The organism is Streptomyces sp. NPDC058371, from assembly GCF_042723265.1.
Classification (GTDB): domain Bacteria; phylum Actinomycetota; class Actinomycetes; order Streptomycetales; family Streptomycetaceae; genus Streptomyces.
The window spans coordinates 56907-169838 of the sequence record NZ_JBHXJC010000012.1 but is presented as its reverse complement, the minus strand read 5'-3'; the positions used below and the strand labels follow the sequence as shown (position 1 = coordinate 169838).

General features: G+C 72.3%; 106 protein-coding genes and 3 pseudogenes (1 of these 109 cut by a window edge). 40 read left to right on the top strand and 69 right to left on the bottom strand.

Going from position 1 to position 112932, the window contains the following annotated elements; translation table 11 throughout:
• Positions 1-116 precede the first annotated feature (116 nt).
• Both ACFWM2_RS29575 and ACFWM2_RS29570 read left to right on the top strand, forming a co-directional pair.
• Positions 117-329, top strand: a complete 213-nt coding sequence (locus ACFWM2_RS29575) for a hypothetical protein (RefSeq protein WP_383286278.1) — start codon at positions 117-119, stop codon at positions 327-329.
• A gap of 848 nt (positions 330-1177) precedes the next feature.
• Entirely contained in the window at positions 1178-1585 is a 408-nt protein-coding gene (locus tag ACFWM2_RS29570) for an NUDIX domain-containing protein (RefSeq protein ID WP_383286276.1), read from the top strand.
• Between the two features lie 160 nt (positions 1586-1745).
• Here ACFWM2_RS29570 and ACFWM2_RS29565 read toward each other — a convergent pair.
• Positions 1746-1823 (bottom strand): annotated as a pseudogene (locus tag ACFWM2_RS29565) (VapC toxin family PIN domain ribonuclease); the annotation flags it as partial.
• Positions 1824-2258: 435 nt separating this feature from the next.
• On the opposite strand from ACFWM2_RS29565, the gene ACFWM2_RS29560 reads away from it, so the two are divergent.
• Positions 2259-3032, top strand: a complete 774-nt coding sequence (locus ACFWM2_RS29560; RefSeq protein WP_383286274.1) for a polysaccharide deacetylase family protein — start codon at positions 2259-2261, stop codon at positions 3030-3032.
• Positions 3033-3117: 85 nt separating this feature from the next.
• On the opposite strand, the gene ACFWM2_RS29555 is transcribed toward ACFWM2_RS29560, so the two are convergent.
• From ACFWM2_RS29555 to ACFWM2_RS29525, 7 genes are all read right to left on the bottom strand, one after another.
• Positions 3118-5067, bottom strand: a complete 1950-nt coding sequence (locus ACFWM2_RS29555) for a serine/threonine-protein kinase (protein ID WP_383286272.1) — start codon at positions 5065-5067, stop codon at positions 3118-3120.
• A 239-nt stretch (positions 5068-5306) separates the two neighbouring features.
• On the bottom strand, positions 5307-6623 hold the full coding sequence (locus tag ACFWM2_RS29550; RefSeq protein WP_383286270.1) for a phosphatase PAP2 family protein: 1317 nt from the start codon (positions 6621-6623) through the stop codon (positions 5307-5309).
• A 338-nt stretch (positions 6624-6961) separates the two neighbouring features.
• Positions 6962-7264 carry a hypothetical protein gene (locus tag ACFWM2_RS29545; protein ID WP_383286268.1) on the bottom strand — a complete coding sequence of 101 codons (303 nt, stop codon included), beginning with the start codon at positions 7262-7264 and terminating at the stop codon, positions 6962-6964.
• A 47-nt stretch (positions 7265-7311) separates the two neighbouring features.
• Complete coding sequence (locus ACFWM2_RS29540) at positions 7312-7707, bottom strand: immunity 7 family protein (RefSeq protein WP_383286266.1); 396 nt, start codon at positions 7705-7707, stop codon at positions 7312-7314.
• Positions 7708-7714: 7 nt separating this feature from the next.
• Complete coding sequence (locus tag ACFWM2_RS29535) at positions 7715-12421, bottom strand: putative T7SS-secreted protein (RefSeq protein ID WP_383286264.1); 4707 nt, start codon at positions 12419-12421, stop codon at positions 7715-7717.
• A gap of 2 nt (positions 12422-12423) precedes the next feature.
• Positions 12424-13077 carry a hypothetical protein gene (locus ACFWM2_RS29530; protein ID WP_383286475.1) on the bottom strand — a complete coding sequence of 218 codons (654 nt, stop codon included), beginning with the start codon at positions 13075-13077 and terminating at the stop codon, positions 12424-12426.
• The gene (locus tag ACFWM2_RS29525; RefSeq protein WP_383286262.1) at positions 13074-13535 is read right to left on the bottom strand and encodes a hypothetical protein; all 462 of its coding nucleotides are present in this window, start codon (positions 13533-13535) and stop codon (positions 13074-13076) included. Before ACFWM2_RS29525 ends, ACFWM2_RS29530 begins: the two co-directional genes overlap by 4 nt.
• A 463-nt stretch (positions 13536-13998) precedes the next feature.
• On the opposite strand from ACFWM2_RS29525, the gene ACFWM2_RS29520 reads away from it, so the two are divergent.
• The 3 genes from ACFWM2_RS29520 to ACFWM2_RS29510 all read left to right on the top strand — a co-directional run bounded on the left by ACFWM2_RS29520 (position 13999) and on the right by ACFWM2_RS29510 (position 17150).
• Positions 13999-15174: a sensor histidine kinase gene (locus tag ACFWM2_RS29520; RefSeq protein ID WP_383286473.1), complete on the top strand. Its 1176-nt coding sequence runs from the start codon at positions 13999-14001 to the stop codon at positions 15172-15174.
• On the top strand, positions 15171-15881 hold the full coding sequence (locus ACFWM2_RS29515) for a response regulator (RefSeq protein ID WP_383286471.1): 711 nt from the start codon (positions 15171-15173) through the stop codon (positions 15879-15881). Before ACFWM2_RS29520 ends, ACFWM2_RS29515 begins: the two co-directional genes overlap by 4 nt.
• A 105-nt stretch (positions 15882-15986) precedes the next feature.
• Entirely contained in the window at positions 15987-17150 is a 1164-nt protein-coding gene (locus tag ACFWM2_RS29510) for a serine hydrolase domain-containing protein (protein ID WP_383286260.1), read from the top strand.
• Positions 17151-17263: 113 nt separating this feature from the next.
• On the opposite strand, the gene ACFWM2_RS29505 is transcribed toward ACFWM2_RS29510, so the two are convergent.
• The 9 genes from ACFWM2_RS29505 to ACFWM2_RS29465 all read right to left on the bottom strand — a co-directional run bounded on the left by ACFWM2_RS29505 (position 17264) and on the right by ACFWM2_RS29465 (position 26517).
• Positions 17264-18463: a serine hydrolase domain-containing protein gene (locus ACFWM2_RS29505; protein WP_383286258.1), complete on the bottom strand. Its 1200-nt coding sequence runs from the start codon at positions 18461-18463 to the stop codon at positions 17264-17266.
• Positions 18464-18685: 222 nt separating this feature from the next.
• The gene (locus ACFWM2_RS29500) at positions 18686-20653 is read right to left on the bottom strand and encodes a YncE family protein (RefSeq protein WP_383286256.1); all 1968 of its coding nucleotides are present in this window, start codon (positions 20651-20653) and stop codon (positions 18686-18688) included.
• 228 nt (positions 20654-20881) lie between these two features.
• Positions 20882-22087 (bottom strand): NAD(P)/FAD-dependent oxidoreductase, encoded by a 1206-nt coding sequence (locus tag ACFWM2_RS29495; RefSeq protein ID WP_383286254.1) that lies wholly within the window; start codon positions 22085-22087, stop codon positions 20882-20884.
• 102 nt (positions 22088-22189) lie between these two features.
• A complete protein-coding gene (gene sigJ / locus ACFWM2_RS29490) occupies positions 22190-23134 on the bottom strand; it encodes an RNA polymerase sigma factor SigJ (protein WP_383286252.1) in 945 nt (314 codons plus the stop codon).
• Positions 23135-23312: 178 nt separating this feature from the next.
• The gene (locus tag ACFWM2_RS29485) at positions 23313-24107 is read right to left on the bottom strand and encodes a hypothetical protein (protein WP_383286250.1); all 795 of its coding nucleotides are present in this window, start codon (positions 24105-24107) and stop codon (positions 23313-23315) included.
• A gap of 125 nt (positions 24108-24232) precedes the next feature.
• A complete protein-coding gene (locus tag ACFWM2_RS29480) occupies positions 24233-24580 on the bottom strand; it encodes a DUF6233 domain-containing protein (protein ID WP_383286249.1) in 348 nt (115 codons plus the stop codon).
• A gap of 49 nt (positions 24581-24629) precedes the next feature.
• A complete protein-coding gene (locus tag ACFWM2_RS29475) occupies positions 24630-24848 on the bottom strand; it encodes a hypothetical protein (RefSeq protein WP_383286247.1) in 219 nt (72 codons plus the stop codon).
• Positions 24849-24966: 118 nt separating this feature from the next.
• Positions 24967-25563, bottom strand: a complete 597-nt coding sequence (locus tag ACFWM2_RS29470; RefSeq protein ID WP_383286245.1) for a hypothetical protein — start codon at positions 25561-25563, stop codon at positions 24967-24969.
• A gap of 537 nt (positions 25564-26100) precedes the next feature.
• Complete coding sequence (locus ACFWM2_RS29465) at positions 26101-26517, bottom strand: SCO4225 family membrane protein (RefSeq protein WP_383286243.1); 417 nt, start codon at positions 26515-26517, stop codon at positions 26101-26103.
• A gap of 149 nt (positions 26518-26666) precedes the next feature.
• Between ACFWM2_RS29465 and ACFWM2_RS29460 the strand changes: the two genes are divergently transcribed.
• A complete protein-coding gene (locus tag ACFWM2_RS29460; protein ID WP_383286241.1) occupies positions 26667-27203 on the top strand; it encodes a hypothetical protein in 537 nt (178 codons plus the stop codon).
• A 27-nt stretch (positions 27204-27230) separates the two neighbouring features.
• On the opposite strand, the gene ACFWM2_RS29455 is transcribed toward ACFWM2_RS29460, so the two are convergent.
• The 3 genes from ACFWM2_RS29455 to ACFWM2_RS29445 form a co-directional block, all read right to left on the bottom strand.
• Complete coding sequence (locus ACFWM2_RS29455; RefSeq protein ID WP_383286239.1) at positions 27231-27761, bottom strand: GNAT family N-acetyltransferase; 531 nt, start codon at positions 27759-27761, stop codon at positions 27231-27233.
• A gap of 142 nt (positions 27762-27903) precedes the next feature.
• Complete coding sequence (locus tag ACFWM2_RS29450; RefSeq protein ID WP_383286237.1) at positions 27904-29766, bottom strand: BTAD domain-containing putative transcriptional regulator; 1863 nt, start codon at positions 29764-29766, stop codon at positions 27904-27906.
• 596 nt (positions 29767-30362) lie between these two features.
• On the bottom strand, positions 30363-30665 hold the full coding sequence (locus tag ACFWM2_RS29445) for a hypothetical protein (protein ID WP_383286235.1): 303 nt from the start codon (positions 30663-30665) through the stop codon (positions 30363-30365).
• Positions 30666-31009: 344 nt separating this feature from the next.
• On the opposite strand from ACFWM2_RS29445, the gene ACFWM2_RS29440 reads away from it, so the two are divergent.
• Complete coding sequence (locus tag ACFWM2_RS29440) at positions 31010-32005, top strand: LuxR C-terminal-related transcriptional regulator (RefSeq protein WP_383286233.1); 996 nt, start codon at positions 31010-31012, stop codon at positions 32003-32005.
• Positions 32006-32028: 23 nt separating this feature from the next.
• Here the strand turns inward: ACFWM2_RS29440 and ACFWM2_RS29435 are convergent, their stop codons facing one another.
• The 18 genes from ACFWM2_RS29435 to ACFWM2_RS29350 form a co-directional block, all read right to left on the bottom strand.
• Positions 32029-33525 (bottom strand): DHA2 family efflux MFS transporter permease subunit, encoded by a 1497-nt coding sequence (locus tag ACFWM2_RS29435; protein ID WP_383286231.1) that lies wholly within the window; start codon positions 33523-33525, stop codon positions 32029-32031.
• 65 nt (positions 33526-33590) lie between these two features.
• Positions 33591-34778, bottom strand: a complete 1188-nt coding sequence (locus ACFWM2_RS29430; protein ID WP_383286229.1) for a hypothetical protein — start codon at positions 34776-34778, stop codon at positions 33591-33593.
• Positions 34775-35545, bottom strand: a complete 771-nt coding sequence (locus ACFWM2_RS29425; protein WP_383286228.1) for a hypothetical protein — start codon at positions 35543-35545, stop codon at positions 34775-34777. Before ACFWM2_RS29425 ends, ACFWM2_RS29430 begins: the two co-directional genes overlap by 4 nt.
• Entirely contained in the window at positions 35545-37860 is a 2316-nt protein-coding gene (locus ACFWM2_RS29420; protein WP_383286226.1) for a beta-ketoacyl synthase N-terminal-like domain-containing protein, read from the bottom strand. The genes ACFWM2_RS29425 and ACFWM2_RS29420 overlap by 1 nt, the downstream gene beginning before the upstream one ends.
• On the bottom strand, positions 37860-38903 hold the full coding sequence (locus ACFWM2_RS29415) for an aminomethyl transferase family protein (RefSeq protein WP_383286224.1): 1044 nt from the start codon (positions 38901-38903) through the stop codon (positions 37860-37862). Before ACFWM2_RS29415 ends, ACFWM2_RS29420 begins: the two co-directional genes overlap by 1 nt.
• Positions 38904-39101: 198 nt before the next feature.
• Positions 39102-41150 carry a GNAT family N-acetyltransferase gene (locus ACFWM2_RS29410; protein WP_383286222.1) on the bottom strand — a complete coding sequence of 683 codons (2049 nt, stop codon included), beginning with the start codon at positions 41148-41150 and terminating at the stop codon, positions 39102-39104.
• Between the two features lie 115 nt (positions 41151-41265).
• Complete coding sequence (gene fabZ, locus ACFWM2_RS29405; protein ID WP_383286220.1) at positions 41266-41799, bottom strand: 3-hydroxyacyl-ACP dehydratase FabZ; 534 nt, start codon at positions 41797-41799, stop codon at positions 41266-41268.
• A gap of 2 nt (positions 41800-41801) precedes the next feature.
• The gene (locus ACFWM2_RS29400; protein WP_383286218.1) at positions 41802-42092 is read right to left on the bottom strand and encodes an acyl carrier protein; all 291 of its coding nucleotides are present in this window, start codon (positions 42090-42092) and stop codon (positions 41802-41804) included.
• A gap of 50 nt (positions 42093-42142) precedes the next feature.
• Positions 42143-42904 (bottom strand): 3-oxoacyl-ACP reductase FabG, encoded by a 762-nt coding sequence (gene fabG, locus ACFWM2_RS29395; protein WP_383286216.1) that lies wholly within the window; start codon positions 42902-42904, stop codon positions 42143-42145.
• Positions 42901-43929: a 2,3-diaminopropionate biosynthesis protein SbnB gene (gene sbnB, locus ACFWM2_RS29390; protein ID WP_383286214.1), complete on the bottom strand. Its 1029-nt coding sequence runs from the start codon at positions 43927-43929 to the stop codon at positions 42901-42903. The genes fabG and sbnB overlap by 4 nt, the downstream gene beginning before the upstream one ends.
• A complete protein-coding gene (gene sbnA / locus ACFWM2_RS29385; protein ID WP_383286212.1) occupies positions 43926-44987 on the bottom strand; it encodes a 2,3-diaminopropionate biosynthesis protein SbnA in 1062 nt (353 codons plus the stop codon). The genes sbnB and sbnA overlap by 4 nt, the downstream gene beginning before the upstream one ends.
• On the bottom strand, positions 44984-47332 hold the full coding sequence (locus ACFWM2_RS29380) for a lantibiotic dehydratase (RefSeq protein WP_383286210.1): 2349 nt from the start codon (positions 47330-47332) through the stop codon (positions 44984-44986). Before ACFWM2_RS29380 ends, sbnA begins: the two co-directional genes overlap by 4 nt.
• Positions 47329-48534, bottom strand: coding sequence for a PLP-dependent aminotransferase family protein (locus tag ACFWM2_RS29375; RefSeq protein WP_383286208.1), 1206 nt, complete (start codon positions 48532-48534; stop codon positions 47329-47331). The genes ACFWM2_RS29380 and ACFWM2_RS29375 overlap by 4 nt, the downstream gene beginning before the upstream one ends.
• Positions 48535-48539: 5 nt before the next feature.
• Positions 48540-48794, bottom strand: coding sequence for an acyl carrier protein (locus ACFWM2_RS29370; RefSeq protein ID WP_383286206.1), 255 nt, complete (start codon positions 48792-48794; stop codon positions 48540-48542).
• Positions 48775-50301, bottom strand: a complete 1527-nt coding sequence (locus tag ACFWM2_RS29365) for a class I adenylate-forming enzyme family protein (RefSeq protein ID WP_383286204.1) — start codon at positions 50299-50301, stop codon at positions 48775-48777. The genes ACFWM2_RS29370 and ACFWM2_RS29365 overlap by 20 nt, the downstream gene beginning before the upstream one ends.
• Entirely contained in the window at positions 50288-51235 is a 948-nt protein-coding gene (locus tag ACFWM2_RS29360; protein WP_383286202.1) for an ACP S-malonyltransferase, read from the bottom strand. Before ACFWM2_RS29360 ends, ACFWM2_RS29365 begins: the two co-directional genes overlap by 14 nt.
• 88 nt (positions 51236-51323) lie before the next feature.
• Positions 51324-52118, bottom strand: a complete 795-nt coding sequence (locus ACFWM2_RS29355) for an ABC transporter permease (RefSeq protein ID WP_383286200.1) — start codon at positions 52116-52118, stop codon at positions 51324-51326.
• On the bottom strand, positions 52115-53038 hold the full coding sequence (locus ACFWM2_RS29350) for an ABC transporter ATP-binding protein (protein ID WP_383286198.1): 924 nt from the start codon (positions 53036-53038) through the stop codon (positions 52115-52117). The genes ACFWM2_RS29355 and ACFWM2_RS29350 overlap by 4 nt, the downstream gene beginning before the upstream one ends.
• Before the next feature lie 575 nt (positions 53039-53613).
• Here ACFWM2_RS29350 and ACFWM2_RS29345 point away from each other — a divergent pair.
• The 3 genes from ACFWM2_RS29345 to ACFWM2_RS29335 all read left to right on the top strand — a co-directional run bounded on the left by ACFWM2_RS29345 (position 53614) and on the right by ACFWM2_RS29335 (position 54860).
• The gene (locus ACFWM2_RS29345) at positions 53614-53961 is read left to right on the top strand and encodes a hypothetical protein (RefSeq protein WP_383286469.1); all 348 of its coding nucleotides are present in this window, start codon (positions 53614-53616) and stop codon (positions 53959-53961) included.
• A gap of 336 nt (positions 53962-54297) precedes the next feature.
• Positions 54298-54654 carry a PRC-barrel domain-containing protein gene (locus ACFWM2_RS29340; protein WP_383286196.1) on the top strand — a complete coding sequence of 119 codons (357 nt, stop codon included), beginning with the start codon at positions 54298-54300 and terminating at the stop codon, positions 54652-54654.
• Positions 54655-54686: 32 nt separating this feature from the next.
• Positions 54687-54860: a hypothetical protein gene (locus tag ACFWM2_RS29335; RefSeq protein WP_383286497.1), complete on the top strand. Its 174-nt coding sequence runs from the start codon at positions 54687-54689 to the stop codon at positions 54858-54860.
• A 58-nt stretch (positions 54861-54918) separates the two neighbouring features.
• Here the strand turns inward: ACFWM2_RS29335 and ACFWM2_RS29330 are convergent, their stop codons facing one another.
• The 3 genes from ACFWM2_RS29330 to ACFWM2_RS29320 all read right to left on the bottom strand — a co-directional run bounded on the left by ACFWM2_RS29330 (position 54919) and on the right by ACFWM2_RS29320 (position 57723).
• Positions 54919-55635 carry an ANTAR domain-containing protein gene (locus ACFWM2_RS29330; protein WP_383286194.1) on the bottom strand — a complete coding sequence of 239 codons (717 nt, stop codon included), beginning with the start codon at positions 55633-55635 and terminating at the stop codon, positions 54919-54921.
• A gap of 80 nt (positions 55636-55715) precedes the next feature.
• Positions 55716-56630, bottom strand: a complete 915-nt coding sequence (locus ACFWM2_RS29325) for an ANTAR domain-containing protein (RefSeq protein WP_383286192.1) — start codon at positions 56628-56630, stop codon at positions 55716-55718.
• A 379-nt stretch (positions 56631-57009) separates the two neighbouring features.
• Positions 57010-57723 (bottom strand): DUF4232 domain-containing protein, encoded by a 714-nt coding sequence (locus ACFWM2_RS29320; protein ID WP_383286190.1) that lies wholly within the window; start codon positions 57721-57723, stop codon positions 57010-57012.
• A 440-nt stretch (positions 57724-58163) separates the two neighbouring features.
• On the opposite strand from ACFWM2_RS29320, the gene ACFWM2_RS29315 reads away from it, so the two are divergent.
• From ACFWM2_RS29315 to ACFWM2_RS29290, 6 genes are all read left to right on the top strand, one after another.
• Positions 58164-58712, top strand: coding sequence for a DUF5994 family protein (locus ACFWM2_RS29315; RefSeq protein ID WP_383286188.1), 549 nt, complete (start codon positions 58164-58166; stop codon positions 58710-58712).
• Positions 58713-58717: 5 nt separating this feature from the next.
• A complete protein-coding gene (locus ACFWM2_RS29310; protein WP_383286467.1) occupies positions 58718-59011 on the top strand; it encodes a hypothetical protein in 294 nt (97 codons plus the stop codon).
• A gap of 127 nt (positions 59012-59138) precedes the next feature.
• Entirely contained in the window at positions 59139-60131 is a 993-nt protein-coding gene (locus tag ACFWM2_RS29305) for a slipin family protein (RefSeq protein WP_383286186.1), read from the top strand.
• An 81-nt stretch (positions 60132-60212) separates the two neighbouring features.
• Positions 60213-60710: a hypothetical protein gene (locus tag ACFWM2_RS29300; protein ID WP_383286184.1), complete on the top strand. Its 498-nt coding sequence runs from the start codon at positions 60213-60215 to the stop codon at positions 60708-60710.
• Between the two features lie 776 nt (positions 60711-61486).
• On the top strand, positions 61487-62176 hold the full coding sequence (locus ACFWM2_RS29295; RefSeq protein ID WP_383286183.1) for a DUF5994 family protein: 690 nt from the start codon (positions 61487-61489) through the stop codon (positions 62174-62176).
• Between the two features lie 161 nt (positions 62177-62337).
• Entirely contained in the window at positions 62338-62904 is a 567-nt protein-coding gene (locus ACFWM2_RS29290) for a hypothetical protein (RefSeq protein ID WP_383286181.1), read from the top strand.
• A 42-nt stretch (positions 62905-62946) separates the two neighbouring features.
• Here the strand turns inward: ACFWM2_RS29290 and ACFWM2_RS29285 are convergent, their stop codons facing one another.
• Together ACFWM2_RS29285 and ACFWM2_RS29280 are read right to left on the bottom strand one after the other, a co-directional pair.
• The gene (locus tag ACFWM2_RS29285; protein WP_383286179.1) at positions 62947-63345 is read right to left on the bottom strand and encodes a DUF5994 family protein; all 399 of its coding nucleotides are present in this window, start codon (positions 63343-63345) and stop codon (positions 62947-62949) included.
• 812 nt (positions 63346-64157) lie between these two features.
• On the bottom strand, positions 64158-64673 hold the full coding sequence (locus ACFWM2_RS29280; protein ID WP_383286177.1) for a YceI family protein: 516 nt from the start codon (positions 64671-64673) through the stop codon (positions 64158-64160).
• Between the two features lie 176 nt (positions 64674-64849).
• Between ACFWM2_RS29280 and ACFWM2_RS29275 the strand changes: the two are divergent.
• The 3 genes and pseudogenes from ACFWM2_RS29275 to ACFWM2_RS29265 all read left to right on the top strand — a co-directional run.
• Positions 64850-65341 (top strand): annotated as a pseudogene (locus ACFWM2_RS29275) (MarR family winged helix-turn-helix transcriptional regulator); the annotation flags it as partial.
• Between the two features lie 248 nt (positions 65342-65589).
• Positions 65590-66261 carry a DUF6445 family protein gene (locus tag ACFWM2_RS29270; protein WP_383286175.1) on the top strand — a complete coding sequence of 224 codons (672 nt, stop codon included), beginning with the start codon at positions 65590-65592 and terminating at the stop codon, positions 66259-66261.
• Between the two features lie 82 nt (positions 66262-66343).
• A complete protein-coding gene (locus tag ACFWM2_RS29265; protein ID WP_383286173.1) occupies positions 66344-66739 on the top strand; it encodes a molybdopterin-binding protein in 396 nt (131 codons plus the stop codon).
• A gap of 56 nt (positions 66740-66795) precedes the next feature.
• Here ACFWM2_RS29265 and ACFWM2_RS29260 read toward each other — a convergent pair whose 3' ends face one another.
• The 3 genes and pseudogenes from ACFWM2_RS29260 to ACFWM2_RS29250 form a co-directional block, all read right to left on the bottom strand.
• A complete protein-coding gene (locus ACFWM2_RS29260; protein WP_383286171.1) occupies positions 66796-67971 on the bottom strand; it encodes an NAD-dependent formate dehydrogenase in 1176 nt (391 codons plus the stop codon).
• Positions 67972-68121: 150 nt separating this feature from the next.
• The gene (locus ACFWM2_RS29255; protein ID WP_383286169.1) at positions 68122-69057 is read right to left on the bottom strand and encodes a LysR substrate-binding domain-containing protein; all 936 of its coding nucleotides are present in this window, start codon (positions 69055-69057) and stop codon (positions 68122-68124) included.
• Positions 69058-69060: 3 nt separating this feature from the next.
• Positions 69061-69333: pseudogene (locus ACFWM2_RS29250) on the bottom strand (hypothetical protein); the annotation flags it as partial.
• A gap of 225 nt (positions 69334-69558) precedes the next feature.
• Here ACFWM2_RS29250 and modA point away from each other — a divergent pair.
• From modA to ACFWM2_RS29235, 3 genes are read left to right on the top strand one after another with little or no spacing between them, the layout of a single operon-like run.
• Complete coding sequence (modA, locus tag ACFWM2_RS29245) at positions 69559-70389, top strand: molybdate ABC transporter substrate-binding protein (RefSeq protein WP_383286167.1); 831 nt, start codon at positions 69559-69561, stop codon at positions 70387-70389.
• Complete coding sequence (gene modB / locus ACFWM2_RS29240) at positions 70386-71282, top strand: molybdate ABC transporter permease subunit (protein ID WP_383286165.1); 897 nt, start codon at positions 70386-70388, stop codon at positions 71280-71282. Before modA ends, modB begins: the two co-directional genes overlap by 4 nt.
• Complete coding sequence (locus tag ACFWM2_RS29235; RefSeq protein WP_383286163.1) at positions 71279-72370, top strand: ABC transporter ATP-binding protein; 1092 nt, start codon at positions 71279-71281, stop codon at positions 72368-72370. The genes modB and ACFWM2_RS29235 overlap by 4 nt, the downstream gene beginning before the upstream one ends.
• A 29-nt stretch (positions 72371-72399) precedes the next feature.
• Here ACFWM2_RS29235 and ACFWM2_RS29230 read toward each other — a convergent pair whose 3' ends face one another.
• From ACFWM2_RS29230 to ACFWM2_RS29195, 8 genes are all read right to left on the bottom strand, one after another.
• Entirely contained in the window at positions 72400-73332 is a 933-nt protein-coding gene (locus tag ACFWM2_RS29230) for a YbhN family protein (protein ID WP_383286161.1), read from the bottom strand.
• Positions 73329-74936, bottom strand: a complete 1608-nt coding sequence (locus ACFWM2_RS29225) for a hypothetical protein (RefSeq protein ID WP_383286159.1) — start codon at positions 74934-74936, stop codon at positions 73329-73331. Before ACFWM2_RS29225 ends, ACFWM2_RS29230 begins: the two co-directional genes overlap by 4 nt.
• A 185-nt stretch (positions 74937-75121) precedes the next feature.
• Positions 75122-75292 (bottom strand): 50S ribosomal protein L32, encoded by a 171-nt coding sequence (gene rpmF, locus ACFWM2_RS29220; RefSeq protein ID WP_383286157.1) that lies wholly within the window; start codon positions 75290-75292, stop codon positions 75122-75124.
• 117 nt (positions 75293-75409) lie between these two features.
• Positions 75410-76462, bottom strand: a complete 1053-nt coding sequence (locus ACFWM2_RS29215) for a fatty acid desaturase family protein (protein WP_383286465.1) — start codon at positions 76460-76462, stop codon at positions 75410-75412.
• A 67-nt stretch (positions 76463-76529) separates the two neighbouring features.
• Positions 76530-77630, bottom strand: a complete 1101-nt coding sequence (locus ACFWM2_RS29210) for a ferredoxin reductase (protein WP_383286463.1) — start codon at positions 77628-77630, stop codon at positions 76530-76532.
• 470 nt (positions 77631-78100) lie between these two features.
• A complete protein-coding gene (locus ACFWM2_RS29205) occupies positions 78101-78988 on the bottom strand; it encodes a hypothetical protein (RefSeq protein ID WP_383286155.1) in 888 nt (295 codons plus the stop codon).
• A gap of 570 nt (positions 78989-79558) precedes the next feature.
• Positions 79559-79837 (bottom strand): SCO5918 family protein, encoded by a 279-nt coding sequence (locus tag ACFWM2_RS29200; RefSeq protein WP_383286153.1) that lies wholly within the window; start codon positions 79835-79837, stop codon positions 79559-79561.
• Positions 79838-80037: 200 nt separating this feature from the next.
• Complete coding sequence (locus ACFWM2_RS29195) at positions 80038-80241, bottom strand: cold-shock protein (RefSeq protein WP_010986199.1); 204 nt, start codon at positions 80239-80241, stop codon at positions 80038-80040.
• Positions 80242-80729: 488 nt separating this feature from the next.
• On the opposite strand from ACFWM2_RS29195, the gene ACFWM2_RS29190 reads away from it, so the two are divergent.
• Positions 80730-81539 carry a hypothetical protein gene (locus tag ACFWM2_RS29190; protein WP_383286151.1) on the top strand — a complete coding sequence of 270 codons (810 nt, stop codon included), beginning with the start codon at positions 80730-80732 and terminating at the stop codon, positions 81537-81539.
• Positions 81540-81563: 24 nt separating this feature from the next.
• Here the strand turns inward: ACFWM2_RS29190 and ACFWM2_RS29185 are convergent, their stop codons facing one another.
• The 3 genes from ACFWM2_RS29185 to ACFWM2_RS29175 all read right to left on the bottom strand — a co-directional run bounded on the left by ACFWM2_RS29185 (position 81564) and on the right by ACFWM2_RS29175 (position 84377).
• Positions 81564-82232: a GAF and ANTAR domain-containing protein gene (locus ACFWM2_RS29185; protein WP_383286149.1), complete on the bottom strand. Its 669-nt coding sequence runs from the start codon at positions 82230-82232 to the stop codon at positions 81564-81566.
• Between the two features lie 902 nt (positions 82233-83134).
• Complete coding sequence (locus ACFWM2_RS29180; RefSeq protein ID WP_383286148.1) at positions 83135-83863, bottom strand: L,D-transpeptidase; 729 nt, start codon at positions 83861-83863, stop codon at positions 83135-83137.
• A complete protein-coding gene (locus tag ACFWM2_RS29175; RefSeq protein ID WP_383286146.1) occupies positions 83853-84377 on the bottom strand; it encodes a SigE family RNA polymerase sigma factor in 525 nt (174 codons plus the stop codon). Before ACFWM2_RS29175 ends, ACFWM2_RS29180 begins: the two co-directional genes overlap by 11 nt.
• A gap of 162 nt (positions 84378-84539) precedes the next feature.
• Between ACFWM2_RS29175 and ACFWM2_RS29170 the strand changes: the two genes are divergently transcribed.
• The 5 genes from ACFWM2_RS29170 to ACFWM2_RS29150 all read left to right on the top strand — a co-directional run bounded on the left by ACFWM2_RS29170 (position 84540) and on the right by ACFWM2_RS29150 (position 89132).
• On the top strand, positions 84540-85541 hold the full coding sequence (locus ACFWM2_RS29170; RefSeq protein WP_383286144.1) for a L,D-transpeptidase: 1002 nt from the start codon (positions 84540-84542) through the stop codon (positions 85539-85541).
• A gap of 161 nt (positions 85542-85702) precedes the next feature.
• Positions 85703-86299: a SigE family RNA polymerase sigma factor gene (locus ACFWM2_RS29165; protein ID WP_383286142.1), complete on the top strand. Its 597-nt coding sequence runs from the start codon at positions 85703-85705 to the stop codon at positions 86297-86299.
• Positions 86296-87186, top strand: a complete 891-nt coding sequence (locus tag ACFWM2_RS29160; protein WP_383286140.1) for a hypothetical protein — start codon at positions 86296-86298, stop codon at positions 87184-87186. Before ACFWM2_RS29165 ends, ACFWM2_RS29160 begins: the two co-directional genes overlap by 4 nt.
• Positions 87187-87395: 209 nt before the next feature.
• Entirely contained in the window at positions 87396-88850 is a 1455-nt protein-coding gene (locus tag ACFWM2_RS29155) for a transglycosylase domain-containing protein (RefSeq protein ID WP_383286138.1), read from the top strand.
• A gap of 54 nt (positions 88851-88904) precedes the next feature.
• Positions 88905-89132, top strand: a complete 228-nt coding sequence (locus ACFWM2_RS29150; protein WP_383286136.1) for a hypothetical protein — start codon at positions 88905-88907, stop codon at positions 89130-89132.
• A 22-nt stretch (positions 89133-89154) separates the two neighbouring features.
• On the opposite strand, the gene ACFWM2_RS29145 is transcribed toward ACFWM2_RS29150, so the two are convergent.
• The 4 genes from ACFWM2_RS29145 to ACFWM2_RS29130 form a co-directional block, all read right to left on the bottom strand.
• Positions 89155-91149 carry a TerD family protein gene (locus ACFWM2_RS29145; protein WP_383286134.1) on the bottom strand — a complete coding sequence of 665 codons (1995 nt, stop codon included), beginning with the start codon at positions 91147-91149 and terminating at the stop codon, positions 89155-89157.
• 214 nt (positions 91150-91363) lie between these two features.
• Complete coding sequence (locus tag ACFWM2_RS29140) at positions 91364-92224, bottom strand: TIGR03943 family putative permease subunit (RefSeq protein WP_383286133.1); 861 nt, start codon at positions 92222-92224, stop codon at positions 91364-91366.
• Positions 92221-93213 (bottom strand): permease, encoded by a 993-nt coding sequence (locus ACFWM2_RS29135; RefSeq protein ID WP_383286461.1) that lies wholly within the window; start codon positions 93211-93213, stop codon positions 92221-92223. Before ACFWM2_RS29135 ends, ACFWM2_RS29140 begins: the two co-directional genes overlap by 4 nt.
• A 190-nt stretch (positions 93214-93403) precedes the next feature.
• The gene (locus tag ACFWM2_RS29130; protein WP_383286131.1) at positions 93404-94747 is read right to left on the bottom strand and encodes a tetratricopeptide repeat protein; all 1344 of its coding nucleotides are present in this window, start codon (positions 94745-94747) and stop codon (positions 93404-93406) included.
• A 149-nt stretch (positions 94748-94896) separates the two neighbouring features.
• Here ACFWM2_RS29130 and ACFWM2_RS29125 point away from each other — a divergent pair, with 149 nt between their 5' ends.
• From ACFWM2_RS29125 to ACFWM2_RS29115, 3 genes are all read left to right on the top strand, one after another.
• The gene (locus ACFWM2_RS29125; RefSeq protein ID WP_383286129.1) at positions 94897-95055 is read left to right on the top strand and encodes a hypothetical protein; all 159 of its coding nucleotides are present in this window, start codon (positions 94897-94899) and stop codon (positions 95053-95055) included.
• A 4-nt stretch (positions 95056-95059) separates the two neighbouring features.
• On the top strand, positions 95060-96307 hold the full coding sequence (locus ACFWM2_RS29120; protein WP_383286127.1) for an amidohydrolase: 1248 nt from the start codon (positions 95060-95062) through the stop codon (positions 96305-96307).
• Positions 96308-96392: 85 nt separating this feature from the next.
• On the top strand, positions 96393-97379 hold the full coding sequence (locus ACFWM2_RS29115) for an NAD-dependent epimerase/dehydratase family protein (RefSeq protein WP_383286125.1): 987 nt from the start codon (positions 96393-96395) through the stop codon (positions 97377-97379).
• A gap of 6 nt (positions 97380-97385) precedes the next feature.
• Here ACFWM2_RS29115 and ACFWM2_RS29110 read toward each other — a convergent pair whose 3' ends face one another.
• The 3 genes from ACFWM2_RS29110 to ACFWM2_RS29100 all read right to left on the bottom strand — a co-directional run bounded on the left by ACFWM2_RS29110 (position 97386) and on the right by ACFWM2_RS29100 (position 100751).
• Complete coding sequence (locus ACFWM2_RS29110) at positions 97386-98462, bottom strand: hypothetical protein (RefSeq protein WP_383286123.1); 1077 nt, start codon at positions 98460-98462, stop codon at positions 97386-97388.
• A gap of 105 nt (positions 98463-98567) precedes the next feature.
• Positions 98568-99713, bottom strand: coding sequence for a sensor histidine kinase (locus ACFWM2_RS29105; RefSeq protein ID WP_383286121.1), 1146 nt, complete (start codon positions 99711-99713; stop codon positions 98568-98570).
• A gap of 3 nt (positions 99714-99716) precedes the next feature.
• Positions 99717-100751 carry a response regulator gene (locus ACFWM2_RS29100; RefSeq protein ID WP_383286119.1) on the bottom strand — a complete coding sequence of 345 codons (1035 nt, stop codon included), beginning with the start codon at positions 100749-100751 and terminating at the stop codon, positions 99717-99719.
• Positions 100752-100865: 114 nt separating this feature from the next.
• Here ACFWM2_RS29100 and ACFWM2_RS29095 point away from each other — a divergent pair, with 114 nt between their 5' ends.
• From ACFWM2_RS29095 to ACFWM2_RS29085, 3 genes are read left to right on the top strand one after another with little or no spacing between them, the layout of a single operon-like run.
• The gene (locus ACFWM2_RS29095; protein WP_383286117.1) at positions 100866-101609 is read left to right on the top strand and encodes a glycosyltransferase family 2 protein; all 744 of its coding nucleotides are present in this window, start codon (positions 100866-100868) and stop codon (positions 101607-101609) included.
• Positions 101606-102238, top strand: coding sequence for a DUF2064 domain-containing protein (locus ACFWM2_RS29090; protein WP_383286115.1), 633 nt, complete (start codon positions 101606-101608; stop codon positions 102236-102238). The genes ACFWM2_RS29095 and ACFWM2_RS29090 overlap by 4 nt, the downstream gene beginning before the upstream one ends.
• On the top strand, positions 102235-103011 hold the full coding sequence (locus ACFWM2_RS29085) for a class I SAM-dependent methyltransferase (RefSeq protein ID WP_383286113.1): 777 nt from the start codon (positions 102235-102237) through the stop codon (positions 103009-103011). The genes ACFWM2_RS29090 and ACFWM2_RS29085 overlap by 4 nt, the downstream gene beginning before the upstream one ends.
• A gap of 319 nt (positions 103012-103330) precedes the next feature.
• Here the strand turns inward: ACFWM2_RS29085 and ACFWM2_RS29080 are convergent, their stop codons facing one another.
• Complete coding sequence (locus ACFWM2_RS29080) at positions 103331-104623, bottom strand: molybdopterin-dependent oxidoreductase (RefSeq protein ID WP_383286111.1); 1293 nt, start codon at positions 104621-104623, stop codon at positions 103331-103333.
• A 113-nt stretch (positions 104624-104736) separates the two neighbouring features.
• Here ACFWM2_RS29080 and ACFWM2_RS29075 point away from each other — a divergent pair, with 113 nt between their 5' ends.
• The gene (locus tag ACFWM2_RS29075; RefSeq protein ID WP_383286109.1) at positions 104737-106086 is read left to right on the top strand and encodes a hypothetical protein; all 1350 of its coding nucleotides are present in this window, start codon (positions 104737-104739) and stop codon (positions 106084-106086) included.
• Here the strand turns inward: ACFWM2_RS29075 and ACFWM2_RS29070 are convergent.
• Entirely contained in the window at positions 106062-107228 is a 1167-nt protein-coding gene (locus ACFWM2_RS29070) for a PP2C family protein-serine/threonine phosphatase (protein WP_383286459.1), read from the bottom strand. The two genes, ACFWM2_RS29075 and ACFWM2_RS29070, sit on opposite strands and share 25 nt — an antisense overlap.
• 155 nt (positions 107229-107383) lie before the next feature.
• Positions 107384-108019: an NAD(P)-dependent oxidoreductase gene (locus ACFWM2_RS29065; protein ID WP_383286107.1), complete on the bottom strand. Its 636-nt coding sequence runs from the start codon at positions 108017-108019 to the stop codon at positions 107384-107386.
• A gap of 106 nt (positions 108020-108125) precedes the next feature.
• Here ACFWM2_RS29065 and ACFWM2_RS29060 point away from each other — a divergent pair, with 106 nt between their 5' ends.
• Positions 108126-108587, top strand: a complete 462-nt coding sequence (locus tag ACFWM2_RS29060) for a hypothetical protein (protein ID WP_383286105.1) — start codon at positions 108126-108128, stop codon at positions 108585-108587.
• Positions 108588-108651: 64 nt separating this feature from the next.
• On the opposite strand, the gene ACFWM2_RS29055 is transcribed toward ACFWM2_RS29060, so the two are convergent.
• Positions 108652-109206, bottom strand: a complete 555-nt coding sequence (locus ACFWM2_RS29055) for an SH3 domain-containing protein (RefSeq protein ID WP_383286104.1) — start codon at positions 109204-109206, stop codon at positions 108652-108654.
• A gap of 208 nt (positions 109207-109414) precedes the next feature.
• Here ACFWM2_RS29055 and ACFWM2_RS29050 point away from each other — a divergent pair, with 208 nt between their 5' ends.
• Positions 109415-110314, top strand: a complete 900-nt coding sequence (locus ACFWM2_RS29050; RefSeq protein WP_383286102.1) for a hypothetical protein — start codon at positions 109415-109417, stop codon at positions 110312-110314.
• On the opposite strand, the gene ACFWM2_RS29045 is transcribed toward ACFWM2_RS29050, so the two are convergent.
• Positions 110229-111602 carry a PLP-dependent aminotransferase family protein gene (locus ACFWM2_RS29045; RefSeq protein WP_383286100.1) on the bottom strand — a complete coding sequence of 458 codons (1374 nt, stop codon included), beginning with the start codon at positions 111600-111602 and terminating at the stop codon, positions 110229-110231. The genes ACFWM2_RS29050 and ACFWM2_RS29045 overlap by 86 nt on opposite strands.
• Positions 111603-111682: 80 nt before the next feature.
• Here ACFWM2_RS29045 and ACFWM2_RS29040 point away from each other — a divergent pair, with 80 nt between their 5' ends.
• Positions 111683-112462, top strand: a complete 780-nt coding sequence (locus ACFWM2_RS29040; RefSeq protein WP_383286098.1) for an alpha/beta fold hydrolase — start codon at positions 111683-111685, stop codon at positions 112460-112462.
• A gap of 152 nt (positions 112463-112614) precedes the next feature.
• Positions 112615-112932, top strand: the 5' portion of a protein-coding gene (locus ACFWM2_RS29035; RefSeq protein WP_383286096.1) for a hypothetical protein. Its footprint extends 117 nt past the window's final position; only the first 318 of its 435 coding nucleotides appear in the window; the start codon lies at positions 112615-112617; the stop codon falls past the right edge of the window.

The window sequence follows — 112932 nt, the reverse complement described above, 5'->3', positions numbered from 1 at the left end:
TGCCCGCTCCCCGGAGTGTGCCAACGCGTTCATTCTCGTTCACCGTAAACGCCGTTGTACGTGGGTTCGGCCATCTTCCCGTATCACCAAGCCCGGTTGATGGAAGGAAGCACACCGTGAAGACCAGCCTCGACACACTGCCTCTGATTACTCTCGTGATGCTCGCCGCCGTGGTCGTCGCTCTGTTGACGGGTGCTGTGGCGGCGCTCCTGTCTCGGCTGGACGGCGCCTCTGTCCCTCGTGCCCTCCTGCGCGCGGGTGCCGCCTTCGGAAGTTGCCTCTTGGTGGTCGCCTCGTTGTTCGGCGTGATCATTAGTACAGTCAAGTAGCGGAGTGATCCGTCTCAGTTTCCGTCTCGTTCAGCCGCGTACACGACAGTTCAGGCGGGACTCGAAGACGCCCTGACACTGGCAGTCGGCCGCCCATGAACCCAGGTGAACGCCCCCGCACACACCCCACCACCACACCACCACAGTTGGAAAGCGTGTTGGCCTAGCTCTGAAGGCGACGCCCATACCGCTCAGGAGGATGCCCGAGTGTCGTGTTAAGGGCAGCAGACGCTCCCGACGTACGGCTGCCCAATGCAGCCTGCTCCCACGGAGAGGTGACCTGATGATTGCGGTCGCGCCGAGGCAAGTGAGGCAACGCCTGGCGCGACCGAGAATCACTCGTTGCCGTTCCGCTTCACTTCATCGCGTACTGCACGAAGAGAACGAATCGCCGTGATCATCTTCTGTGACAACGCTGGTACTTGGTCGAAGAGGTGCCCAATAACAGCAACACCTCCCGCAACCGAGGCCACAGTGACTGTCACCCAACTCGCCAGTTCCATATAGAGCCTTTCGGGGGGAGTCGACACGCGAGACCGGAAGGTCCGCCTCCGGCCTCCCCCCGAGCCGTGAAGCGGCGCTCGTCCCGAGCCCGCGCAGCGATCAATCCCCTTGTCGGCAACTACATGACTGCTGAGTCCAGTTGACGTTACTGGACCTAGGCTCCTCCTGTCCTGAACATCGGGGAGCTGAGCCGTAGGGACGTACAGCAGTGAAGTAGAGCAACTCCAGCAACGTGCCTCGACCGCAGGTCAGAGTAGCTACCGCCTTCAGAGAACCCGAGCTTCCCAAGCTCAGTGTGCGGACGGTGCTGACGCAGGCGATGCCGTCCGATACGGTCCCGAGCCATGGCGGATGGCAACGGTGTGCCGGAGAAGGTGGCGTGGATCCTGGTTCGGGACGACCGGGTGTTGGTGACGCGTAGTCACGGCAGAGATCGCTTCTACTTCCCGGGCGGTCATCGCGAGCCGGGCGAGTCCGACGGCGAGACCCTGGTGCGGGAGATCGACGAGGAACTGCAGGCGACGATCGACCCCGGTTCCATGGTGCACTTCGGCACTTTCGAGATCGGCGAGAACCATCCGGATCACGGTCCCTTCCGGATGATCTGTTACACCGCCGATCATCGCGGCGAGCTGACCCCGTCGCGGGAGATCGCCGAGAAGGCGTGGTTCCGTTACGCCGATCGGGGCCGAGTCTCGGTCGTCGACGAGATGGCCTTCGACGCGCTTCACGAGGCCGGGCGGCTTTCCTGATCCAGTGACCGCGGCCATTACGGTCGCTTCACCCGCTCTTCTTGAAGCCCCAAGCCAGCGATCTGGGGCTGTTGTGTGACCGGGTGCCTTCCGCGTTTCCTGGCAGGTACCGCGCCCGAAGGCCCGCCCGGTGACCAGGACTTCGGCATCGAGGCCCCCGTCAGAGCGGCAAGTCGTCGGGCAGGACCCGGAACGCTTTGTGGCGGCCCAAGGGGCGTACGGCGCGGAAGTCACGTCTTGTTCCGCGCCCCAAGCCGTGGCCGGGCCTCCGTCCACTCCTGTGGACAGCGTGCCTCCCACTCCAGGAAGAACAGCGCAAGGGCAACCGCGGCCACGTGCTGATCTCCTCATTGCCGTACCCGCTCCCGCTGTACAGGGCTCGCGGAAAGCAGCGCCCGGAAGCCCGCCGCACCAGATCTGGCGGGGAGCAGCAGGGCGTCACAGAAAGAGCGACCCAGCTCGACAAGGTCGGGGTGGTCCAAACCGGGTAAGCAGAGGCGCCGCATCCGCATCGCGGGAAGTCGGCCAGGCCCGGCGTCAGTTGTCCGTGAACTCCCCCGGGATTGTCCGTGCTCGGTAACGGACGCATCCCGGGGGCGCCGTCCTTCGTCCTGTCACAGGGGCCGCATGGCGGCCGGGGATCGACGGGGCACTGTGCGAGAGCGGGGCGGACATGGCACGGCACAGCGGAACGCGGGGCTGGTACGGCAAGTTGATGGGGGCGGCGCTCGGGGTGACGATGCTCGCCGTCGGTGCCTCGATGTGGACCGCGCAGGCCGACGCTGTGGACGTCCCGTCGTCGAAGGCGACCGCGCCTGCCACGCCGGGCAGTGACGTCAAGGCGGTCGGGATGACCATCGCGCACGCCTCGGACAAGGGGGCGCGCGGCGTCAACATCACCATCGACGACGGCCCCGACCCCGTCTGGACGCCTCAAGTGCTCAATGTGTTGCGGGAGTACGGGGTGAAGGCCACGTTCTGCATGGTGGGGACGCAGGCACAGGCCCACCCGGACCTCGTGAAGCAGGTGGTCGCGGCCGGGCACCGGCTGTGCGACCACACCGTGTCGCACGACACCGCCATGGACAAGAAGTCCCTCGCCTACCAGTCACGGCAGATACTCGACGCCGAACGCATGATCACCAAGGCGTCCGGGGGCGTACGGCCCCTGTACTACCGTGCCCCCGGCGGCGCCTTCACCCCCGACAGCCGCAAGCTCGCCGCTTCCCGGGGCATGCGCCCGCTGGGCTGGAACGTGGACACCAAGGACTTCGAGCTGCCGGGCACGGAGGCCATCGTCGCCACCGTCCAGCGCGAGCTTCCCAACGGCCCGACGCTCCTCTTCCACGATGCGGGAGGCGACCGCTCCCAGACCGTCGAGGCCCTGCGCCGCGTCCTCCCCTCGCTCAAGGCGCAGGGCTACTCCTTTGGCTTTCCAGTGCGCTGAGCCTTCGGCGTCACGCCTCCGGTCGTCTCCGGGCCGTCACCGGGTCCCGAGGTCACGCCTACGGGCCACTCCCGGCTCGGTCATGTCACGTCCCCGGCAGTCGCTTCGCGATGTTCCGTACGGCGGCGGCTGCGAACTGGGTTGCGGTGGCGCACAGTTGCTTGGACGGCTGCGGAGCGTACACGGTCAGCTGGAAGAGTTCGGTGGTGCGGTCGCCCGCCGAGTCCGTGTAGGTGCGGTGCGGGGTCCGTACGGTGCAGCTGTCGGCCTCGGCCTCGTCCGCGACGAAGTAGCTCTTCGTGCCGGCGACGTCGACCGGCTTTCCGTCGTCGGCGTCCAGCGAGTTGTCCCGGCTGAGCTGGATCTCCACCTCGCGGTCGCCGTCGTCGCTCGACCAGTCGCAGTCCCAGGAACCGAAGCCGCGGTCCCGGTTGTCCACCTCGACGCCGGGAAGCCGCTCGAGGTCGGTGGCGTCGAGCAGCGTGCAGGTGTCGAGCCGGGCCAGGGAGTTCGTGACCGGAGACGACGAACGCCGGGGCACCGGGCCCTCGGCCAGCACGCCGACCGCGTGGTCGGTGGCGGCGTCGGCCAGTTGACACGGGTCGGATGCCCGCTTGTCGAACTGCACCCCGATGACACGGATCTGCTTGCCGTCGGCGGTCAGGACGGCCCGTTCGCAGGCCTTCCCGTCACGCTTGAGCGACACGACCGTGAGGCCGTCGACCAGGCGGGTGGACAGGACGTCGTCGAAATCGTCCCGGTCCGAGTCGAGGTTGACCTGGACGTCCGCGTTGTCGTCACCGCTGTTGTTGCGCACCAGGACGTCGCACCGGTCGATCTCCCCGTAGTCGGGGTCCAGTGCGGTGTCGCCGAAGCGGCTCAGCGAGGCCGCGTCGAGCAGCCCGCAGGGGTCCGCCGTGCGCTCGTCGCCGATGGCGCCCGCCTGCGCCGTGGCCGACGGTTTCGCGTCGGTACGGGCATCCCTGTCGCCCGCGTCCTTCGAGGCCCACGGGCCGAAGAGGACGAGCCCGACCGTGATCGCGCCCGTCGCGGCCAGCGCCACCGCCGTGATCACCAGCGGACGGTGGCGGCGTACGGGCTGTGGCAGCTGAAGCATGAAGGGCGTGAAGTCCCGTGGGCGGCGCGGGAGTCGCGGCAGCCGGAGCGTGCGGGACGAGAGGTCCCGCGCAGGGCTGTCGTGCAACTGCTCCTGTAGGTGCGGGGGCGGGGGCGCGGCGCGCATCAGCAGTTTCCGCGCCCTGGCGGCGTCGGGCCGGCGCCGGGGCTCCACCTCCAGCAGGGCGGTGAGCGGACCGTCCAGCGGGCCGGCCCGGTGCATGGGCTCGATGTGGCCCTCGACGGCCCGGGCCAGATAGGCCATGAGGTGCTCGGCCTCCCCGTACGGCGACTGGCCTTCGACCGCCGCGAACAGGGAGGCGCCCAGGGAGAACACGTCGGACTTCTCGCCCGCGGGCTCCCCCTTGGCCAACTCGGGTGCCAGATAACGGGGTTTGCCGCGCACGCCCACCGTCGCGCTCGTGGTGGCGTCGCTCCACAGAGCCCGCGAGATCCCGAAGTCGGTCAGTCTCGCGACGCCTTCGTCGGTGACGAGGATGTTCTCCGGCGTCACATCGCCGTGCACCACGCCCTCGTGGTGGGACTTCGCCAGAGCGGCCGCGATCTGGCAGCCGATCGACCCGGCCTCCTCGGGTGCGAGCGGGCCGCTCTCCGTCACGATCTGCGCGAGGCTGCGCGAGGGGACGTACTCCATGATGATCCAGCAGGTGGCGCCCTCGTCGACGAAGTCGAAGACGCCCACGATGTTCGGGTGGTGCAGCCGCCCGGCGTTGCGCGCCTCGCCCATGAGCCGTCGCGTGGCCCGATCGTCGTCCAGGCGTGCGCACTTGACCGCGACCCGCCGTTCGAGCCGCTCGTCCCAGGCCAGCCAGACGACACCCATCCCGCCGCTGCCGATGGGAGCCTGCAAGAGATACCGGTCGGCGATCCTGTCCCCGGCCTCCGGCGTCACCAGCACCGCGCCACCCCTCGCCCCACAGCCGACCCTCCTGCCAGGTGACGGAGTGTACTCAGCCCGGACTTGGCAGTGATCCGTTTCACCGGACTTCGCGCGGACCCGCACGGAATCCCCAGAGCGTGCCGGGTCCAGTCCACCGGGGTGCACACGGCCGGTCGACCCCGCTGCCCATGGGAAGAACCCCGAAATGAAACCCCCGGCCGTCGGCTCGGGGGTTTTGTTGTTCTGGGTGACGCGGCTCAGATCAGTTCGGGCTGCGGTTGCGGCCGGCGGGCCGGTGCGGGGCTCGGTTCCCAGCGGGTGGTGGTCCGGACGTAGCCGTAGACCAGCGAGGTCATCGACAGCACGAGGAGGGGTCCGGCCAGCCACGGGTGCTCGGCCATTTCCAAGGGCAGGAAGCGGTAGGACACCAGGAGTGCGGCGAAGAGCGTGGCGCCGCAGGCGACCAGCTGGATCCCCGATCGGTCCCAGCCGCGGTCGAGCGAGCGCAGAGCCGCCTCGATCGTGAGGGTGAACACCACGCCGGCTATGAGGTCCACGCCGTAGTGGTAGCCGAATCCCAGTGTTGCGGTGAGCGTGGCGATCAGCCAGAACGTGCCCGCGTAGCGCAGAAGGCGTGGGCCCTGCCGGGAATGGATGAAGATCGCGGTGGCCCACGCCGTGTGCAGGCTGGGCATGCAGTTCCGCGGGGTGATCCCGTCGAACGGCATGTGCTGCGGGGCTCTGATCGGCGGCGGCGTTTGCGGCCACAGGTCGGCCACCGCCCAGGGCTCGCTGGGCGGAGTGTGCGACCACAGGCTGACCGTTGCCCAGTGCTCGGCGCCGGTGCCGTAGGCGAAGACCGGTCCGACCACGGGAAAGATCATGTAGACGGCCGGTCCGAGGAGGCCTATCACCAGAAAGGTGCGCACCAGATGGTGGCCCGGGAAGCGGCGCTCGACCGCCACGTGACGCAACTGGTAGAGGGCGACGACGACCGCGGCCACCGCGAGCTGGCCGTAGACGATGTCGAGGAAATTGAAGCCGACCGGGCCGGTGGCCGTGACGATTCGGCCCAGCAGCCACGACGGGTCGCCCAGCGCGTGATCGGCGGTCGCCAGGTACTGGTCGAGCACCTCTGGGCGGGTCTTCGAGGTGATGAGCAGCCAGGTGTCGCCGGTCTTGCGGCCGGCCACCAGCAGCAGGCCCAGTCCGACGCCCTTCAGCAGCAGGACCCGTTCCCGGCCGGTGCGACGCGTGACGGCGATGACCGCACAGCCCAGCATCACCCACAACGCACCGTTGCCGAAGGGGTGGCCGTCGGTCGCCTTGGCGTCGACCGCCCAGCGAACGACGAGGAGGACGACGTCGATACCGATCGCGGCGCCGAGCGCGATGAACCGTTGCCGCCAGGTGAGCACCACCATCATCAACGACATACCGGCGTACAACAGGAAGCCTGATTTGGGGGCGAACACCACCTCTCGTGCCTCGTTCGCGATCGGCCCGGGAAGGCCGTAGCGGCGTGCGGCGATTTCCAGCGCAATGTGGAATCCGAGGGCCGCGACACCCGCCACGGCCCAGAGTCTCGCCCGTGGTCGACGCCACAGGGAAAGCGTCGCTCTGCCGTCTGTCCGCGGGAGGGCCCGCGGTCGTATATGTATCAATTCTCGGCCAATTTACTAGTTTTGGGTCAAAGGTCAGAGTGGGTTTCGCTGGTCACCTTCCGCTCGCGGCCGTCTTCTCCCCCACGAAGAGCAGCCCGCCCGACCGGGAAAGACGGTAAGACCGCCGTCCGGGTTCCGGCCCGTTCTCGGGGGACAGGGCAAGCCCAACGCCCCTGCGCACAACCCGCCGTCCCGCCGGCGCGGTTGGAGAGCGCGGGGCACAAGAGCGCGGGGTGCCCGCCGGCCCCTCAGCCCTGGACGGGAAGGTCCGGGTGGGTGGCCAGAAAGATCATGTAGGCGATCGCCGCTGTTGCGCCCAGCAGGGATAACGCGCCACCCACTACCGCCCGCGGCCTGCTCGTTCGGCCCGACCTCGATGCCGCGTACTCGATACAGGCCCGCACGAGGCCGACGACGGCCAGGGGCAGCGCGATGAAGCAGACCAGCATCCAGAACGGGCAACAGAGCCAGCACGCCAGGGACGCCCCGCCGAACCAGACCGCGAGCTCTGCCCGCTCTCGGGTCTCGTCCGGTGCGCCGACGGAAGTCATGGACCGATCCAAGCAGAACGATTGCGGGGGCCCGCCTCGGGTGTCGGTCAGTCCTCGATGACCGGGCGGCACGGCGAGAGGAATGGATCGAGCCGGTCCTGCACTTCTCCCCTGGCCATGACGCGGACCCGGAAGGCGCCCGGGCCCGGCGGCTGGTCCATGTCGGCCGAACGCTCGTAGAGCAGGCCCCAGGAGCCGGGGAAGCGGCGCGCGATGAAGTGGATCAGGGCGTCCAGTTCCTCGGCCTCGTCGCGGCGCCGGTTCACCAGACCGTCGGCGCGCACGAAGTACTCCCCGTTGTGGACCTTCAGCGTGGCCTCGCCGGTCGACCAGTCGATGCGGTCGACGGCCGCCCGCAGTTCGGCCAGGCCCTCCTCGAGGGTTCCCGCGTCCGCCTCTTCGGGGGACTCGGCGATGCCGAACCAGCCATGGAACTCGTACATGTGCCTCTCACAGCGGTGTCGTGTCGATCACGGGCTCGATCCCATACCGCCTGCCGTACTCCTGGAGTTTGGCGATCACTCCGGGACCCGGCTCGCCGTCGAAGTGGAAGTAGGGCGTGCGACCGGATTGTATCCCGTACTCAAATGTGGCTTTTGCCTGGTTCCTGAGGGCGCTGCCCATCTGCATTCCACCCGGTTTCGACTGTGCCACGTAGTCGTCGCTGATCGCGTCGATCTCCCGGCCCTTCGGGTCGTGTTCGAACTTCACCCGGGACTCGCCGCCGAGCCGCTCGGCCAGGGCGTCGGCGGCCGGGTCGGGCTTGTTGACCTTGACGAGATCGCCGAGGCCGCCGTTGTTCTCGTACGGCGCGAGGCCGAGGGGGTCGCTGGTGGTGTGCGGGTTGTGCACATAGCCGGCCGGGTCGGGGGCCGGCGCCAGGCCGAGCGGGTCGGGGGTGACGTAGCGCGCGGTGCGCGGGTCGTAGTAGCGGTGATGGTTGTAGTGCAGTCCGGTCTCCGGGTCGAAGTACTGCCCGGGGAAGCGCAGGGGGGTGTACGCGGTCGCGGTCGCGTTCCACGTGGTGATGCCCCACAGCGTGGTGCGACTGTGCCAGGCGATGCGGCCCTGTTCGTCGATGAGCTCGGTGGGTGTGCCGATCAGGTCGGTGGCCACGGCGAAGAAGCGGGCGTCGATCTCGTCCTGGGTGGCCGCGTCGATGAGCCGCTCGGTCTGGGTCACGGGCGCCAGACCGTCGTAGTCCCAGGTGAGGGTGGTGCGGTGGGGCACCTGCCCGGTGGGCGCCGTGGACTGTTCCGCCAGGACGGGGCCGTCCCAGACGAACTCCGTCCGTTCGACGACCCGGTCGCCGTCGGCTGCCAGCCTCTCCTTCGCGGTGCGGCGGCCCAGCGGGTCGTAGCGATACCGCCAGACCGTGCCGTCGGGCGTGGTGACGGAGACGAGCCGGTCCTCGGCGTCGTAGCTGTACTGCCACACGTCGGGCTTGCGGGACAGCCTGGTCCTGGTACGCCGGACCAGCCGCCCGGCCCGGTCGTAGACGTACCGGTTGGCGCCGGCACCCATGATCCGGGTGCCCTCGTACACCCGCTCCCCCTGGGCGTCGGCACCCGCGTGCGTGTCGGGCCAGCGCGCCGCCGTCGTCCCGCCACCCCCGTGGCCGTAGGCGTACGTCTCGCTCCACCGGTCGCCGGTGACGTCGGTGACCCGGCCGACCGGGTCGAGCGCGAAGCGGCGTGGTCCGCGCACGGTGTCGTCCGTGCCGGCCAGATGGCCGTTGAGGTCGTAGGTGTAGCTGCGGCGGCTGACACTGCGCTCGCCGTAGGCGACCTCCTGCCCGGTGATCCTCCCGGCCTCGTCCCAGCTCGAGGTGAGGGAGAGTGCCTCCCCGAAGGTGCGGGACAGCTCCTGGCCGGCCTCGTCGCGGGTGAAGGTGACCTCGTGTCCGCCGGTCGTCAGCCGGACGGTGCGCCCGGCGGTGTCGTGCGCGTACACCGTCACCTGCCCGCCGGGGGTGACCCGTCGGGTGCGGCGGCCGGCCGCGTCGTAGGCGAAGGCGAGCGGACGGCCGTCGGACAGCTCCGTCTTGACGCGACCGCTTCGGTCGTACTGATAGGTGAGTTCCCCGTCGGGACCGACGGCCTGCAGGAGACGTCCGGCCGGGTCGTAGGTGTAGGAGGTGACGGCACCCGCCGCCTCCTTGCGCACCACCCGACCCATCTCGTCCCGCTCGTAGCGGATGGTGGCCCCCAGCGGAGTGGTCCGCGCGGCGACGTGGCCGAGCGGGTCGACCTCGTAGCGCGTGGTACGCCCGTCGAAGTCGGTCTCCTCGGTCAGCCGGCCCGCCTCGTCGTAGCGATAACCCCAGCTCAGACCAAGGGAGTTGGTGACCGAGGTCAGGCGCAGCTCGGTGTCGTGGACGAATTCGTGGCGGGTGCCGTCGGGGTCGCTGCGCGCGGCGAGCAGGTCGAAGTGGGTGTACTCGAAGCGGGTGGTGGCGCCCAGGGCATCGGTGTGGGAGAGGCAGTTGCCCTCCCCGTCGTACAACCAGTGCTCGGTGCTGCCGTCGGGGTGGGTGACGCGGGCGGGGTGGCCCTCGGCCGTCCAGTCGTAGTACGTGGACTCCCCGCCCGGGGCGGTGCGTTCGACGATGCGGCCCAGGGCATCACGGCGGTAGGCCGTCACGCCACCGACCGGATCCCCGCGCTCCAGCAGGAGCCCGGCCGCGTCGTGGCGCAGTCGGGTGACCGCTCCCAGGGGATCGGTGACCGAGGTGAGGTGGCCGCGCTCGTCGTACGTGTACCGAGTGGTGCGGTCCGCCGGGTCGGTGACCGAGGTGCGCAGGCCGCGCTCGTCGAACTCCTGACGCCAGCGGGCGCCACCCGGCAGGTCGAGGGCGACCGGCAGACCCAGGCCGTCGTACGACGCCCGCTGCACGCTGCCGTCGGGGCGGGTGACGTTCAGGAGGTGGCCCGCGTCGTCGTACGCGAACTCCGTGCGGGCGCCGCGGGCGTCGGTGCGCGACACCACACGGTTGTAGCGGTCCTGAGTGGTGTAGGTCGTCGCACCCGTGGGGTCGGTCTCGGCGATCACCTGGCAGCGGTGATTGACGGTGTAGCGCCAGGTGTGGCCGAGGGAGTCGGTGACGGTGGTGGTGCTCAGGCCGGTGTCGGGACTCGGCTCGCTGTAGTGGAACTCGGAGGCCAGGTGCGCTTCGACGCCGGTCTGGCTGACGCAGCGGTCCTGGTCGTCGTAGACGAACGTGTAGCGGGAGTGGTTGGTGTCGGTCCAGGCGAGGATGCGGCCCTCGGCGTCGTACTCGAAGCGGGTGGGGACGCCGGAGGAGCGGGTGATCTCGGTGAGGTGGCCGTCCGTGTAGCCGTAGCGGACCAGTTCGTTGCCCGCCGATCGCAGTGCGGTGATCCGGCCGTTCTCGGTGCTGAACTCCAGGCGGTAGCCGCCGGAGTGGCTGAGCGCGAGCGGGTTGCCGTGCTCGTCGTACTCGGCACGGACGGTGCGGCCGCACCGGTCGGTGATCTCGTTCAGCGGGGCCGTGCCGTCGCCGCCCGGCTCGTCTCCGGGCGGGGCGAGGAAGTGGCGTTGCAGGCCGCTCTCGGAGTCGGTGAGTGTGTAACTGCCGTCCGCGTGCCGCTCCAGCGGGTAGCGGGGGCCCGCCTCGGGCAGGACCGGGACGCCGGGCGCCGGATGGGGGAAGGACAGCAGCAGGTTGTTCTCGCCGTGGAAGACGACGCCGATCGCGTCGACCGTAAGCCGCTGGTCGATCGTCGAGGACCAGCTGGGCCCGAACCAGTGGCCGGCCCGGTAGGAGGACTCGAAGTCCCGCCGGAAGTCCAGCGGCAGCGAGCCGGGCAGCGAGACGTCCACCTGCGGCATGAACATGCGGCCGGTGGCGAAGTCGACCGGCTCACGGCCGGAGCACTTGACCTTCGGCGGACGGCTCGGGTCGGCGGCGTCCTCCGCGCGTCGCGCCCCGGACCCGGCGTCCTCCAGTCCTTCGGCGCGCCGGGCCGCGTTGGCCGCGTCGGCCAGCTCCTCGGCGACCCGCGCCCCCTTCACACCCGCACCCGCGCCTCCGGTGGCAACGGTGAGGGCGACGTCGGGGATCAGCCGCCCGAACCCCTCGGCCGGGTCCTTCATGAAGTCGCCCAGCATCTGCTTGCCGGCGCCCCAGGGGTCGTTGGCCACCTGGACCAGCCCGGCCGCCGTGCTGTTGAGCGACATCGCGTACTCGGCGGGGTGCGTGAGGTTGTACGGGTCCATGGGATTGAGGCCACGGGCGAAGTTGAGGAGACCCGCGGTGCCCTTGATGATGCCGCCGCCGAAGTGCGTCTTCATGATTTCCAGCTCGTCCAGGCCGTCGGAGGCCTGTTCCGCGTACGACGGTTTCGGCGGGGCCGCGTCGCGGGCGAGCGTGATGGCGGAGCGGGCGGTCTCGGCGGCCGCGTTGCGCTGCCGGCGCGCCTCGGTGACGAGGTCCTGCGCCTCCTTGCGCCGGGCCTCGCCGGGATCCGGAAACGTCTCGCCCGGCTTCGGCGGCAGTTGCGACGGGTCGCGCTTGTCGGCGGGCTGCGCGTTGTACTGGCCGACGGCCTTGTTGTAGTCGTCGACCTTCTTCTTGTGCGCGTCGGCGGCGTCCTCCGACGCCTTCGTGCCCTCCTTCCACTTGTCGATGGCCTGCTGCGCCTGCCCTTGTGCCCAGGTGACGGTCTCGGCGAACGCCTCCAGCGCCTTGGCGGCGTCCTCGAAGGCGTCGGCGCCCTTGTACCACTTGGGCGGCTGGACCTTCACCGACCCCCGGAAGGCGTCCGCCGCCTGGCCCTTCAGCGATTCCGAGTCCAGCCCCTCCAGCCCGAGGCCGACGTCGTTGAACGCCTTCTGGAAGGCCCGCAGATGGGTGGCGGTGGAGCGGAGCTTGCCCGGGCTGCCGTAGATCAGCTTCGTCTTGTCCTCGGTCTGCCCGAGGTCCATCTCGTCGACCTCGGCGCCCATGCGGTTGGCCACCGAGCGGGACTTCTCGCGGACCCAGTCCGCACCCGACTCCCAGCCCACGTCGTCGAGCCGGTCGGCCGTCCAGTTGCCGGCGTCCTCGACACGGTTGCCGGCCCACTCGGTGGCGTCCTCGACCGCGTCCTCGACGGAGTCGGGCGTGATGTCGCTGATGAAGTCGCCGATTCCCACGACTAGTTACCCCCGTCGGGCGCCGGCTGCTGCGCTGCGCGTTCCTCGGGCGAGGGCCCGAAGGTGTCGTCCACCGCCTGGTCGAAGTCGTTCTGGTCGACGCCCAGCAGGTCGTTGAGCATCCGGGACTGCTGACCACCGCGCCCCTCGGTCACCAGGGCACGCCCGGTGTCCTTCCACGTCTGCCCCATGTCGTCACCGGCCCGCTGGAAGGACTCCGGGCTGTAGTCCGGGTGGATCCAGTCGGGGGTGGCCACATCGCCCCAGCTCTGCCGGCCGATCTCCTCCTCGGAGGCGTGCGGATTGCCGCCGGCCAGGGCGTTCACGCCGACCTTCAGGCTGGTCCCGACGTACTGATCCTCCTCCCACACCACACCGGCCGCGAGTCCGAGCTTCGCGGCGATGGCATTGGCGTCGTGGATGAGCGACCTGACGCCCCACTCCCAACGCTCGCAGTAGTCCTCGAAGTCGACGGACAGGCCGTGGTGGCCGGCCTCCATGCCGGTCATCGCCAGGTCGGAGAAGCCCTTGCCGAGAACGGCGCCCGTGGCGGAGCCGACGTCCTTGAGCTCCCCGACGGCATCCCGCAGCCCCTGGGTGAGCCGGCGCACGCTGAACTCGTCGATGTGCAGGTCCTTGGCGCTGTCGCCCATCAGTGCGCACCTCCCTCGGTGCGCGGATCCCCGGTGGCCACCGGCCGCGCGCCGCCCTCGTCCGGTCCTGCCGTCGCGGCGTCCACCGCGACGGCCTCGGGCACGATTCCCACGACGGGCGGGAACAGCATCGACGCGTCCTCGTCGGCGACGTCGACAGCGATACCGGCCGGCTCCGCCATCGCCGGGACGATCTCGTCGAGCAGCCTGGCTCCCAGCAGTTCGGCGAACTCCCACTCCCGGTCGCCCGGGCCGTGTCGGTTCGCGAACCGGGCGAGCGAGTTCTCGCCGGTGAAGGCACAGATCCAGCGAATCCCGCCGAAGTGCGCCGTCCACAGTCCGCCGCCGTCGAGCGGCACGAGCAGCGGCGCCCGCCGCAGCTCGCCCACGAGGGCCCGCGGATCTCCCGTGCCGGCCCGCCTCTCGGCAATGCGTTCCCGCAGGGTGGCCCCGTTACCCACCAGAATCTCCGCCCCGTCGACGCCTTCATGCTCTTCAGCACCGTAGGACAACACGTGTCCGCAGGCCAGGCGGTTCCCTGCACGGGCGCCCGGCGGGGGGCCCGGGCCGGAGCGCCGATCAGCTGGAGGCCGAGAGCGGCGGCCCGTCAGCCGCCGGAATGCGAGACGCCGGGAGGGGGCCGGCTGCTGCCGTCCCCTCCGGGCGCTGATCGGCGCGTGTCCGCGTGCCTCCCGGTCAGGACCGATGGCCAGGCCGATGCCGGGCAGGCTCCGGCGGATGCGCCGCGTCCCACTGCCTCATCACCACGAACTGCGGTTCTGCGCAGCCGTATGCGCCGGCTCTGTCTCTTCCGCTCGGCCGGGCCGGTACGCCCGTTACCGTGGGGAGTCGCGCTTCCGGGTCCGACCGGGGCAGGACGTGAATCGGGGGACTCGCGTGAGCACGCTCCGGCCCGGTGAGCCGATGCGCACGGGAGTGCGGGGGTGGTGGGAACGGGGGCGGGCGTTGGGGGCGGCCAATCCCCTGGTGGTCGACCTGGGGATCGCGCTGCTGGTGCAGGCGGCGATGACGATGCCGTTCGTGGTGCCGCGCCCGGCCGAGTTCGAGCCGGCGACCTGGCCCGCGTACGGGCTGACGACGCTCACCGTGGTTCCCCTGGTGTGGCGTCGGCGCGCTCCGGTCGCCGTCCTGCTCGCCGTCCTGGCGACCAGCGCCCTGTACAAGCTGGCCGTGGAGGGGCCCGGGCAGCCGCTGCCGTACACCGGGCTCGTCGTCGTCTACACGATCGCCGCGCTGTCGCCGCCGCGCAAACGGTTGGCCACCGGGCTGCTGTTACTGGTCGCTGTGCCCGGAGCGGTGTGGCTCAACACCCGCACGGCGCGTGAACTGTCCTTCTCCTTCTTCGTGTTGGTCGCCGCCTATGTCTTCGGGCGGCTGACCGACACCCGGCAGCGGGCGAACCGGGTCGAGGCCGAGCGGGCCGCCGCGCGCGAACGGGCCCGGATCGCACGGGAGATGCACGACATCCTCTCCCACGCGGTGAGCCTGATGATCGTGCAGGCGGAGGCCGGGCCGGTGGCGGTGCGGACGGCTCCGGATCGGGCGGAGGCCGCCTTCGACGCGATCTCCGAGACGGGCCGGGACGCCATGGCACAGCTGCGGCGGATGCTCGGGGTCCTGCGCGAGGGAGACGAGTCGGCGGCCGCCCCGCGCGAGCCGCAGCCGGGGGTCGGGGATCTGCCCGATCTCCTCGACGGGGTACGGGCCAGTGGCCTCGATGTCGTGTACGGAACGGCGGGGAGCGCGCGGCCGCTGCCGGACGCGACCGGGGCGACCGTCTTCCGGATCGTGCAGGAGGCGCTGACGAACACGGTCAAGCACGCGTCCGCGCGCTCCGTGCGCGTACAACTCACCTATGAAGAGCGTGACTTGTGCGTTGACGTGACGGACGACGGACGCGGTCCACAGTCCGGTTCCGGCGGTGGCCACGGGCTCGTCGGGGTCCGTGAGCGGGCGGCGGCGCACGGTGGCACGGCCGTCACCGGACCGGGCCCGGACGGCCGGGGCTTCGAGGTGCGGGTCCGTATCCCCGTACCGTCCGCGATCCCCGTACCGTCCGCGGCGGAGGGAGCGTGGTGACGATCCGTGTGGTGGTGGCCGACGACCAGGAGCTGGTGCGCAGCGGCTTCGCGATGATCCTGGACGGACAGTCGGACATCGAGGTGGTCGCGGAGGCGGGTGACGGGGCGGAGGCGGTCGAGGCCGTGCGGCGGCACGGACCCGATGTGGCCCTGCTCGACATCCGGATGCCCCGCATGGACGGCATCCAGGCCTGCCGCGCGATCAGTACGGCGAGCGACTGCCGGACGGTGATCCTGACGACCTTCGACTCCGACGAGTACGTGTACGAGGCGCTGCACGCGGGCGCGAGCGGCTTCCTGCTGAAGGACGTCCGCCGGGACGATCTGGTGCACGCCGTACGGGTGGTGGCGCGGGGCGACTCACTGCTCGCGCCGTCCGTGGCCCGGCGCCTGGTCGAGCAGTACACCCGGCCCGCCGTCCGGCCACGGCGCTCGGATCCCCGACTGGACGTGCTGACCGGTCGGGAGCGGGAGACGCTGCTGCTGGTCGCGCGGGGTATGTCGAACGCCGAGATCGCCGCGGAACTGGTCGTCAGCGACCACACGGTCAAGACGCATGTCGGCAACGTGCTCGCCAAGCTGGGGCTGCGGAACCGGATCCAGGCCGTGATCTGCGCGTACGAGACGGGCCTGATCGCGGCCGGGGATCCCCCGCCCGGGGGATCGTCCGGACCCGGCTCCTCCCCCGCGTCGGCGAGGAACTGACGGAAACCGGCACCCGGACTCCGCCCGCGCGGGGGATCCGCGGCCGGCCGCCGGTCAGAAGGATGGAGCCCACTTGAACAACGGCTCACATCCATGGAGTTGACCATGAAGAGCACGACCCGCACGCTGCTGGCCGCCGCCCTCGTCCTGGGCGTCGCGGCGGGCCCGGCGGCCCTGCCGGCCGTCGCGTCCACCCGGCCCGCCCCGTCCGGGGCGCTCTCCGCGGACCCGGCCCTGGAGGCGGCCATCGCCGGCCTGCCGACCGCCGAGGCGACGGCCGCTCTGGTGCGGGTCGGGGGTACCGAAGGCGTCTGGCGGGGCAGCTCGGGCGTGCACGACCTGAAGACCGGGCGGCCGGCCGATCCGGCCGCCCGCTTCCGCGCCGGTTCGGTGACCAAGGTCTTCACGGCGGCGGTCGCGTTGCAGCTGGTCGCCGAGGGCGGACTGGACCTGGACCGCAGTGCCCGCTCGTATCTGCCGGAGCTGATCCCGGCGTCGTACGAGGGCGTCACCGTGCGGCAGTTGCTCAACCACACGCACGGGATCCCGGCCCCCGACTTCCCCGCTGACACAGTCGAGGAGGCGTACGCCGACCGCTTCCGGATCCATGAACCCGAGGAGATGGTCCGCTCCGCGACGGCGAAGCCGCGTGAGTTCCCGCCGGGCGAGCAGCAGCACTACCTCAACATCGGCTACACCATCGCCGGTCTGCTGATCGAGCGCGTCACGGGTGATTCGTACGAACACCAGGTCGACCTCCGGATCCTGAAGCCGCTCGGGCTGCGCGACACGTACTACCCCAAGTCCGACCCGCGGATCATCGGCCCGCACAACCACGGCTACCAGACGATGACACTGGACGACGGGACGACCGGACTGCGCGATGTGTCCGTGTGGGGGGCGACGGACGGCTGGGCGGCCGGTGACATCGTCTCGACCACGGCGGACCTCGAACGCTTCACAAAGGCCCTGTTCCGGGGCCGGGTCGTGCGCGGCCCGCTCCTGGAGGAGATGTTCACGCTGCCGAAGGTGACGGACTTCAAGAGCGGTGACCCGGCCGCGTACTCCACCGGTCTCTCGATGAAGAGGCTGGGCGGCCGCGAGGTATGGGGCAAGACGGGCGGCCGCTGGGGCTACAACACGGCCATCGCCGCCACCCGCGACGGCTCCCGGACCCTCGTGTACAACGTCAACTCCACCGACGCCAAGGGCCAGGACATGAACGCGGTGGCGCTGAACATCATGGTGGCGGCGTTCGGCAGGCCTTGACCTGCCCACTGCCCGGTGCGGCGGGTCTGTCGGCTCCACGGTGAAGGCCCGGGTCGTCGACCCGGGCCCGTTCGCCGGCCGCTGTCCGCGGCGGTCACTCCCCGTCCGGCGTCTCAGCGGGTGGGGACCGGGCGGTCGTAGACGTTCTTCGGGGTGACGATTTCGGTGATCGCCCGGGCGACCAGCGAGGACGGCTCCTTGCCCTCGTAGGTGATGTCGGTGTTGAGCATGACGACCAACGTGGCCTTCTTCGACGGCAGATAGACGGTCACGGTCTCGTAGCCGGGAATCGAGCCGTTGTGGCCGAGCCAGCCGCCGGACTCGAAGATGCCGAGGCCGTAGCTCGTTCCGGGATAACCGGTCGGCAGCGTCTTGAGCCGCTCCGCCTGGGTCTCCGGGCTGAGCAGCTCGCCGGTGGCGACGGTCTTCGCCCAGCGCCGCAGATCGTGCAGATCCGAGATCATCGCGCCGGCCGCCCAGGCCCAACTGGGGTTCCAGTCCGTGGAGTCGGCGACCTCGCCGCTGAGCGTCTGGTCGGTGTACCCGCGCGGGTGCGGTTCGGGGAACTCGGCGCCCTCGGGGAACAGCGTGTGGCGCAGGTGGGCCGGGCGGAGCACCCGCCGCTCGATGACGTCCTGGAGGCGGTGACCGGTCACCTTCTCGATCACCAGGCCGAGGAGTACGAAGTTGCTGTTGTTGTACTCGAACACCTGCCCCGGCGCGGAGGTGTTCTTGTGCTTGAAGCCGTAGGCGAGCAGCTCCTCCGGGGCGAACTGGCGGCTCGGGTCGCTCAGCAGGTCGTGCTCGAAGTCGGCGTCCGAGCTGTAGGGGAACAGACCGCTGCGCATCTCGGCCAGGTGCCTCAGGGTGATCCGGTGGCCGCCCGGCACGCCGTGGACGTAGTCGGAGATCGGGTCGTCCAGCCCGACGCGGCCGTCGTCGACGAGTTCGAGCAGCGCGGTGGCCGTGAAGGTCTTGGTCTCGCTGCCGATCCGGATGAACTTGTCGGTGGTCATCGGCTCGCCGGTGGCCTTGTCGGCGACCCCGGTCGCCCGGACGTAGCTTCCCTTGCCGGGCATCCACAGGCCGACGGCGACGCCGGGGATGTCCGCCTGCCGGCGCACCTTCTCGATGGCGGCGTCCAGTCTGGCGGTCAGTTTGTGACCGAGTCCCGGCGGGTGCTCGCCGTCCCTGTCGTGCCGGCCGACGGCCGCCGCGTTGCCGGCCGTGGCGGGAATCGCTGTCATCGGTGCCAGTACGGAGGCCACGAGCAGGGCTGCGGCGAAGACACGGCGGGAGGGGGTACGTCGCATGTCGGGGCGCCTCTTCCAGGTCAGGGGCAGAGGTGGCAACGTCACCATCCGGCCCCTGGTGGAGGGCTCATTCGGGCACGCGTTCCGGTGAAGTCCACTCGTTCGGAGCCACGCGGGTTCCGGTGGCGTCGCCGGCCCGGACCGGGCGTCCCGGGACACGTCCGCCGCCGGTACGGCCACGTGGAGTGGGGGCCGTAGCGGCGGCGGCTGCCTGCGGTGGGATCAGTTGGTGAAGGTGAGGTACTTCCAGGCGCCGTGGGTCGTGGAGTTGACGGTGTCGCCGGAGGAGTCGTTGATGTACGACGACCGCATGCGGGCCCGGATGCCGGACTCGCCCGGCGCCTCGAGGCTCACGACCGACTTGCCGTTCGTGCCCAGGGCGAAGTACTCGGAGCCCGAGTCGTACCAGGAGCCCTGGTAGTACACCTGGAGCTGGAAACGCTGCTTGCGGCCGGCGTAGTAGCTCATGGAGGTGGTGAACACCGGGTCGGTGTTCTTGCGGAAGTAGTAGTACGTCCTGGAGCCGATCTTGCCCGTCTTGTAGTGCTTGGAGACGCTGGTGGAGATCTTCACCTTGGCGTACGCCGTCGAGTTCGCGGTCTTGGCGGCGTAGCGGGCGTCGCCGGCGAAGACCGCGGTGACGGTGGTGTCACGCGTCATGTCGACGGTCGCCGACACGTTGCCGTGGGAGTTGACCTTGGCCGACTTCAGCAGCTTCTTCGGCTTGTCGGAGCCGAAGGGGTCCGCGTAGATCTCGACGGTGCGGTTCTTGTACGTCGTGCCGAGGTGCGCGGTGAAGGAGACGTCCTTGCCGTACGAGTACACCTTGCCGTTGTTGGTCAGGCTCAGCGCGGTCGCCTTGCGCGAGACCTCCACCGTGTCGTGGCCGGCGACGGAGGCGTGCGTGGCGTCGCCCGCGTAGGAGACCTGGTAGGTGACCTTGCCGCCGGCGGGCGGGGTGTCCGTGAAGGAGAAGCTGCCGTCCGCCTTCGTGGTGACCGCGGCCAGTGCCTTGCCGTCCGGCGACTCGATGTCCGTGCGGGTCACCGTCAGGCTGCTGCCCGCGGCGAGCGGCGTCTTCGAGGTCAGCTTGCCGGTGACGGTGAGCTTCTTGGCCCGGTCCGACTTGCTGGGGGCCGACACCTTGAGGGTGGGCAGCTCCTTGGTCGGGTCGGTCAGGGCGCGCAGCGTGTACGTGCCGAAGGTGTTCTCGGAGACGGCGAAGACCCGGCTCGCGTCCGGCGCCCAGGCGAGCGCTCCGTCCACGAGGGTGTCGGCGCCACTGCTGTTGCCGGTGTTGGGGAAGTCGTACTCCCGCACCGGCGCCGGGTCACCGGGCCGGTGGATGTGAACGTCCGGCTCGTACCAGGAGGAGCTGCCGCCCGCCACGCTGCCGTCGGGCGCGACCCGCACCGCGTTCGGGTAGGCGTCGATGGGGTAACCGGCCTGCTCGCCGAGGTCGGTGGTCGAGTAGGCGCCGATGCCGTAGCCGAACTCCGGGTCGCCCCACGAGGTGAGGACCTGGCTGCCGTCGGGCGTCAGGTCCAGCTGCTTCACGCCGGTGTCCATGGAACCCTTGGTCCGCAGCGTGGCGCCGTCGGCGGTGACGTCGTACACGGCGAGCGCGCCGCCGTTGCCCGCCGCCAGCACGCCCGGGACGGCAGGGTCGGAGGCCAGGAACGTGCCGGAGCCGCCGAAGTCGACGTCGCCCCGCTGGGCGAGGTGGACGACGGGTTCGGCGCCGGAGACGTCGAGCGAGCCGAAGTCGGTGCCGTGGGCGAACCAGATCCGGCCGTCCACCACCTCCAGGTCGCCGGGAGCCACGCCCAGCGGGTAACTCGCGGTCTGGGTGTACGTCGCCGTCTCCACCGAGACGATCCGGTTGTCGTTCTTCACGGCCGCGTAGACCTGCCCGGAGTCGGCGGACAGCGCGAGGCCGGTCACGCCGGAGAGGCCGGTCAGCGTCGCCTGCACGGCGCCCGCGTAGTCGGTGACGACGATCTTGTTGCCGGTCGGATCGGAGACGTAGACCCGCTGGTGGGTGCCGTCCACGACCATGTCGCCGACCGCCTTCACCGGCAGGACCTTCGCGGAGTCGGCGGAGGCCGGACCCGCCACCCCCGCTGCCAGGGCGGCGGAACTGAGGACGACCGCCAATGCCGTCGCGATCGGCATGATGCGTCTGCGCACAGTGATGTGAACCCCCACGGAAGAAGCCCGGTGCCCACCGGGCGGAAACGAACAGGGCGCGCGTCCCCCCTCGCACCGACGACGGTGCGCGGACGCTGCCGAAGACGCAGCGTATGGCATGCCAGTGACAATCGAGGACTGGAATTCCACGACTCGATGCGGGTGGCCGCAGGTGGAGTCGGGTGAGGGGGAACGCGCGGCCCGGGGGCGTCCGGTCCGCCGTGCGCGTCAGGCCGGTGACGTGACCGTCGAGCCCGACCGGTCCTGCTCCCGTACGACGTGCCGGCGTCGGGACGGCAGGAACACCGGGTGGGCGACACCCCAGGCCGCGCCTTTGCAGATCAGCTCCTTGTAGACGGCGGCGAACCGTCCGGTCAGGGCCGCTCGGACGGCGCGGTCGTCGGCGGTGACGTACTGGATCAGGCCTTCCTTGCGGCCCAGCGAGATGCACTGGTTGAAGTAGCGGAGCGGGGTGTTGGGGAGCTTCCCGCCGGTCAGGCGCGCCGCGATGGCGTCGGCGGCCTGCCACGCGGCGGGGGTGCCCGACGCGCACGACATCCGCAGCGGCTTGTCGCCCGGCCCCATCGCCATGGCCGCGTCACCGACGGCGTACACGTCCGGGTGCGAGACCGAGCGCATGGTCCCGTCGACCACGATCCGGCCGGTGCCGGTGACCTCCAGGGCGGTTGCCTCCGCGATCGGGTGGACGGCGAAGCCCGTGGTCCAGACGGTGACCGCGGCCGGGATGAACGTGCCGTCGGCGGTGACGAGTCGGCCGGCCTCGACGCCGGTGACGGCGGCGTGCTCGTGCACGGTGATGCCGAGCTTGTCGAAGACCTTCCGCAGGTGCCGGGTGCCCTTGGGCGAGAGCCAGTCGCCGAGGCCGGCGCGGGCGGCGAGGGCGACGTCGAGGTCCGGGCGGGCCTCGGCGATCTCGGTCACGGCCTCCACGCCCGTGAGGCCGCCGCCGACCACGACCACGGGCTGTCCGGCGGCCAGGCGGGCCAGGCGCTCGCGCAGCCGGAGTGCGCCGGGGCGACCGGCGATCTCGTGGGCGTGCTCGGCGGTACCGGGGACGCCCTGGTCGTTCCAGCCGCTGCCGAGGGCGTAGACGAGGGTGTCGTACTCCAGCTCGTGCTCCATCCCCTCGGCACCGTTCGCGTCGGTGACGGCGACGGTCCTGCGGTCGACGTCGATACCGGTGACCCTCGCCTGCTTCAGTACGACGCCGGTGCCCGCGAACATCTCGCCGAGGGGCCTGGGTTCGAGGTCCTGGCCGACCGCGAGCTGGTGCATCCGGACCCGCTCGACGAAGTCGGGCTCGGCGTTGACGAGAGTGATGGCGACGTCTTCGCGGTACAGCCGCCTGGCGAGGCGTCCGGCGGCGATGGCGCCGGCGTATCCGGCGCCGAGGACGACGATGCGGTGCTGCATGGTGGGGCTCCTGTCGTAGACGGATTCGCCACTTGAACCGGGCGGCCCGTCGTTTCCTGACAGGAGCCCGATGTGAAGCACCTCACACCGGGATGGGCAGGGTCAGAAGGCGGTGAGCAGGGGGTCGCCGTGGTCGGTGGCCGCCCACTGTCGCGTCGCGCGTTCGAGCTTGTCGGGGTTGACCTGGTTGCGGAACGCGGCGACGCCCTCGGCGGTGACCTCCGGGCACATGACGCCGATGACGCGACCGTCGACGACCGCCACGACAGCGGGGTCGCCGTTGGCGCTCGTGACGTAGATGTCGGGTGAGCCACCGGCGATGGCGCGCTTGGCCTTGCTGGGTTTGAACAGGCCCCGCATGAACTTCGCGACCGCCAGGGCACCCTCGAACGGCTTGGCGCGGGCCGGAACCCTCCCGCCGCCGTCACCGACCGAGACGGCGTCCTTGGTGAGCATCTGCACGAGCAGATCCGTCTGCCCGCTGGTGGCGGCCGCGAGGAACTCCTCGACGATCCGCCGGGCCGCGGCCGCGTCGATCTCGCTGCGGGCCCTGCCGTCCGCGACGTGCTTCTTCGCGCGGTGGAAGATCTGCTGGCTGGCGGCCTCGGTGAGGTCGAGGATCTCGGCGGTCTCCCGGTGCGAGTAGCCGAAAGCCTCCCGCAGCACGTACACCGCCCGCTCGTTCGGGGACAGGCGCTCCAGGAGGACGAGAACCGCGTACGAGACCGATTCACGCTGTTCGGCGGTGTCGGCCGGGCCGAGCATCGGGTCCCCGCCGAGCAGCGGCTCGGGCAGCCACTGGCCCACGTAGGTCTCGCGCCGGACGCGGGCGGAGGTGAGCTGGTTGAGGCACAGGTTCGTGAGCACCTTCGTCAGCCACGCCTCGGGGACCTCGATGCGGTCGACCTCGGAACCCTGCCACCGCAGGAACGTCTCCTGCACGGCGTCCTCGGCCTCACTCGCCGAGCCGAGCAGCCGGTAGGCAATGGCCTCCAGCCGGCTCCTGGACACCTCGAACCGCTCGACGTCCTTCGTGGTCAGGGCCATGGCGAGATTCTAGTTCGCGGTCCACGCGACGACCGGTCGCGTGGACCGGGACAGCCTGGTCCCCCCGGCACCGGTGCTCCGCCGTCGGTCGTGGGGTGCGAAGGGCGGACGGCCCCCGGCAAGGTGCTGCCAGGGGCCGTCCGGGTTGGGCATGCGGGCCGGGGAGCCGGCGGGGCGACTACTCGTAGCCGAGGACCTTGAAGTCCTTGGTGACGAAGATGTGGTGGGGCCAGTTGACGCTGATGTTGTGGACCTCGTACACGCCGCTGCTCAGTTCCACGACACGGTTGTTGATGCCGCCGGGAACGAGGGCCTGGGCGGCCTTCGTGGCCTTGTCGGCCGCCGTTCCGCTGACGATCGTGCCCTCTCCCTCGGTGTAGTCCGGGATCGTGCCGACCGACTTGGCCGGGGAGGGCGTGCCCTGCTGGAAGGGGATCACTCCGGCCGCCTCGGCGGCTGCGGCTCCGCCGTCGCCCCCGGGCTGCACGAGGACCTGCGTGGCCGCGATGGTCGCGCTGGAGACGGTCCCCAGGACGAGGACGCTCGCGCCCGTCTTCACGACGTGCTCCGTGGCGCGCTTGGTCCCCTTCTTGTAGGTCGTCGAGGACGCCTCGGTGACCGTCACCTCCACACCCGTCGCCGTCTTGAAGGTGAAGCCCGACGCGGACGTCGCGTCGACGATGCCCGTCGCGCCACCGGCGGACGGATCCGCCACGGGGCCACCGCCGGCGGGGACGCTGGCGGTCGCGGTCGGCGTGGCCGTGTCCGCGGGGGACGCCCCGGACGACGAGACCGCCATCGCGGAGGTGCTGGTCAGGCCGGCCACCGCGCAGGTCAGCCCGGCGGCCACGATCAGCCCGCCTTTCTTCTTCGACAGCAGCCGTCGTACGCCGTTCGGCCTGCGCGTTTGCACGGCCGTCGGCGCCGGGGCGGACCCGGTCGGCGTGTGGTCTGTCGGGTCGTAGTCATACATAGCGGCTCCTCATCGCTCGACCAGCTGATCACTCGGTCAACTGCCCTGAGCTTGCTGCCCGTTGATACGAGGATGCTGTGCGTCACCTGATGAACTCCTGGCAAAGTGCGGAGCCGCGGAACGGCTCAGCCGAGGTACCCGAGCTCGGTGTCCGGTCGGCAGTGCGGACACGCGTCGACGCCGTCGGCGAGGGCGCGCAGCGCCTGGTCCCGCTCGACACCGCGACACCGTTTCTTAGCGCTCCAGCAGCCGCCGACGTGCACGTACACGGGTGCGCGGCCGCTGAGGCCCTGCTCGATCAGCCAGTCCGGCACCGCCGGCCGCGCCTCGGTCCCGCGCCGCCGCTCGGTCTCGCGCCGCTCCTCGGCCGCGATCCACCGGTCGATCTGGGCGATCTTGTCCCTCGCCTGCTGCACGGCGACACGGCGCGCGAAGTGCAGCAGCTCCAGCTTGGACGGAGGGCGCTCGTTCACGGGTGGGTCTGTCCTGTCTGAGCCGTCGGGCGGGGCAGGCAGCGGGAGATCAGCCGGCGGTGTCCGCCCGCGCGAGGCGGCGCAGTTCCATCCGTACCGCCGGCGTCCAGGTCTCGGCCGTCCAGTACGGATGTGTCATCAGTGATCGTGAGAGCAGGAGCAGGCGCCGCCGCAGGGCGGTCCGGCCTGGCTGGTCGGCGAGCTGCCCGTACGTGGCGTTCCACTCCCGCTGTGCACGGACGAGGTCGGAGGGGATGGGGTGGCTCATGGCCAAATTCAATCACTTGTTCGATTTATTGTGCCACCCGCCACCCCGGGAGGTGCTCCCATGACGTTCGATCGCCCCGGGTCGGTCCGCCGGCGCGATCGAGGCGCAGGCCCCCGGCTCAGTCGGCGGGGAGCACCGGGACGGGGCCGGGGCAGCCGACGACGGCGGCCACCCGCCTGCCCAGCGTCCTGGTCAGCTCGATGCGCTTCTTGACGTCTCTGGGGCGGTAGACCTCGACATTGAGCAGGGCGCTCTTGCAGGTCCACCAGGCATCCGCACCGTCGTCATTGACGTTCGGATCCACGCTCCCCTTGCCCCCGGCCACGGTGAAACGCCGGTTCGCCGACTGCAGGTCGATGCTCCTGGCCGCTTCGATGACCTCGTCGGCGGTGGTGACCTCGGCGATGAACCTCCCCACCGACTTCCCTCCGGCGGACACGTCGCAGATCGCCGTACGGCTGGCGCTTCTGCTCTGGCCGGGGTTCGTCAAGGGCAGTCCGTCGCCCCTGAGCTCACCCGACAGATCCTTGCCGCCCGTCGCGTCGAACCACCAGCTCGCCATGGTGATACCGCACAGTCTGGCGCCGGGAGGCGGTGGCTTCGGCTCCTCCTCGGTGCAGGCGGTGGCGGCCATGAGCAGCGAAAGTGCCGCGAGTGGCATCGCGAGTCGGCCGAGTCGGCGCATGTGGTGCTCCCCGTGGTCCGCTGTCTGCATCGTGCCTGTCCCTCACCCGGCAGCGAGCCGGACAGCCGGCTCCGAAGCGCCTACGGGCGTTTTCGACTTCAGATCTTCTCCGCCCTCATTGTCGACGGCAGAGTCGATGTCGCCGGTTCCACCGGTGGAGGTGGCGATTCCGAGGCCGCTCCCGCGCGGTGGCCCCGGGCACGATCGGGGGGCTCACGGACGCGCCGCCCGGGCCGTACTGACCCGGGTCGGCGTGACGCGGGTCGGCGTGACGCGGGCCGGCGTGACGCGGGCCGGCGTGACGCGGGCCGGCGTGACGCGGGTCGGCGTGACGCGGTGGGGGCGTCAGGCGGCGTCGAGGGTGGAAGGGGTGGTGGTGGTCTCGGACATGAGGGGGTTCTCTTTCGCTTCCGTGGGGGTGCCATGAACTGCCTTGGGGCAGCGGCCTGTTGGAGGGGGCCGGCCGGGTGCGGCCGGCGGGAGTGCGGCCAGCGAGGGTGCGGCCGGCGCAGACAGAGCGGTGCTCTGTCCTCGTAGACCCCGGGCCTGGACGGGCCGGCGACTGCCTCAGGTGGCCGGGTGCGGGTTCCCCGTCCGCAGCCTGCGGGCGAGGAGGCCGAGCAGCACGGCGTTGACCAGCCCGGCCAGGGCCACCCCTGCGGAGAAGACCAACGGGGTCAGCCAGGCGAGCGAGGAATACCAGTCGAGTACCGGCGCCAGAAGAGCAATGGCGCTGAACGGCGCCGTGGCCATGATCGGCCAGATCCCGGCGAACCCCGGGTCCGGCGACAGGTACACGGCGTACAGGAAGAACCCCAGCGACGCCGCGACCACCGCGAGGTACGAGCGCGCGAGCCAGTTGTCGACCGCGGGCGCCAGCAGGACCCGAGTCCTCTTCAGCCGGGGACGTGCGGAACTCTCCATGTACGTACCTTCCTCGTGTGCGGTGTTCTCCACGGTGGACCGGAAGGCGCGCTCAGACATGAGTACGGGTACTCATCGGCAGGGTGCCGAGGACCTACCACGCTGTTCACTCAACTGAGCCCGGCTGAGCCTGTCGTAGGCGTATGTCGTCGGCGTGCGTCGTACGCAGGCGACCGCGGTGACTTCGCTGCGGGCTGGGAGACTTCGGTGTGAACTCTTTGCGGATGCGGATGCGGATACGGATGCGGGTGCGGCTGCGGCTGCGGGTCTGGGGCCGGTGGGGCGCACTCGTGACCTCGGTGTTTCTGGTCGCCTCGTGTTCGTCCGACGGCGGTGGCGAGAAGGCCGGCGGTCCGTCGCCGTCGGGCGCGTCCCGTACGGCGCCGAGCGTCTCCGCCACGGCGCCGACGGTCTCCGAGGAGAAGCTCGTCAATCAGGCGCAGACGACGCTTGACGCCGTTCACACCGGCAGGATGGTCGAGGCCGGCGCGGAGCGGGTGACCGACGGCATTCACACCGAGCCGACTCTGAGCGAAGGCAAGAGCTACCAGCTCAGCCTGGTGTGCTTCGGGAGCGGCAGCGCACGGTTGGCGTTCACGCCGGCGAGCGGCGGCACCCGTACCACCGTGCCCTGCGACCAGTCGGTCGTACGGCAGCGGATCACCGGGCGTCAGGCGCTGCACATCGACGTCGACGGCGCCAAGGGCTCAACCGGCGTCATCGCCTGGCGTGTTGACGCCCTCTGACCGGACGGGCAGGAGCGGTCGGCGCTCTCAGGCAGCCCATTCGTCGGCGAGGAGGCCGAGGACGACCAGGTCCGTGAAGGTGCCGTACACCCAGGCGGCGCGCCGCAGCGTGCCCTCGATCGTGAACCCGGCGCTCGTCGCCGCCGCGATCATCGGGGCGTTGTCCGCCAGCGTCTCCACCTGGAGTCGCTCCAGGCCGCGCACCGCGAAGCCGTACTCGCACAGCACGCGGACGATGTCCGAGCCGAGCCCGCGGCCCCGGAAGGCGGGGAGCACGGAGAGCCCCAGGTGCGCCGCCCGGTTGTGCGTGTCGATGCCCCACAGGACGGCCGCGCCGGCCAGTTCCTGCGAGGCGAGTTCCACCACCGAGAACGGTGCCGCGGTGTCCGACGGCTCCCCTACGGCGAACGGCGAGTGGGCGGAGTCCGGCGGAATCGGCCGCCACGGCCGGTCGTCCGTGCGCGAACGGGCCGCCACGTCCTCGTAGAACTCCGCGTGGAGCAGGGGAACATCCGTCTCGTGCCGGGCGCGCAGCCCGGTCTTCTCGCCGCGTATCACCTGGCATGGGTATCTCAGAGCGCCGGGCCGATCAATCTGAATTCCGCGGGCCGCGCCGCCGGTTCCGGCCGCGGTGCCGACTCCCGCCGCGCACGGTGCCGGGTGCGTGGCCCGGTCCCTGAGGCGGAGTCGGCCCCCGCCCTCAGCCGGAGGCGGTCGCGGGGTCCGTGACGTCGGCGAGGAGTTCCCGGGTGCAGTCGCGGATGAGGCTGTGGAAGGAGAAGCGGGCCGGGGTGTCCTCGCGGATGAGGTTGTTCTCTATCAGTACGTCGAAGCAGCGCTCGGCGTCGCCGCGGGTCAGGCCGGTGATGGCGGCCGCGTGGTCGATGTCGAAGGACGGCGACGGGTTCAGGCTGATGAGCCGGCTGAACCGCCGCTGGGACGGGTTCAGATGCTGGTACGACGTGCGCAGCATGGACATCAGGTCGCGGTCGGCGGTCTCCAGGCAGCGCACCCGCTCGGGAGTGCTCGCCAGCCGGTCGACGAGGTCGACGACCGACCAGGCCGGACGGCCGCGCAGCCGGGTGGCGGCGATCCGGATCGCGAGGGGCAGATGGCCGCACAGCTCCACGGCCTTCGCGATCTGCTCGGGCTCGCGGGCGGCCCGCTGCTCGCCGATGATCCGGCTGAACAGCGCGACCGCGTCGTCGTGCGACAGCACGTCCAGCCACAGCGGCAACGAGCCGTCCAGCGCGGTGAGTTTGCGGCGGCTGGTCACCAGCACCACCGCGTTCCCGGTGCCGGGGAGCAGCGGGGTGATCTGAGCGGTGTCCGCGGCGTCGTCCAGGACCACCAGGCAGCGCCGGCCCGCCAGCCGCGACCGCCACAGGGCGCTGCGCTCCTCCAGGCTGTCGGGGATCGCGCCGGGATCGAGCCCGCTCGCCTGGAGCAGGGTGCCGAGTGCCTGCACGGGTGGCAGCGGACGCCGGGTCGCGCTGAACCCGTGCAGCCCGATGAAGTACTGGCCGTCCGGGCAGCTCGCTGCGACCCGGTGGGCGACCCGGACCGCCAGGGTCGTCTTGCCCACCCCGCCCATACCGTCGATCGCGATCATCAGCGGTGATCCGCCCGGTTCCTGCGCGGCCACACTCAGCAGGGAGTCCAGTTCGGCGGACCGGCCGGTGAAGTCGGTCAGATCGTGGGGCAGGTAGTTCCGGTGGATTTCCGGGGCCTGGGCGCCGGCGGAGGCCTCGCGGCGGTCGGCCGAGTGCGGGGAGCGCTGCGCCGCCGGGTCGTTCACGGTGATGTCGGCGCCCCCGGAACCATGGACGTTCGGGGAGTCGGCGAGGATCTCCGCGTGCAGGGCGCGCAGTTGGGGACTGGGCTCAAGTCCGAGCTCCTCCGCCAGGTGCCGCCTGCCCTCGTCGTAGACCGCGAGGGCGTCGGCCTGACGTCCGCCGCGGTAGAGGGCGATCATCAGGCTGCCGCGCAGCGACTCCCGCAGCGGGTACTCCGCGGTCAGGCCGTGCAACTCCCCTACCAGCGCGCTGTATTCGCCGGCCCGCAGCCGCAGCGCCATCAGGTCCTCGATGGCGGTCAGCCGCTGCTCGTTGAACTTCATCGCGGCGCCGGCGACCGCCGGGCAGTGGATGCCGGCGAAGGCGTCACCGCGCCAGAGGTCGAGCGCCGACTGCAGAAGCCCGATGGCCTCGGCGGACCGGCCCTCCCGCTCCGCCGCCCTGGCGGCACGCACCCGGGCGACGAAGCGGTGCGCGTCGACCGCGTCCTCGGGGACGACGAGCCGGTATCCGACGTCCACCGTGACGAGACTGCACTCGTCGGCGGCGGACAGGATGCGGCGGAGGTCGCGGATCGCGTTGTGGACCTGTGGACGGGCCGACGGCGGCGGGTCCTCCCACAGTTCGTCCACCAACGCGTCCACCGGAACGACCCGGTTGGCGTTGAGGAGCAGCAGTGCCAGGAGCCGCTGCTGCCGCATCCCCCGGACGCGGATCAGTTCGCCCGACTCACGCGTCTCAAGAGAACCCAGTACCAGGAATTCCATCTCGTCCGTCCCCCGCCTTGCATCAACTCAATTCAGCGTCCCTGTCCAGGAGCCGGGTGCCTGCGCGGCTTCCGGCCGTTGGGCTTCGCTGTCGCCGTCCCGCCGTCGGCCGGCAGAGTCCGTGGAATTCACGGACCCCAGGTGACATCCCCGTCAGGGGCGTCTCCGGCGGTGGTCCGCAGGTCGACATCGGCAATACCCGAGAGGTGCACCGGAGAATCCGTGACGGTGACCGTCATCGTCATTCCACCCAGAGCGATCAGTACGGCCACGACAATTCTCGAAGCACGGTTGCCCATCTTTGTTTCCCCCTGTTGTTACCAGCCGGAATCCCGGGTGTCCCCCTTGGGCTTCGCGGCTGTGTTCGTTCCTGCCGATGGCTCCACTCTGGTCGAACTCAAGGCCGGATGGAACAGAAGAAGGCTGGACGGAACATGCAGTGTCCTAAGCCGTCCACCCCCTCCCGGCCGGCCCCCGAATACGCCGGTGAGCCCTGTGACCTGCTGATTCATGCGGTTCTACGGTCATGGCGGCCGCGTCCGCTTCCGGTCACGACGGTCGCGTACGCGTTCGGTCACGACGACGTCCGCATCCGGTCACGACGTGCCCCACCAGGGGTCGGGCAACAGCACGGCCTCGGCGGTGAGAATGCGGTAACCGCGCAGATCGGGATGGGCCGACACCGCCCGGTCGACCAATCGCGCGGCACTTTCCTCGGCCGCGGCGAGACTGGCGGCGACGAGGAAAAGACCCAGGGTCACGTCCCCCGCCGCATCGAGGTGGGCGGAGACGTGTTCGAGTCCGTCCGCCTCTTCCGCGTAAGGGGCGATGGTCTCGGCCAGGCCGGGCGACGGCGCCTTGTCGCCGGGTGCCCGAAGGCGCACGTGAATGAGGTACATGTACTCATCTTCGGCGCCCGCATTCGAGCGTGAACCGGCTCGCGCCGGACGCTTTGTGCCAAGTCATAAAGCGTCCAGATCGATTTCGAGCCGGGTAGCCTAAATTGATCAGGATGCGTGGAATAAGTTGATCAAGGTACGGGGCTCACGCATTGGGCCGCCGTGTCCGCCGAAGTCCGCGCCGCCGCCGGGAGCCCCGCGGCGGCCGGGGCCCGCACCGCTCCTCGGAACCGGAACCGGCATCACTTGCGTCCCGCCGACATCAGGAGTTCAAGGTCAGTAAGCTCAAGGCCGGTAACTTCAAGCCAAGTGACCTGATGGCGTGTACCGGGGGGAATCGCATCATGTTGGACATTCTGGGACTCGATGTCGAGGCAGAAGCCATATACCGGGGGATGTTGAGCAATCCGCAGGACGGTGTCGCGGCGCTCGCGGACCGGCTGGGACTGACCGAGGAACGGGTCCGCACAGGCCTGGACCGGCTCAGTGAACTGGCCCTGGTCCAGCCGTCGGCCCGGGAGGGCATCGGGTTCCGTGCCGTGGGTCCGGAGACCGCGATGGAGGTGCTGCTCGCCCGCCAGCAAGCCGACTTGGCGGCCCAGCAGATGCGGGTGGAGGCCTCCCGCGCCGCCGCGGCCCAGCTGATCGCCGAATGCTCCACGCTGCGGCCACGCGCGATAGACAACGCCTCCGAGCAGCTGATCGGCCCGGAGGCGATCCGTGAACGACTGGCGGAGCTGGCCGCTTCCGCCCAGACCGAGGTCACCACCTTCGCGCCCGGCGGCGCACACTCCGCCGAGGACCTCCGGGCCAGCCGCGGCCCCAACTCCACTCTGCTCGAACGCGGGGTGCGGATGCGGACCATCTACCTGGACAGCGTGCGCAACCACCAGCCCACGCTCGACCACGTCACCTGGCTGCACGGTCACGGCGGGCAGGTCCGTACCGTGCCCGATCTGCCGATCCGCATGATCATTTTCGACCGGTGCCAGGCCGTGCTGCCCATCGACACCGACGACGCGCGGGCCGGCGGTGTGGTGCTGCGCGGTGCCGGGACGGTCGCCGCGCTGTGCGCCCTGTTCGAGAGCGTGTGGAGCATCGCGCTCCCGCTGGGCAGCCTCCCGCAGTGCGACGCCAAGGGCATGCCGCCGCAGGAGCGCGCCGTCCTGCGGATGCTCGCCCAGGGCTACACCGACGAGGCCATCGCCAAGCGCCTGGGGGTGTCGCCGCGCACGGCCCGGCGCATCGCCGCCAACCTGATGGAACAGCTGGACGCCCGCAGCCGCTTCGAGGCCGGGGTGCACGCCGTCCAGGACGGCTGGCTCCCCTCCTCGCGCTGACCGCGGGCGCCCGGATGCCGCCGTTACGCGCTCGCACCCGCGAGCCGTGCTTCCCGGCGGTCCGCCGCGAGCAGTGCCAGTGCGGGGATCAGCGTGAACGCGTAGACCCCGAGGACCCAGCCGAAGGAGTGGGCGAAGGCGCCCGGCACCAGGCCGTGGCGCTGCCGCGCCGCGTCCTCCAGCACCACGGTCACCGCGGCGATGGCGACGGCGCCGCCGATGCGCTGGACCAGGTTGAGCTGGGAGGAGGCGTCGGCGATGGACTCGGGGCGGATCGACTGGAACGCCCGTGTCATGGCGGGCACGATGGTCAGCCCCGTGCCCAGGCCCCGCACCACCAGGCTGGCGCAGATCAGCGCGTACGGCGTGTCCGACGACAGGCGGGTCAGGGGCACCGTCGCGAGCATGGTCAGCGCGATGCCGACGACGATGGTGCCGCCGCCGCCCAGCCGCTTCATCAGGACGCGGCACAGCCAGGCGGCGGTGACGACCCCGACGCCGCCCGTGGACATCAGCAGACCGGTCGTCACGGGCGTCTCACCGCGGGCGCTCTCGAAGTACAGCGGGATCAGCATCATCGGCGAGTAGAGGACGAAGCCCAGGCAGAACACGTTGACCACGGCCATCGCGTACACGCGGTTGCCGAACAGACGCAGGTCCAACAGCGGGAAGCGGGCACGCAGTTCGCGTACGACGAAGGCGGTGCCGCTCGCCAGGGCCAGGCCCAGCGGCAGCAGCAGGGCGGGCTCCAGCGACAGGCCGAGGTCGGTGAACTCCTTGATGGCCAGCACCGTGCTGACCGTGCAGACGACCGAGGTGAGCAGTCCGACCACGTCCAGCGGCTTGGCGTCCCGGCCGGCGGGGGTGTCCTTGCGTACCCGGCGCAGGGTGACGACGAACAGGGCGGCGCACAGCGGGATGTTGATCGCGTAGACCGCGGACCAGCCACCGGCCTCGACCAGGAGTCCGCCGATCGTCGGACCGAGCAGCGGGCTGATCAGCATCACGCTGCCGTTCAACGCCTGGACCCGGCCGAGGTGTTCGCGCGGCACGCCGCTGGTGAGCAGGATCGTCGACACGGGCGTGAGCACGCCGGCGGCGGCGCCGGACAGGCCGCGGGCGGCGATCAGTTCGGGCAGCGTCTGGCTGAAGGCGCAGGCCGCGGAGCCGATGGCGAACACCGCGATCGCGCCGGCGAAGACGCGCTTGACGCCGAACCGGGTGGCCAGCCAGCCGGTGGCCGGCATGGTGGCCGCCAGGGCGATCAGGTACGTGGTCACCACCCACTGGACCTGACTGAGGGCGCCGAACCGGGCCGTCGTGTCCTCCAGGGACACGTTCACGATGGTGGTGTCGAGCAGGGCGAGGAATCCGCCGGTGATGGCCACCGCGATCGTGAAGGCGGTCGGGCCCGCGGACCCGGTGGGCGCGGCCTTCCCGGGAGCGGGCGCAGTGGGCGGTCCCGGGGGCTCAGGGCTCTCCGGCGGGCTCGGTGTGCCTGTGCTGGTTTCGTCGGTCATCGACATGGGTGGGCATCCTTCGAAGTCAACAGTGGGTGGGACCGCGGACAGGGGGGTGGACCACGTCAGTCCGCTGCGAGGAGACCCCGGGCGATCTCGTCGAGGACCGCCTCGCTCGCCTCGCGCGCGCCGGGGCGTTCCCGGCAGGACAGGGTCAGTTCGGTCTCGTCGCCGATCCGGCAGGCGCTCAGGAACATCTCGGCGTAGGGCACGAGCATCGGCAGCGTGAAGAAGCCGGTGGGCCGGAACTGCCCGGTGCGGTAGTCGTCGGTGTCGATCCGGCCGTGGTCGGAGATGATCGCCGTACAGGGGAAGCGGGTGCCGTCCAGCTCCTGTGCCTCGCGCAGCGAGTTGGCGAAGGGGTTGCTGCGCAGGAAGTCGCGGTCGAGCGAGGCCACTTCGCGCTTGCGCAGCAGGGCGCCGACGATCTGGCCGTGCAGCCGCTTCCAGCTGTCCTCGCGGTGGAGGTCCAGCACCAGCTGCGAGGTGAGGTTCGCGGTGGAACGCACCGAGCGGTCGTGGCGGCGCAGGTCCACCGGGACGATCAGCCGGCCCTCGTCGGTGGCCAGGTGCCGGGAGAGGGCGGCGGCCACCCGGGCGGTGACCGCCGACGGGCAGGCCGGCACCCGGCGGCGGATCCACAGAGGCGTGCCGTCGGCGGGCCCGGCGCCGAGGATCGCGGGGAGTCCCCCGAGCCGAGCGGGCACGGGAGCCGCGCGCACGGTGCCGGCCGCGGTACGGAAGTGGGTGTCGTCGACCACGGAGTCGGCGCCGGCCGGCTGCTCGCCGCGCAGCACCCGGAACACGTCGGCGATCCACTGCCGCAGCCCCCGCCCGTCGGTGACGATGTGGCTCGCCCGCACCACCAGCCGGGTCAACGGCCCCTCAATGAGGCCGACTTCGCAGACCGGTCCGGTGACGACATCGAGATCGCGGTGGAAGAAGGGCGCGTCGAACCCGGTCGAGGCCGGCAGTTCGACGACCGGCGGCGGCGGGCCGTCGGCGCGCCATGTGGCGGCCCGGCGCCGGACCGCCAGGCCCGGGTTCGCGAGCGTGGCCCCTCGCACCGCCTCCCGCAGGGCTTCGGGGTCGATACGCCCCTCGCCCTCGACGACCATCTGGATCAGCTGCGGGGTGCCCGTCGCGGCGGCGTTCAGATAGCCGCGCTCGATCTGTGAGATGCGGCGGGCGTACGGCCGTCGTGCGGCGGTCGCCGCCGTGGTCGCCGTCGTACGTACGGCTGTCGCTGTCATGCCGGCTCCAGGGTCAGGGCGTCGGTGCGGGTGGCGGGCGCGGTTCGGCTCGGCTGCCACCACCACCGCACCGGGACGGCCGCGTCGGCGGCGAGGGCCAGGTGCATCGCGGGACCCAAAGCGGCTGAACGCACCTGGTAGGAGCCGACGTTGGTGGGGCGCCAGCCCGGCTGCCAGGCGGGCAGCCGGACCCCGGCGAAGGTCTCCTTCGTCACGTGCGAGGCCTTGATGAGCGCCTCGCACTCGGCGAAGTCACGGATGACGGCCGGTTCGGGCCGGTCGAGCAGGGTGCCGAGCCAGCGCATGGCGGCCGGCCGGTCCCGCTCGTCCTGCAGATCCACGCCCACCCGGGGGCCGCTCGACAGGACCACGGCGCTGAACTCGGCGCAGTGCGCCACCGAGACGGTCAGGCCGTACGCCGGGACGCGCCAGCGCTTGTGCTCGTCCCGGGCGAGGTCGCGGGCGGTGACCTCGACCCCGTACACCTCCGCCAGCGCCGCGATGATCAGCGAGCGGCCGGAGCCGTTGAGGCGGTGGCCCATGCGGTCCCTCGGGAGGTGGGGGTGCCGGGTGACCAGGCAGTCGATGTGCCCCTGCCCTGCGGCGGTGCTCCGGTACCCCCCGCCCGCCCGGCCGGCCTCGACGTCGAACGCCGTACGCGCGGGACGCGTTGGCCGGTGCGACAGCGGGCGGACCGGCCGGTGCGACGCCGGGTGGGCCGGGTGGCGCACCGCCGGATCCATCACGAGAGCCAGCAGGCCGCCCATCACGCCCCCGTGTCGAACACTGCCGCCGCGTAGCTGCCGCCGTAGGCGAAGCTGGACAGCAGCAGCGGTCCGCCCGGGGCCGCGCCACTCAGCGCGGCGACCAGACCCAGCGCCCCGGCGCTGCCGTAGGTCTCCCCGATCAGCGCCTTCGGTGTCACGAGCGGGCGGTCGGCGAGGCCGGCCAGACCGAGGGCCCGGCGCTGTGCGTGGTCGACCAGGCTGTAGCCGGAGGCGGCCGACACGACGGTGCCGATCTCGTCCGGGGCCGTCCCGGCTTCGGCCATCGCGCCGCGCAGCGCACGGGCCCAGGCCTCGCCGTCGCGGCCGATGCGGCCGATGCCCACCGATTCGCCGGAGGCGCCGTATCCCTTGACGGTGGCGAGGGCATGCGCGCCGCGGGCCGCGGCCGACGCCTCGCTCTCCAGCAGGATCGCGGCCGCCCCCTCGCTGAGCACCATTCCGGTACGGCCGTCCGGGACCACCCGCGTGGAGCGCGCGTAGCCGGGGAGACCCGCCTGGGTGGCGAGCGCCTGCTCGGGGAACTCGTCGGCGATCACGACCATGATCCGGTCGGCCGCGCCGCGGGCGATGACCCGGGCCGCGAGCTGGAGCGCCAGGACCGAACTGGTGCCGCCGTTGGCGATGGTGGCGGTGTAGCCGCGGTAGCGGTGCAGCATCGCCACGTGCCCGGCGGCCGCGTTCACCACCGTGTTGGCGAACAGCGACGGGTTGGCGCCGGTGATGCCCCGCTCCAGGACGCCCTTGTGGAACTGGAGGACCGAGGTCACCGGCCCGTAGCCGGTGGCGAACACGATGCCGGTGCCCTCGGCCTCGGCGCGCGAGGGCTTGCCGTGCCGGGCGTAGAGGTCACCGACGGCCGCGGCGGCCAGCAGGCTCAGCGGGTCCATCCGGCGGGCGCGGCTCGGATTGATGCCCCGGGACGCGGACTTGACGTCCACCCGGCCGATCGGGACCTCGCCGACGCCGTCGACGTGTTCGAGGGCGGTGAAGCAGGGACGCCCGTCCGCCAGGGCGGCGATGAGCTGTTCGGTGTTGCCGGCCGAGCCCGCCAGGCCGGCCGCGCCGGTCACGACGACCCCGTGCACCGACTCGGTACGGCGCGGTGCCGAACCGGGCCGGCCCGGCCGGTTGAGGACCACGGAGGCGTTGTTCCCGCCGAAGGCGAACGAGTTCGACACCACCACCTCGGGGTCGGCCCTACGCCCGTCGTCCGGGACGACGTCCAGGCCGAACGGCTGTGCCACACCTCGGGTGTTGACGGTCGGCGGCAGGATCCCGCGGTCGATCGCCAGGGTGCTGACGACCGCCTCCACGGCCCCGGCGGCGCCGAGGGTGTGCCCGAGGATCGACTTCGTGGAGCTGGCGGGCGGGATCGACGAGCCGAACAGCAGCTTCAGCGCCTTGGGTTCGGAGGCGTCGTTGGCGGGCGTGCCGGTGCCGTGCAGGTTGAGGTAGTCGACGTCGTCCGGGACGAGGCCCGCCGTCTCCAGGGCCTGCGCCATCGCGGCGCAGGCTCCCTTGCCGCTCGGGTCGGGTGCGGTCTGGTGGTAGCCGTCGCAGGACAGGCCGTAGCCGCCGAGCTCCGCCAGGACGCGTGCGCCCCGCTCGTCCGCGCGGTCCGCCGACTCCAGGACCATGAACCCGGCGCCTTCGCCGAGGGTCAGCCCGGTGGAGGCCGACATCGGCGAACAGGGCTCGGGGTCGAGGGCGCCCAGGGCGCTGAAGCCGTACGCGGAGAGTTCGGCCAGCGGGTCGACGCCGCCGCAGATGACGTAGTCGACGTCCTCCTTCCACAGCAGCTCGGCCGCGTAGCCCAGGGCCACCGCGCTGGCGGCGCAGGCATTGGAGAGGACCACACGCGGTCCGCGCAGATCGAACTCGGCCGCGATGTAGTCGCCCACGCACGGCAGTTGGGACGCGACCGCCTGTTCGGCGTCGAGCCGCCCCTCGTGCACCAGGCCGCGGTGGACGTTCTCCAGCGTCGGCATGGCGCCGAGGCTGGAGCCCACCACGACCGCGACGCGGTCCCGGTCGACCGTGTCCAGGTCGAGCCCGCTGTTCCTGAGGGCCTCCCGGATCGCGGTGGCGGCCAGGGAGTAGCAGCGGTCGAGCTCCGTCGGCTGGGGTGCGGTGACCATGCCCGCCCAGTCGGTCAGCAACTGCGAGGTGTCGAACTGGGTGTTGGTCCGGATGCCGGAGATGCCGGCCGAGATGGACGACCAGCCCTTCTCGACGTCGTCACCGGCACCGGTGATCAGTCCGAGGCCCGTGAGGGCGATGCGCGGAGTGGTCATCAGGAGATCCTCGTGGTGAGCGAGCGGGCGATGACGCGAGGCAGCGTGACGGTGCGCAGGGGGCGGTCGGCGCTCTGCTCGTCCTGGGCGGACAGTTCGAGGCCGGGGACCCAGAACGGGGCGTCCAGGAGGGCGAGGACGAGCTCCTCCTCCGGGTTCGCGGCGGGTGCCTGCCAGATGACGGTGCCGACGGGCCGGCCGCCGGCGGTCACCGCGGAGCCGGCGGTGAACCGGCTGTCGGCGGGAGCCGCGAGGGCGGTCAGCCGGGCCGTCCCGGTGGTCGGCTTGACCAGGTGCTCCGAGCCCTGGAACTCACCGATCCGGTTCCAGTCGACCATCCAGGAGAGGTCCGACTGATCCACCGTCAGACCGGCGAAGCCGGACGCGTAGACGGCCATGCCGGCCTCGGCCTGGACGCGGGCCAGGCCCTCGGGGCCGACCGGCGCGCCGCCCTGCTCGGCGACCGCGGTGAGCACGGCCTCGTGGGCGGCCTGAGGGGCGTTGGAGATGAGGAGGTAGCCGTACTCGCCGGTGGTACCGACGCGGGCCAGGTGGGCGAGGGCGGCCGGGTCGGCGGGCAGCGCCGACTCGGTGACGGCGTGCAGCGTCAGACCGGAGATGTCGAAGTCGACGAAGCGGGCCGCCACGGACCAGGCGATCGGGCCCTCGAAGGCCGTCGCGCCCCAGCCCTCGGGCTCGATCTCGACGGTGACGCCCTCGGGAACGTCCAGCTCGTCCAGGTAGCCGCGCAGGGCCTCGACGGTGACCTGGGTGCGCGGCAGCAGCCAGGACTCCTCGCCGATCTCGAAGTGCAGCAGGACGGCGAACGGGGTGCCGTCGGCGTTCAGCGCCAGCGCCTCACGGACGGTGTCCGGGTCGACGTACTCGCCGGACTTGGCCAGGAACTGGTCCAGCAGGGCGAGCCGGTCGTCACCGGAGAGCCGCACCAGCGGGGCGTCGATCCGGTAGGCGCCGACGGTGGTGCGGACGGTGGCGTAGTCGTCCTTCTCGGTACGGCTCGGGGCAATGGTCGTGGTGGTCATGATGTGCGGATTCCTTCCGGAAGATCTGATGTGAGGAGCGAGTGCTCGGTGGTGCTCGGGTGCTTCAGAAGTGCGCGAGTGCTGAGGAGTTCTGCGGTTCGGTGGCAGGCGCGTGCCGTACGAGGTGCGGCGGCGTACAAAAAGCAGGCGGCCGTACGAGGTGGACGGGCGTACGAGGTGCGGCGGGCCGTGGGCCGGTCAGAGGCCGGGCTCGGTGCGGACGGACAGGTGCCAGGCGTTCTCGGCACCGTGCGGCCGCTCGGCCGCGGAGACACAGCCGATGAGCAGGCCCGACTGGGTGGGGCGCAGGACGATCTCCGCGTGGCCGGAACCGCCGGGCACGGGACGGCAGTCGAGCCAGCTGCCGTCGGACAGCCGTACCGAGGCCGCCGCCGCCCACACCTGCCGGAAGTCCGACGAGTCGAGCTCCCAGCGGGAGCCGGCCGAGTCGATCACCACCGACGTCCGGCGCGAGGTGTTCGGGGTGATCCAGAGAACGACCTCTTCCGGTACGTCGGGGGCCTGGACGTCGACGCGGACCGGCCCGTCCGGGTCGTCGGGGGCGGTGAGCTCCCAGCCGATCCGCTCCCGGGGGGCGAACAGGCCGAGCGGGTGCTTCTCCTCCCAGGCCGCGGTCGGCCGCACGCCCCAGCCAAGACCGCTGTCGCGGCTGAACCGGCTGCGCTCCGCGGTGACCCACATCCCCGCCGACCAGCGGGGGTTGTAGCCGAAGGCACGGGTACGGGGGAAGGGGCTGCGCAGGATCTTGGTCGCGCCCTCAGCCCACGAGGTGACTCCCCCGGCGGACGCGTCCACCTGGAGGCGGCGGGTCCCCATGGCGGCCCGCGGGGCCGGCGCGAGGTGTCCGGTGCCGTCGGCGGGTGCCGGCTGCGGCCCGAAGACGGTGCGCAGTCGTGCCACCCCGTCCGGGCCGGGCTCCAGCCGGGGTTCCAGCAGACCGCTGTGGATCAGCCGGACCGGCTGATGGACGGGTATCTCGATGCGCAACGCGTCGCTGTTCCAGGCCAGTTCACCGCCGAGGGGCGCGAGCTGGGCTGCCGCGACCACCTCCGAGGAGTCCCGCACACCGATCCCCAGCCCGAGCGGGTGCTGGTGCTCGCCGCCCTCCCCCGGGTCGGTCAGGGCGAAGGTGCCCTGGCGCAGCCCGATCGACTGGAAGAGGCGGCCGGGCCGGCCGGTGAAGGTGAAGTCCTGTTCCAGCACACCCTCGTTGAAGGTGACCGTGCCCACGACCTCGTCGTCACCGGAGCGCTCCACGATCCGGACCCCGTGCTCGACGGCGCTGATGTCCAGGTCGCCCGGCTCGCCCTCGCGCCACCCCGCCGAGCGGTCGGCGCGGCAGCTGGGCCAGGTGGAGACGTACACGGGTCCGTGGTGGCCGGGGGCGAGGACGCGGAGCGTTCCGTCGTCGCCGTCCACCTCGCAGACCAGTCCGTCGGAGCCGAACCGGTGCGGGGCCGGGTGGCGCGGGGCCCGTACCCGGTAGGGGGGTTCCGCGATCCGGAGCTGCCGTGCTCCCGCGGGCCCGGCGAGTTCGGCATCGAGCACGAGACCCCGGTCGACGTCGACGCTCGCGGTGAGCTGGAGCTCGCCGAGGGCCAGGCAGTAGGTGACCGTACGGACACCGTCCACCAGGCGTACGTCGGAGCGCAGTTCGTCGTCGCGGGCCTCCGTGACGGTCGCGAAGCTGTTCAGGCCGCCGAGGGCGGCGCGGCCCTCGGCCCCCAGGTCCACGAAGACGCTGCGCAGGATCAGCGGTATGTAGTTGTGCAGTTCGACGTTGCCGTCCTCGCCGGGCACGGTCTGGCCGACGGAGACACAGCCGACACGGCGGTAGAGCCGGAACGCCACGGTGTTGGCCGGGTTCACGGTCAGCCGCAGCACCAGGCAACCGGACCGCATCATCCATTCGACCGCCTCGGTGAACAGCCGCCCGGTGATCACACCGTTGCGGTACGCCGGGGCGACGAAGAACATGTCGGCGATGAGTTCACCGGCTCGTGCGGAGCGCCGGCCGGTGCCGTGGAACAGGCCGAACGTGCCCACCACCCGGCCGCCGTCGACAGCCACGAGGAACGTGGCCGTGTCCCGCTCGGCCAGTTCGCGCTCCAGCTCGTCGCCGGTGATGCCGCCGGCCACCGGGTTGGGGTTGTCGCGGTGGCGGTTGTACAGCTCCGCGATGTCCTGCGCGTCGCCCTCCTCGTACGGGCGGATCGTGATGGACATTCCACACCTCCTTTTCTTCGGATCGGATGCAGGGGTTCCCGGGGCGGGGGGACGGCTTCCGGGGCGAGGGATTCCCCGGGCGGGGAGAGACGGCTTCCCGGGCGGGGGACGGCGGCTAGGCCTTGCGTTCCGTGGTGACGATCAGGGAACCGGCGGCGGCCAGTTCCGTGCCGACACTGGCCCGCACCGACACCTGGCACAGCCCGCCGAGCCGCTGGCCGAGCCGGGCCTCCAGCGTCAGCTGGTCGCCGGGGACCACCAGCCGGGAGAACTTCATCGAGCTGATGGAGCCCAGGTAGCCGACACTGGCCGACGGGTCACCGCCGGTCTCCCCCGTGTCGGGCGCCTCGACCAGTTCGGCGACGTACACGACCGCCACCAGCTGGGCCATCGCCTCGACGATCATCACGCCGGGCATGATCGAGTGGTCCGGGTAGTGCCCGGCGAAGAACGGCTCGTTCACCGAGACGCTCTTGATCCCGCGCCCGGACACGCCGGGTACGACGTCGTAGGCCCGGTCGATCATCAGCATCGGCCAGCGGTGCGGCAGCATCCGCTTGATGTCGTCCGAGGAGTAGCTGTAGGTGTCCTTGGCCGCCGCTGCCCGGCGCGTGGGCGCGGGGGCGGGGGCAACCGGCGTGGTCGTCATGGTCAGACCTCGCGGGCTTCGATGAAGTCGACCAGGGCGTTGATCGAGCCGAAGGCCTCGAAGTCGTCGTCGCTGATCAGCACGTCGTACTCGTTGTTGACCATGACGACGATCTCCAGCGTGTCCAGCGAGTCCATTTCCAGACCGCGGCCGAACAGCGGCTGGTTGTCGGACACGACGGCCGGCTCGACGTCCAGGCCGAGCCGGTCGATGATCATCGACTTGACCTTCACGTTCTTCTCGAGGCGGGCCTCGGCCTGGGCGCGGACGTCCTCGAAGGTGGCGACGGACATGGGAGTTCCTTCCGGTAAATGATGAGTAGTCAGATCTCGTGTTCAGAGGGCTAGTTGGGGATCATTCCGCCGTCGACGGTGAGCACCTTGCCGGTGATGTAGGAGGCCGCGGGGCTGGCCATGAAGACCGTCGCCTGGGCGACCTCGGCCGGGGTGCCCATCCGGCCGAGCGGGATCACCTGGAGGGCTTCCTTCATCTGCGCCGGCGGCACCTTCTTGACCATGTCGGTGTCGATGAAGCCGGGCGCCACCACGTTGACGCGGATCCCGCGGGGGGCCACCTCGTACGACAGGGTCTTGGCCATGGAGATCACTCCGCCCTTGCTGGCGGCGTAGTTGGCCTGGCCGGCCCGGCCCGCGATGCCGCTGGTGGAGGCGATCAGGACGATCGACCCACCGGTCGCGTACATCTGCTTGGTCGCCTCGCGGGCGGTCAGGAAGGTGCCGGTCAGGTTGGTGCCGATGACCTCCTGCCACTTGGCGCTGCTCATGGCGGCCAGGTGCCCGTCGGCGGTCACCCCGGAGTTGAGGACGGCGACGTCGAGGGCGCCCCAAGTGGTGCGCAACTCCTTGTACATCGCGGTCACTTGGGCCTCGTCGGAGATGTCCGCGGGCAGCAGCAGGGCCTGCCGGCCGAGGGCGCGGACGCGCTCGGCGACCTCCTCGGCCTTCGCGGTGCTGGAGCGGAAGTTCAGGGCCACGTCACAGCCGTGCTCGGCCAGGGCGACGGCGATCGCCGCACCGATGCCCCGCGACGCTCCGGTGACCAGGGCCTTGGTGCCCTCCGCGAACAGCGTTCCCGGCGCGCTCATGCCGCGCTCCCGCTCATCGCCGCGGTGACCCGGTGGCTGCCCGGATCGAAGCCCTCGATGTCCGTACCGAGACCCGCCCGGTCGGCGGCCTTCAGCACCGCCTGCGCGACCGCGAGGTCCAGGACGCCCAGGCCGAACGGCGAGAAGACGATCGTGTCGGTCGTCGTCGGCGGATCGGTCCAGCCGAGCACGGTGGCGATCTCGGCGTGCACGAAGTCCTGGTGCCCCACCTCCTGTTCGGCGCGGTGCAGGGAGGTCTGCTCGCGGACGGCGTGCTCGATGTCGTCGACCACGTTGTACGAGGAGAGCACCGAGGCGGTGTTCAGGTCCCGCAGCGACAGGTGCAGGATCACCTGGCCGGAGGGGCGGTCCGGGAAGTCGGCCAGGTCGAGCCAGTAGGTGGAGTCGGTGGTGGCGACACTGACGGTGTCGGCACCGAGCGCGTCGGCCACCTCACCGGTCCGGAAGGCGATCCCCGGGTGTTCGGCGGCCAGTTCGGCGGCGAAGACCTCGGCGCGCCCGGGGACGACGTCCTGGAGCACCACGGTCTCGATGTCCTGGTGGGTCACCGTGAGATAGGTGAGGACGCGGTGGTTGATCGTGCCGCAGCCGACCAGTCCGACGGTGCGCACCGGGCGGCGGCCGTGCAGCACACCGCTGGCGAGCGCGGCGCTGGCCGCGGTCCGCGAGGCGGAGATCTGGCTGCCTTCGAGAAGGGCCTGCGGATACCCGGTCTCCAGGTGGTTCAGGATCTGCACGGACGAGGCCCGCTGCAGGCCCTGGTTCACGTTCGTCGGGAAGGACGAGATCCACTTCAGGCCCATCACCGGCTCCGGGCCGCCCAGATAGGCGGGCAGGGAGATGATGCGCGAGCCGGTGGGCCGCGGGGGGCGCAGGAAGCTGGAGAACGGCAGGTTCGAGTGGCCCTGGCCGTGCAGGACGTAGGCGCTGCGCACCGCGTCGAGCACGGCGGACTCGAGGCCCGTCAGCGCGGTGCGGACGGCGTCGCGACCGAGGATTCTCATGACGCGCTCCTTTCTTGGTCGTCGTGGGACAGGGCGTGTTCGACGTGCTGGAAGTGGGCCTCGACCCACTGGTCGGAGTAGATGGTGTCGAGGTAGCGGTCGCCGCCGTCGGGAAGCACCGCGACGCAGGTGGCGCCCGGTTCGATCCAGGACGAGGCGCCCAGGAGCGCCGCCATGACGGCGCCGGAGGAGCCGCCGGCGAGGATGGACTCCTGCGCCAGCAGCTGCCGGCAGCCGCGTACGCAGTCGAAGTCGGTCACTTTCAGCACCCGGTCCGCGAGCCCCGGTTGCAGCAGGGGCGGCACCACGGCCGCGCCGTGCCCGGGGATGGTGCGCCGGTGCGAGCGTTCCCAGGGCTCCGGCGGCCCGAAGATCACGCTGCCCACCGCGTCCACCGCCACGACCCGGGTGTCCAGACCGTTGTCGCGGATGAACTCGGCGCAGCCGCGCAGGGTGCCGCAGGTGCCGGCCGCGAGGAAGAGGTAGTCGGGGCCGCCGGGCAGGGCCTCGCAGATCTCGCGCATCGTGGAGTGGTGCGCCCGGGCGTTGTACTCGTTGGCGTACTGGTTGGGCCAGTACGCGTCGGGGACGCTCTCCAGCAGTGCCCGGACCCGGTTGATCCGGGCCGGCAGGAACTCGCCGGTGGCGGGGTCCCGTTCGACGATCTCGACCCGTGCGCCGTACGCCCGCATGATGGCGGCGTTCTGGGCGGTGGTCCGCGGGTCGACGACGCAGACGAGGTTGAGCCGGTAGAAGTTGCACAGCTGGGCGAGGGCGATGCCGAGGTTGCCCGAGGAGGACTCCACGACCGTGGAGACTCCCGGGACGAGCTTGCCCGTCCTGATGGCGTGCTCGATCATCGACTTGGCGGCGCGGTCCTTGATGCTGCCGCCCGGGTTGAAGCGCTCGCACTTGGCGTACACCTGGAACCGCTCGGGAGGGAACAGCCGGTCGAGAGCGACCAGCGGAGTCCCGCCGATCGTCGCGACGATGTCGGTCTCCCAGGAGCGGGTCGAGCGGGCCGCCAGTGCCGCGCCGTCGGAGGCGAGGACTGTCATTGCGGTGCCTTTCTGCTGATCTGGAGCCGCAGTTCACTGACGTAGCGCTCGCCCTCGGCGTCCGGCAGCCAGGAGTCGTCCGGAGCCGGCAGGGGCTCGCTGACGGTCAGGACGGTGTCGGGGTCGAGCCGCAGCGCCCGGCGGACGAGGTTGGCGAAGGAGAGCACCAGCGTCGGGCTGGTGAAGTCGACCAGGGACGGTTTGGTCTCCTCGGGGAACTTGACGAACGCCTGGTCGGGCAGGGCGTGTTCGGTGATCCAGCGGCGGACGGCGAGGTAGTCGCCGTGCCGGTCCGGCTTGGCGGGCAGGGCGACCCCGTCGGCCCGAGGCCGCCAGGTCTCGCGGAACAGGACCAGGTCGTCGACGCTCACCCGCGGGGCGTGCGGGCGGTCGAGGCCGATCTTGAAGGCGTCCGCGGCGATGATCGAGACGGGCACCGCGAGCAGTTCGGCCATGCTCCACACACGCCCGTCGGGGGTGGTGGCGGTGACGGTGCCGTCCGTCTCGGCCACCGTGACGGCCGCCGCCGGATCGACCCGGGCGCGCTCGTCGAAGGGAGCGCGGGTGAACCCGATCAGCCGGTCGCCGGCGCCGATCGGCGCGGGGACCATCCGGCCGCTGTTGCGCTTCCAGTCGACGGGCAGCAGCGGCACCAGCCGTGGGGCGTCGACCGCCGCGTTGACCTTGTCCCGGAGCGAACCCTCGTCGGTGGTCCAGTCCAGGAACGGCAGGTCGAGGGTGCCCAGGCAGGCGTGGAGTTCGCCGAGTACGACGGTGTAGTCACCGGCGTTGACCGCCTCCACGGACCGGGCCACCACCTGGAGGTCCGGGCTGTGCAGGGCGAGGTGGGGCGACCGCACCGGACCGGTGGCGAAGACCGCGCGGGCGCGCTCCTCGATGTCCGGCACCGACAGCCGCACGTGTTCGCCCGGCGCGGCCGCCGCGTCCAGGTCGATGACCTCCCGCCATTTCCTGGCCAGTTCAGCGGTCGCGGTGTGTACGGGGGTGGCGTGCTGTCCCCAGAACAGGCCGAGCACCTGCGGCCAGACATCGGCGAGGGTGACCGTCGACCGGCGGGCCGCGGCGGTACGTACGAGCTGGGCGACCTCCGCCTCGGCCAGCTCCGCCAGACGGTTGCCGAACCAGTCCGCCGCGTCGGCCACCAGGGCCAGCGGACGGGCGATCCCGTCGAGGAAGTCCCGCCCCAGCTCCATCCGGCAGTCCCGGACGGAGTCCTCATAGCAGAGCGTGCGGCCGGCGTAGGCCTTGCCCTCCTCCCGAGACGCCGACTGCCCGGTCGTCGTGACGAAGAAGTCGTCGAGCAGGTCGAGTGCCTCGACGAGCTCCTCGGCACTTCCCGCGCGCTCGATGCCGCCCCGCAGCCGGTCCAGTTCGCCGAGAACCGCGTCGAAGCGGATGAACAGCTCCGGGTCGCCGATGGCGGCCACCCGGCGGCGCAGGATCTCCTCGGCCCGTACGTCGACGGGGATGTTGGCGTCCCAGGTCAGCACCCGCTGGCGCAGCAGCCGGGTCAGGGTCCGCTCCACGCGTTCGCGAGCCGTCGGGGCGTCCCACCGCTGTCCGGGCTCCGCGAGGAGCGCGTCGACGACGGCCTCGCCGTTCCGGTTGCCGTCGGCGTACCGCAGCACCTGTACGTCGTCGTCGCGCAGCCGCACCACCTTGTGGCCCGGCATCACCAGCCGCTCTCCGTCGAGGTGCACGTCGGGCCGCAGCACCGGCGGGAACCACCAGCGGGCGCCAGGCTGCCCGGCCATCCACTCGCCCAGCGCGGCCACCGTCCAGCGTTCGAAGAACACCCGGTCGGCCGCGGTGAGCGACGGACCGTGCTCGAACTCCATGGCGCGCTGTGTCCGCCCGACGGAGATCCAGGCGGCCGGCCCGAAGAAGCCGATGGTGTCGGCCTTCGCGCAGTACCGCAGCCAGTACATGGCCAGGGTGCGTTCGCGCTGCTTGCGCTTGGAGTCCTTGCCCTTGCCGGCCGCGAGGGAGTCGAGGATCTGGTAGACGGTGCGGTTCTGCCAGGCGATGGCGGTCCGCACCCGGTCGTCGGTGGCGAGCCGGCCGAGCCGGGCGGCCTCGGCGGCACTGTCCGCCCGGTACGCGGCGGCGAACTCGTCGTGGCCGGCCGCGCCGCTCTCCAGCAGCGCCGCCGCGTCGGTCGCCCGCCGGCCGCCGAGCAGTTCCAGGCCGGAGACCGGGAAGCCCGCGCTGCGGAGCAGACCGACGCCCCACACGCGCCAGTCCGTGGTGCCGAGCCGGTAGGAGGGGCCGAAGGCCGACCAGTCCAGGGTGCGGGTCGCTTCGAGCGTGCCGGTGCCGGTCATCGGGTTCCTCCTTCCGGGAGTGGGTCGGGTGCGTCGAATGCGGCGGCCAGCCGGGAGATGCCCTCGGTGATCCGCTTCCTGGGGACGTGGCTGAAGCACAGCCGCAGTGCGTCGGCGTGCTCGCCGTCGATGCCGAAGTGGCTGCCGGGCACGAAGGAGACCCCGTGTGCGGCGGCCGCCCCGGCGAAGCGGCCGGTGTCGACGCCCTCGCGGTGGCGCAGCCAGATGTAGAAGCCGCCCGTCGGGCGCTCCCACGACCAGGGGCCCGTGGTGCCGAGCTCCCGCTCCAGCGCGTCGGCCATCAGCGTGCTGCGCTCCCGGTAGCTGTGCCGGTAGGCGTCGACCAACTCCGTCCACCCGTTGCGGGTGTGGAAGGCGGCGAGCGCGGCCTGGGCCAGGGCGGAGGGCGACAGCGACATGACCTCGGTGGTGCGGCGCAGGTGCTGCGCCAGATGGGCCGGTGCGGAGATCCAGCCGCACCGCAGGCCCGGGGCGAAGACCTTGGAGAAGGTGCCGAGGTAGACCACGCGGTCCGGGTCGAGCCCCTGCAGGGTGGCGGTGGTCCCGCCGTCGAACGCGAGCAGTCCGTAGGGGTTGTCCTCGATGACCAGGAGGTCGAGCTCCTGGCAGACCGTCAGCAGCTCCTTGCGGCGCTCGACGGACACGGTCGCGCCGGTGGGGTTCTGGAACGTCGGGTTGCAGTACAGCAGCCGGGCGGTGTGTCCGGCGGCGCGCAGCCGCAGCACCGTTTCGCGCAGCCCGGCGGGGTCCATCCCGCCGGCGGTGCCGGGGTCCTCGGGTACGGCGTGCAGGTTCAGGCCCGCGGTCCGGAAGGCCGCGGCGGCGCCCGGGTAGGCGGGTGTCTGGCACAGGACGGTCTCACCCGGGGTGCCGATCCCGAGCGCCACGGCCATCAGCCCCATCTGGGAGCCGCCGGTGGGCACGAGGTTCTCGGCTGTCGTAGTGGCCCCCTCCTGGGCCATCAGGTCGGTGATCGCCGGCACGAGGGCCTTCGCCACGTGCGGGGTGCTGTATTGGAGGGCGAGCCTGCCGCCGAGCCGTACGAGACGGGAGAGCTGACTGGAGATCGCCTCCAGCGGAAGGACGTCCAGGTCGGGCAGTCCCCCGGCGAAGGAGATCAGATCCCCGCCCCGCTCGAACAGTCGCGGCATCTCGACCGCGGGTCTGGTGTCGGTCCACATGGGTATCAGTTCCTGGCTGTCGCCGGTATCGAGGCCGCCGCCTGCGCGTGCACGGAGCGCCACAGGTCGGCCGGGGAGGTGAGCGCGGGGTCCGCGAGCACGTCCGGGTCGATCTCGACGCCGTACGTCTCCTCGACGGCCATCACCAGGGCGACGGTGTGGAGCGAGTCCACCCCGAGGTCCACGAGCGGCTTCTCGGGATCGGTGACCGTGACGGCGCAGATCTGCTCGACGAGCTGGTCAAACTGCGACTGGTTCATGGGACGTCCTCGTCTGTGCGATGGAAGGCTTGGGTGCGTGCTGGGCGCCGGCCGGCGGATCGAGCAGGCGCCGGGCGGCCTTGCGGTCGGGCTTGCCGTTCGCGGTGAGGGGTACGGCGTCGATGCGGGTGATGACATCGGGCATCCGGGCGCGGTCGAGCCGTCCGGTGAGGTGGTCGCGGACCTCCTCCACCGGCAGACCGGTCTGCACCGCGAGGTGCAGCGGGCCGTCCTCGGGCTCGGGTCGCAGGGCCACGGCCGCGGTCACCCCGGGAATCCGCTCCGCGGCGTCCTCGATCTCGGTCAGACCGAGGCGGATCCCGCGCCGCTTGATCATGTCGTCGTCGCGGCCGACGAAGTAGAGCCGGCCGTCGGCGTCGAGACGGCCCTGGTCGCCGGTGTGCAGTTCGAGCGAGCCGTCGGCCCGGCGGACGTAGCGGCTCTGCTCGTCGAGCGGAATCCCCCAGTAGCCGGCCATCACCGTGGTGCCCGACACGACGATCTCGCCGATCGCGCCGGGACCGAGGTCGCGCCGGTCGCCGTCCACGATCCGGACCTGGTCGCCGGGGATGGGCCGGCCGACCGACTCGGGGTGGGTCGCGTATTCGGCGGGGTCCAGGATCGAGATGCGCTTGCACTCGGTCATGCCGTACATCGAGGCGAAGCCCGAACCGGGGAAGGCGTCGAGGAGTTCGGACATGATCGCCCGGCCCGGCCGGGCGCCCGTGTTGGTGAACAGGCGCACCTTCGTCGGCCGGCGCAGCTTGCGTTGCAGCAGGGTGAGGATCTGGGCCAGGGAGGGCACCAGCGGGACGACGGTGACGCCGTGCCGCTCGATGATCCGCAACAGGCCCACGTCGCTGCTGCGTTCGGCGAGGACGAGCGTGCCGCCGGTGAGCGCGCAGAGCAGTGCCTGGTAGAGGCCGTAGTCGAAGGAGAGCGGCAGCCTGCACAGGACGACGTCGTCGGCGTCGTACCGCAGACAGGCGTTGACCGCCTCGGCCGCCGCGATCATCTGCCGGTGCGGGCAGATCACGCCCTTGGGCCGGCCGGTCGTGCCGGAGGTGTAGATCAGCATCGCGACGCTGTCGTCCGGCAGTTGGGCCGTGAAGCCGTCGGCGTCCGCGCGTTCCGCGTCCTGCCGGGCCCGGGCCACGTCGACCGTGCGTCCGGCGCGGGCGCCCGCCCCGGGCGAGCAGATCGCCAGGGCGGCCGCGCAGTCGTCGACGATCGAGCCGACCTGATGGTCCGTCAATTCCGGGTGTACGGGGACGAAGACCGCCCCCATCCGGAGGGTTGCGTAGAAGAAGGTGAGGAAGGCGCGGTCGTTGCCGCCCGCGTAGACGACCCGCTGCCCGGTGGTCACACCCTGGCCGCGCAGCCATCCGACGGTCCGGTCGACGGCGGTACCGAGCTCGCGGTAGGTGAGCGTGCCGTCGGTGTCGACGACCGCGGGGTGGTCGGCGCGCTCGGCGCGCGGACGGTCGAGGAGGTCAGCGACCAGCATGGACGGGCTCCCCTCGTCCGACGGCCGCGCCGAGGCGGGTACGGGCCTTGTCGAGATCCCGGGCCGAGTTGACGGACAGGACGTCGAGTTCGGGGTGCTGGCGCCTGAGGATGCTCGCGAGGGTGCGGGCGGGCGGCAGCGAGAGGGTGACCGCGGGCGCCAGCCGGGCGAGGGTGCGCAGGCACAGGTCCCAGCGCACCGGACGTACCACCTGGTCGACGAGCCGCTGCTGGATCACCTCGGGGGTGTCCACCACTTCTCCGTCGGCGTTCGAGAGCAGTTGGCCGCGCGGCCGATCGAAGCGGATGGCCGCGGCGGCCGCGGCCACCGTCCGCCGCGCCGACTCCATGTACGGGGTGTGGAAGGCGCCCGCGACCGTGAGCGCCTTGACCGTCGCCCCGCGGGGCGGCGCGGCGGTCAGCAGCCGGAGGTCCTCGACCGCTCCCGCGGCCACGATCTGGCCGGGGCCGTTGAACGTGGCCGCGGTGAGGCCGAGTTCGCCGATCCGGGCCAGTACCTCGGGCTCGTCCCCGCCGACCACCGCCGCCATCGAGGTGGGCGCCTCGGCGCAGGCGGCGGCCATGGCACGACCGCGGATCGCGGCGAGGCGCACGGCGTCGGCGGCGCTCAGCACCCCGGCGTACACCGCCGCGGTGAGCTCGCCGACCGAATGGCCGGCGATGACCGCGTCCCCCGCGGACACCGCCTCGGCCAGTGCCTCGTGGGCGAGCACCCCCTGGGCGACCAGCAGCGGCTGGGTGTTCTCGGTCCGGGCGATCTCCGCGGCCGTGGCCTTGGTGCCCAAGTGGACGAGGTCGCAGTCGGCGGCCTCGGACCAGGCCCGTACCCGCTCGGCGTGGACCGGGTCGCGCAACCAGCCGGCCAGCATTCCAGGAGTCTGCGATCCCTGACCCGGCGCAACTATTCCGAACATGTGTTCTATCCCCCTTTCGTGTTGCGTACCCGACGCACGGCGCTCGGCGAGCGGTGCGCTACGGACGGACGGGACTTGGCGGACGGCCCTACAGGCGCCCGGTGCTCTTGGAGAACCGGCGGACCGCCAGGAACGAGAACCCGGCGAACCAGGCGACGATGTTGAACACGGCACCCGAGAGGCTGGAGTGCTCACCGCTGAACGAGTAGCCGTCGGTGAGGGCGTAGCGGGCGAGGGTCGACACCCCGTACATCGGCGTGAAGCGGGAGATGTCGAGCATGGTCCCGCTGAGCGGGATGAACAGGTTGCCGAGGAAGGCGAGCGCGGTCATGGTCAGCCCCGGCATGTGCATCACGACCTCGGGCTTCAGCGCCAGACCCATCGCGATGCCGAGCGCCGCGAAGACCGCCGCTCCGATCCAGGCGACGAGCAGCGAGGTCACCCAGACCTCGGCATCGGCGCGCGCACCGGTGACGTAACCGAGCACCCCGACGATCGCCACCGGCACGGCGGCCATGACCACCGAGCACACCACCTTCACCAGCAGATAGCCGGGCGGGGCGAGCGGGCTCAGGGCGATGGTGCGCATCCAGCCGACGGACCGCTCGACCGAGATGGTGGCCGCCGCGCTGGTGGCCGCCATCGCGGCGCCGTACACGGCCAGGCCGATCATCATCCAGGCGGCGAAGTTGCCGTGCGGCAGGGTCGCGTGGGCGGGGCTGGTGCGGAACAGGGCGAGATAGAGGACGGCCGGGAGCAGCAGGGTGAAGATCGTGGTCTGCCGGTTGAACCGGCGCCGCAGCTCGTAGCGGACGAAGGTGGGGTTCACTCCGCCGAAGGGCGAGGTGCGGGGGCCGGCGCCGGGCGCCGCGAGGGTGGTCATCGGGGCCCCTCCTGGGCACTGCGGCCGGGGCCGGTGATGGCCACGAAGGCCTCTTCGAGACTGCGCGGGGTGACCTCGATCTCCGTCGCGGAGGTCTCGGTGACCAGCGCCCGCAGCAGGACGTCCGAGTCGGTGCAGTCGAAGAAGTGACGCTCACCGCGGTTCGTGACGGAGCGGACCGCGGCATGCGCGGCGATCTTGGCGGCCTCGCCAGGGCCGATCAGGGCCGAGACGGTACGTCCGCTCGTGGCGGCGCGGATCGACGACGCGGAGCCGTCGGCCACGACCGCACCCCGGTCGATCATCACCACCCGGTCGGCGAACTGATCCGCCTCCTCCATGTAGTGCGTGGCGAACATGACCGTCATGCCGCGGCCGGCGTCCTCGCGGACGGTGGCCCAGAACTCCCGGCGGGCGGAGACGTCCATACCGGCGGTGGGCTCGTCGAGGACCAGGAAGTCGGGGTCGGACAGCAGCGCCAGGGCGAACCGCAGCCGCTGCTGCTCACCGCCCGAGCACTCGGCGACCCTGCGGTGCCGCAGTGAGGTGACCGCGGCCCGGCTCATGACCCGCTCCGGGTCGGCGCCGGGGTGCAGCGAACCGAGCATGTGCACGGTGGCCTCGACGGTCAGGTCCGGCAGCAGACCTCCCGACTGGAGGACCGCCGCGACCCGGCCGGCGCGCACCGCCTGCCGCGGCGCCATCCCGAACAGCTCCACCTGACCCGAGTCGGGCCGGGTGAGCCCCAGGAGCATGTCGATGGTGGTCGTCTTGCCGGCACCGTTCGGACCGAGGAACGCGACGACCTCACCGCGTCGGATGCGCAGGTCCAGCCCGTTGACGGCGGTGAACTCCTCGCCCTTGGCGTTGGCGAAGCGCTTGACGACCGTGCTGAGCACGGCGGCATCCGGAGAGGTCACCTCCCTCGGTGCCGGACGGGCTTGGGTTTCGATCGTCATCTGAGTCCTCACGATTCAACGGATGTCGCCTTGGCGGGATTCACTCTTGCGCGCCCCCCTATCCGCCCGAACCGGAGCCACTACCAGCCGCCTATCGGGGCCCTATCCGGCCCCCGGGACATCGCCGTTGGGCGGTGCCCGCACGCCGGGCCCCGGCGGCCGTCCGCCCACGCATGCCGGGCCGTTCGAGACCGGGGCCGTGAACTCCCGTCCCCGCCGGGCGACTTCACCCCTCGCGCGGGAGTTGGCGTGAAGCCGCTCCTGAGGAGATACGCGGGCGAGGGCCGTGCCGAAGGCTCCCCGGCGGGCCCCGCTCCGGTCGCTCACCACGGCCGGGACCCGCGTTGACACCGGCCGTCACCCGGCGTTCACTGATGGCACGGTGCAGGGCCATGCCCCGGGATTACCCGGCCGGGACATTCCACCTCCCCCGCTTCGCCAGGACCCCGTGGACGAAATGAATTCCCCGCGCTCTGGAGGTCCGGCGGCCTCATGGATTTTGCCGATCGTCAATTTGGGAAAGTGGCACACAAATGATGTACGACCAGGCACGCGCCCAGCAGCCCGCGGACAAGGGCCCCGGTTCGGCCCTGCGCCGCACCCCGAGCGGCCCGGAGCCACTGCTCCCGGCGGACGAACGGGCCCGCCTCACCCAACGCCTCCGGCACGCCCTCCACGACTTCGCCGACAGCCCGCGCGAGGCCCTGGAAGAGGCCGAGGGCACCTTCGACGAAGTAGCGGCCCATCTCGTGAACACCCTGGCGGAGCGGCGGCGCGTGCTGCGCGAGGGCTGGGAGGGGCAGACCCCCGAAGCGCGCTCGGACGAACTGCGGCTGGCCCTCGGCCGGTACCGGGAGATCACCGAACGCCTGCTGCGCATGTAACCGGCGAGCGGGGGCACCGTACCGGCAACGCCGGAGACCCCACCGGGAACGCAGCGAGAACCCCTCGGGGCCGTACCGGGAAAAGGAATGAAGATCTGTTCGAGCTATTTCGCCGGACGTGGTGAACAGCCCGCAGATCGGCAGATACAAAGGAGCGCTTTGCGGGCTCCGGAACCGGCTGGGCCGCGTTGATCGCAGTAACATTGATTTCGGGTCGGTTCACGCTCACGTGCAACCGCCCGGAAGGGCGACTCCGGCGTATTACGCGCCGGAGTCGTTGTCTCGGCCGTGGACAGACGCGCACCGGGCCGGTGCCCCGAGCAGGAGGGACAAGGCATGATCCAGGCAGCCGACATCCGTGAGTGGCGCAATCACGACGTAGTCGACTCCAAGGGGCACAAGATCGGCGTGCTCGAAGCGGTCTACGTCGACACCGCCACCGACGAACCGGCCATGGCCACCGTCCGGGCCGGACTGCCCACCCGCCAGCGCCTGGTCTTCGTCCCCGTCGACGAGGCGGTCCTCGGCCCCGGCTACCTCAAGGTCTCCTACGCCAAGAACCAGGTGCGCAAGGCGCCTTCGATCGGCACGGACGACATCCTGCCCGCCGAGCAGGAGGAGTCGATCTTCCAGTACTACGGCATGACCTACCAGCCTGGAGCGGCCGGCGAACGGCAGCTCGCCCGCCGCTGAGCGGCGACCGTCAGTCCGAGGGAGTTGTTCGCGTGATGGTGCTCTTCCTGCTGCTCGTCCTCGTGGCCGTCATCCTGGGCATCATCGGAGCGGCGGCCTCGGGCCTGGGCTATCTGCTGGCCATCGGCATCGCGGTCCTCGTGCTCGATGTGGTCGTCGCCGGCGTGCGGCTGTCCCGGCGCGCCAAGCGGCGCCCCATGCGCTGAGCGCGCGGCCGGCCGGGCAACGGTTCGCGGTGCACCCACCGGTGCACGGAGGGTGCGGTCAGGACGTCAGGTCCGGCAGGGGTTCGGAGCCGTCGACGAAGGCGCGGGCCAGGTCGGCCAGCCGACGGTTGTGGGCCCGGGCGTACGCGCGGAGCGCGCTGAAGGCCTCTTCCATGTCCAGGCCCTGGCGTTCGGCGAGCTTGCCCTTGGCCTGCTCGATCAGGACGCGGCTGTGCAAGGCCGTCTGGAGCTGCTCGTTGAGGACGGTGCTGCGCTGCACGGAGCGCTGTTGCAGCAGGCTGATCGTCGCCACGTCGGCGAGGGCCTGGGCGAGCGGTGTGGCGGCCGGGTCGAAGGGGCCCGGGGTGGCGCGGAAGAGGTTCAGGGCGCCGACGACCTCGTGCCGCAGCCGCATCGGCAGGGCCTGGACCGCCCCGAAACCGCAGAGCCTGGCCGCCTCGGTGAACTGGGGCCATTCGTGGGCCTGCTCGCGCAGATCCGGCACCGTCACCGGCGCGCCCGTACGGAAGCACTCCAGGCACGGGCCCTCGTCGCTCTGCAGCTGGAAGAGCTCCAGGAGACGCACCTGCTCGTCGGAGGCTGCCATGACGCGCAGTTCGCCGTCAGGGCCCGCCAGCAGGACACCGGCCGCGCTCACGTCGAGCATGCTCACACAACGGTCGGTCAGCAGACGCAGGAAATCCACCAGATCGAAGTCGGCGACCAGGTTGTCGGCCAACTCGACGAACGTCCTGGCGAGAAGTCGTTCATCCATCGTGCACATCCTCTCTCGGAAGCCGGCCTCGCCGGGAGGACGCGGGAAGCAGGGGGCGGTCGGGAGCGCGTGGCACCGCGTCAGCTCTCATCATGGATTCCTTCGGGCGTCGCGTCCGGGGTGGATTCCGGTCCCTCCTGCGAACCGGTCACGGCGTGCGGGGCTCTCTCCGGTGGTACGTCCGCGCCCAGGGGCGGATCGAAAGCCGGGTGCGAGTTCGGGCCCGGGGGCGTGCTCGGGCCCGCGGGCGTATTCGGGCCCGGAGGCGGGTCGGGCTCAAAGCGGAGGCGGCGGCCCACCACGTCGGCCGCGACGTCGGCGAGCCGGCGCCCGTGCGCGTAGGAATAGGCGCGCAGCCGTACGAAGGCCTCCTCGATGCCGACCCCCAGCTGGACGGTGAGCATGCCGCTGGCCTGGTCGATCTCGGCGCGATAGCGGCCCAGGTCCTCGCGGCGGCCGTGCCGGAGCGGGCCGCCCCGGACACCTGCCGACTCCTCGATCCGGGTGTCGAGCAGCACCAGGGTGGCGCAGTCCGCGAAGGCCAGTGCGTCCGCCAGGTGCTCGGCGTCCAGTTCGACGGGGGTGTCCGCGTACAGGTCGAGGGCGCCGGAGCTGATGGCCCCGATCTGCAGGGGCAGGGCGAAGACCGCGGCGGCACCCGCGTCGATGGCCGCGACCGTGAACACGGGCCAGCGGGCCCGCATTTCTGCGGTGCGCAGATCGGGCGCCAGCACCGCGAGTCCGAGGGTGAAGGCGTCGACGCAGGGGCCCTCGCCCAGCGTGAGCTGCAGCTCCTCCAGGCGTTCGCTGACCTCGTCCGTGCTGCACAACGGGTGGCCGGGCGCCGTGCGGGACATGGCCGAAAGGCCGGCACCGCTGATCGGCAGTGCGGCCACCGCGGCGGCGCACACGTCCACGACGCCGACCTTCGCTCTGCGTTTTGCCGCCTCTTCGGCCACCAGCAGCGTGATCCGGGAGGACCGTCCGGCGCTCATCGGACCTCCCTGCGGGCACCGCGTCGGTGGGGGAGCGCCCGGCGACGCAGGGCGACACCCCGGTCGCGGAGCACGGCCGGCTCCCCTTGCGACGAGGTCAGCCGGGGAAGAAACATGACGCGTCTCGGTTCACGAGACCCTCCAAGTGGTGGCGTCCGGGCCGCAGTTCGCGGGAGGGAGTCCGAGACGAGGGAATGACTGTCCGCTCGCCGCGGGCGTGGCCTCCGACCGGTCCTGTGCCGTCGGGGTCCGGGACGTCCACGTTGTTTCAGCATAGTCGCCGCGGCGGCACGCCGGGCGGCCCCGGCGGTGTACGGGTACGTACCGCCGGGGGCCGCGGGCGGCCCGTCGGGCCGCCCACCGGGCGTGGGCCGGGTGATCAGCCCGCCGGGGAGTCGCTCACCTTGTTCGCGGGGCCGATGGCGAGCCTGACGCCGTCTGAGCCGTCTGAGCCGTCGGAGGCCGGCAGGGATCCGGCGGGCCAGGCGACGCTGACGTACTTGGTCTCGTTCGGCGGCGTGACCAGGATCTTGGTCGGGCGGACGCCGGAGCCGCCGGTGTTGTTGACCGGGAAGGTGATGTTGAACGCGGCCGACTCGCCGTCCTTGAGGACCGACGGGTAGGCCTTCTCGCCATTGCGGTCGACGGAGATCGTGGAGCCGTCGGCGGTCTTCAGGTCGACGCCCGCGTATCCGTTGACGGAGCAGGCGCGTCCGCCACCGTTCTTGAACTGGACGGTGACCACGCCCTCCTTCTTGTCGGTCGTGTTGTCCACGGCGTAGACCTCGAGCTCGTCGGTGCGGCACATGGACGCCTTGCTGCTCGTGCCGGATCCGGAGCCGGAGCCCGCGGTGCCGCCCGTGGTCGAGGAGCCGGACGAACCGGTGCCGGAAGCCGAGCCGCCGTTGCCGCCGGCCGTCGCGTCGGCCGTGGGACCGCCCGTGGTGCCGGCGGTCTTCCCGGACGGTGCGGTCGACGCCGAGTCGGCCGCCCCCTCGTCCCTGGTGCCGGTCCCGTCGCAGGCGGTGAGGGAGAGCGCGGCGGCCAGGCCGAGCGCGGCGAGCAGGATCTTGCGGGTGTGGGTGATGCGCATGGGTGTTCCCCCCGATGACGTCGTATGGGACCCCACGGCCCTGGTCTCGGTCCCGTGGCCGTCAGGCCGCCGGTCCCGGGGTGCGGTGGGTGATCACCAGAGAACCGGGGCCGCCCGGCGAGGGCAAGGCGGCGCGGGCAGCACGGGACGCTGGAATGCGTTCATGGCATCTGACCTGCGCGAACGTGAGCTGCCTGGAACGGGTGGACGGGACGCATGCGGCGGCTCGGCCGACCGGCGCGGCTGGTCGCGACACCGGGAGCGGGCCCGCGGGTGGGCGGGGAAACCCGATCCGGCCGGGCCGTCCGTTCGGCTCTGCCGCGGAGTAGCGTTGAGACACCGAGGGCACTTCGCATACCGGCTGCCATGCCGGAATCGTCCTGGGTGAGAATCGGTGATACCGGGCCGTCCGCAAGTCGTCCCGGAGACGGGTCGGCATCATGTCCGCCACCTTCGACCGCCGCCTGCCGCGGCAATCGCAGCCCGAGATCCCGGCCGCCCGCATCACGCTCAAGCCCAAGGACGACTCCCGTGGACTGCTGGACGGCGCCTGGTGGCCGCGCTCCCGTGACCTGATGCGGGAACTGCCCGCGCTGATGGACGTACTCGATCCGCTGTGGGGCCGTGTCACACGCATCGCGGTCAATCCCACGTACTGGCCGGCCATTCCACGCCAGGTTCCCGTCCACGGGCACGTGGTGAAGGTCGGCTGGTTCACGGCGGAGCTGGACCCGCACAAGATCCTGCTGCTGTCGTACTCCGTCGGCCGCTGGGACCTGCTGGTGATCCCGCCCGAGACCAGCCCCGCCTCGGCCGAGCGCCTGATGGCGGCGGCCTCCGGTGACGCGGGTCTGCCACTGACCGCCAGCGCACTCATGGCGGCGGCGTACGAGGACGAGGACGCGGCCGCCTCGGCGGACGCGCTCGCCACCGGTCTGCCCGAGCCGGTCGTACCCGGCCGGCCCGAGCCCCTGATCGTGGGGACGTGACGGCCATGGACGCCGTCCTGACCGCTGCCGCGTACATCGTTCTCATCATCGTCGCGGCCCTCGTCATCCACCGGCTCAACGCCCAGCACGACGAGAGAATCGCCCTGCACTCCTACAGTCCGCGGCTGCCCGGCACCCGGCACGGGTCCGGCGGTCCGGGTGACGGCGCGCAGCCCCCGTTCCCCTCGCCGCCGCCGGACGCCCCCGGGGCTCCCGCCGCCCATGACCGTCGCGACCACCGCGACGGGGGCCGCGGTCGCTTCCGGCCACGCCGCCGGACGCACGGCGCGAGTTCATAGGCCGGGCGAGTCCGTGACCCGGAGGCGTGCCCCCACGGGCACGCCCCATCGGCGCCGCACGGGCAGCGCCGGCATTCCACCGGCCTCATGGGTGCCGCACCGGCACCCATGAGCAGAGGAGCATCGCATGGGCGTATTCATTCTTCTTCTGGTCATCGTCGTGGTGCTGGCCGTGCTGGCCGCCGCCCTGGCCATCAAGGTCGTCAAGCAGTTCGAGATGGGCGTGCTGTTCCGCTTCGGACGGCTGATGGGGACCCGGGCCCCCGGTCTCCGGTTCATCGTCCCGTTCGTCGACGTACTGCACCGGGTGTCGCTGCGGATCGTCACCATGCCGATCCAGTCCCAGGGCATCATCACGCGGGACAACGTCAGTGTGGACGTGTCGGCGGTCGCCTACTTCCGGGTCGTCGACGCGGTGAAGTCGGTCGTCGCCATCGAGAACGTGTACGCGGCGATCAACCAGATCGCCCAGACCACCCTGCGCAAGGTCGTCGGCCAGCACACCCTCGACGAGACGCTCTCCGAGACCGACCGCATCAACCTGGGCATCCGCGAGACCCTCGATGTGACCACCGTCGACTGGGGCGTGGAGGTCACGCTCGTCGAGCTGAAGGACATCCAGCTGCCCGACAGCATGAAGCGCGCGATGGCCCGCCAGGCCGAGGCCGAGCGGGAGAAGCGAGCGAAGATCATCAGCGCCGAGGGCGAGTCGCTGGCCGCGGCCGCGCTCGGGGACGCCTCGGACACGATGATGGCCCACCCGCTGGCCCTCCAACTGCGCAATCTGCAGAGCTTGGTGGAGATCGGCGTGGACAAGAACAGCACCGTCGTCTTCCCGGCCCCGCTGATGAGCACGATCGGCGAACTCGGCACCTTCCTGGCCCGGGAGAGCGCGGCCTCGGCCGCGGCCGTCTCGGCCCACGACCGCGCCACGTCGGACGCCGCGAAGGACCGCCGGGCGGACGCCGCACCGGACACCGGGCCGAACGGCCCGGCGGAGACCGGGACCGACGGCAGGACCGAGGGTCCGGCGCTCGGCAAGGCGGACCCCGTCGAGGCCCTCGTCACGCCCGCCGCCCCCGTCGTCCCCGCCGTGAACGGCTCGGTGGACCAGCCCTGAGTGCGGGCCCGACGGCAGACGTGGCCGTGCCACCACCCGTGGCACGGCCACCACCCGAACAGGACAGGAGAGGTGAGCGTCATGCTGAACAGAGAGAGAACCGTCCTGCCGTACCGGGAGACGGCCGTCCTGCGGTTCCGTGACCGCAACCGCCGTCACCAGCCGGTGCCCGGCGGGCTCGGCCCACGGACGGCCCGCGAGAGAGCTCGGGCACCCGGCCCCGGCCACCCGGTCCTCGACTCCCCGACCGCCGTCGGCGTATCGGAGCGGGCGTCCGCGTCCTCGCCCGGTGCCGAGCGGCCGCCCGCGGCGACCGGTCTCGCCGAGGTCCGCATCATCGCCGCGCACCCCGACACCGCTCAGCTCGTCGCGCAGGTGCTTCGCCGGTACTTCTCCGGCGACGAGCCCCGCAGCTATCCGGCGGGCGAGGACGGCAGCGGTACGCTCCTCCACTTCACCGTGGACACCGGGTTCCGCGGGGACACCGGGACCGACGAGCCGCCGGCCGACACTGCCGGGCCCTGGCTGACCAGCAGCGGTACCCACGCCCGGCGTTCGCACGAGGACGAGCCGGGCTGACCCCGGCCGCCGCGGACCCGTGGTGCAACAGCCCCGAGTTGCGGCGGTCGCCGCCGGTGAGGCGTCACCGGCGGCGACCGCGCCGCCCTGCCGCGCCGTCCCCCCGGGCGGCGGTTCCAGGGCATGTGGTCCCACATCGGTTCGCGGCGGTACGCGGGAGTGCACCGGGGCGAGCGTCGACAGGGGACATGTGGCCAGTGCCCGGCCGCGACGCGAGGAAGCGGCAGGGGTACGGGGTGCTGCGGACGGCTGCGGCTGGCTCGGCGCCCAGGAGCAGGGGGCGATGGCACCCGGGGGCCTGGGGCGCGGGAAGTCGGCGCATGCGACTGCGACTTCGAAACCGTGGTGAGGCTCACAAAAGAGCCTCGCACTATTGACCTTAGGTCAACCGGACGGGTGTGGACACCCCCGCGGACCACCCAAGTACGCGCAGCTCCCCGGCGACACAGCCGCGAGCACCCCCGTCGGCACAACTCCTCGAACACCTGCCCGTACGGCCGCTGGCGCCGGGCGCCGTACAGCAGATGGTGCCGGGCACTCCCGCACGGAGTCGGTGGGTGAACCGGCCGGCGCCGTACGGCAGGTGCGGCGGGCCTGCCCCCCGATGCGGCCGAACGGGCCCGGCGCGGGGCGGTCTTCGGGCGGGCCGTCGACAGCGCTGCCGGAGTACCTTGGACATACCGGGAACTCTTCGACGCGGGCTGTCAGCCGGTGTCGTTCCCGGCGCACGGCAGCGCCGGACCGCTTCGCTGGGGCCCGGGGACAGGGTCCGCGACATGAACGCGCCCGTCGATCACCAGTCTTCGCCCGAGGCCGAGCGCTACGGGCACCCCGGCGCCCGGCTCCGGCTGCGGCCGCCGACCTTTCCGCCCGGCCCCCTGGACGGCGCCTGGTGGCCCCGGTCGGCCGACCTGATGCGCGAACTGCCCTCCCTCACCGATCTGTTCGACACGCAGCGCGGCCGCGTCTCCCGCATTTCCGGCAGCCGCCGTTCGTGGCCCGACGCTCCCGAGCTGCTGCCGGTGACCGGCCACACGGTGAAGGCCGCCTGGTTCGTCTCGGGGGTGGACCCGTACCGGATCCGGCTGTTCGCGTACGGCGTCGGCCGCTGGGACCTGCTGGTGATCCCGTCCTCCACCGAACCCGCCTCGGCCGCCCGGCTGATGACCGCGGCGACCGACCCGCACCACCGCCTCACCGCGAGCGCCCTCATGGCGGCCGAGGAGCGGCACACCGCCGCGGGGAGCGAAGCCGCCTACGAGCGGAGCTCCGAAGGACGGTGGGAGGGCGAAGGGGGTGCGTCGCCACGGCTTCCGCGGCCGCGCGACCGCTCCTTCGCGGACGCGCCCGCAGCCGGGGAGGCGCCCGCGGCCGGGGAAGCGCCCGCAGCCGGGGATGCGCCCGCACACGAGGGCGGGGACCCGGCGATCGGAGGTGTACGCGCCGGCCCGGACCCGCCCGCCTGATACCGTCCCGACGGCCGCTTCACCCCGCGCCCCGACGGCCGCTTCACCTCGCATCCCGACGACAGGTTCACTCCGTGGCGTGAGGCACGGTTTACCCTGTCGGCTCGGGTTGTCACGATGTTGGTCCGGGACTGTGCGTCCCGTGGCCGGGGGAGGTCCGGATGACGACCGAGGTGTACTTGCGCAGGCTGTCGCGCTGGCAGGCCGAGCAACAGCGGGACGACGTGGCGGACGTCCACGTCACGGCGTACCACGGGATCGCGGGAGCCGAATACCGCGACCGGCAGGGCTTTCTGCGCCGGTTCGAACAGGACGTGCAGCAGACGGACTTCGACATGGTGGTCGCCGACGGGACCGGGCTGGCCGCCTGTGCCTACGGCTACCGGGTGGCCCGTACCGGCGCGTGGTGGTCGGGCTTCCGCGGTGAGCTGCCGACGGACATCGAGGAACTCACCGCGTCGGGGCGGACGTTCCTGCTGGCCGAGCTGATGGTGCTGCCCGCCCATCGCCGCCAGGGCGTCGCGACCCGCCTGAGCGAACGGCTGCTCGTCCGGCTCGCCACCGACCTGGTCGTCGCGGCCGTGGACCGCCCCGACGAGGGCGGCCGTACGAACGCGGCGGCCGAGACCTTGCGCTCCTGGGGCTGGCAGAGACTCGGCGAACTCGACCCCGGCACCGGGCCTGAGCCGGTGGTCCGGGAGGTGTGGATCCGCAGACCGCTGCGCTGATCCGCGGCCCACACGGCAGAGCCGCTCCCGTGGCCGCCCCCGTCAGTGCGCGGTGGCTGCCGCGGCCGCCGCCATCAGCGGCTCCGCGTCCGCCGCGTCGACCTCCGGCGGCACGACCAGCAGGTCCCAGCGCCCGTGTCCGGGGCTGATCAGGCAGATCGTGTGCCGTCCGTGCGAGCCCTCGGTCCGGTGCAGCCGGACCACGTGGCCCGCGACGAGCATGCGGCCCGGGCCCGAGAACCACATGGACGTGTTGACGGTGATGCCGGCGATCTGGCCCCATGCGGCGGGCAACGCACCGAGCAGCAACGGGAGTTCGACGAGTAGGTCGCGTGAGCGGGGCCACCACGCCCCGTCGATGGGACGCGGGAAGGGGCTGCGGGGCGCCAGCCGCAGCCGGGCGACGGGCTGGGGCGGCAGCGGTTTCAGGACGGTGGCCATGGGGCGCTCCTGTCTGGGGTCCGTCCGCGCGCCGGGCCGGCGGCTCGGGTACGGGGGACCTCGGGGCGTTGCGGACGAGCGGGGCGGATCGGTCGAACCAGCAGACAGGCAGGCGCCCTTGACTCCGAGGTGGTCGATACGGCCGGGGTCCGGGGCTGTCCTCGTGGTTGCGTCGAGCGGCGTGCGCGTCCTGTGGCGCGAGCGGAACACCGGCCGCCATGGGCCGGACGTACAACGTGGGCTGTGCGGTGCGTGCCGCGCGGGTGGATGGGGGCGCGGGGGCGGCATATGTGGTGCGGGTGGGTGGTGCGGTGCGCGCGGTGCAAGTGGCTGGTGCGGTGCACGCGGGGCGGGTGAGTGGTGTGTCGCCCGGACCCGCCATGCGGTGTGCGCCGCACGGCGGGTCCGGGCGGCGCACGACCGGCGTTGTGCGCCCAGGGGGCGCGGAGGCCGACGACCGTCGGTCTCCCCCGTGCTGCCGTCGCGCCGGAGGCGAGCGGTACGGGGGTGAAGCGGGGGCGACTGCCGCGGGGGACCGGGCGGTTGTCGCAGGTGGACGGCCGGTCGCGGGCGGCGCTGAGGGGGCCGCTCGCCGCGAGACGGAGCCCGACGGCACGGCCCGTGCGTCCGACGCCTTCGGCCGTCATAGGGCGGAACCTGCCCCGGGCCATGCGCAGCCCGGCGTCGTCGTGAGCCGATGACGAGACCGGCCCGAGCGCCGGCGTGCGAGGAGTCCTCGGCCCCCTCACCCTACTCCGCCTGTGGGCAAAGGGGACTTGGGCGACGCCGGATCCACGGAGCCGGCGTCCGCGTCAGACGGCCCTGCGGGCGAAGCGGAGGGCAGCGGTGACGGTGGTCAGGCCACGGATCATGCCCAGCTGGTTCCAGTCCAGGCCGAACTCCGCACGGTCCACCGTGAGTTCGGCGTTCAGGGTGACCGCGTCGGCGTCCGCGTCGGTGACGCGCGCCGTGAAGGACTGCGGGCGGCTGATGCCGCGCACGGTCAGCTGCCCGGAGACCTCGACGGTGTCGTCCGCTCCGGGTACGGCGCTGCGGACGGAGAAGATGATCTCGGGGTGCCGGCCGGCGTCGAAGAAGTCGGCCGAGCTGAGGTGCTTGTCCCGCTTGGCGTTCTTGGTGTCCAGGGACGCGGCGTCCAGGGTGAGGGTGCCCGAGGCGGACCCGTCGGGCCGGACCTCGCCCTCGCCCGTCACGGCGGTGTAAGTGCCCTTGACGGTGACCAGGCCCCAGATCGACTTGTGCTGGAGGGCGACGGTGGAACGGGCGGGGTCGAGCTGCCAGAGGCCGGTTTCGACTGCGACAGACATGAGGTTTCTCCTGAAAATGCGGGCAAGGCAGCCGCCGGGGCGGTCTGCCCTGGGGGATCGGGGCGGATGCGGCGCGCGAGCCCTGCAGGGCGGGGCAGAGGCTCAGTCATCCAAATTTGGACAGTTCCACGCTAGCTCGTTATCCAAAAATGAACAACCAGTAGACTGGAGGCATCATGGCCGATTCCCCTCCCTCCGCCGTCCCGCCCGGTTGTCCCGACCAGGGCCAGGGCGGACTGCTCCCGGACGAGCTGCGAGCCTGGATGCGCCTGCTGGCCGCGGCCGGGGCGATCGAGCAGCAGCTGCGTACCCACGTCAAGAGCGCGCTCGGCGTCTCGCACGACGAGTTCCTGGTGCTGTGCCTGCTGGCCGACCAGCCCGGAGCGGGGCTCAGGATGACCCAGATCGCGGAGCTGCTGAGCCGCCCCAAGACCCGGCTGACCTATCAGGTCGCCTGCCTGCAGCACGCCGGTCTGGTCACCCGCCAGGCCGTCTGCGGAGACCGGCGCGGCGTCGAGGTCACCCTCACCGAAAAGGCCCGCACCCTGCTGAGCGAGGCCTCGGCCTCGCTGGCCGACATCGTCACCGAGGCCATCGCCCGCACGATGGGCCCCCAGGAGCACGCGGCCCTGCGCGGCCTGCTGCGCGGCATGCCCGACTCGGCGGCCCAGCGGGCCGGCACACCCGACCCCGCGGCCCAGCGAGCCGGCACGTCCGACTCCGCGGCCCAGCGGCCCGGCACACCCGACGCCGCGGCCCAGCGGACAGGCACACCCGACCCCGCGGCTCAGCGAGCAAGCACACCCGACGCCGCGGGATAAACAAGGGACAAAGCCCCGCGCAAGCCCTTCGAGTTGGCAGAAGATTGACCAACTGCTGGGAAACCGCGGGAAATTCGAGCGGTAGGTTCTGCGGCATGCCTCCACCGCCCCCACCACTTCCGGTTCTCCCTTACCGCAAACCCACACGCGGGCGGGACTATTGGGTTCTCGACAATGTGCTGCCCAATGTGGACGCCGTCCGGGAACGCTGCCTCGCCAAGGACGACTGGACCGAGGGATATCCCTACAAGCCCGAGAGCTGGCCAGGTCTCCGGACCATGCCCGGCCTTGAGCCGGCGGAACTCGCGCGCGTGGAAAGGCTCGTCAAAAAGGAGACCGGCGCCCAGCGGCTCTGGCAGGAATCGGCGCCCGGTGGCGGCACGCTGAATCACAACTGCATTCAGGTCGTCGGAAAGGACGAATGCGAGCCGCGTCCGCATACGGATTCGCGTGCGCTGTGCCGATATGCCGCGGTGCTCTATCTGAGTCCGAATGTACCGAAGGAGTGCGGGACGGGTTTCTACCGGCAGAGCCTGCCCGGGGGCGTCCTCGGCGGGAACATGGTGACGGCGCCGCACAACAACCTGGTCGACGCGCTGGGCACGCGGTTCGTCCCGCCCGACGCGTTCACCGAGGACGTCACCGTGCCGCTCCGCTACAACCGGCTCCTGCTCTACACGGCCAACATGATGCACAGCGCGACCGGATACTGGGGCGCCACGCTGGAGGACAAGCGCATGACGGCCGTCTTCTTCTGGATGGCCTGACCGGCCAAGGCCTGACAGATCCCGGGACGACGCGGCCCGCATTCCTTGCATATGCCAAGTTTTCGCGCCTATCTTGGCGCGTATGCAGTCCTACACCATCGGGCAGGCGGCCCGTCTGCTGGGCGTGAGCCCGGACACCGCACGGCGGTGGGCGGACGCCGGCCGGATGAGCACCCACCGCGACGAAGGCGGCCGCCGCCTCATCGAGGGGCGCGACCTGGCCGCGTTCTCCGTCGAGCTCGCCAGGAACGGCGACGGTGAGGAGGACACCTCCCACACCTCCGTCCGCAACGCGTTCCCCGGCATCGTCACCGCCGTCAAGCTCGGCGACGTCGCGGCACAGGTGGAGATCCAGGCCGGCCCGCACCGGCTGGTCTCCCTGCTGACCCGGGAGGCCGTGGAGGAACTCGGCCTGGAGGTCGGCATGGAGGCCACCGCCCGGGTGAAGTCCACCAACGTGCACATCGACCGCACCTAGAGCGTGTCCGGCGGATCATGCGGTAGGGACAGCACGGGGGCGGTGGCCCGGCCCGATCAGGAGGCGCCGGTGGCCGTCGCCGTCGAGTAGGAGTGCGCGCCCGTACCGGCCAGCGCACCGCCGTCGACGATCAGGTACTCGTCGCGGATCGGGGTGCCGGCCAGCCACGACTCCAGGATCTCCCGGGTGCCGGCCGCATAGCGCGCCTGCGCGGAGAGCGAGGAGCCGGAGATGTGCGGGGTCATGCCGTGGTGCGGCATCGTGCGCCAGGGGTGGTCCGGCGGGGCCGGCTGCGGGTACCAGACGTCACCGGCGTAGCCCGCCAACTGCCCGCTGCGCAGGGCGCGGTCGACCGCGTCCCGGTCCACGATCTTCGCCCTGGCCGTGTTGATCAGATACGCGCCGCGCTTCATCGTGTCGAGCAGCTTGTCGCCGAACAGGCCCTCGGTCTCGGGGTGCAGCGGCGCGTTGATGGTGATGACGTCGCAGTGCGGCGCCATGTCCTCGGCACTCTCGTGGAAGGTCAGCCCCAGCTCCCGCTCGACCTCCGCGGGCAGCCGGTGCCGGTCCGTGTAGTGCAGCTTCACGTCGAAGGGCGCGAGGCGGCGCAGCACCGCGAGGCCGATGCGACCGGCGGCGACCGTACCGACGTGCATGCCCTCCAGGTCGTACGAACGGGCCACGCAGTCGGCGATGTTCCAGCCGCCGTCCAGGACCACCTGGTGCGAGGGGAGGTAGTTGCGGACGAGCGACAGCGTCATCATCACCACGTGCTCGGCGACGCTGATGCTGTTGCAGTACGTCACCTCGGCGACCGTGACGCCGCGCGCGATGGCCGCGTCGAGGTCGACGTGGTCGGACCCGATGCCCGCGGTGACCGCCAGCTTCAGGTTCTTGGCGGCGGCGATCCGCTCGGGGGTCAGATACGCGGGCCAGAACGGCTGCGAGATGACGACGTCCGCGTCGACCAGCTCCCGGTCGAAGACCGAGCCGTCGCGGTCCTTGTCCGAGGTGACGACCAGGGTGTGGCCGCGCTCCTCCAGGAAGCGCCGCAGCCCGAGCTCCCCGGTCACGCTGCCGAGGAGGTGCCCGGGTGTGAAGTCGGTCGCCTGCGGGGTGGGCGTCGTCTGTCCCCCCGGATAGTGGTCGATCGTCGGGAGGTCGTCACGGGCGTACGTCGTGGGGTAACCGTCGGTCGGGTCGTCGTACAGCACGCACAGCACCTTTGCCATGTCGCGGCTCCTCAACTCCGTGGGTCCGATGAGCTCCCGCGCCGGCCGGCTCCGTTGCCGGATAACTCCGTCGCCGGGAGTGCTCCTCACCTTCCTCGGGGTCAAATCCGCTGGTCAAAGCGAACGTTGCTATACCGGGATAGGCGTCGACTATGAACTGCCCCCGGCCAGGTAGGTCTTCAACAGGGTGTCCAGCGCGTCCCGCACACCCGCCTCCCGCGCCACCTTGAGCAGCGCCCCGGCGAGGACGGACGCCGGATCGGTGCGGGCGACCACCAGGCCCACCCGAGGACCGTGCACCGGACCCTCCAGCGGCACCACGGTCATCCCGTCCGGTACGCCGAACATGTGCAGCCAGGCGTGCGAGATGACGCTGGACCAGTGACCGCTCGGCAGATGCGCGTACAGGCCCGCCACGCTGTCCGACTCGATCGCCGGGGTGGCCGTCGCGCCGTCGGCGGCGAAGCACTCGTCGATGATCCTGCGGTTGCGCATCCGGGGGGTCAGCAGGCACAGCGGCAGCGTGGCGGCCTCCGCCCAGCGGGCGGTGACCGCCGTGGCCAGCGGGCCGTCCACCGGAGTCAGGAGCACGTAGCGCTCCTCGTACAGCGGGAACCGGCGTACGTGCCGGAGGGTGTCGTCGTCGAGATACGTCATCGCCGCGTCCAGCTCGAACTCGGCGAGGCCGTGGTTGATCTCCGCGGACGACAGCGACTCCAGGCTGACCCGGGCCTGCGGATGCCGCTCGCAGAACGGGGTGGTGAGCAGGGAGGCGGCGGGCAGCGCGGTGGGGACGATGCCCAGGCGCAGGGTGCCGCTCAGGCCGCCGCGCAGCGCCGACAGCTCCTGGTGCAGGGCGTCCCGCTCGGCGAGGATGCGGTGCGCCCACGCGAGCACCAGCTCACCCTCCGGGGTCAGCCCCTCGTAGCGCCGGCCCCGGCGCACGATCGGCACGTCCAGCTCGTGCTCCAGGCGCCGGATCGCGGCGGACAGCGACGGCTGCGACACATAGCAGGCGGCCGCAGCCCGCGCGAAATGCCGCTCACGGGCGAGCGCGACCAGATACTCCAGCTGACGCAGCAGCATGCGTCACCTCCGTCCACGGATGCCGGCCAGCTTCGCAGACACCGTCCGGCCGTGCGCGGGCGCGGCCCGCACGTCCGCCGGCGGCCGGCCAGGAAGGTAGCGGCCGTCCACCCGGATGGCGTTGATCCCGCTGATGTGCCGGGCGCCGCAGCGGTCCTGGGGCAGTACGAGCTGGGGTCCTGCCCGGTCCAGCGGGGTGCCGTCGATGCCGACGGCGAGCAGCACCGGCGCATCGCCGAAGTCGGGGTCGATCTCGGCCCAGGTCAGCAGGGCGTGACGAGCTCCGCCGGCGCGTGGGCGAGCGGGTGTGTCAGGGACTGGCTCACTGGCCACCACCTCCCGCAGGAACGTACCCGGACAGCGGTCCCGTACAAACGCACATGCGGGCACCCCCCTGCCATTCACCCGGCTCATGCGATGCGACAGGTGACTTTCGGCCCGCATCTGCGGAAGGATGAACGACGCATGCCCATCTGAACTGTCCGAGGGAGTAGACCCGTGATGACCCGTTCCGCGCGCCGGACCCGCCGTACCAGCCGCACCCTTCAGGTGGCCGGCGCCGGCGCCGCCGCGCTGCTGGCCCTGAGCGCCTGCTCCTCCGACTCCGGCTCCTCCGACGCCTCGGGCAAGCCCAGTGCCTCGGGCTCGAAGGAACTCTCCGGGACGGTGACCGTCTTCGCCGCCGCCTCCCTCAAGGAGAGCTTCACGACGCTGGGCAAGGACTTCGAGAAGGCCCACCCGGGGACGAAGGTGACCTTCAGCTTCGGCGGCAGTGACTCCCTGGCCGCGAGCATCACCGGGGGTGCCCCGGCCGATGTCTTCGCCGCCGCCAGCCCCAAGACGATGGCGATCGTGACGGACAAGAAGGACGCGGTCGGCACCCCGGCCACCTTCGTGCGCAACCAGCTGGAGATCGCCACCCTGCCGGGCAACCCCGACAAGGTCGCCTCCCTGAAGGACCTCACGAAGTCCGGTCTCAAGGTCGTGCTGTGCGACAAGACGGTGCCGTGCGGCGCGGCCGCGCAGAAGGCGCTGGACGCGAGCGACCTCAAGCTCACCCCGGTCTCCTACGAGCAGGACGTCAAGAGCGCCCTGACGAAGGTGGAGCTGAAGGAGGCCGACGCCGCCGTGGTCTACAAGACCGATGTGAAGGCGGCGGGTGACAAAGTGGAGGGCGTGGAGTTCCCCGAGTCGGCCAAGGCCGTCAACGACTATCCGATCGCCCTGCTCAAGGACGCGCCCAACACGGAGACGGCCAAGGCGTTCATCGCGCTCGTGCAGTCCGCCGAGGGGCAGCAGGTGCTGACCGAGGCCGGGTTCCTCAAGCCGTGACCCCGTCCGAGCCCGGGCTCGCGCCCGACACGTCCGGTGCCGCGGCCGAGGTCCTCGTGGGTGGCGGCACCCACGGGGACCGGCCGCGCCGTCGGGGTGTCCGGACGGGCGCCCGGGGTCGGGTGCCGCTTCCCCTGCTGCTGCCCGCACTCGTCGGGCTGGCGTTTCTGCTGCTGCCGCTGATCGCCCTGCTCGTACGGGCTCCGTGGCGCAGCCTGCCGGACCAGCTGACCAGCACGGAGGTCTGGCAGGCCCTGCAGTTGTCCCTGATCTGCGCGACGTCGGCCACCGTGGTGAGCCTGGTCCTGGGCGTACCGCTCGCCTGGCTGCTGGCGCGTGTCGACTTCCCGGGCCGGGGGTTCGTACGGGCCCTGGTGACGCTGCCACTGGTCCTGCCGCCGGTGGTGGGCGGTGTGGCGCTGCTGCTGGCGCTCGGCCGCAACGGCGTCGTGGGCCAGTTCCTCGACTCGTCCTTCGGGATCACCCTGCCGTTCACGACGGCCGGCGTGGTCGTCGCCGAGTCGTTCGTGGCGATGCCGTTCCTGGTCATCAGCGTGGAGGGCACACTCCGGGCCGCCGATCCCCGTTACGAGGAGGCGGCCACCACGCTGGGCGCCTCCCGCTTCACCGCGTTCCGCCGGGTCACCCTGCCGCTGATCGCGCCCGGGATCGCGGCGGGTTCCGTGCTGGCCTGGGCCCGTGCGCTCGGCGAGTTCGGCGCGACCATCACGTTCGCCGGCAACTTCCCCGGCCGTACCCAGACGATGCCGCTGGCCGTCTATCTGGCCCTGCAGAGCGACCCGGCCGCGGCCATCGCGCTGAGCCTGGTCCTGCTGGCCGTGTCGATCGCGGTCCTCGCGGGCCTGCGGGACCGCTGGATGACGGCGTCATGACGGGCGTCGACGACCTCAAGGGTGCTCCCGCCGCCGGCCCCCGCGGCGAAGGGCTGGACGCGCGGCTCGTCGTCGACCGCGGTTCCTTCCGCCTCGACGTGGAGCTGGCCGCCGGCCCCGGGGACGTCGTCGCGCTGCTCGGGCCGAACGGCGCCGGAAAGACCACCGCCCTGCGCGCGCTGGCCGGACTCACCCCGCTCTCCGAGGGCGGCCGGCTGCGCCTGGACGGCGTCCCGCTGGACCGTACGCCGCCCGAGTCCCGCCCGGTCGGTGTCGTCTTCCAGGACTATCTGCTCTTCCCGCACCTGTCCGCCCTGGACAACGTGGCGTTCGGGCCGCGCTGTCATGGGGTGCCGAAGGCGCAGGCCCGGGCGCAGGCCGCCGGCTGGCTGGACCGGATGGGTCTGACCGACCACGCGGGTGCCAGGCCCCGCCGGCTCTCCGGGGGCCAGGCCCAGCGCGTCGCCCTGGCCCGCGCCCTGGCCACGCACCCCCGGCTGCTGCTCCTGGACGAGCCGCTGGCCGCGCTCGACGCCCGGACCCGTATCGACGTACGGGCCCAGCTCCGGCGCCATCTGGCCGACTTCGAGGCGGTCGCCGTACTCGTCACGCACGATCCGCTGGACGCCATGGTGCTGGCGGACCGGCTGATCGTCATCGAGCACGGGCGGGTGGTCCAGGACGGGGGCCCGTCGGACATCGCCCGCCATCCCCGGAGCGACTACATCGCCCAGCTGGTCGGTCTCAACCTGTACCGGGGCCGGGCCGAAGGGCACACCGTGCTCCTCGACACGGGCCCGTCGATCACCACGACCGAGAACCTCACCGGCCCCGTCTTCGTGGCGTTCCCGCCCGGCGCCGTGACGCTCCACCGCGACCGGCCGACCGGCTCCAGCGCCCGGAACCTGTGGGAGTGCCGGGTCAGCGGGCTCGAGACCCACGGCGACCAGATCCGCGCGGACCTCAGCGGCGAACTCTCCCTCGCCGCCGACCTGACCACCGTCGCCGCCGCCGAACTCGGCCTGCACACCGGCGCACCGGTGTGGGCGACGGTGAAGGCCACGCAGACCCACGCCTACCCGGCCTGACCTGGCCGGAAGGGAGGCGATGCCTACCCTCACAGCACCTTGCGCCGGATCAGCAGCCCGAGGGTCAGCAGGCCCGGGATCAGCGGGAGCCAGCCGGTCAGCAGGCGGTAGCCGAGGACGGTGGAGGCCGCCGCGGCGGCGGGGACACCGGAGAGGGTGAGGGCGACGGCGAGCGCGGCGTCCAGGGAGCCGAGACCGCCGGGGGTGGGCAAGAGGACGGCGGCGCTGCTCGCGGCGAAGTAGGCGAGGGCCACCTGGGCCGGGGGCAGCGGCAGCCCCAGGGCCTGGGCGACCGCGATCACCACACCGGCGTGCAGACAGGCGAAGGCCAGCGAGCCGCCCCAGAGGGCCCCGGCCCGGGCGGGGAGTTCGTGCACCGCGCGGACGTCCGTCAGCACGGCCCGCGCCGCGCGCCGCAACGGACCGGAGAGCAGCAGCACCGCGCCCACCGCCACCGCGACGGCCGCCGCCCAGAACAGCGGCGGAACGTGCGGAACGCGGAGCACGCCCGGACACACCAGGGCCAGTACGGCGATCAGGACCGCGCGCACCACGGTGCCGGCGGTCGCCTTGACCGCGAGAGCGGTCGCCGACCGGCCGACCGGCAGCCCGCACCGGGTCAGGAAGCGCAGGTTGACCGCCCCCGCCCCGAGCCCCGCGGGCAGCACATGGTTGGCGGCGGACGCCGCGAACTGCACCGCCGTCAGCCGCCCGGCGGGCAGTGGCTGGGCCACCGCCCCCTGCTGGGCGAGCGCCGAGCACACCCAGGTCGCCACGGTGGCCGCGGCCGCCGTCAGCAGCCATCCCCGGTCGGCGACGGCGAGCCGGTCCGCTCCGGCCTCGATCACCGCCCAGTGCCGCAGCCCGAGCACCGCCGCGGACGCCAGCACGGCGAGGGCGATCCCGGCCTGCCAGGGGACACGCCTGTGTACGACCGCGGGGGCGTCGGTCGGCAGCTTCATGGGCCCGGGACTTCCAGGGCTTGCAGGGCCGGCGGGGTCTCCGGGGTTGCCGGAGACCCCGCGGCCTTCGAGGCTGCCGGCGCGACGAAGGCGTACAGACCCGCCACGCGGTGGGCCCGCCAGGTGCGGGCGTAGGACGGCGGCCCGTCCCCCGGAGCCCTGAGGACGGTGACCGGCATCCGCAGCGCGGTCCGTTCGATGTCCGCGGAGGTGGCGTTGGCGTTGTGCCCGCCGACGTTGGCGGAGGCGCACCCGGCGTAGAAGGCGAGCGGAATGGCCTGGTCGCCGGTGAGCAGACAGGGCGGACGTATGCCGAGGCGGTGCAGCTCGGCCGCCGTACGGGTCCACTGGTGGCGGGCGGCGGTGGTGCGGTCCACGGTGTTCGCCAGTACCGCGTACTGGACCGCAAGATGCCCGGCCAGTGCGAGCGCCACCAGTGTCACGGCCTGCACCCGCCAGGACCGGCCCGTGGCGGTGACCAGGTGGACGAGCGCATCGGCGACCGGGATCGCGAGCAGGGCGTAGACCGGCAGCAGGAAGCGCGGAGCCGCGTACCCGATCATGAACAGATACGGGACTCCGGCCGTCGTGGCGCAGGCCAGCGGCAGCAGGGTGCGGGCGGTCCGCCGGGCCCTGACCGCGACCGCGAGGCCGAGCGCGGCGAGCAGCGGCAGCGCACACCACCACGCCAGTACGGCCGTGCTCGGCATCGGCCCGGTGCACGGGCGGCACAGGGCGCGCCCGCCCAGACTGCGCAGCTGGTCCCCGATCGCGATGTTCCAGCCCAGGCCGCCCTGGATCGCGGAGGCCTCCGCGAGCCGCGCGTCCAGGCCGCCGAAACCGGCGTACGCCTCGATCACCCACTCGGCCGCCCCGGCCACCAGCCCGCCGACCAGCGCCACCAGCAGGGCCAGGCGCCGCCGGAGCGGTACGCACACCGCCAGGGCCAGCAGGGGCAGGGTCGTCCAGACCGCGTCGGTGGGCCGCATCCACGCCATCAGCGCGACGCTCGCCGCCAGGCCCCAGAGTGCCGCTCGGCCGCCGCGGCGGACTCCGCCCGGGCGGTCCCATCCGATGCGGTCCCGCCCGGCGCGGTCCCACCCGACGCGCAGGAAGCAACCGACGGCGGTGAGGCCGCCGATCGCGACCCAGTAGTTGGGCATGGCCTGCGGGCCGTAGAAGAGCGTCACCCACAGGGTGGCGAACAGGGCTCCCGCGAGCGTCAGGACGCGGGTCGGGAACAGGCCGCGCCAGGTGCGCAGCGCCAGGTACAGCCCGAGTCCGGAGAGCAGGGCCAGATAGACCCGCAGCAGTGCGGTGGACGACGACCAGGAGGCGACCGGGGCCACCAGGAGCGTCACCCCGCGGGCGCGGGGCGCGCTGAAGAACGCCGCGGGAGCCCGGGTGCCGACCTGGCTGACGTACACCGTCTCGTCCCAGCCGAGACCCATCCCCGGCCGTACGAGGGCCAGTTGGGCCAGCGCGAAGGCGCACGCGACCAGGGCCGGCCAGGCCCGGTCGCCGGGGCGCTCCGCTGTACGGACGCCCGGAGCCGGGCCGTGGCGCCCCGCGCCGACGAGCGGCACGTGCAGGGTCTTGACCATCGCCCACCCTTCACCCCTACGCCTCACAGGGCGCCCTCCGCCCCACGTGACGCAGGACGGAAGGTGGAAGTCCGGAAAACATGGACAAATTACCTCGGGGCGAGGCGGCGCGCAGTGCGGGTCAGGGAGCCGGGCAAGGGCGGCCGGGCGGCGGGCGGGGAGATTCCGCCCGCGCCGACCGGTGGTCAGCCCTCGGGGCGCAGGAGCCCGCACTCGTACGCCTTGGCCAGCCGCCGCGGCACCAGATATGCCGAGCCGTCGATGGCGACCGGCACCAGCTGCACGGTGGCGGCCTTCCACTGGGCGCGGCGGTGGCGGGTGTTGCTGCGGGACATCTTCCGCTTGGGTACGGCCATGACGGGCTCCTGGGTAGGTGTGGGGCGAGGCGCCGCACACGCTACATGAAAATGGATCCCATTACGATTTAGGCGTGAGGGGCCGATCCCGCCGGCGCCCGGACGCCCCCGCGACCGCTACGGCACCGCGTGCCGCACCACGCGCCCCCACATCGAGGTGTACTGCCGCCACAGTGACCCGGTGACGTACGGGATGCCGTGCTCCTCGCACAACTCGCGCACCCGGACGGCCACTTCGGCATAGCGGTTGCTGGGCAGGTCAGGAAAGACGTGGTGCTCGATCTGGTGACTTAGATTCCCGCTGAGGACGTGGAAGAGGGGGCTGCCCTCGATGTTCGCCGAGCCCTGGATCTGCCGCAGATACCACTGCCCGCGGCTCTCGCCCTCGATCTCCGCCTCGTCGAAGGTCCGTACGTCACCGGGGAAGTGGCCGCAGAAGATGATGGTGTGCGCCCAGATGTTGCGCAGGCTGTTGGCGGTGAGGTTGCCCAGCAGACAGGGCAGCGCGGACGGGCCCGCGAGCAGCGGGAAGAGAACGTAGTCCTTGGCGAACTGTCGTACGACCTTCCGCGCGAGGCCCGCCACCTCCCCCGCGAGCCGGCCCACGCTCTTGCGTCCGGAGGGCACCGCGTCCACCTCCAGGTCGTAGAGGGCGATGCCCCATTCGAAGACCGGCGCGAGCAGGGCGGCGTACAGCGGCTGGAGGAGATGGAACGGGCGCCAGGGCTGTCCGGGGCTCATCCGCAGAACGGTGTAGCCGAGATCGCGGTCGCGCCCGACGACGTTCGTGTACGTGTGATGCAGGTGGTTGTGGGTGTGCTTCCAGGCGTCGGCCGGGGTGAGGAAGTCCCACTCCCAGGTCGTGGAGTGGATCGCCGGGTCGCCCATCCAGTCCCACTGTCCGTGCAGGATGTTGTGGCCCAGCTCCATGTTCTCCAGGACCTTGGCCCCGGTGAGCAGCGCGGTGCCCGCGCACCACGCGGGCGGGAACAGCGAGACGGCGAGGGCGAGACGTCCGCCCGCCTCCAGACCGCGCTGAACGGCGATCACCGTACGGATGTAGTCGGCGTCCCGGGCGCCGCGGCCGGCGACGACCCGCGCCCGGAGCCGGTCGAGCTCCGCCCCGAACTCGTCAGCCGTGTCGGATGAATCGACCGGCCGGTCGGCAATGGCTCGGAGGGGTACGACGGTTGCGGTCACGTGGAGCTCCTGTCTGCACCTGGGGCCGCCCGGCCGGTCAGCGCCGGAGGGGCGGGACCCGGAGGTCGAGGGCGAGGGGACCTGCCGCACCGTTGACGCAGGTCTGGATCAACTCACCTGGTTCGCCGTGCACTTCACCGGCCCGCAGATCCCGGACGCGGCCGTGGAGCAGCGGGACGAGACACCCGAAGCAGACACCACGACGGCATCCGTACGGCATGACGGCCCCCGCGGCCTCCCCGGTCTCCAGCAGAGGAACGGCCGCCCCGGAATCCACCTCGACACCACCGCGGCCGAACTGCACCCGGCCGCCGGACAGACCTGGTTCACAGCCGTCGGGCGAGGTCAGGGGCGCGAGCCGGAACCGCTCCAGCCGCAGCCGGGCGCCGACGCCCGCCCCGGCCCAGTGCTCCTCCACCAGGTCGAGCAGTCCGTCCGGCCCGCAGGCCCAGGTCTGCCGCTCCCGCCAGTCCGGACACAGCGCGGCGATGTGCTCCGCGGTGAGCCGGCCGACGGCACGGGTGTGCCGCTCCTCCACCCGCAGCCACCCCAACGTCTCGGCGAGGACGGCGAGTTCGGAGCGGAAGAGGGATTCCTCGGGAGTCGGCGCGCTGTGCAGGAGGACGACGTCGGGTGCGGCGCCCTTCGCCCCACGGACACCGAGGCCGCGCGCCGGCGTCCGCAGGATTCCCATCACCGGGGTGATGCCACTGCCCGCCGTCACCATCAGCAGCCGCGCCGGCGGCGGATCCGGCAGCGTGAACTCCCCCTGGACGGGCCCGAGTCGAAGCACCGTACCCGGCCGTGTCCGGTGCACGAGATGCGGTGAGACGCGGCCCCGGGGATCCGCCTTGACCGTGATGGTGAGCTCGCCACCCGGCACGTCAGGGGGTGAGGTCAGCGAGTACGTGCGCCAGTGCCGTACGCCGTCGATCTCGACGCCGACCGGCAGGTACTGCCCCGCCCGGTGCTCCGGCCGGCCGCGCCCCGGCCGGATCGTCAGGGTCGCCGCACCGGGGCCCTCGGACCGCACGGCGGTGACCCGGCCCGCCGGATGGCGCGCGGACAGCAGGGGGTCGAGCAGACCGAGGTAGTCGTCGGGCGCGAGCGGGGTGGTCAGCCAGGCCACCGCCCGCATCAGCCGACCGCCGGTACGGCCGGCCCAGGAGACGAGCGGGCCTCCGCGCGCGGAGGCCGGACGGAGGGACGGGGACACGGGCATGCGCGGTGGTCCTCTCCTCGCTGGGCGGGGCGGGGAAGCGCGGATCGCGTCGGCGCAGCTGTCCGCCGGTCCGTCCGGGTGGGGCGCGGGCCGGCTGCCGTCAGACAACCACGGTGCCGTGATCGCGCGTCAGCCCCGGCGCCCGGTTCACGCCAGCCGGATCACCCCTCCCGCCCCGGCCGCCCCAGCGCGCAACCACCCGCCGCGAGCCGTGCGGACGCGGCCTGCGACGACCCCGCGCGCCCCCGGTCCGCCGACCGGCCGCCCGATTGGCCGGAAGCCGTCGTGACGGCACGGGCAGGAGGGGGAGCACGACCGCGGAAACGGCACGGGCCCGGCACTCCTCGGTGCAGGAGTGCCGGGCCCGTGCGGACCAACAGGGTCGGTCAGGAGCGGGACTTGGCCGTACGGCGACGGCCGGCCACCGCGAGGGCCGCGCCGGCCGCGAGCAGGGCTGCCGCCCCACCGGCGATCGGAAGCGTGTTGCCGCCACCGGTCTCCGCGAGGTCGCCCGCAGGGGTGGACCCACCGCCGTTCGGAGTGGGCGCGGCCGCCGTGGTCGACTCCGCGTCGTCCGGCGTCGAGGCCGACGCCGAGGGGGTCGCGGACTTCGACGGGGTCGCGGCGGGGGTCGAGGCCGGCGGGGTGGTCTCGGGCGCCTCGGACGTGCAGTCCTTCGAGCCGCCGTTCCAGGCCGCGATCAGCTTGTCCTTGATGACCGGGTGGTCCGGGCCCTGGGGTACGTCGCCGTGCTCGAAGCCGTCCTTCGCGTCGAGCTTGCCGTCGAACTTCACCTTGCCCCGGTACAGGTCGACCTGCGCGAAGCAGCCGGCGTCCGGCACCGAGATGTCCAGGGAGTCGGTCTCGCCCTGCTTCACCGTCACCGAGTCGAAGTCGTGGAAGACCTGGACACCGGAAGTCTTGAAGGTCGCGCCGTGCGTCCGGTACGCGGCCAGCGACGCCGTGCACGTCGTCGCGTCCTGCGCGGCCCGCACCTTGATGTGGACCTTGCCGTCCTCGGTGGGCTTGAGGTTCTGGTCGTCGACACCGACGGAGTCGGCGAAGTCCGTCCCGTTCAGGGAGAACTGGCAGCGATCGGTCTCCGTCACCGTGCCCGGGCCCTGGCCGGAGGAGTAGGCGCGGCCGGCCTTGTCCCAGCCGTCACCGCCCGGCGTACCGGTGGCCCACGCGCTGGTCGAGACGGCGGAGAGGGAGAGGACTGCGACGCCCGTCCCCACCAGGCAGCGCATCGTGACACGTGTGGCTATGGACATACGGATCCCATCTGACGTTGCGGGACCCGGACGACGGCAGCGGGCAGCACAGCCGAGGGCCGGTCGCACCGGGAAGCGTGGTTGAAACACTGGGCTCACAAGTCACATGTGCCACAGCGACCACATCGTCGATCACGGTGGCAACGCTGTCAACCTCGGTGAAAACACGGCGACTTCACCTGCCCTCACCCTTTGCCCACATTAGGAACCACACGTTCCGACCGGCGCGCGGAGCGGTACGGCGGGATGCGGGGCAGTGGAAAGCAGTGCGGTGCAAGGCAGGGCAGTGAAAGCGATGCGGTGGGACGCGATGCGCTGCGGGGCGGTGTGCGCGATGTGGTGCGGCCCGGAAGGCCGGGCGGCCCAGAACTCAAGGGTCCGGGCCGGCCGTGGAGTCACGTCAGGAGAGCGCCTCGTGGAAGCACGTCCGGGAGGCGCGTCCGGGAGTCACGCCACGGCAGCGCGTCATGAGATGCGCGCCACATGGCGGAGGCGCCGCCCCGCTGGGGGGTGGCGCCGGAGTGCATCGCGGGAATGGCACCGCGATGATACGCCTGAGGGGTACCGGAGTTACGCGGTCTCGGTCCAGCCGGCCGCGGCGGGGCGGGCGGGAGCGGCGGCGGGGCGGCAGGTGAAGCCCAGCCGGGTCAGGGCGCGGGCGACCTCGAACTCGGTGAAGTCGCGGCGGTCCTGCTTGGTGATCACTTCGCCGACCTGCTTGACGGGGTACGTGTGCGAGCCGATGGTCACGGACGAGCTCGTGACGGGCTCGGGGCGGATGCCCGTCATCGACTGCTCCACCTCGCTCTTGATGAGGTCGAACGGGAATCGAGCGATCACACAACGCATGGTGCCTCCGCGGGTTGAAATTTCGGTGCTGATCCGGACGGGAAACAGTGAGCGGCGTGCTGGAGAAACGCCGAAGTCTCTACTTGGAGATGCCCGGAAAACGAAAAAGCAGGTGGCCGGGGCCCGCACCCCGTGGTGCGGGCCCCGGCCACCTGTACGCGTCAGCCAACCCGTGGGTCAGGCGTCAGCCGTGTCCCAGGTCAGGCGGGGACGATGTTCTCGGCCTGCGGGCCCTTCTGGCCCTGCGTGACGTCGAAGGTCACCTTCTGGCCTTCCTGGAGCTCACGGAAGCCCTGGGTGGCGATGTTCGAGTAGTGGGCGAAGACGTCGGCGCCGCCGCCGTCCTGCTCGATGAAGCCGAAGCCCTTTTCCGCGTTGAACCACTTCACGGTGCCAGTAGCCATGTCAAATCTCCTTCGGGAGCAGTGCTCGTGGACCCACACTGTGTGGGCCCGCGTCGCCGCGATGATTGCCCCGTCCGGATAACACCGGAAATTCAGAAGCGAGCCGCCCGGTACTGACCGGTAGGCACGCTCCAAGACTTTGGGAACCACAACTGCAACTGAAATCGACAGTAGCACGGGACAGGCCGAGGGGGACGGCCCACTATGTCACCTCGTCCGGGGGAATAGCTAAACCTGTCGGCGCATCGCGGCTATTTCTGCGGCCGCCGGAACAGATATTCCGCCGTCGGGCTGATGCTCCGCAGCGACGGTACGGCAGGCGGCTTCGCACGCTCGCCGCGGCCCCTGTGTAGGAGACGTCACCCGTACGGTCCGGCGCGGTGGTGGGCACGTACGAGGAGTGGTGCCTTGGGGCGGGGAGCCACGGACGATCACCGTGGCCGCACCCCATGACACGCACCGCCATGAACCGCGCCGGAGGTACCGCCATGAACCGTCTGCCCCGCGTCCTCGCCACCCCTCTGGCAGCGGGCGCGCTGCTGACGTCGGCGGCCTGCTCGGGCGGCGGGGGCGGCGACCGCGGAGCGGGGGACACGGTGGCGTCCGCGTCCCCGGCGGCCCGGCAGGCCCCGAGCGCACCGGCGTCCGCCTCCGCCGCTCCGGCCGCGCTCACCGAGGCGCAGGCGGGGGCGGCGATGGTCACCGCCGGCGATCTCGGCACCCGGTGGGCGCCGACCGAGGGCGCCGCGACCTGGCACGACGCCGTCCTCAAGGCGCAGGCCGACCGCCCGGACTGCCAGCGGCTGCTCGACGGCCTGTACGAGGACGACCTGCTCGGTGAACCGTCGGGGGCGCGGGTGGTCACCGGCTTCGACGACGGTGAGACCGGAGGGCAGCTGCGCTACGAGGTCGCCGCGTACGGGCGGCCCCAGCTGGACACCGGCATGGCCTGGCTGCAGACCATGCCGGTGAAGTGCGGCCAGTTCACGGCCACGGACGCCAAGGGGGCCCGGTGGGCGGTCCAGGTCGTCGACTCGTCCCTTCCCGAACTGGGCGACGCACGGCAGGGGTTGCGCATGATGATGACCGGGAACCTGGAGGGCGCGCCCGCCACCCTCACCCTGGACGTCGTCTCCGTACGCGTCGGCGACAGTGCCCTCACCCTCACCGACGGCGGTCTCGAAGGCGCCGACGACGAGTCCACCCGCCAGGCCTCCCAGCTCGGCACCCAGCGGCTGAAGGACGTCGTCGCCGGAAAGACGCCGGCCGCCGCGTCACCGGCGGCCCAGCAGGGCTAGGACCCGGCCGCCGGGGCGGGCGGGCTACTCGCGGTGGAACCGCTTGCGGTGCGCGAGTACCTCGCGGGCCGCGGATCCGGCCGTACGGCTGTGCGCGAAGGCGTATCCGCGCAGCCGGGCGAGTGCGTCGTCGGCGCAGATGCCGAGCTGGGCCATGATCATGCCGATCGCCTGGTGGATCTCGTCGTGGTCCGTGGCCAGCGTGCTCAGCCAGGAGTCGTCCCCACGGACCGCCGCCCACTCGCCGTGCGGCAGGGACATCAGGGCGACCGTCACGACACCGGCCACGAGGTGCGCGGTGCGCAGGTCGCTTCCGGTCGGCTCGCCGGGGACGTCGCAATAGAGGTCCAGGGTGCCGACGCACACCGCGGCGTCGCCCAGGGGCAGCGAGTACATGGCGCGGGCACCCGCCTCCGTGGCCTGCTGGGCGAAGACCGGCCAGCGGACCGCGTCGCCGCCGCTCGTCAGGTCGCAGGCGAGCACCGGCCTGCCGGCCGACGCGGCGTCCAGGCCGGGGCCCTCCCCCAACGTGCCCTGGACGTCGGCGATCCGGGCGGCCGTCGCGTCGCTCGCGCCCAGCCGTACCGGCAGGCCGTCGCTGCGCAGCGACATGCTCGCGCCGCTGACCGGCAGCAGGTCGACGGCCAGCGCGCACAGCCGTGCCGGGACCTCCTCCGGCGTCAGGTTCCGCACGGCGTCGCGGATCAGTTCGGCGACGTCGCCCGAGGTCCCGCGACCCGGGGTCCCGTGGCCCGGGGGCGGCTCGACCGGGGTTCCGTGACCCGAGGCCGGCGCGACTGGGTTCCCGTGACCCGAGGCCGGCTCGACCGGGGACCCATGACGCGGGGCCGGCTCGACCGGCGACCCGCGACCCGGGGGCGGCTCGACCGGGTTCCCGTGACCTGAGGCCGACTCGACCGGCGGCTGTTGGCTCGGGGGCTGCCGACCCGACGGCCCGTGGCCCCGGGGCGGCCCGAGGGCGGCATCCGGGTGCGCGCCCTTGTCCCCTTCTGTAGGGGGCGGCGGCCGAGAGCCCTCGTACGGATCCGCTCCCGGGCCGGGCCCCGCGTCCCGCACCGGGTCCGGAGCGGGGTCGTCCCGCTCCGGGTCCGGGGCTTCCGGGACCGCGCTCCCGTCAGCGGCGAAAAGCGGGCCGGGATTCCCGTCAGCGGCTGAGTCCGGGGCCGGGGCTTCCTGGCCCGCGCTCCCGTCAGCGGCGAAGTCCGGACCGGCGTTCCCGTCAGCGGCGGTGTCCGGGTCCGGCTCCGAGGCTGAGTCCGGGGCCGGGCCTTCCGGGCCGGGGGTCCCGTCAGGGGCGGAGTTCGGGTCCGGTTCCAAGTCCGCGCCTCCGTCCCCACCAGGGCCGCGGCTCCGCTCCGGCTTCGTGTCCGGTTCCGGGGCCGCCCGGGTGCCGTATGCGTCGCTCTCACAGTCGGGGCCGTGGGCGTCCGGGGCTCCGGAGCCGTGACCCTGCTTCCTGGACCGCACGACCACCGCCTCCTTCCGCCGCCCGTCCTGCGACGGGCCGTCTCGGGTGGAGTGCGGGTCGGCGTCCGGGTACCCAGCGGAACAGATCCAAGTCGGCCGGGTGCGGTTCAGCCGACGGAGGCCGCTTCCGGGGCACCCGTGCGGGGCGCGGGCGGGGACGTCGCCGACGGGGACGTCGCGGCCGGCGGCCGCACGGTCGCGGCGGCCAGCGAGCTTTCGACATCGACCACCGAGCCCTGCCGCAACTGGCTGTAGAGCCATTTGGCGTCGGCGGTGCGCAGGCCGATCCAGCCGCCCGTGCTGTCGTAGTTGCCGGGCGCCTTGTCGTCGTACGTCAGGGCGGCGAGATAGGTCGTACGGCCGTCCGCGGCACGGAGTTCCAGCACCCAGAGGGCCTTGATGTCGTAACCGCTGGGGAAGCCGATGCCGTCGGACGCGACGGTCTTGGCCTCCGCCTTGGCCGTGACCGTCATCCGGCCGGTCGGCGTGGGCGTCTTGACGGTGCCCGCCGAGATCGGCAGCGTGCGGCCGTCGATGGTGAGCACCAGCCGGCGGAGGTCGATGGTGGCGTCGGCCCGCACCGGGAGGGCGCTCGGCGTGCCGGTGGGGCTCGCGGCCGGGGACGGGCGCTCCTCGGCACGGTCGCCGAGGGTCAAGGTGAGCGTCAGACCGAGGGCCAGCGCCGCGGCCGCGGAGGCTCCGGCGACGGCCGCGGTGGTACGGCGGCGGCGTCGGCGGCGTACGGCCAGCCGGCGGATCTCGGCACCGGACACGGGTGGGAGCGTCTCGCCGGCCTCCGCCAACTCGCGCAGGTCGGTGGTGAGTTCATCGGACACGGCCGTCCTCCTTCTCACCCTCGCCGGCCGCCGAGGCGGCCTCCCCCTCCGACAACACCCGGGCCAGCGCCGCCCGGCCGCGGGACAGCCGGGCCTTGACCGTGCCCACGGGCGCACCGGTTTCGGAGGCTACCTGCTCGACACTCAGGTCGCACAGATGGTGCAGGACCAGGGCCATCCGCTGCGGTTCGGGCAGGGTGCGCAGCGCGGCGATCAGAGCGGTGCGCTCGGGGTCGGGGCCCGGTGTGTGCTCCGGCGGCGGAGTGCGGCGCACGAGCTCCAGCCAGCGGCGCGCGCGGCGCCAGCGGCTCACCGCGAGCCGCATCGCCACGGTCCGTATCCACGCCTCGGGCGCCCCGTCGGCGAGGAACTCCCGCCGCCGGTCCCAGGCGCGTACGAACGCCTCCTGGACGACGTCCTGCGCCTCGCCGTGGTCCCCGGTGAAGGCGTAGAGCTGGCCTGTCAGCCGGGGGAACGCGGCGGCGTAGAACGTGTCGAACTCGTCCTCGGTCATGCCCCTCGCCGGAGTGTGCGGATTTTCCGCGGTCCCGTGCAACCCGGCCGACCGCGCCGTGCGTACAGGTCCCGTACGTCGCACATCGAAACACACCACAGGGGGAGCGGGATGACCACGGGGAGCACGGGGGGCATGGGGGCCATGGGAAGTACGGGGGCCATGAGAAGTACCGAGTCGGCAGGAACGGCGCGCCCGGTGGGGGCCGTCGGGGCCGCGGGGGTCGGCGGGGCCGGGCGGCCCGGGCGGGTGCGGGTGTGGGGGGCCGCGCTGGCCGTGTGCGCGCTCGCGATGACCGGCTGCTCGGCACAGGCCGTGGCCGGCGGCGGCACGGGGGCCGGTGCGGACGCGGCGGCGAAGCCGGGCGGCACCGCGAGCGTCCAGCCCGCCGAACCGAAGCCGAAGCCTCTCAAGTCCCTTGCGGGGGCGCGGCTCAACATCGCCGACCGGCAGACCGTGGGGGTCGGCATGCCGATATCCGTCACGTTCAGCCGTCCGATACCGGCGGCCGAACGGGCCGACACCGAACGCCAGTTGAAGGTCGCCACCTCGAACGGCACGACCGGGTCATGGAGTTGGATCAAGGACCGCAACCTTCTCGACGGGCAGCGGGTGGACTTCCGGCCGCGTACGTACTGGAAGCCCGGCACGGAGGTCACCGTGCGGGCCGGGGCCGGCCTCACCCGCCGCTTCACGGTCGGCCGTTCCCTCGTCGCCACGGTCGATGTGCGCACCCACACCATGACGGTGGAGAAGGACGGTTCGACCCGGCGCGTGCCGGTGACCGCGGGCGCCCCCGGCATGGACACCTGGAACGGCACGATGGTCGTCTCCGACAAGCAGCGTCGCGTGTTCATGGACTCCCGCACGGTCGGCTACGGCGACACCTACGCCGACTACTACGACTACGCCGTGCATCTCACCACCTCAGGTACGTACCTCCACCAGAATCCGAAGGCCAATACGTACGCCGGCCGCCAGAACGTCACCCACGGCTGCATCGGTCTCGCGACCGACGGCACCGCGAGCCGCTTCTACGGCGAGGTCATCCCCGGCGACGTCGTGAAGGTGACCGGCTCCAAGGACACGGTGGCGGCGGGCAACGGCTACGGCGACTGGAACCTCTCCTGGGACCAGTGGCGGACGGGCAGCGCGCTGACGTGACCCGAAGACCGCTCACGAGAGCCCGCCGCCGCAGACGCCCCTTCCGCTGAGCCGAGTCCGGGGCGGGGGACCGGCCCCACGTCCGGTCCCCCGCCGCCGTCCACCGGTTCACCGGGACCCGCTTTCCCCCACACGCACCCGATTCCGAGGGACCGCCGGCTGTGCCCCATGACAAGACCCCCGCTTCCGAATCCCCCGTCCAGGAAGGCGACTTCGCCGCGTACGCCACCGAGGCGTGGCCCCGTCTGGTCCGCACCGCGCACCTGCTCACCGGCGACCTCCGCGAGGCGGAGTACCTCGTCCGGACCGCGCTGACCGAGGTGTACGCCGGCCGTCGGCGCATCCCGCTTGCCGACGTCGACTTCTGCGTACGCCGGTCGCTGGTCGGCATCCATCTCGGGCGGGCCCGGCGGAGACGGCTCGCGCGGTGGGTGCCTTTCCGGGAGCCGGGACCGGGACCCCGTCCGCGGACGGGGCCGGGGACGGGGCCCGCGGAAGACGTCGGCGGACGGGCCGCCGTGCGTCCGGCGCCGGCCGCGCTGCCCGGGCGGCAGCGGGCCGTGCTGGTGCTGCGCCACTGGGAGGGGCTGAGCGAGGCCGAGACGGCGGAACTGCTCGGCTGCTCGGTGGGCGCGGTCAGAAGACAGGCCCGGCGCGGTCTGGCCGCCCTGCGCGTCCACCCCGGACTCGCCCTCCACGCGGACCTCGTCCGCCACCCCGTACCCACCCCCCACACCTCCTCCGGAGCCCACCGATGAACCACATCGCGAAGCACGCCGTACGACCGCGCGAGGCGGCCACCGTGAACCGGGCCGCGCGGCCGCGCCCGGCGGCCACGGCTGACTGGGGCCTGTGGCCAGGCGGGACCACCACCGCTGACCTGGGCGTACGGCCGCACGAGGGCGGGCCCGCGAGCCGAGCAGGACGGCCGCGTGAGGGCGACGCCGAATCCCGTTGGCTGCGTGAGGTGTTCGCCGACGCCGTGCACGACGTCGTGCCGTCGCCCGTGCCGCTGGCCGCAGTCATTCGCGACGGGCGGCGGCTGCGGCGACGCCGGTCCACCGTACTGGGCGCGCTGTGCGGGCTGTTGCTGGTCTCGGCGGCCGGCGCGGCCCTGTACACGGACCTGTTCTCCGGGCCGGGCGGCGCCACGGCGTCGTCGGGGGCGTCGGGATCCGCGGGGGCGAACGCCACCGCGCCGTTCGGCGGGAGTGTGCGGATCGTGACGCCGGGCGAACGCGTGCCGGTCGCGCCCGGCGTCAAGGTGTGGCTCACCAAGGACGGCGAGCACTGGTCGGCGCCGGACTCGCCCCAGCCCGTCCGCACCGGTCCGTACGCCGGGGCCGCTGCGGACCAGCCCGGCATCACCCTCCAGGAGGAGGGGAAGCACGGCAACTGGTTCCTGTCCGGCGTCTACCACGGTGCCGGCGAGGCGGCGCGCGTCGAAGTCGAAACGGCAGGCGGCCGGTTCAGCGGCTCACTGCTCACCCTGGCGGGCAAGCCCGGCTGGGGCGTCTGGTACGCCGAGGTGAAGCTGCCCGGCTCCGGCACGAGTTCACCGTCGGCGCTCGACGGTGTCACCGGGAGAGTCACGGTGTACGACTCCTCTGGCGGGGTGATCGCACGAACGGACTTCGCCGGATGAACGCGTACGAGCGGCTGCGCGAGGTCTGCCGTGGCCGAACCTCTCGCATCCGAAGGCCCCGTGCACGAGGCCGCCTTTCCCGTGGACGTCTCTCCCGTGGACGTCTCTCCCGTGGACGTCTCTCGCGTGGGCGGAGGCTGCGGCGGGCGGCGGTCGCGGTTCTCGCGCTGCTCGCCGTCGTCTGCGGCACCGTCGTGGTGGCGTACGAGATGACGGACGTTCCCGAGCCGCACCCCGAGACGGTGATGCAGAGCACGGTCTTCCTCGACACGAGCGGCGCCTACCTGGGCCGGCGCGGCCCGGTGGACCGCCAGGACGTGGCGCTCGCCCAGGTCCCGCGCCCGGTGCAGGACGCGGTGATCGCCGCGGAGAACCGTTCGTTCCGCACGGACTCGGGGATCTCGCCGAGCGCCATCGCCCGGGCGACCCTGGCCGCGATGACGGGCGGCGCGCGGCAGGGCGGTTCCACGATCACGCAGCAGTACGTGAAGAACGCCCTGCTCAGCCCCGAACAGTCACTGAGCCGCAAGGCACGCGAGGCGCTGATCGCGGTCAAGCTGGACCGCACCCATTCCAAGGACGACATCCTGGAGGGCTACCTCAACACCGTGTACTTCGGCCGGGGCGCCGCGGGCATCCAGTCGGCGGCGCGCAACTACTTCGGTGTGGACGCCCACGACCTGACGCTCGCGCAGGGCGCCGCGCTCGCGGCGATCATCAATCTGCCGTCGTACTACGAGAGGGCGGGCTCGGACGCGAAGGTGACGGCGACCCTGCAACGCCGCTGGGCCTGGGTCCTGGACGCGATGGCGGCGTCGGGGGACATCACGGCGGCCCGGCGGGCCGGCGCCACGTTCCCGGCGTTCCGCTTCTATCCGCCGGGCGACACGGACGGCCAGCGCCAGTACCTGATCGACGCGGCCGCGTCGGAGGCCGCGGGGCGGCTGGGCATCACCGAGGACCAACTGGCCCGGGGCGGCTACACCGTGCACACCACCTTCGACCTCGCGGCGCAGGACGAGACGGCGGAACGGGTCGACGAGGGAACGAAGGGCGTCCCCGACGGCACCCGAGTCCACGCCGCCGTCGTCGCGCTGGTCCCCGGCGACGGGGCGGTCCGTGTCCTGTACGGCGGCGCGGACTACGCCCGTCAGCCGTTCAACGACGCCCTCGACGGTGCGGTGGAGGCAGGCACGGCGCTCCAGCCCTTCCGTGACATGAAGCTCGCCGCACCGCTGACCGACCTGCCGCGCACCGCGGCGCCGACGCCGCTCCGCCTGGCCTCGGCCTACGCCACGGCGGCGGCCCGCGGCACCTACGCGACGCCGTACACCGTCACGAAGATCACCCGGGCCGCGGACACCCTCTACACGGCCCGTCCCCGCACCTCGGCCACGATGCCGACCGTCCTCGCGGACACGCTCACCAAGGGCCGGCACATCGCCTACGACCTCTACGACCCGCTGACCGCCTACACCGGCACCGCGGGCCGGCGCACCCGCTGGCAGTCGATCTACGACGGCCAACTCGCCGTCACCGTCGCCCTCTTCGCGGAACACCCCGCCAAGGGCAAACACCCAGCCACCCCGGCACCGCTCCCCGCCGCGACCTCCCAACTGGCCCCCGACCTGGCCGGCACCGCCCGCACCGCTCTCCTCTCCTGACCGACGGCCGCCGTAAGCTGTACCGCTCTTCAACTCGGGGGAAAGGGACGACCCATGGCACCGAAGCCGGTCAGGGCCGCAATAGGCGACCACTGGATCACCTGTCAGGTCTGCAAGAGCGACCGCTTCCGCGAACGGGGCATCAAACTCAACAGCACGGGCATGGAGTTCATGAGGATCGCCTGGGCCGACGAAACCGCCACCGGCCTCATCTGCTGGCACTGCGGCTACGTCCACCTCTTCGTCAACGGCGCCGTCCAGCTGTACCGCGCGGACAAGTAGGTGACCGAGGCCCGATGAGGGCTCACCCCACAGCGGCGGGCTGCCGGGAGCGCTGGGAGCGTCCGTCCAACGGCACGACCACCACGGCATGGAAGCGGTCGACGGATTCGTCGACGCTGCGGATGAAGCCGGACTCGGCGTTACCGCGGGTGTTGCCCATGCCACGGAACAGGGACAGCCGGAAGCCGGTGATCGGCACACCGTTCTTGGGGACGATGTCGGCGGGTTCGGGGCGCAGCCGCTCCAGCGTTCCGCGCGGACCACCCGCCTCGCCGCTGACGAGGGTTTCGACGTGCAGGTCGGCCGGCGCCTCTTCCAGCTGTCGGACGAGCCGCTTGGCCCAGGTGAGGGGGTAGCCCTGTTCAGGCGCGGCGATCTCAATGGACGTACGCAGCTTGCCTGTTCGCAGGTCGGCACAGAGCGCGAGGATGCCGGCCGTCCCCTCGATCCGGAGCTCCGCATCGAGTCTGCCGTCCCGGCAGAGCCGGTCGGCCAGCGCCACCCGCCGCAGCCTCGGATCCGTACCCCGCTTCGCCCGCTGCACCGGCAGCACCTTCTGCCCGAGTTCGCCGCCCAGTCGCAGGCAGACCTGCCGGACCAGGCGCTCCCAGCTCTCCACGACCTCCATGGCTCGCGGATCGCCCTGGCACAGGGTCTCGTCGTCGATCCCGTTGCGCACGGGTACCCAGGCCGGCCCCATGTTCTGGAAGCCGTGGCAGCCGGAGTTCTCGTGCTGGAGATAGTGCAGGAGTTCCTGGAGGAGCCAGGCGTGAGCGGCGTTGCCCACGCCCTCGTGGCGGATCAACATCTGGGCCTGGTGCGTCACTTCGGCCCACGACAGATGCCACAGAGCGACCTTGTTCTTGCGCCGTCCGTCCATCTTCACGTCGAGCAGCGGACTGCCGTCCAGTTCCACGTCGTTGGAGAGCGTGATGACGGCCTCGTATCCGCGCCGGGCGGCGATGTCGACGTACGCCTGCACCTGGTCGGTCTTGAGGGAGTTGCCGTTGGTCTTCGTCTCGACCAGCGCCGTCCACAGCTTGCCCGCGCGCTCGACCCGGATGACCCCGTCAGGGCGCCTCGGGGAGTCGCCGTTCGGCAGCGAGACCTCGGTGAACGTCTCCATGCGCCCGGCCGGCGCACCGAACGCCGCCGTCAGCCGGCGGCCGAACTCCGGTACCTGCGCCATCACCGACAGCAGCACTGACGTCGCCCGTGTCTCCCGCTCCCGGTCGCTCTTGAGCGCGGAGACGGGGAAGAGCCGGGCGGTCCGCCAGGTCTCGTTCTCGGCGAGGGACTTCCTGGTCACCTTGGGCAGCGTGACCTTCTTCTTGGCGGTACGAGGCCGGGGCGCCGCCTTCGGCACGACCTCAACCGGTCCGCTCATGGCCTGCGCCGGGATGGACGCCACGATCGGCGCGACGGCCTCCAGGGCCACCGCCTCCAGCGCGGTTTCCTGTTCCGGTTCCGCCTCGTCGTCGATGTCGACGCCGTAGTCCGTGGCCAGACCGGCCAGACCGGAGGCGTAACCCTGGCCGATGGCGCGGAACTTCCAGTCGCCACCCCGCCGGTAGAACTCTCCGAACAGCAGCGCGCCGACCTCATCGGCGCCTTCCACGGTGAACCGGAGCAGGCTCTGACCGGCGCCGTCAGCGAGCGTCAGCCGCAGGTCCGCCAGGTCTCCGAACCGATCCCCCGCGTCCCGGCTCGCGGCCACGACGATCTGCTCGACCTCCGCCTCCATCGCGGTCAGGTCGAAGGTGATGCGGTCCTCGTTGCCGTTCGCCGTGGGCGCCTTGCCCAGGAGTTGCACGCTCCCGTCGGCCGCTACGGGGTTGTTGTAGAAGTAGAAGTCCGCGTCGCTGCGTACCTTGCCGTCCGCGGTCAACAGCAGCACGGAGACGTCCGCGTCGCCCTCCCCGGTGGGACTGCTCCAGCTCAGACTCACCATCACCGAGCCGATGTCCTCGCTTAAGGACGCCAGACCGACATTGCCGCCCTTGACCATCTCGTGCATGAGGCCCCCCAGATGCACGGCCGCGCGGGAAGCCTCCCGGCGGCCCTTGTCCGTAGCCTTGAGCGCCGCGCGCCCATCATGTGACGCACGCCACATTTGGCGTATTGGGCGCACCTTAGCGCGACCCCGGGCCGCGCGTGACCGCCGTGCGGGATTCTTTCCGACGGCATATCCAGCCGTCCGACGCTTTGCGGCGGCCGGAGGGAATCAGGTGTCACCGCCGCTCGTAAGGATTCTCCGGTTCCGGCGTCTGTTTCAGGGTGCGGGCTTCAAGGACCGGAGGCCAGGCGGTCGTTGAGCCGAGGGTGCCCTTGGGGTGCCAGGTGCCGGTGAGGGTGATCCAGGTGTCGGCCGCCGGGGCGTCGGCGTCGAGGATGCGGATCTTGTAGGTGCTCGCGTCGGCCGCGCAGCAGGTGATGCGGAGGCGGGCCAGGTACCAGGTGCCGTTCGCTCCGCGGGTGACGAAGCCGGTCATGCGGACGGTGCGGCCCGTCAGGGACCTGCCCTTGTCGTAGATCGCCCGGGAGGTGAACTCGCCCAGCGTCAGGTCCACCGGGTTCCCGGCGGGGAGGGCCGGGAAGGTGCCGATGCCCTGGGCCGCTCGCTGCGCCGCCTCCCGGTCCGCGCTGTAGGAGCCGAGCGCCGGCGGCGGGAAGACCAGCAGCGCCGAGGCCGGGACCGCCAGCAGCCAGGCGATTCGAGGGGTACGGCTGTGGTCGTGACGGGCGGCTTCGGGGGTGGTCCCAGCGGTCTTCGGGCCGTCGGCCGGAGCGGTTGCGCCGTCGGCCGGACCGGAGGAGCCGTCAACCGGAGCGGTCGCGCCCTCGGGCGGCGGGGGCGGGTCCTCGGGCGGCAAGGTCAGGGCGTCGGTCGGCGGGAAGTGCGGGCGGCGGAGGGTTCGGGCCGTGTGGATCGCCGAGGTCAGGGACAGCGTCGCCAGGAGGAGGCCCGAGGCGATCAGGTAGGGGCGCAGGCCCTGTTGCACGTACCGGAGGTACAGGTCGCTGAAGAGAGAGATGCGCAGGATCGCGGCGCCGCTCAACAGGAGGAGCAGGGAGGGTCCGTAGCGCCTCACAGGAGCCACCATCCCGTCAGGGCGCTGCTCCCCAGGGCGACCAGCCAGGTCGTGGACGAGAAGCGCGCGGCGAAGGACTTGCCGAACGTGCCGGCCTGGAGGGCGATCAGTTTCAGGTCGACCATCGGGCCGATCACCATGAACGCCAGCCGTGCGGTCGGCGAGAACGCGGTCAGCGAGGCCGCCACGAACGCGTCCGCCTCGCTGCACACGCACAGGACGACGGCGAGGACCGCCAGCAGCAGTACCGCCGCCCAGGGCGAACCGGTGAAGACGTCGAGCACCGAACGCGGGACGGCGATGTTGAAGGTCGCCGCGGCGGCCGCGCCCAGCACCAGGAAGCCGCCCGCGTGCAGGAAGTCGTGCTGGAGCCCGGCGCGGAAGTCCCGCCAGGGCGCGGCGGGCGCCCCGGGCCCGGCGGCGGATGCCGGCAGCCGCAGCCACTCGTCGCGGCCGAAGCGGACCCAGAGCCAGCCCATCACCACCGCCGTCCCCAGGGAGGCGACCAGTCGGGCGAGAACCATGAGGGGCTGCCCGGGGAACGCGATCGACGTCGCGACCAGCACCACCGGGTTGATCGCCGGTGCGGAGAGCAGGAAGGCGAGCGCGGCGGCCGGAGCCACTCCCCGGCGCATCAGGCTGCCCGCCACCGGCACCGACGCGCACTCGCACCCGGGCAGGACGACCCCGGCCGCGCCCGCCACCGGCACGGCGAGCGCCGGGCTCCGCGGCAGCAGACGGCTGAGGACCCGGTCCGGCACGAAGGCACCGATCGCCGCCGACACGAGCGTGCCGAGCAGCAGGAAGGGGACGCCCTGGACGGCCACCGCCGTGAACACCGTCCACCATGCGGCCATCGCAGGGGTCGCGAGGTCCAGCACGAGCACCGGACCCATGACCGAGACGAACGTGCCGATCGCGATCAGCGCGAGTCCGCCCAGCACCGCGTACACGAGCGCGCGGGCGGCCCAGCGCGCCCCGTCGGCCAGAGCACCCCGGCTCACCGGGTAGCCCCCGTACTCCAGGTGCTCCAGGTGCTCCTGGTACTCCTCGTTGTTCACGCCGGTGGTCCCGCCTGCCTCGGTGTAGGCGTCGGACGCTAGCCACCGGTGCTGTGCGACACCCCGCAGACGTCGAAGAGGGACCTGTGCGGCACAGCCGTGCGCACGGCGAGCCGCGTCACAGAGGCGGCTGTGCGGGCGCCGGCCCCAGGGTCGTCGTGCCGGGTGCGGTCCGGTGGCCGAGGCCCGTGCGGTACGCGTCCAGCGCGGCCTCGACCCGGCCGGTCCTGCGCAGCAGATCCCCGAGCATCCGGCACAGGTCGGCCAGATCGCCCGCCGCGCCCGCCCGCTCCAGCAGACTGAGCGCCCTGACGTAGTGCTCCTCGGCCGCCTCGGTGTCCCGCGCGTCCTCGGCGATGATCCCGAGCAGCCGGTGCGCGCCCGCCGAGTGGACGGCGCCGCGCTCGGAGCTGAGGTCCCCGAGCACCTCGCGCAGCAGCCCGGCCGCCTCGTCCGACTTGCCGCGCCGGTGCAGTACGTCGGCGAGTTCGACGACGACCTGGCTGGTGTAGAGGGCGGCGCGCTTGGCGGACAGCATGGCCCGGGCCTCGCGCAACTCGCTCTCGGCCCGCTCCAGTTCGCCGTTCTGCGCGTACAGGTAGCCGCGCATCCAGTGGCAGTTCGCCAGTTCCGTACGGATCTGGAGCTGGCGGTAGAGCTCGGCGGCCTTGGCCAGGGACGCGTCGGCCTCGGCGGTGCGGCCCTCGGCGAGCAGCGTGCGGGCGACGGAGCGGTGCATCCGGGCGACCAGCGCGGGGTCGGCGACCTGGGGCGCGAGCGCCAGCGCGAACTCGGCGGCCTGGGCGGCCCGGGCATGCGCGCCCATGTCCATGTAGGGCGCGATGATGCCCGTATAGAGGAGCAGGAGCGCGTCCGGGTCGTGCAGCCCGGTGCGGTTCAGCTCGTCGAGGGAGGACTCGAACAGGTAGCAGGCGTAGCGCAGTTCGCCCGCGAGATAGTGCGAGACGGCCCGGCCGCGCAGGGCGGGGACGCGCAACGGCAGCGGGGCGTCCCCGAGCCGCTGCTCCGACTGCTCGAAGCGGGTACGGGCGGTCTCCAAGTCCCCTGTCTCCAGGGCACATTCGCCGAGGCCCAGCAGGGCGGCCGCCTGTTCGGCGACGAGCCCGTGCGCGTCGGCCTCCGCGAGCAGTGCCGTGTACTGCTCGGCGGCCACCTCGGCCTCGCCGGTCGCCAGGGTCCGCTGCGCGTCCGTCAGCCGCAGCCGCAGATCCGTGGCGAGGTGCGCCGGACGGCCCGTCGCCAGCTCCTCGTACGCCACCCCGAGCCGCTCGGCGATGTGCCGCAGCGCCGGTTCGGAGGCGCGCACCCGGCCCGCCTCCAGGGTGGAGATGTAGGCGGGCGTGTACGCCGGTGCCGCCAGCTGTTTCTGGGTCAGCCCGCGTTCCGTACGTAATTGCTGCACCCTGCGCCCGATGATTCCCGGGTCGTCGCGCTCCGCCATGAATTAAGCATGCCATTAAGACGACTTACGTTCGGGCAAGTCCTGACTTTCGTCCAACTCCCTTGCCTGCTCTTGCCCTTGGCCTTACCCAGCCTCTACGTTAAGCGACGTATTAAACGTGCTTAATACGCCGCTGTTGCGAGGTCACCGTGCTTCGACGCATTTCCGCCCGCTACTTCCGCGGCCTGGGTGCCGCGGTCGTCACCGTGGCCGCTCTGGTCACGGCCGCGAACGCCGGTCCGGCCAGGGCCGACCAGCCCCCGCACGCGCCGCACACCGCCCCCGCAGAGGTCGCGCGCCTACGCTGATCCCGTGACCCCTGCCGCCGCACGCACCGCACTGGACCTCACCGCCGACCTCCCGGTCCCGGCCCTGGAGGACCTCTACCGGGACCTGCACCGCCATCCCGAGCTGTCGCTGTCCGAGCACCGGACGGCGGCGGGCCTCGCCGAGCGGCTGCGCACCGCCGGGTACGAGACGGCCGAAGGCGTCGGCGGGACCGGCGTGGTCGGGATGCTGCGCAACGGGGACGGGCCGACCGTCCTGCTGCGCGCCGACATGGACGCGCTCCCGGTCACCGAGGAGACGGGGCTGCCCTACGCCTCCGAGCACGACGGCGTGATGCACGCCTGCGGCCACGATCTGCACGTGACCTGGCTGACCGGAGCGGCCGAGGCGCTCGCCGCCGGCCGGGACGCCTGGTCCGGCACGCTCCTGGTGGTCGGCCAGCCCGCCGAGGAGACCGGCCAGGGTGCGGCCCTGATGGCCGCGGACGGGCTGTACGAGCGGTTCCCGCGCCCCGACGTCCTGCTCGCCCAGCACGCGGTCCCCGGCCCGGCCGGTCTCTACGCCCACTCCCCGGGCCTGATCATGTCGGCCTCCACGGACGTCGACATCGTCGTCCACGGGCGCGGCGGCCACGGCTCCCGTCCGGAGTCGACGGTGGACCCGGTCGTGACGGCCGCCTACCTGGTGACCCGGCTGCAGACCGTCGTCAGCCGGGAGATCGCGGCCCGCGAGTCCGCGGTCCTGACGGTGGGCCGCATCGAGGCGGGCACCCGGCACAACATCATCCCGTCCGAGGCGCGCATCGCCCTCAACATCCGTACGCAGTCGGAGGAGGTCCGGCAGCGGATGATCGCCGCGATCGGGCGGATCGCCGAGGGGGAGTGCCGGACCGCGGGCTGCCCCCGCGAGCCGGACGTCACCGTCGGCAACACCTTCCCGGTGACGGTGAACGACTACGAGACCGACCGCCGGATCGCCGCCGTGCACGGCCAGGTCTTCGGTGCCGCAACGATCCTCGACCCCGGCCCGGCGATGGGCAGCGAGGACTTCGCCCACCTCGCGCAGCACGAGGGCGGTCGGCTGCCGTACTCCTACTGGTTCGTGACCTGCACTCCGGCCGACGTCTGGAACGCGGCGCCCGGCACCGACCTGATGGACAGGTTCGCGGCCGTCCCCAGCAACCACAGCCCGCACTTCGCGCCGGACCTGTCGACCCTCGTCCCGGGGGTACGGACCCTGGTGTCGGGCGCGCTGTCCTACCTCGTGCACTGAGTCCCACCGTCCCCGTTCTTACGGAGTGGTGACGTGCGGGCGCGGGCGCGCCGTCCGGGGGGCCCGCGCGCCTAGCTTGTGGCGTATGCGCGTACTGGTCACCGGCGGAGCCGGGTTCATCGGGTCGGAGGTCGTCGCCGCGCTGGGCGCGCGGGGGCACGAGGCGGTCTCGTACGACCTCCGGGAGGGCCGGGACGTGCGCGACCGCACCGCCGTGTCCGAGGCACTCGCCGGAGTGGACGCGGTGTGCCACCAGGCGGCGCTGGTCGGCCTCGGCGACGGATTCGCCGACGCAACGGAGTACGTCTCGCGCAACGACCTCGGTACGGCGGTGCTGTTGACGGCGATGGCCGGGGCGGGCGTACATCGGCTGGTGCTCGCGGGGTCGATGGTCGTGTACGGCGAGGGCCGCTACACCTGCGGGCGGCACGGGGTCGTGCGGCCGGGTCCGCGCTCCGCCGCCGACCTCTCGGCCGGCCGCTTCGAGCCGACCTGCCCCTCCTGCGGGCAGGAACTGAGCCCCGGACTCGTGACGGAGGACGCGCCCGCCGACCCCCGCAACGTCTACGCGACGACCAAACTCACCCAGGAGCACCTCGCGGCGGCGTGGGCGCGGAGCACGGGCGGCACGGCTCTCGCGCTCCGCTACCACAACGTGTACGGCCCCGGCATGCCCCGCGACACCCCGTACGCGGGTGTCGCCGCGTTCTTCCGGTCGGCCCTGGCGCGGGGCGAGGCCCCGCGGGTCTTCGAGGACGGCGGCCAGCGGCGCGACTTCGTCCATGTGCGGGACGTGGCGGCGGCGAACGTCCTGGCCCTGGAGGCCGGTTCGGCGGAGGGCACCTTCACCGCGTACAACACGGGAAGCGGCGATCCCCACACGGTCGGCGAGCTGGCCCGGGCCCTCGCCACCGCCCACGGCGGCCCCGACCCGGTCGTCACCGCCGAGTACCGGCTCGGCGACGTCCGCCACATCACCGCGGACTCCAACCGGCTGCGCACCGCCCTCGGCTGGCGGCCGGAGGTGACCTTCGAGGCCGGGATGAAGGAGTTCGCGGGGGAGCGGCCGTAAGGCCTGTCAGCCGGTGAGCTGGGCGGCGCCCAGTTCGTCCAGGTGCTGCCGGATGTGCCGCAACGCACCCTCGCGGCGGCCGGGGACGCGGTGGCGCAAGTCGGCCAGGGCGGGGCCGAGTTCGCGGGCGCGGGCCGCGTCCCGGATGCGGCCCCACTGGTGGTGGGCGCGGTCGACGGCCGATTCGACGGCGGGCGTGTCCGGGGACTCCCCGGCCCCCAGCCGCGCGGCGGCCACCGCGAGCCAGGCCCGGCAACTGAGCACCGGGTCCCCCGCGAACATCGCCAGGTCCGCGCGGACCTCCATCCAGTGCAGCGCCTGCCCGGACCCGGGGCCGTACGCGCGGACCGCCGACTGCTCCCACTGCGCTGCGAGCGCCGCCGCCTCCCCGTGCCGCCCCGCCTGTACGGCGGCCGAGATGACGGCGTGCGGATCGGACGCCGCGGGCACCTGCGCCTCGGCGGCCAGCACGATTCCGGCGGGCTCGCCCTCGCCCCACGCGCGCGTCAGGGCGTGCTGGTGCAACTGCGCGGGTGCCGGCCGCTGTCCGCTGCGCAACAGCGTGGCCAGGGCCTTCATGTACGACGGTGCCGCCACCGCGCGGCGCGGTGGGGGCGGTGCGACCCGGCCGTAGAGCGTCACTCCCGGCCCCGCGGTGAGCGGGTGGGACACCAGGTGCTGCCAGGCCTCCGCGTCCGCGTGGAGATCGGCGAAGAGGGTGGTCGTCCCCGGTGACCGCAGCCGCAGTTCCTCCCGCACCCAGTGCCAGGGGAAGGCCGTGTAGCGGACCGTGGACGGTGTGGTGCGGGCCAGGGCGAGGTGGGGAAGGTGCTGGCGGCGGTCGAGCTGGAGCTGGCCGGCGAGATAGACCGTCAGCGGGCCGGGCGCGGTCGCCGCGGCACGCAGCCGGGTGAGGACCGCCTGCGGCTCCAGGGGGTCGGCCAGTTCCACCACGTTCGCCGTGTCCGTGCCGGACAGCACGGACGGGGCCACGGCGGCGAGAACGGGAAGCACCGACGCCGCGTCCACCAGGCATCCCTTGCCCACCGGCGAGGCCGCGATCAGCAGCACGGTTCCGGGCATCGTTCCTCCCCCCATCGATCACGTACCGCAGCACCGTAACCGCTGCGCGTGCAAAGGGGGGACGGCGGTGGGCAGGAATCGCGAACCCCCGCAGTGCCCGCGCCCTTACGTCTCCACCGCCACCTCGCCGGCCGGGAGTGTCATCGGCACGGTCGGCAGCGTCACCTCGAAACGGCAGCCGCCCGTCACATTGCGTACGGCGGCGCGCCCCTGGTGTGCCTCCACGATGCCGCGCACGATGGCGAGGCCGAGGCCCGCCCCGGCGGGGGGCGTCCGGGCGTGGGTGCCGCGCCAGCCGGTGTCGAAGACGCGGGACAGATCCTCCTCGGGGATGCCCCCGCAACCGTCGGTGACGGACAGGACGACTCCCTCCGGCGAGCGTTCCGCGGCCACCGCGACCGTGCCGTCGGCCGGGGTCCGGCGGATCGCGTTGACCAGCAGGTTGCCCAGCACCCGGCTCATCTCCTTGCCGTCCACCTCGACCGGTACCGGCTCGATCCGGTCCCCCACCAGCCGTACGCCGTGCTCGCGCGCCAGCGGGTCCGCACCCGCGAGGGCGTCACCGACGAGGTCGTAGAGGGAGATCCGGGAGGGGGTCAGGGCGAGCGTTCCGGCGTGGATGCGGGAGAGTTCGAAGAGGTCGCCGACCATGTCGTTGAGGCGTTCCACCTCGGTGCGGATCTGTCGCAGATAGCGGTCGGGGTCGGCGGCGACACCGTCCTCCAGCGCCTCCGACATCGCCCGCAGCCCGGCGAGCGGGGTGCGCAGATCGTGCGAGATCCAGGCGACGAGTTCGCGCCGGGAGGTCTCCAGGGCGCGTTCGCGGTCCCGGGACTCGGCGAGCTTCGCACTCGTGGCCTGCAACTCCCGGCTCAGCGCGGCGAGTTCGGCGGTCGCGGGGCCGTCGGGGGCCGCGAAGGCGCCCCCGTCGCCGAAGGAGCGGGCCGCGAGGGTGAGCGCACGGCTGCGGGCGACGACCCAGCGGCCCAGCAGCAGCGCGGTGACCAGGGAGACCACGGCCGCCATCGCCACGACGGTGGTGACGACGCTCAGGTCGTGCGGGGAGAGGAACATCGCCCACGCCACGACCAGCGTCCCCGCGAGCATCGCGGTCACGGCCACGGCGGCGACCACGGCGAGCGACGCGGTCAGCGAACGACGCCGGATCAGCCAGAGCGTGACCGCCCCGAGCAACCCGGCCGCGGCGGCACCGAGGAAGGCGAAGAGGGCGATGAGCAGCATGTCGCGCATGGGTCACGGCTCCTGCGTGGAGGCGGCGGCGCCGGGGTCGCCGGTGAGGGGGCTCTGCGTGGTGAACTCACCGGAAGAGGGGCGGGAGGCGGTGCCGGGGGTCGCGCCGGGGGCGGTGCCGGAAGCCGTACCGGAGGCGATGTCGGGGACTGTGCCGGAAGCCGTACCGGAGGCGGCCGCCGCGGTGCCGGGGTCGGCCGCCGTGCCGGGGTCGGCCGTAGGTCCCTCGAAGCGGTAGCCCACGCCCCACACCGTGTGGATCAGACGGGGCCGGGCGGGGTCGTCCTCGACCTTGCCGCGCAGGCGCCGGACGTGCACCGTGACGGTCGACAGATCACCGAAGTCCCAGCCCCAGACCTCGCGCATCAGCTCCTCGCGGCCGAACGCCCGGCCGGGATGCCGGAGCAGGAACGCGAGGAGGTCGAACTCCCGGATGGTCAGGGCGAGTTCGATGCCGCCCTTGGTGGCGCGCCGGGCGCCCGGATCCACCGTGAGACCGGCCGCGCGCAGCGGACGGGTACCGGGCGCGGGCCGCGTCCTGCGCAGTACGGACTCGACGCGCAGCACCAGCTCCCGCGGGCTGAAGGGCTTGGTGACGTAGTCGTCGGCGCCCACCTCCAGGCCCAGGATCCGGTCGTCCTCGTCACCGCGGGCGGTGAGCATGATGACCGGGACGGGCCCGCGCCCCCGTATCCGGCGGCACACCTCCAGGCCGTCCATCCCCGGCAGCATCAGATCCAGGACGATCAGGTCGGGCCAGTGCGCGGCGGCCCGGGCTAGCGCCTCGGGCCCGTCGCCGGCGCGGTCCACCACGTACCCCGCGCGGTCGAGGTAGCCGGTGACGACCTCGGCGACCGTGGGGTCGTCGTCCACGACCAGAATCCGCGCGCCCCCGCCGGCCCCGGCCCGCACGCCGACCCGGGCGTCGGCCCCGGTGCCGGATTCGGTGCCGGTGCCGCCGACACCCACCGGGGCAGGACCGACCTCCGGACCGGGCCCGGCGCCCGCGCCACGCGACTCGTACCGCTGCTGCTCCATACCGCCAGCCTCGCACCGCGCTCGCGCGGATGCCGCCCCCGAGGAGCCCCGAGGCCCTGACGTCCGTGTTTCGTAAGGAGCAGGAGTCCGTTGTGCCCGCTTTGCGTTCGTAGGGTGAAACCCGTGACGACCTCTCCCGCATCGGAACCGGAAACGGACCCAGCAACGGACGCGGCGCCCGTCGACGTGGTCCTCCCCTGTCTGAACGAGGCCGGGGCCCTCCCCTGGGTCCTGGCGCGCATCCCGTCCGGCTGGCGCGCGCTGGTCGTGGACAACGGCTCCACGGACGGCTCGGCGGACCTCGCCCGCGCACTCGGCGCGCAGGTCGTGCACGAGGAGCGCCGGGGCTTCGGCGCCGCCTGCCACGCCGGGCTGTCCGCCGCCACCGCGGACATCGTGTGCTTCTGCGACAGCGACGCCTCGCTCGACCCCTCGCTGCTCGTCCCCTTCGTCGCCGAAGTGCGCGCGGGACAGGCCGACCTGGTGCTCGGCCGGCGCCGCCCGCAGGGCCGCGGCGCCTGGCCCGTGCACGCCCGCGCGGGCAACCTCGCACTGGCCCGGATGCTCCGCCGCCGTACCGGGCTGCGGCTGCACGACCTCGGCCCGCTGCGTGCCGCACGCCGCACACCGCTGCTCGCCCTCGGTCTCACCGACCGGCGCAGCGGCTACCCCCTGGAGATGGTCGTCCGGGCCGCCGACGCCGGCTGGCGCGTCACCGAGCACGACGTCCCGTACCTGCCGCGCACCGGCACCTCCAAGGTGACGGGCACCTGGCGCGGCACCTGGCAGGCGGTACGCGACATGCGCCGCGTCCTGGCGGCGCCGGCCGCCCTTTCCCGAGGAGGAACTCCCCAGTGAGCAGCGCCGACGCCACCACCCTCCTCGTCATCGCCAAGGAGCCGCGGCCGGGCCGTGTGAAGACCCGGCTCACCCCGCCGTTCACCCCCGAGGAGGCCGCCGCGCTCGCGGAGGCCGCGCTCGTCGACACCCTGCGCGTGGTGCTGGCGACCCCCGCGCGGCGACGGGTGCTGGTGCTCGACGGTCAGCCGGGCCGCTGGCTGCCGCCCGGCTTCGACGTCGTACCGCAGTGCGCGGGCGGGCTCGACGAACGGCTGGCCGCGGCCTTCGGCGGCTGTACGGGACCGGCCCTGCTCATCGGCATGGACACCCCGCAGGTGACGCCCGCGCTGCTCACCGTCGACTGGCGGGACCACGAGGCCTGTCTCGGCCCCGCCGCGGACGGCGGCTTCTGGGCACTGGGCCTGGCCGAGCCCGACCCCGGCCTGATCCGCGGTGTCCCGATGTCGACGGCCACCACCGGCGCCGTACAGCGGGAGCGGCTGGTCGCGGCCGGGCTACGGGTCCGGGACCTGCCCCCGCTGCGGGACGTCGACACGGCGTACGACGCCGTGCGGGTCGCCGCGGCGGCGCCCGGCGGAACCTTCGCCGCCGAACTGTCCCGGCTGACGGCGGTCACCGGCCGATGAGCACCCTGCGGACCAAGCCGCACTGCGCCGCCGCCCCCGCCTGGTCGGCCGACCCGTACGCCGATGCCCTCGCCGCCGGCCGCGGCCCCCTCTTCCTGCGCCGTACCGACGGCTGGCTGCTGCCGCTGGAGGTGGAGCGGTGGTGCGCGGACGCCGACGCGGTGGATCTGGAGGTGCTGCGGCGCTGCGAGGGCGCCGTCCTCGACGTGGGGTGCGGGCCCGGGCGGCTCGTCGCCGCGCTCGCCGCACGCGGGCGCCCGGTCCTGGGCGTCGACGTCAGCGAGGCGGCCGTCGCACACACCGTCCGGCTGGGCGGTCAGGCCCTGCGCCGGTCGGTCTTCGAACCGCTGCCCGGCGAGGGCCGGTGGGACACCGCCCTGCTCATCGACGGGAACGTGGGAATCGGCGGCGAGCCCCGCGCATTGCTGCGCCGGCTCGCCCGACTGCTCGCCCCCGGCGGCCTGTTGATTGCGGAGACCGTTCCGGTCGACGTCGACGAACGGGTGCGCGTGGAGGTCGCCGACGGCCGCGGCGCCGCCGGTACCCCGTTCCCCTGGGCCCGGCTCGGCACCCCGGCCCTGCTGCGGCACGCGGGCCGCGCGGGCTTGTCACCGGACGGTCAGTGGACCACCGGCGGCCGGTCCTTCGTCGCCCTGCGCAGCCGGAGCGACCGCAGGACCAGCAGGGCGGCGGAGGCCCCGAACAGCACGGCGGTGATCAGGAGCCAGCGGGCCGCGAACCCGTCGCCCGACAGACCGGTGGCGGACGCGTAACGCCCCGCGACCTGACCGCTGATCAGCGGGAACCAGACCAGCAGAAGCAGCCCCGAGAGCGCCGCCGGGACCCGGACGTAACCGGCCCACTCCCGGCGGCCGGCCGCGCCGAGCGCCCCGCCGACGGCCCGGTCCGCCAGCGCGTACAGCGGGACCAGCACCAGGTCGTGCAGCACCGCCGCGCCCACGAACCACAGCGTCACCCCGACCCAGTCGTCCGCGAGCAGCCGGACGCCCGCGTAGCCGGACAGCGCGAATGTGCAGGCCAGCAGCAGGAGTTGCAGGGGACTGCCGAGAGGAAGCCGACGGCCGCTGGGCATCACAGGTCTCCGAACGTCATCCGGGCCACCCACTTGGTGTTGAGCACGCCGGGCGCCGCCGGGACGATGACGCGCGCGGGGTAGCCGTGGTCGGGGGTCAGGGGCTCGCCGTTGACATACAGGGCGAGCAGCGAGCGCGGGTCGGCCACCTGGTTGGCGCGCAGGGCCGCCCGCCGGAACGCGCCGTGCCGTTGGAGCGACTCCACGAACACGTCCGGCGGTCCGTCCTCGTGGCCGACCAGCGCCGCCAGGTCCCGCAGCCGTACGCCCCGCCACCACTGGTCCGACGTCGACCAGCCCTCCACACAGGCGATGGGCAGGGCCGAGCTGTGCAGCGGCAGGCGCAGCAGGTCCGCGCGGGCGAGCCGGACCGTGCCGGCGCGGCCCTCGACGACCAGCCGCCACGCGTCCTCGCCGGTCTCCGCGGGCCGGATCCCCACTCCCGCGGCCGTCTTGTTGATCTGGAAGGCGCTGGGGCCCGTGCCCGGTTCGGGTCCGCCATGCGGCGCGAGGACGGCGGTCTCCCGCAGCGGTCCGTCGAAGCTCCGGCCGGCCGTCGTCACGAACAGGAGCAGCGAACCGCCGCCGACCAGACCGAGGGCACCGCGCCGGGAGACGGTGGGGGGAGCGGGGTCCGGGGACGCCAAGTCATCTTCTTCCGGGCGCTGTTCGTCCCGGAGGTGCCGCAGATTGCGTACGGCCGTCGGCACCCGCAGCACCGCGTGCGCCACGAAGGCGGCGATGAAAACCCACGCCCCGTAGAAGTGCAGCGGGTAGAAGGAGCCGGGGAAGACGTAGTCGAGCTGGACGTTCAGGACGCCGGTGGTGAACTCGAACAGGCCGCCTCCGACCAGGAGCAGCAGTGAGATCCGCTCCAGCGCGTGCGAGAGCGACCGCGCGGGCGGCAGTGCGAACAGCTTCGGCACGACCGACCACAGTTTCGCCAGCAGTACGGGGACCAGGGCCAGGCCGAGCGTGACGTGCACGCCCTGGGTGAGGCGGTACAGCCACACCGGGTCCGTCGGCCAGGAGAAGAGGTAGAAGCCGAGCAGGCCCTTGTCCGGCGTCTTGTCGTTCACCGGTGACAGACCCGGGTTGTAGGCGGCGTACGACAGCAGACCCGTCACGAACAGCAGCGTGATGCCGCCGAGCAGGACGACGCCCAGCACCGAGGTGAACCGCAGCCCGCGCACGGGACTGCGCCAGAAGCCGGGAGAGGCGGGGGAGCGGCCTCGGGGGAGACGTCGGGAGACGCGGGAGAGCCGGGAGGCCGGGAGGCGTGGGTCGCGCATGTCCCGACCGTAGGACCGGACGGGCCCGTCACAGGGCCTTCGACTCATGACGAAACGCTGACGTCGGGGCCCGGCGCGGCCGGTGCCGGCCATCCGCGGCCTAGCGTTCCCGTGTGAGACGCGATCTTCTCCCCAGCCTGTGGGCCGTCCTGGCCGGCGCGCTGCTCGTCACGGCCGCCGTCGTGGTCGGCACCGCCGTCGAACGCGACGACGGCACCCTCCACGTGGGGTGGCCGCCCCTGTACGCCACCTGGGAGCCGCACCTCGGCCCGGGCACCCCGGCCGCGCTCGCCGTGGCCGTGGCGGTGGTCACGTACGGGCCGTCGCTCGCCGCCCGGCTGCCGTGGCGCGCACTGCTCGGTGCCGGGTGGGGGACGGCCCTGGCGTGGACGTTCTCGCTGGCGCTCGTCGACGGCTGGCAGCGCGGTGTCGCCGGGCGGCTGACGACCGCGTACGAGTACCTCCGGGCCGTCGACCGCTTCCACGACATCCCCGCCACCCTGCGGGACTTCACCCGGCACATCCTGATCCACTCCCCCGGCCACTGGCCCGCGCATGTGGCCGGGCATCCGCCGGGGGCGACCCTCACCTTCGTGCTGCTCGACCGGATCGGGCTGGGCGGCGGGGCCTGGGCCGGGGTCTGGTGCATCACGGTCGGCGCGACGGCCGGCGTGGCCGTGCTGATCGCCGTCCGCGCCCTGGCCGGGGAGGCCCTCGCCCGGCGGGCGGCGCCGTTCCTGGTGCTGTCCCCGGCCGCCGTGTGGGCGGGCACCTCCGCCGACGGCTACTTCGCCGCGGTCGCGGCCTGGGCCCTGGCGCTGCTGGCCCTCGCGGTCACCGGTCACCGGCCGAGGACCGCCGCCCTCGCCTCCGGCCTCCTCTTCGGTCTCCTCTCCCAACTCTCGTACGGGCTGCTGCTGTTCGCCGTGCCCGCCGCCGCGGTGCTCCTGCTCGGACGCTCCCGGCTGCGGGTTCTGCCGTACGCGGCCGCCGGACTCGTCGTCGTGCCGCTGACGTTCGCGCTGCTCGGCTTCAACTGGTGGGAGGCGTACCGGTTGCTGGTCGAGCGCTACTACGAGGGCGCGGGCGGCGTCCGCCCGTACGGCTACTGGGTGTGGGCGAACCTCGCGTGCACGGTTGTGGTGGCGGGGCCGGCGACGGTGGCGGGGCTGCGGTGGGCGGTGGCCTCGGTGGCGCGCCGGCGGCCGGCCGCCGGCGCCGTCCCGGACGCGGCGGGCCCCGACCCCGGCCGCCGTCTGGCGTTGCTCACCCTCGCCGCGCTGGCGGCCCTTCTCGTCGCGGATCTCTCGGGGATGAGCAAGGCGGAGACGGAGCGGATCTGGCTGCCGTTCGTGATGTGGCTGCTGCCCGCGGGGGCGTTCCTGCCCGGCCCCCGGCGCTGGCTCGCCGCGCAGGCCGTCCTCGCGCTGCTCCTCAATCACCTGTTGCTGACCGGCTGGTGAGCCTCGGGGCCGGCCGCCCGCCGGCGTACGGCGAAGATCGTCGTGTCGTCGCCGAGGTGGCCGCCGCTGTGCCGCAGGGTGCCGTCGCGGACGAGCCGGACGAGCCGCCGGGGTTCGATCGCGCCCGGGTCGGCGGCCAGCGCCTCGGAGACACGGTCGAGGAGCGGGAAGAACTCGCCGTCCCCGTCGCGGGCCTCGGTCACCCCGTCGGTGACGAGCAGCAGTGTCTCGCCGGGCCCGAGCGGCACGCGCAGCACGGGCGGCGGCTCCGGCACCAACTCGCTCAGCCCGAGGGGGAGTCCGTCGCCCGGCGGCAGCGAGCGGACCCCGTCGGGGCCGACGACCAGCGGCGGGTCGTGGCCGAAGTTGATGACCTCCACCGTGTCCCGGTCGTCGTCGGTGAAGCCGACCAGGACCCCGGTGGCGAAGCGGTCGCCGTCGGTCTGTCCGACCGCCGCGCAGTACTCGACGTGCCGCAGCATCCGCGTCTCCAGCCGGGCGGCGACCGTGGTGAGGGAGGACTCGTGGTACGCGCTCTCGCGGAACGTGCCGAGCAGGGCCGCCGCCACGTCCACCGCGCCCAGCCCCTTGCCCTGGACGTCGCCGAGGAGGACGCGGGTGCCGCTGGGGCCCGGCTGGATGTCGTAGAAGTCGCCGCCGACACGGGCCTCGCTGTCCGCGGCGAGATACGCGGCCGCGTGGTCCAGGTCGCCCCAGCCCGGCGGCAGCGGGCGCAGTACCGCGCGCCGGGTGGTCTCGACGACGTCCCGCATGTGCAGCATGTGCCGTTCGCCGCGCACCCGGACCGCGCAGGCCAGTGTGGCCAGCACCCCGCCCGCGGCGACAAGGATGAAGTCGGGCAGTCCGGTCTGGTACTGGTGCGGCCAGGAGGTGTCCACCGTGACGTAGGTGAGGACCGCGAGGACCGCGAAGACCGCCGTGCCCCACACCCCGCAGATCGCCGCGGCGATTCCGGGCACCAGCACGATCCAGGAGATGATCCGGAACTCGCCGGACGTGTTCCAGTCGAGCACCGCGATCGCGACGAGCAGGATCAGCGGCGGCACCCAGGCGACACTGCGGCCGCCGATGCGCAGTTGCTCCCGGTCGGCGGCGTCCGGCCGCCGTCCGGCGCCCGGCAGCCGGTCGAGTACGGCCGACCGCTGCCTGCTCTCGCCGAGCCCTTCGTCGCGGACGGTCCGCCGGTGCCGCCCCGCGCCGTGCCGCGGGGTGCGCAGGGTCGTCCACCGGTCGCGCCTCGCTCCGTGCCGCCGGCCGTCCACCTGTCCGCGCCTCGTCAGTACGCGACCGAGATCCGAGCGCGCGGATGGGCGTGGTTCTCCAGTTCGTCGACGAAGGCGACCGCGTAGTCCTCGGCGCTGATACGGCTGTTGCCGTGCTCGTCGGTGAGCAGCTCGTCGCCGCCGACGCGGTAGCGGCCGGTGCGCTCACCGGGGGTGATTTCGGCGGCCGGGGAGACGTAGGTCCAGTCGAGGTCGTCGAGGGTGCGGTAGAAGGCGAGGACGTCGCGGTGGGCGAGGGCCTCGGGAAGCGCGAACTCCGGGAAGCCGGGCTGGTCCGACAGGGCCTGGCCGGGGGCGACCTCCAGGCTGCCCGCGCCGCCGACGGCCAGCAGCCGCCCCACTCCGGCCTCGCGGGTGCCCTGCGCCAAGGCCTGGTTGAGCGCCAGGAAGGGGCCCCGCGGATCCGAGCCGTCGCGCGGCGGGACGCATGCGGAGGCCACGGCGTCCACTCCCACGGCCAGTGCGGCGACCTTCGCCGGGTCCCCCGCGTCCGCGGCGGTGGCGGTGACCCCGGGAATCGGGGACTGCCCCGACCGGCTCGCGGCGGTGACCCGGTGTCCGCGCGCCGACGCCTCCGTCGCGATCCGGCTGCCGACCATGCCGGTGGCGCCGAAGAGTAGGAGCTTCATACGGCCCAGCGAAACACGGTGCCGTGACTGCCGCATCCCGACTTGCCAGCGCTCTGCGCGAGGTGTGCTCTGGAAGGCAGGGGCGAGGAGAGAGAGGAGTGTTCCCATGGCTCAAGCGGCACCCACGTCAGGGACACCACGTACACCCGGAAAGACCGACCGCGCGACCGGGACGCCCGGCGTCCTCAGCCCGCGCGCGTCCGCGGCCGTGCAGCTGGCGCTACCCGTGGTGCTCGGGCTCGTCTACGGCTTCTGGGCCGCGGCGATCCGGCGCGACACCCACGCCATCACCGGCTGGAACGTGCTGTTCGGCTTCGTGTGCGCGATCGCGTTCGGGGCGGTGTGGGCCGGCCTCCGCATGATGGCGCCGAGGATGCGCCGGGAAGTGCACGCGCTGCTCTGGTTCGCCTTCGCCGGCATCTCGTTCGGCTTCCTGTACAGCCAGACCGGAGCGACGATCCTGCGGTCCGTGCTGATGTCGATCGGCATCGGGGCGGCCGTCTTCGCCGTGCTGTTCTACCGCTACTACACGCACGAGGACGCGGAGGGCCGCCCGAATCGGAGCTGATGCGGAGCGACTTCGGCGCACGAGGCCCCGGCAGGGTTGCCGGGGCCTCGCGCGTCTCCCTCACTCAGCCACTGGAGCCCGAAGCGCTCCAGCTCCAGGAACCCGAAGCGCTGAAGCTCCAGGAGCCCGAGCCGGAACCGCTGGAACTGCTGGAACTACTGCTCGACGAACTCTGGTCGTCGCAGGCGTCGCACGTCCAGGCGCCCCGGTCGTGCACGTTGTCCGAGGTCCTGTCCTTCCAGCCGGGGCACGGGTCCGAGCAACTCGGCACGCCCTGGCTTCCGGTGTCGACGAAGGCGGCGCTCGCCCACGCCCGGGCTCCGGTGAGCCAGTACCAGTAGGGGTTGCCGAAGACGTTCTGCCCCCTGACCGCGCACTCGACGCGGTCCTGGCTGCCCGGTGAGACCGAGCCGACGACCGCCGAGTTCGTGGTGGGCATCTGTCTGAGGTTCAGTTCACCGCTCGAGACGATGGTGCCCCAGATGGGACTCCCGGAGCCGTCACGACCGGTCGGATGGGACGGGGCGGCCGCCGCTGAGGTGCCCGCCATCGCGACGGTCAGAACGCCGCTGGTGAACAGGGCCGCGGCACAGGTCCGCAGGGCCGGGGTGGTGCGCATGATCGGCCTCCTTTCCCCAGATCCAGGTAACACCCGTTCGGGTGAGCCCTCCACCGGAGCCCGGAATCACGGGCTTCTGCGGGCCTTCCGGGCCCCGGTTCCGCTCCCCCGGACGGCCCGCCACCCGCTCCCCCGTACGGCTTGTCATATGCGCCCATATGCAGCCAAACCGCTCGCACGCGCCGCCCGCGAGGACTTGCCTGAGGGGGTGTCCCTACGTGTCCGGAGCGCCCTGTCGGCCGTGCTGATCGCCCTCGCCTGCCTGCTCGCGCCGGTCGGCACGCTCGCGATGTGGGCGACGTACGAGATCGGTGACAGCGGTCGCTACGAGGCCACGACGGCGCCGCTCGCCACCGACCCCGCCGTCCGGGAGGCCATCGCCGCGGCGACCACGGACGGCATCATGCGCGAGGTCGAGGTGGGGCCCCGACTGCGGCGGCCGGTGCGCTCCTTCGTGCACGAGGCCGTACGGTCCTTCACCCAGACACCGGCGTTCCACACCGCGTGGGATGCCGCCAACCAGGCCGCGTACGACGCCGTGATGCGGGCGCTGCGCGACGACCGCGAGCGGGCGGTGACCCTCGACCTGGCGCCGGTCACCGAGCAGGTGAAGCGCCAACTCACCCACGACCACGTGCCGTTCGCCAACCGCATCCCGGTCGAGCACACCGAGATCACCGTGCTCAGGCCCGCCGATCTGACCGAGTTCCGGAAGGGGTTCCACGTGCTCGAATTCGCCGGTTTCTGGCTTCCGGTCGCCACTGTCGTGCTGGCGGTGGCGGGAGTGCTGGTCGCGGTGTGCCGTCGCCGGGCGGTCGTCGCGACCGGGCTGGGCACCGCCCTGGGGGCCGGGCTGCTCGCGGTCGCCATCGCCGTGGGGCGCCGGCTGACCCTCGCCGGGCTGCCGTCCGACGTGTCCCACGCGGCCGCCGGGGCGATCTACGACACCCTCACGACGACCCTGCGCTCGGTGTCCTGGCTGCTGTTGGGGCTGGGTCTGGTGGTGGCGCTCGGCGCGCTCCTCACGGAGCGGATCGCGCGACTGCGGCGAGCGTCCGCAGTGCCCACGCCAGCTCCTGCCGAGGAGCCGACGCAAGTCCGAGCCTGACCGCGTCGACGGCTCCGGGCGCCGGTACGGCGGCGGCCCCGCGTGCCACGGCCACCTGGAACGCGGGGCCGGGCGTGACGGCGATCCCGCGCCGCGCGGCCGCCGCCGTGAACGTGTCCGCACGCCACGGCGCCGGCAGCTCCCACCAGGCGTAGTACGCCCGCGGATCGGCGCGCACGGCGAAGTCCGCGAGGTGTTCGGCGACGAGCCGCTGCCGCGCCGCGGCGTCCGCGCGCTTGGCGGCCACCAGCCGGTCCACCGTGCCGTCGGTGATCCACCGCACCGAGGCCTCCAGCGCGAACCGTCCCGCCGTCCAGCCGCCGGAGCGCAGCGCCTGCGCCACCGCCTCCTGCCGCCCCTCGGGCACGACCAGGAAGCCGGCCGTCAGCCCGGGCGCGACGCGCTTGGAGAGCCCGTCGACGACATGGGTGCGCTCGGGGGCGTACGCGGCGAGCGGATCGAGGCCCGTGTGGTCCCCGTGCGCGTCGGGCCCGGCGAGGAAGGACCAGATGCGGTCCTCCACGACGGGCAGGTCCAACGCCCGGACCACGTCGGCCAGTTCACGCCTCCGGCCGCTCCCCATCGTCAGCGAGGTCGGGTTGTGCAGCGTCGGCTGGACGTACACGGCGGAGAGCGGGGCGGTGCGGTGCGCGGCGGCGAGGGCGTCGGGGCGCAGCCCCTCCACGTCGGTGGCCAGCGGCACCAGCACCGCGCCAAGCCGGCCCGCGATCTCCTTGACCAGGGGATACGTCAGCGACTCGACGCCGACGCGACCGCCCGGCCGGACGAGGGAGGCGAGGGCGCCCGCGATCGCCTGCCGGGCGTTGCCGGCGAAGAGGAGCCGGGCGGGCGCGGGACGGAAGCCCGGGGTGGCGAGGAGGGCGGCGACGGCCTCGCGGGCCGGGGCGGTGCCGGTGGCGGGAGCGGTCCGCAGCGCATCCGACAGGACGTCGGGGCGCAGCAGCGGCGCGAGGCCGGGGGAGAGGAGCTCCGACTGCCCCGGCGCGGTGGGGTAGTTGAGCTCCAGGTTGACCGGTGCCGTGGTCGCCGGTTCGGCCAGGGCGCGGCCCGAGGGCACCGGCGCGGCCCGGACGAACGTGCCGCGGCCGACCTCGCCCACCACCAGTCCGCGCCGCACCAGTTCGCCGTACACCCGCCCGGCGGTCGAGCCGGCGATTCCGCGGCGCCGCGCGAACGCCCGCTGCGGCGGGAGCCGTTCACCGGGCTTCAGCCGGCCGGTGGCGATGTCGTCCGCGATGCGGTCGGCGATCCGCCGGTAGTCCCCCACGCGTCCGCCCCTTTCCGTCATTGCACCGAGAGCAAAGATCTTATTGCACCGAGGAGTTGAGGGGCCCTAAGGTCGATCACATGGCACCCTTCCTCGCATACGAGGACAAAGGCACCGAAGCGTCGCGCGTGCCCCTTGTCCTGATCCACGGCCACCCCTTCGACCGCACGATGTGGGTACCGCAGATCGCCGCCTTCTCACCCGCGCGCCGGGTGATCGCCCCCGACCTGCGCGGTTACGGCGCGTCCCCGGTCGTCCCCGGCAGCACCCCGCTCGCCGCCTTCGCCGAGGACATCGCGGGCCTCCTGGACGGGCTGGGGGTGGGCGAGTTCGTCCTCGGCGGGCTCTCCATGGGCGGCCAGATCGTCATGGAGTGCTACCGGCAGTTCCCGGACCGCATCCGGGGCCTGGTCCTCGCCGACACGTTCCCGGCCGCCGAGACCCCCGAAGGCAGGAAGGCGCGGAACGACATGGCGGACCGCCTCCTGCGGGAGGGCATGCGGGGGTACGCCGACGAGGTGCTGCACAAGATGGTCGCGCCGTACGCGGACGCGGAGGTCGCGGCGCACGTCCACCGCATGATGACCGCGGCCCCTCCCGAAGGCGCGGCGGCAGCCCTGCGCGGCCGGGCGGAACGCCCCGACTACCGCGAGCTGCTGACCCGGGTCACGGTCCCGGCGCTCGTCGTGGTCGGCGCCGACGACACGTACACCTCGGTCCGGGACGCGGAGGCGATGCACGCGGCGCTCCCCGACTCCACGCTCCGGGTGATCGAGTCGTCGGCCCACCTGCCGAACCTGGAACGCCCGGCCGAGTTCAACAGGGCGCTGTCGGCGTTCCTGGCCCGCGTGGACGGCTGAGCGGGCCGGGCCACCGAGCGGCCTGACCGGACCGGCGTCCGTCACCACAATCCCCCTACCCGCCGATTCACCCGTTCGGCCCATGCGGAATGCCGACCCATGCCCCCGGGACGAGGCTGCGAGAGAGTCGCATCCGCCCCGAGGAGACCCTCATGACCCAGCACACCGCATCCGCGTCCCCGCCCGGGGCCACCCACCCGAAGCACTCGACCTGGGCCACGGGAGGCACGGTCTTCGCCGGGATCCTGATGATGGTCAGCGGCGTCATCGGCGTCCTCAACGGCATCGCGGGCATCGCCGCCGACGACGTGTACCAGCGCGTCGGCACCTACGTGTACGAGTTCAGCCTCACCGCCTGGGGCTGGATCCACCTCGTCATCGGCGTGCTGGTCGCGATCACCGGCTGGGGCATCCTCAAGGGCGCGGACTGGGCACGCGGCGTGGGCATCGGCCTGGCGGCCCTGTACATG

Coding starts and splice junctions, on each gene's coding strand:
- ACFWM2_RS29055 (WP_383286104.1), bottom strand. CDS start 109,206: ATGCGCACCACCCCGGCCCTGCGGACCTGTGCCGCGGCCCTGTTCACC.
- ACFWM2_RS29170 (WP_383286144.1), top strand. CDS start 84,540: ATGAGAAGTACCGAGTCGGCAGGAACGGCGCGCCCGGTGGGGGCCGTC.
- ACFWM2_RS29330 (WP_383286194.1), bottom strand. CDS start 55,635: ATGGATGAACGACTTCTCGCCAGGACGTTCGTCGAGTTGGCCGACAAC.
- ACFWM2_RS29225 (WP_383286159.1), bottom strand. CDS start 74,936: ATGGTCAAGACCCTGCACGTGCCGCTCGTCGGCGCGGGGCGCCACGGC.
- ACFWM2_RS29400 (WP_383286218.1), bottom strand. CDS start 42,092: ATGTCCGTCGCCACCTTCGAGGACGTCCGCGCCCAGGCCGAGGCCCGC.
- fabG (WP_383286216.1), bottom strand. CDS start 42,904: ATGAGCGCGCCGGGAACGCTGTTCGCGGAGGGCACCAAGGCCCTGGTC.
- ACFWM2_RS29290 (WP_383286181.1), top strand. CDS start 62,338: ATGACGACCGAGGTGTACTTGCGCAGGCTGTCGCGCTGGCAGGCCGAG.
- ACFWM2_RS29205 (WP_383286155.1), bottom strand. CDS start 78,988: ATGTCCATAGCCACACGTGTCACGATGCGCTGCCTGGTGGGGACGGGC.
- ACFWM2_RS29115 (WP_383286125.1), top strand. CDS start 96,393: ATGCGCGTACTGGTCACCGGCGGAGCCGGGTTCATCGGGTCGGAGGTC.
- ACFWM2_RS29295 (WP_383286183.1), top strand. CDS start 61,487: ATGAACGCGCCCGTCGATCACCAGTCTTCGCCCGAGGCCGAGCGCTAC.
- ACFWM2_RS29285 (WP_383286179.1), bottom strand. CDS start 63,345: ATGGCCACCGTCCTGAAACCGCTGCCGCCCCAGCCCGTCGCCCGGCTG.
- ACFWM2_RS29560 (WP_383286274.1), top strand. CDS start 2,259: ATGGCACGGCACAGCGGAACGCGGGGCTGGTACGGCAAGTTGATGGGG.
- ACFWM2_RS29155 (WP_383286138.1), top strand. CDS start 87,396: ATGACGGACGTTCCCGAGCCGCACCCCGAGACGGTGATGCAGAGCACG.
- ACFWM2_RS29465 (WP_383286243.1), bottom strand. CDS start 26,517: ATGTCTGAGCGCGCCTTCCGGTCCACCGTGGAGAACACCGCACACGAG.
- ACFWM2_RS29370 (WP_383286206.1), bottom strand. CDS start 48,794: ATGAACCAGTCGCAGTTTGACCAGCTCGTCGAGCAGATCTGCGCCGTC.
- ACFWM2_RS29545 (WP_383286268.1), bottom strand. CDS start 7,264: ATGACTTCCGTCGGCGCACCGGACGAGACCCGAGAGCGGGCAGAGCTC.
- modA (WP_383286167.1), top strand. CDS start 69,559: ATGACCCGTTCCGCGCGCCGGACCCGCCGTACCAGCCGCACCCTTCAG.
- ACFWM2_RS29065 (WP_383286107.1), bottom strand. CDS start 108,019: ATGAAGCTCCTACTCTTCGGCGCCACCGGCATGGTCGGCAGCCGGATC.
- ACFWM2_RS29470 (WP_383286245.1), bottom strand. CDS start 25,563: ATGCAGACAGCGGACCACGGGGAGCACCACATGCGCCGACTCGGCCGA.
- ACFWM2_RS29190 (WP_383286151.1), top strand. CDS start 80,730: ATGAACCGTCTGCCCCGCGTCCTCGCCACCCCTCTGGCAGCGGGCGCG.
- ACFWM2_RS29435 (WP_383286231.1), bottom strand. CDS start 33,525: ATGACCGACGAAACCAGCACAGGCACACCGAGCCCGCCGGAGAGCCCT.
- ACFWM2_RS29195 (WP_010986199.1), bottom strand. CDS start 80,241: ATGGCTACTGGCACCGTGAAGTGGTTCAACGCGGAAAAGGGCTTCGGC.
- ACFWM2_RS29375 (WP_383286208.1), bottom strand. CDS start 48,534: ATGTGGACCGACACCAGACCCGCGGTCGAGATGCCGCGACTGTTCGAG.
- ACFWM2_RS29320 (WP_383286190.1), bottom strand. CDS start 57,723: ATGCGCATCACCCACACCCGCAAGATCCTGCTCGCCGCGCTCGGCCTG.
- ACFWM2_RS29270 (WP_383286175.1), top strand. CDS start 65,590: ATGCCTCCACCGCCCCCACCACTTCCGGTTCTCCCTTACCGCAAACCC.
- ACFWM2_RS29145 (WP_383286134.1), bottom strand. CDS start 91,149: ATGCACGAGATGGTCAAGGGCGGCAATGTCGGTCTGGCGTCCTTAAGC.
- ACFWM2_RS29300 (WP_383286184.1), top strand. CDS start 60,213: ATGCTGAACAGAGAGAGAACCGTCCTGCCGTACCGGGAGACGGCCGTC.
- sbnB (WP_383286214.1), bottom strand. CDS start 43,929: ATGAGAATCCTCGGTCGCGACGCCGTCCGCACCGCGCTGACGGGCCTC.
- ACFWM2_RS29265 (WP_383286173.1), top strand. CDS start 66,344: ATGCAGTCCTACACCATCGGGCAGGCGGCCCGTCTGCTGGGCGTGAGC.
- ACFWM2_RS29440 (WP_383286233.1), top strand. CDS start 31,010: ATGTTGGACATTCTGGGACTCGATGTCGAGGCAGAAGCCATATACCGG.
- ACFWM2_RS29425 (WP_383286228.1), bottom strand. CDS start 35,545: ATGGGCGGCCTGCTGGCTCTCGTGATGGATCCGGCGGTGCGCCACCCG.
- fabZ (WP_383286220.1), bottom strand. CDS start 41,799: ATGACGACCACGCCGGTTGCCCCCGCCCCCGCGCCCACGCGCCGGGCA.
- ACFWM2_RS29040 (WP_383286098.1), top strand. CDS start 111,683: ATGGCACCCTTCCTCGCATACGAGGACAAAGGCACCGAAGCGTCGCGC.
- sbnA (WP_383286212.1), bottom strand. CDS start 44,987: ATGACAGTCCTCGCCTCCGACGGCGCGGCACTGGCGGCCCGCTCGACC.
- ACFWM2_RS29445 (WP_383286235.1), bottom strand. CDS start 30,665: ATGTACCTCATTCACGTGCGCCTTCGGGCACCCGGCGACAAGGCGCCG.
- ACFWM2_RS29315 (WP_383286188.1), top strand. CDS start 58,164: ATGTCCGCCACCTTCGACCGCCGCCTGCCGCGGCAATCGCAGCCCGAG.
- ACFWM2_RS29080 (WP_383286111.1), bottom strand. CDS start 104,623: ATGCGCGACCCACGCCTCCCGGCCTCCCGGCTCTCCCGCGTCTCCCGA.
- ACFWM2_RS29570 (WP_383286276.1), top strand. CDS start 1,178: ATGGCGGATGGCAACGGTGTGCCGGAGAAGGTGGCGTGGATCCTGGTT.
- ACFWM2_RS29085 (WP_383286113.1), top strand. CDS start 102,235: ATGAGCACCCTGCGGACCAAGCCGCACTGCGCCGCCGCCCCCGCCTGG.
- ACFWM2_RS29345 (WP_383286469.1), top strand. CDS start 53,614: ATGTACGACCAGGCACGCGCCCAGCAGCCCGCGGACAAGGGCCCCGGT.
- ACFWM2_RS29200 (WP_383286153.1), bottom strand. CDS start 79,837: ATGCGTTGTGTGATCGCTCGATTCCCGTTCGACCTCATCAAGAGCGAG.
- ACFWM2_RS29505 (WP_383286258.1), bottom strand. CDS start 18,463: ATGCGACGTACCCCCTCCCGCCGTGTCTTCGCCGCAGCCCTGCTCGTG.
- ACFWM2_RS29235 (WP_383286163.1), top strand. CDS start 71,279: ATGACGGGCGTCGACGACCTCAAGGGTGCTCCCGCCGCCGGCCCCCGC.
- ACFWM2_RS29485 (WP_383286250.1), bottom strand. CDS start 24,107: ATGTATGACTACGACCCGACAGACCACACGCCGACCGGGTCCGCCCCG.
- ACFWM2_RS29360 (WP_383286202.1), bottom strand. CDS start 51,235: ATGTTCGGAATAGTTGCGCCGGGTCAGGGATCGCAGACTCCTGGAATG.
- ACFWM2_RS29310 (WP_383286467.1), top strand. CDS start 58,718: ATGGACGCCGTCCTGACCGCTGCCGCGTACATCGTTCTCATCATCGTC.
- ACFWM2_RS29510 (WP_383286260.1), top strand. CDS start 15,987: ATGAAGAGCACGACCCGCACGCTGCTGGCCGCCGCCCTCGTCCTGGGC.
- ACFWM2_RS29160 (WP_383286140.1), top strand. CDS start 86,296: ATGAACCACATCGCGAAGCACGCCGTACGACCGCGCGAGGCGGCCACC.
- ACFWM2_RS29260 (WP_383286171.1), bottom strand. CDS start 67,971: ATGGCAAAGGTGCTGTGCGTGCTGTACGACGACCCGACCGACGGTTAC.
- ACFWM2_RS29340 (WP_383286196.1), top strand. CDS start 54,298: ATGATCCAGGCAGCCGACATCCGTGAGTGGCGCAATCACGACGTAGTC.
- ACFWM2_RS29175 (WP_383286146.1), bottom strand. CDS start 84,377: ATGACCGAGGACGAGTTCGACACGTTCTACGCCGCCGCGTTCCCCCGG.
- ACFWM2_RS29450 (WP_383286237.1), bottom strand. CDS start 29,766: ATGGAATTCCTGGTACTGGGTTCTCTTGAGACGCGTGAGTCGGGCGAA.
- ACFWM2_RS29150 (WP_383286136.1), top strand. CDS start 88,905: ATGGCACCGAAGCCGGTCAGGGCCGCAATAGGCGACCACTGGATCACC.
- ACFWM2_RS29430 (WP_383286229.1), bottom strand. CDS start 34,778: ATGACAGCGACAGCCGTACGTACGACGGCGACCACGGCGGCGACCGCC.
- ACFWM2_RS29230 (WP_383286161.1), bottom strand. CDS start 73,332: ATGAAGCTGCCGACCGACGCCCCCGCGGTCGTACACAGGCGTGTCCCC.
- ACFWM2_RS29305 (WP_383286186.1), top strand. CDS start 59,139: ATGGGCGTATTCATTCTTCTTCTGGTCATCGTCGTGGTGCTGGCCGTG.
- ACFWM2_RS29420 (WP_383286226.1), bottom strand. CDS start 37,860: ATGACCACTCCGCGCATCGCCCTCACGGGCCTCGGACTGATCACCGGT.
- rpmF (WP_383286157.1), bottom strand. CDS start 75,292: ATGGCCGTACCCAAGCGGAAGATGTCCCGCAGCAACACCCGCCACCGC.
- ACFWM2_RS29355 (WP_383286200.1), bottom strand. CDS start 52,118: ATGACCACCCTCGCGGCGCCCGGCGCCGGCCCCCGCACCTCGCCCTTC.
- ACFWM2_RS29255 (WP_383286169.1), bottom strand. CDS start 69,057: ATGCTGCTGCGTCAGCTGGAGTATCTGGTCGCGCTCGCCCGTGAGCGG.
- ACFWM2_RS29520 (WP_383286473.1), top strand. CDS start 13,999: ATGCGCACGGGAGTGCGGGGGTGGTGGGAACGGGGGCGGGCGTTGGGG.
- ACFWM2_RS29280 (WP_383286177.1), bottom strand. CDS start 64,673: ATGTCTGTCGCAGTCGAAACCGGCCTCTGGCAGCTCGACCCCGCCCGT.
- ACFWM2_RS29365 (WP_383286204.1), bottom strand. CDS start 50,301: ATGCTGGTCGCTGACCTCCTCGACCGTCCGCGCGCCGAGCGCGCCGAC.
- ACFWM2_RS29110 (WP_383286123.1), bottom strand. CDS start 98,462: ATGCCCGGAACCGTGCTGCTGATCGCGGCCTCGCCGGTGGGCAAGGGA.
- ACFWM2_RS29060 (WP_383286105.1), top strand. CDS start 108,126: ATGGCTCAAGCGGCACCCACGTCAGGGACACCACGTACACCCGGAAAG.
- ACFWM2_RS29100 (WP_383286119.1), bottom strand. CDS start 100,751: ATGGAGCAGCAGCGGTACGAGTCGCGTGGCGCGGGCGCCGGGCCCGGT.
- ACFWM2_RS29415 (WP_383286224.1), bottom strand. CDS start 38,903: ATGACCACCACGACCATTGCCCCGAGCCGTACCGAGAAGGACGACTAC.
- sigJ (WP_383286252.1), bottom strand. CDS start 23,134: ATGGCCCTGACCACGAAGGACGTCGAGCGGTTCGAGGTGTCCAGGAGC.
- ACFWM2_RS29495 (WP_383286254.1), bottom strand. CDS start 22,087: ATGCAGCACCGCATCGTCGTCCTCGGCGCCGGATACGCCGGCGCCATC.
- ACFWM2_RS29325 (WP_383286192.1), bottom strand. CDS start 56,630: ATGAGCGCCGGACGGTCCTCCCGGATCACGCTGCTGGTGGCCGAAGAG.
- ACFWM2_RS29210 (WP_383286463.1), bottom strand. CDS start 77,630: ATGCGGGCGGTGGCCTGGCTGACCACCCCGCTCGCGCCCGACGACTAC.
- ACFWM2_RS29130 (WP_383286131.1), bottom strand. CDS start 94,747: ATGGCGGAGCGCGACGACCCGGGAATCATCGGGCGCAGGGTGCAGCAA.
- ACFWM2_RS29380 (WP_383286210.1), bottom strand. CDS start 47,332: ATGACCGGCACCGGCACGCTCGAAGCGACCCGCACCCTGGACTGGTCG.
- ACFWM2_RS29410 (WP_383286222.1), bottom strand. CDS start 41,150: ATGTCCATCACGATCCGCCCGTACGAGGAGGGCGACGCGCAGGACATC.
- ACFWM2_RS29475 (WP_383286247.1), bottom strand. CDS start 24,848: ATGAGCCACCCCATCCCCTCCGACCTCGTCCGTGCACAGCGGGAGTGG.
- ACFWM2_RS29540 (WP_383286266.1), bottom strand. CDS start 7,707: ATGTACGAGTTCCATGGCTGGTTCGGCATCGCCGAGTCCCCCGAAGAG.
- ACFWM2_RS29105 (WP_383286121.1), bottom strand. CDS start 99,713: ATGCGCGACATGCTGCTCATCGCCCTCTTCGCCTTCCTCGGTGCCGCC.